The following is a 115,343-nucleotide window of genomic DNA, read 5'->3' as shown; positions in this document are numbered from 1 at the left end:
GCCATTATCAAATTTAGGCATCAAGATTTCAGAAGTATGAGTCTGAAAATCTTTTTCGTTTTTAAGTGAAGCGTCCCAATTTTTAAAAGGATCTAGTTTAGAAATAAATGCATCTTTCGCGTGACGTCTGTATATTTTTATAAATTTTTTATACTGATTTTCTGTTAGTTTATAAGCGGTAAGATTAATGGCATCGAGCTCTTTAAAAGTGACTAAAAGTCGAGCTTCCGTTTGAATAGGAAGCGTAGTTTCTGTTATAATTTGCAAACTAGCATTCTCCATGTGCTGTTTCAAGACACGACATTGTTCTGCACCTTTGCTTTTTGGGAATTGAGAAATAGCCAAATCACAAATGGCAATAGCGTCTTTAATTTTCCATCGTGCATCTGTATTGGTTTCAGCGTTATAGGCTGTGCCTTGTCTATTATAAACAGATGCCAATTGAAAACGGTATAAAGCTGAGACTTCGTGTGCCTTGTGTTTTTCCATTTCAGACTTAAGCGCTTCAATAAAAATAGTTTCTTTATTATTAAAAGTAGCTAACTGTTTTACATTAAGTAAACGTTCTATATTTACTGTAGCTAAAGCATAAGGTTCTTGGTCTTTTAAATGAAATTTTATAAGTTCTTTGTATAGTTTTAAAGCGTTTAACTCTAATGAAGACGTGTCTTTAGATACAATTATTAAATTAGAAAATTTATTAGAAGCTGCTAGATAATTGGCATCATCGATTATAAATTTATAAGCTGGTTTTGTAATTCTGCTTTCCTTATGGTTGTGAAAAATAAGCGCATTGTGAGCAAGAAAATCGAACAGTGTTGGTCTGTATCTTTTAGATTCATTCTGTAATGTTAAAAGGACATCAAAATCTACTAATTTTGTTTGCTGAAGTAGCAAACCATTGTCAAGCGAGTTTTTATAGTGTAAGTGAACTTCTTCAAAGAGCGTCTCCAAATCCCAAGTTCTAAAATCTTCAGTATTTACTTTATCGTTTGTTTTTGAACGATTATAAAATTTCCATCTGTTTTGCTGGAAATATTGCCAGTATAAAGTAGCCAAAACATTCTCTAATACGTTTTTAGTTGGTGCTTTACTTATTTTTATTTCAGCTTTAAAAGCATCAATAATATTAAGTTGCGCGTGGTCTTCAAGCGTGAGCATAAACTTGCTTTTAAACAACATTATTTTTATAAGTTGTGGCGAGTTGTTTTCTGCTTTTGCCTTAACTTCAATTTTTTCTAATGCTTCTAGAGCAGATTTAGGCAAACCTTCAATTTCAAAATTTTCAACGTCACTCCATAACTTGGAATAGTTATTGTTTTGAGAAAGGGAAGTATTGGCAAAAAGTATAATCATTAATAAGCTAAGTAATTTGTTCATTTTTTAATATTTATTGTTTCTTACAAGTAAAATATGTTTGCCTGTAAAAACGTTTTTAATAATTTAAAATTGAGAGGGCTCGGTTCCTTTTTTAATATTTTAAGCAATATAGATGCGAAGTCTAGTTTACAAAATACTAAATACGTGATGTAGCCGTTTGAATGAGTAAACTAAGCGTTTTTAAAAGTAACCCTTTTATTTTCCTTTTGAAAATCAAAAACAATACCAAATAGATTATTTTAGCATTAACTTATAAATTATGAAAAAAATATTACTTGTTTTCTTTATTCTCCCGCTGTTTTTATTAGGGCAAACAAGTATTTCTGATGCTGAAAGATTAATTAATAACAAAAATTTTTCTGATGCTGAAAAAGTCTTGAGTTTATATATAAATAAAAATCCAAACGATTTAAAAGCGACCGAACTATTGGGTGATGCTTATGGTCAACAAAAGAAGTGGGACAAAGCTATAAAACAGTATAAGCAGTTAGTAGAAGTAAAACCAAACGAAGCCAATTTCCATTACAAATATGGTGGCGCTTTAGGAATGAAAGCCTTAATTGTTAGTAAATTTAGTGCTTTAGGGATTATTGGAGATGTAAAAAGTGCTTTTTTAAAAGCAGCAGAACTCGATCCAAACCATATAGATACACGTTGGGCTTTAGTAGAACTATACATGCAATTGCCTGGTATTATTGGTGGAAGTAAAAGTAAAAGTTTTAAGTATGCTAACGAACTTGAAAACCTATCTAAAGTTGATGGCTATTTAGCTAAAGGTTATATTTATGAATATGATGATGAGCCAGAACTTGCAGAGGAATTCTATAAAAAGGCTATAACAGAAGGTGGTTCTATAACGTGTTTCGATAAGTTGACCAAGCTCTACGAAAAAGAAGGAAAATCTGAAGAAGCCATAACCAATCTAGAAGCAGCACATGTTAAACATAAGCGCAATGCTATGCATTACCAAATTGGAAAAGTGTGTGCAGATTACAACGTGCAGTTAGAAAAAGGTGAATTTTGCCTAAAAGTGTATATAGATAACTATAGTGCAAAAGATGGTGTCCCAAAAGCTTGGGCCTATTATCGATTAGCACAGATTTATAAACATAAGAAAAACAAAAAGGAAGCCGTAATTTGGATTGATAAAGCTATGGCAGATTTACCTGAAATTAAAGTTTTTAAGGAAGAGAAGGTTGCTATTGAACGTTTGTAGGCTCTCTAAATATGAAACGATTTGTTATTACAAACTTTTTCACTAGAAAAAAGCGTGGTAATCTGTTAAGTTGAAACATTGAAATCCAATTCAAGAGATTGCTACAGTCGTACTGCTTTCGCAATGACAACTTATCTAAAATTCACTTTAAAATTTAGCAATCTATTACTATCTTTGAATACTTCAAAACAAGAACATGAACGTACATTTTATAGCCATTGGAGGCAGTGCTATGCACAATCTCGCATTAGCATTACATAACAAAGGATACCAAGTAACAGGAAGCGACGATACTATTTTCGAGCCTTCAAAATCACGATTAGCAGCCAAAGGTTTATTGCCTGATGCTTTTGGATGGTTTACAGAGAAAATAACATCTCATTTAGACGCTATTGTTTTAGGTATGCACGCTAAAAATGATAATCCTGAGTTATTAAAAGCTCAAGAATTAGGCTTGAAAATCTACAGTTATCCAGAGTTTTTATACGAGCAGTCTAAACACAAAACAAGAGTTGTCATTGGTGGAAGCCATGGTAAAACCACAATAACTTCTATGATTTTGCACGTTATGCATTATCATGATCGTGATGTTGATTATATGGTTGGTGCACAATTAGAAGGTTTTGATGTTATGGTGAAGTTGACTGATGACAACGATTTTATTGTTCTAGAAGGCGACGAGTATTTAAGTTCACCAATAGACAGACGCCCAAAATTTCATCTTTACAAACCTAATATTGCATTATTAAGCGGTATTGCTTGGGATCATATTAATGTGTTTCCGACTTATGAAAATTACGTAGAGCAGTTTAGCATTTTTTTAGATTCTATAGTTCAAGGCGGAAGCATTAATTATAACGAAGAAGATGCTGAGGTTAAAAGAGTAGTGGAAGCCAGCGAAAATCAAATTAGAAAACTCGCATACAAAACACCAGAATACACAGTTGAAAATGGAGAAACTTTATTGGAAACTCCAGAAGGACCATTACCAATAGAAATCTTTGGGAAGCATAATTTAAACAATCTTGCAGGTGCAAAATGGATTTGCCAACATATGGGAATCGATGAAGATGATTTCTACGAAGCTATCGCAACGTTTAAAGGCGCAAGCAAAAGGCTAGAAAAAATAGCAGAAAGTAAAAACAGTGTCGCTTATAAGGATTTTGCGCATTCACCAAGTAAAGTAGAAGCGACTACAAATGCCGTAAAAGAGCAATACACAAACCGAACGTTAGTGGCGTGTTTAGAACTCCATACGTATAGTAGTTTAAATGCTGAGTTTTTAAAAGAATATAAAGGTGCATTAGATGCAGCAGATGTTGCCGTGGTTTTTTATTCTCCTCATGCTGTAGAAATTAAAAAATTGGAGGAAGTAACACATGAGCAAATTGCAAATGCTTTCCAACGTGACGATTTAATTATCTATACCAATCCAGACGATTTTAAAAACTTTTTGTTTTCTCAGAATTTTGATGATAAAGCTTTGCTATTAATGAGTTCTGGTAATTATGGAGGTTTAGATTTTGAGGCTTTGAAGGCTTTGATTGAATAGCGTTTTAAATAAGCTTAAGTATTTTCAATTATTAACGCAAAACTACATGAAATATTCAATCCTTATTTTTTTTATTGCTTTTCAGAATGTTGTTATTTCACAAGAAGAATCAACGATTTCATGGAAGCCAACATTAAAACTTTCATGGTTAGATTTTCAAGGTGAAGTTTCTCCAGATGTTTATGGAAAGGCAAATACAAGTTATAAAATTGAAATTGTTCCAGCAGATGTTTTGGTAGATGAACAGGATAACATCCAGGACTATGAAAAACTGACTGTCGATGCTCGCTTTTATAAGAAACAGTCATGGACTACAGTTTTAGTTTCGGATACAATTGTTTTAAACCATGAGCAGTTACATTTTGATATAGCAGAGCTTTTTGCACGGAAAGTTAGAAAACGGTTTAGGGAGCTGCAAAAAGAAAAAGAAGCTAGATTTTCAGTTTATTCTAAAGAATATGGGGTGCTATGGAGAGCTTGTAGAAAATATCAAAAACAATTTGATTTTGAAACTGATCACGGAAGAGCTCTCGATTTAAATAAAACTTGGAGCAATAAGATTAAAGAAGCATTGATAGTATTAGAAGCGTATAAATAAATTATTAAATTCTAATAACATTCTATAGCATGAACCCAAAAGCAATAGTATTCTTAAAATTTCTGTCACTTAGCCTTATTTTATCCTGTGGAAGTTGCAAGAAAGTTCAAACGGTAAATCAGAAACCTACTAATGCTTCAGTTCCTTGTCAAATAGATTCAGAATTTGCAGTATCGGAAGCTAAAGAAGACGGCTTTTTTAAAGCTCATAAATCAAAATCACCTATAGAAATAGATGGTTGCAGTAAAGATGCTATTTGGTCTAGTGCCGATTGGTACGCTATGAATTATTTGTGGATGGGTGATAAAGTAGATCCTACAGATTATCATGGACGATTTAAATTAGCTTGGGATAATCAGTATTTATATATTTTGGTAGAAGTAATAGACCAGACATTAAGTCCTACGCTTGTAAATGGTATCGATAACTATTGGAAAGGCGATTATGTGGAAGTCTTTATTGATGAAGACAAATCTGGAGGAAATCACAAGTTTAACCATCAAGCTTTTGCTTATCATGTGTCTACGGAAGGTCATGCCATTGATAAAAACACGTTAGAAAAAACTGTTTTTTTCGATGATCATATTGAAGTTGCTCGCTCACAGGAAGGGAACACTCATATTTGGGAAATGTCCATTAAACTTTTTGACAATCAATTTAACGAAAATAGCACTACTAATACTCCTGTCAAAATCTCTGCGCAAAAAAGTATTGGTTTTTCAATTGCCTATGGCGATAACGATGGCAATAATATCCGAGAGCACTTTATAGGTTCAAAAAAGACACACGGAAATAATAATGATGATGGTTATATAAATTCAGATGTATTTGGCAGCATATTATTTGTTGAGTAATTATTTATATAATAATACTATATTGTATTTCTATTGTTTGTTGTTTGTTGTTCGTTTTTCTTTGGTGATAAAATCATTTTTATACTGAAAAAAGTTCAAAGAAGTGTTTTATTACATCGTTTGACTATTTTTTTGATTAGTTGAGGTTTGGACAATAAACCAAAAACACTTCCGGTTTAATTGTGACTTAATCTAAAATCTATACTACTATTCGAAGCATAATTACATTTTACTAATTCATTCAAAAAACCACATTTATGAAACGTATTATTTTGTTATTATGCATTATTGTATTTACTTTTTCTTGTTCTTCTGATGATAATGAAGCACAAACAACACAACCGCCAGAATCTAATTTTTATGCACTAACCGTTGGTAATTCTTGGGTTTATAAAAATTTTCAGTATAACCCTAATACAATGGGATATGACGAGACGACAATTATAGACGCCGTAATTATTACTGGCACCGAAACAATAAGCGGTGAGACTTATTATAAGTTTAAAACTACGACTACTGGCAATACGACGGCGATTCCTTATTTTAATGCTAATGGAGAGCAATTTATGTTTCTTAGAGAATTGTTTGGCGATTTAGTTAACGAAACGGGTGATGTAGTCTATACTAATAATAACTATGAAGAACGTTTGGTAGCCGAGAATAGTTGGGGAAATATTTATGATAAACTTAAAACTAATATTCAAGAAGTAACTGTTGGTGCAGGTACGTTTAACTGTTTAGATATGGAACGTTATGCTAAATCTCCAGATAATACACAGACTTTTCCTGCATTAGACCATTTTTATTATTCAGAAGGTATTGGTTTAGTTTCAGATTCATCATCATTTGTGTCACAAAGTAATCCTGCTGGAATAAGACGTTTAGAGTCTTATAATGTGCAGTAGTGAAACCTTTTCATTCATTTTTACTAAAACAAACGAATCAAAAGTATTCAGTTTAATATTTATAAGTGGTGGATTGAAATTAAACTTGTGTTGACAGCGCTAGAAATAATAACAGAGAGTGTTTTATGGTCTAAAAAAGCAGAAAGTAAAGGAGCGATAAACGAAAGGAATTAAACGTATTATTTTTATGAAATGTCGTTTAACGTTTGCTGCTAAGTACTAATATAACAAAAAGGTACTGTGTTAAGGACATTCGACAGAATTTCCTTAAAAATTAGTAAACACTCCCTAGTCCTGAATGATATACTGTGTTGCCATTAGTTTTTATTCAATTATAAATGCTTTCAATACTGGCAAAGTTTTATTTTCAAAATCAAATATTGCTTGATTTTCCCAAGGAGAAGCATCTGTGGCTTGGTTTCCTTTCCAAGCAATTAATTCGGCTCCCCAATAACAAAACCCTATTCCATTATCGACTTCTTTGGTTAGTGTTTTAATTTGATTGATGAATTGTCTCTGACCTTCAATTGATGCTGGATATTCGGGTAAAATGAGATGCTCATCTAAACCGACAATATTATTTGTCCAAGCATTCCATTCAAGTGTAAATGGGTAAGCTGTTTCAGCAATCAAGATTTCCTTAGTATAGGTTTTACTTAAATATTGCATTTTTGTTTTTAAGTTATTTAAAGATTTTCCGTGCCATTTTGGATAATACGATAAGCCAATAATATCATAATCTAAAACATTTACTTGATTAAAGAACCAATCAGAGCGATCGATACCAGCAAAATGTAAAACTATTTTGGTGTCATTTGAACTTGCTCTTACTGCTGTAATTCCCATAGTTAGTAATTCTTTAAATTGCTGATTATTATTTGAAATATGACCATACGGATGAAGAAATCCAGAATTTATTTCATTACTAATCTGAATATAATCAGGCTGTAACTTGGTCATCACATTTTTAGTATAATTGTACACGCAGTCTTTTAATTGATTAAAACTTATCCCTTGCCATTGCGTGTGCGTTTATTGATGCCCAGGGTCTGCCCAAGTATCAGAATAATGAAGCGTTAACCAAGTTTTAAAGCCATTAGCTTTTTAGTTTGAGAAAATTGTTTTACTTCATTAAATCCAGAGTGTTCATTAATTGGGTTTACCCAAAGCTTCAATCTAACAGTATTTATTCCATTTTCTTTAAGTATGCTTAGAAAAGTATTTTGATTTCCATTAAAATCATAGAAAACTGGATTTGAATTGGATATTTCAGGATAACCTGAAATATCAACAGCAGAAATAAATTTTAAATGTTCATTATCTGGAATAAGTGAATTAGCATCATCTTTATTGCAGGAAACAAAAAGTAGAAGCGTTATAACTATTTGGATTATTCTATTCATTTTGTAAATTACTAGCGATGTCTTGTTGATCTGAAATCGTTTAATACTGAAATAAGTTCAGCACAAGTGCTTTATAAAACACGTTAAACGAAGTTAATATTTTTTTTATATACTTAAGTTCATAAACTGACTAAAAAACACCTGAATAGGCTCTTGGTGAGCACGGACTAAATCAACGCTTACAGTTTTAATTCCCTTTGGTTTTTGTCTTGAGAAAGCAAAAATTTGGCTTCACATGAGTCAATTTTAATCTCAAACGTTTTTATATAGTTGAGGTTGGCATCTAATCTTGAATTATTAGCATCCAACACATATTTATAGTCCCAAATTTGAGGTAGTTAAGGCGTTGCTAGGGTAGTTAAATTCCTGATAAATTTTATGATTTATTTTCGTTTCAATTCAAATGTTACCCATAAATTATATTCAGCACTTCTAAGAGGAGTATTAGATTCTGTCTCAAATAGATTATTTCTACCATCTAATAGTTTTAAAAATTTTATAAATCGTCTACCACTGTCTGTATCTTTATCATATCTATCATAAATGTAAGATGATTCAGTTGTGTCATCATCAATATTTAATACTTTATTTATTTTGTAATTTAGATGATTTGCTATCATTTTCGCTCGTGTTGTCGCATGGTTAAAAGCCGAAATGGCATTTACATCCTCATCTTCAAATTTATGTTCAGGAATTTTATAGTAAATCTTTTCAATATTAATTTTAAGATTGCTAACAAGCACTAATAGCTGATCAAATAGATCTTGATTTTTTACTTCAATGCTATATTTCTTTTTTTTGTATTTGGCATGTTTATAGGAACTAGTCCTTTTTTTATTCCTAAAACTTTAATAGAATCTGATAGTCTCAGTTTTTTGCTTTTCAAATCACTTTCCGAAAACGATACAATTACACCATTGGCTTCAGCACTTGACGAATAAGCTGCTTTGCCAAGTACTTTAATAGTTATGGTTTGAGCATTAGATAAGCTTAATGAAATGAATACAAATACAAGAAGAATATAAAATTTCATTAGTCAATTAATTTATAAGAAATAGATATTTTATATGCTTTGGTTATTGAAGCTTCTTTTGATTCGTATATAGTTTTATCAAAATCATTAGATTTCACCTCAATGTTTAAAATTTTCCCAAGCTTCATGTTTATTTTATTACAGATCGTTTTCGCTTTTCTATTAGCGTCTTCAATGGCTTTTAAACTTAAGTCAGTTTCTATATTATCATTTGATAAATCAAATAAATATTTAATTTCAGATACTCTAAATCCATCAATTTTTATTGAAGTTAATGCATCAATTGAATTAAGATCTGTATCAATAAAGAAGTTTTTCGAATCTACTCTATTATAATTACCTCTTTTTTTAAAAGACTGATTAATGTCAGTGTCATTAATCCCTATTTTTTTTACAGTAGTGATGAAATCATTATAAACATCATTATAAGATTTACTTTCAGTTTTTCGATTTTTATTTTCCTTAAGTTCACTAATAGAAAAGTATACTCTTGATTTATGGGCTTTTAATTCTTTTTTAGAGTTTCCAATTATTCTAATAAATCTTTCAGTCGATTGCGCATTAATGTTTAAAGCCATGAATAGCAATAAAGAAGTCGTAAAAATTATTTTTTTCATATTTATTAATTTAACAGTTTGGTTTAGATTTACTTTTCTTTGGTATCCGATTAAAGTTAGTTTAAATAGTCTCCTTAAACCAATCTAATATTTGCTGTTGCAAATACTCATGTTCGCTTAAAATATAAGAGCCATGTTTGTCTCCTGATGCAATTTCTACTTTTTTAGAACCTGTAGTTTTAGAAAATAGCTCATGAGCCCATAAAGCACGTTTACCATTTTGTTCTTTTTTTGAAGCAATATGAAAGGCGTTTTTTAATTTTAATTCTTTTGTCGAACTACTTAAATTTTGAACCGCTTCTGTTTTTGCTGAAATAGAAACTACAGACTTAATATTATAGTCTTTCGAGGCTGCTGCAACACAGGCTAAATTTGCACCAACCGAAGCTCCAATAATTCCAATACGATGAGAATCGATTTCTTTTTGGTTTTCAAGAAATGTAATTGCAGCTAAAAGATCTAAAGGTGCCCGATTTGGATTATTAAATAAATCATAGAGATCTCCTTTGTCTTTACTAGATTTTCCGTGAATGCGAATATCGTAGGCTAGAACAGCATAACCTTTAGCTAATAAATTATTCCATAATTTAAGCGATTTCCATTCTTCACGGGAGCTTCCTCCTTGATGAATTAATATAATAGCAGGAATAGATTTGCTTTCTGTTTTTGGTATTTCAAAAGTAGCACTAATTGTAATACTGTCTCTTGTTTTAAAAGTAATTTCTTGTGTTTTGGCCTCGGTTTGAGCACTGCTATTAAACGCTATAAATAGAAAAGGAAGTAATTTTATTATTATGTTTTTCATTTTAAAAATAAATTTAATTCGTTAATTCTGTTTGAGCCTAATTAAAAACGTTATCTAAAAAGGCCTTAATATTCTCCTGATTTGTACGCGCTAACTCAGCTCTTGCATTTCTAATATCTTTAGGATGTTTGTCTTGAGACAATTTAAATTTACCTTCCCAAGATTCAATATCAATCTCAAATAGTTTTATATAGTTAAGGTTAGCATCTAATCTTGGATTATTAGCATCTAAAACATAGTTGTGATCAGGAGCTTCTAGGAATTCAGTCATTTTAATAAGTGATTCTTTTAAAGCTTCAGTACTTTCTATAGCTTTTACTTTACCTTTTAAATGCACGCGAATATAGTTCCAGGTTGGTAATTGCGTAGTGCTATAAATACTTGGTGAAATATAGCATTGCGGTCCGTAAAAGAGGATGGTTAAGTCGTTATTGTCTTTTAGTAATACGGTTTGAGGATTGTAGATATCGATGTGTCCTATCAGCTTTTCATCATCTTCACGAAAAATTAACGGCAGATGTGTAATTAAAGGCGCATTATCTTTTACAGAGATTATAGTGGCCAATGGATAAGCTTTAATTACTTCAATAATGTGATTTCTATCGTTGTCTTGATGATGTTTCGGTGGGTATTTCATTAGCTGAAAATTGTTTTTATAATGTAATTTAGATGTTTTTTGTTTAAAATTTGCAATGTGGTCAAAATTCAAAATATTTGTAAAGTTATTACTTTAATTGCAGACTCTTTATTTAGGCTAAAAGTTGTAAAATATTGTAAATCATCGATTAAATGCCTATTTTCATGTTTTAATGTCCAAATAGTTACATCTATGAAAGTAAAGCAACTATCCTTAGACGAGAGAAATTGGTCACAAAGGTTAAAGTCAATTTGTTTTGAACCGAACTTATTTCTCTTATTCGTTTCTCCAGATTTTAATTGTACAAATCAAGTTTTAGAGGTTTTAAACAAAAATTTTACAGATGCTATACTTGTGGGTTGCTCAACTGCTGGGGAAATTTCTAATATTACAGTTAGCGATAAGACAATTTCATTGACCGCCATTAAATTAGAAAAAACAAGAATTAAAAAAGTGTCATTCGAAATTAGAGATAAGAATTATAGTGAAATTGCTGGAAAAGAAATTGCTAGTAAACTTATTGAAGAAAACTTAAAGCATGTAATGATTTTTAGCGAAGGCCTTAATGTTAATGGAGCAGATTTGGTATCTGGCCTAAAATCTAAACTACCTAATATTAGTATTACTGGTGGTTTAGCAGCAGATGGTTCAAATTTCATTAAAACTTTTGTTATCAATAATAACAAGATGCAAGACAATACAATTGTTGGACTAGGTCTTTATGGTAATTATCTAAAAGTTGGTTTTAGTTCAAAAAGTGGCTGGGATAGTTTTGGAATTGAGCGTTTGGTTACAAAATCTAAAAAAAATGTATTGTATGAATTGGATGGGTATCCTGCGTTAGAACTTTATAAATCCTTTTTAGGAGATGAAGCAAATAATCTACCGAGTTCAGGACTATTATTTCCTTTAAGTATGAGGAATAATGAAAACACTCCACCGGTTATAAGAACTATTTTAGGCATTAGTGAAGACGAACAAAGCTTAACTTTTGCAGGTAATATAGCCGAAGGTTCTTATGTGAGATTAATGAAAGCAAATATAGATAGATTAATAAGTGGAGCAGAAGATTCTGCGATTTTAGCAAATAAAAATGCAAATGAATCTTCAGACTTGGCAATACTTATTAGTTGTGTAGGAAGAAGATTGGTTTTAAAGCAATTAGTGGAAGAAGAGATTGAGGTTGTAAGAGAGGTGCTTGGGGAAAAACCAAGTATTACAGGATTTTACTCCTATGGAGAGATTGCTCCATTTGGTGCGTTTTCTCCTTGTGAACTACATAATCAAACCATGACTATTACAACACTTACAGAATGTTAAAAAAAGAGTTTCATAGATTATTAAAAAGACAACTGAAGAAGTCTAATTTAAACCTAGCAGATAATCCTGCTCTTGAAGAATTTTTATATAGTGTAGATCAAGCTTATAAAAGTTTTGATAAAGACATTATTCACAAAGAAAATATTCTTGAACAAAGTTCTAAGGAACTGTTTACTGCAAATAAAAAACTTAGAAAAGAAATAGATCAATCTAATACAAAGTTAGAAAATCTAGTTGATAATGTTGGTGGAATTATCTTTGAAACCGACCTTGAAGGTCACTTTACTTTTTTAAATAATGCTTGGGAAAAATACTCAGGATTTTCAATTAAAGAATCTTTAGGTAGAAATTATCGCGACTTTCTTATAAATGATAATTTAGAGGGCAAAGATTTAGAAAAATTATTTTCACTAAAACAAGATAAATCAAAATCCATTTTTAAGTATAGTGTTAAAGATAAAATTCTTTGGTTTGAAGTTAAATATAAGCTAATTAGAGATGTTGATGGTTATGCCACTGGATTTATTGGCACATTAACTGAGGTTACAAATTTAAAAGAGATTGAAATAAAATTACAAAAGGCAAGTAAAGCTAAAGATCAATTTCTGTCTACAATGTCGCACGAAATTAGAACACCTTTAAATGCCGTTACTGGTTTGGCGAATATTTTATTAATGGAAGACCACATGCCAGATCAGTCTGAAAACTTGAAAGGTCTTAAATATTCTGGAGAACATTTGTTAGGCTTAATTAATGATTTGCTGGATTTTGATAAAATTAATTCAGGTAAAATTAACATAGTAGAGAAAAACTTCAGGCTAAATTATTTTTTAGATACCATTGGAGAGCACTATTCTTTGGTAGCAGAAAAAAAAGGAATCCAATTTAGGGTTGAAAAAATGAATGAATTGCCAGATATTATTAAAGGTGATAAACTTAAATTAACTCAAATAATAAAAAACCTTTTAAGTAATTCTTTAAAGTTTACAAAGCATGGTAATATTCGTTTAGTCGTTACTAATTTAGGACTCGAAGAAAATAAAATAGCATTAGAATTTAAAGTTGTCGATACTGGTATAGGCATTTCAAAAAGTAAGCAAGGCATAATCTTTGAAAGTTTTATGCAAGCGAATTCAGACACTTCAATTAAATATGGAGGCACTGGCTTAGGACTTTCAATTAGCAGGAAGTTATTAGAGATTCAAAACAGTGAATTAATTGTAGAAAGCACGCTAGGTGAAGGTTCTTCATTCTCCTTTATTATTAAATTTAAAATTAGTAATAGATTAAGTGCTTTTGAACCTTTAATGCTGCAAAAGCAACCAAATTATGAGCCATTAAATATGAGTGTCTTAATTGCTGAAGATAATAAAATGAATGTACTCATTCTAAAAAGGTTTTTTATGAAGTGGAAAATAAAATATACAATTGCAAGGAATGGCGAGGAAGTTCTAAAATATTTTAGCAATCCAGATTTTAGTGTAGATGTAATTTTAATGGACCTTCAAATGCCAATTTTAGATGGCTATGAAACAACAAAAATAATTAGAAATTTTTCAGATGTAGAAAAATCAAAAACGCCAATTATTGCTTTAACGGCATTTGCACAAACAGATATAAAGGAAAAAACGCTAGAACATAAAATGAACGGGTTTATGGGCAAACCTTTTAATCCAGAAAAATTACATGCATTACTCAAATCTTTTTGCTGATTTTTTTTAACAATACGCTAATAATTATGTAGCTTTATATAATGGCTAAAAAGGACTCTTCATTTTCAATAAAAAACTGGTCTCAAGACGATCAACCGCGAGAGAAGTTACGAGACAAAGGTAAAGCTGCGTTGAGTGATACAGAACTTGTGGCTATATTAATTGGTTCTGGTAATCGTGAAGAAAGTGCAGTAGCTTTATGCAAACGCATTTTAGCAAGTGTGGATAATAACTTAAGCGAATTAGGTAAGTTATCTATTAAAAAGCTTACTGCGTTTAAGGGTATTGGTGAAGCGAAAGCGATTTCTATTGTTGCAGCTCTAGAGTTAGGAAGACGAAGAAGAGGAGGAGAGGCTTTAGAACGAAAAAAAATTACATCTAGTAAATCGGTTTTTGAACTTATGCAACCTGTAATTGGAGACTTGCCTCATGAGGAATTTTGGATTGTGTATTTAAACAATTCGAATAAAATCATTCAGAAAAACCAATTAAGCAAAGGTGGAATAACAGGCACTTTAGTAGATGTCCGCTTAGCACTTAAAACAGCTTTAGAAGTTGGCGCTATAGGTATTATTTTAGCACACAATCATCCTTCGGGAACCTTAAAACCAAGTCAAGCAGATAAGGATCTTACATTAAAATTAAAAACAGCAGGACAAAGTTTAGATATCAAAGTACTAGACCATTTAATTATTACTGAAAGTGCTTATTTTAGCTTTGCTGATGAAAATATTCTTTAGATTATCAAATCCCAAAAATTAAAAACTATATCCCAAAAAATAATGCTGAAACAATTATAGTTTTTCGACGATTGCGGTTGGAATTTGGTATTTTTAACTTTTGGAATTTACAATAGCCTATGTTATTAGTTTATACACATAAAATTACACCAAGATTACGTTACACGTTTAAGCAAATTTGTACTCGAATTTTAGGTATACCAGTTAGTTTTACCACTAAAGTTGAAGATTTTATAGCTCACAGTAGCTTAAAAATGTCATACACTAGACAGCCTTTAGGTAAAGAGTTTTTTATTCGTTCTCACGATCTGCTTTTCGAACAAGGCTTAAGCGATGTAGAAACCAAAGTAAGTGTTTGGGAAGATACAAAATGCTTTTTTCCAAATGGAGAGCAAAGTGCATTACCATTCGATATTTTTGCAGCCTCTTTTTATTTATTAAGTCGTTACGAAGAGTATTTGCCTCATGTAAAAGATGAGTTTGGACGTTTTACAGCTGAAGAAAGCCTAGCATTTAATAATGGGTTTTTAAGACAGCCTGTTGTCGATATTTGGGCGTTTAAATTCAGGGAAGCTTTAGAGGATCAATTTTCGAAATTTTTATTTCCAGAACGACAATTTAAAATTACTCCTGTAATAGATGTCCCAAATGCATATAGTTATAAATTGAAAAGTATAATGCGAACTATTGGTGGTACATTTAATGATCTATTTCGCTTTAGACTTAAAGATATATATAAACGCTATTCTGTAATATTTGGTTTTCAAAATGACCCTTACGATACTTTCAATTATATTATTAATAAACAAAAACAGGTTAAAGATAAGTTTATATTCTTTTTTTTAATTGGCGATTTTTCAACTTATGATAAGAATATAAATGCGCAAAAAAGCAAATTCATTTCACTTATAAAAGAAGTAGGAGATTACTCTAAAATTGGGCTAAAAGCCTCTTATTTTGCCCTAGACAATTTATCTATTCTTAAAACCGAAAAGTTGAGAATGGAATCTATAATAAATCAAGATTTATGTGCTTCGAGACAATCTTATTCTAAACTAAATTTACCAGAATCTTACAGAAACCTTGTGGAATTAGAAATCCCAGAAGACTTTACAATGGGTTATATTAACCATATTGGTTTTAGAGCCGGTACTTGTACGCCGTTTTTCTTTTTCGATTTGGATTACGAAATCCAAACACCCTTGCGCATTAACACGTATCATGTACTCGATTACGCTTTGTTAAAATACCAATCGTCTTTAGACAAAAAAATGCACCTAAATCAAATAATTAAATCCGTTAAAAATGTCAATGGCGAGTTTGTTTCTGTGTTTCATAATTATACCTTTGGTACATCAGAAACATGGAAAGATTACAAGGAGTTTTTCAATATAATATTAGAGTCTACCAATGAAACGAACACATGAAAAGTAAAATAACAGATATCTTTTTCGACTTGGACCACACGCTTTGGGATTTCGATAAAAATTCAGCTTTAACCTTTGAAATTATTTTTGAAAAGAATAATGTTGACATAGATTTAGAACGCTTCACTAAGGTATATCAGCCAATAAATTTAAAATATTGGAAATTATATAGAGATGAGAAAGTGTCTAAAGAGAATTTACGCTATGGTAGACTTAAAGATACTTTTGATGTTTTAAATATTGTTGTTCTTGACGATGTCATCCATCAATTGTCAATAGACTACATTGATTATTTAACGACACATAATCATGTTTTTGACGGTACCATTGAAATTTTAGACTATTTAAAATCCAAATATAAATTACATATTATAACCAACGGTTTTGAGGAAGTGCAACAAGTAAAATTAGATAAATCTAATATTGCACATTATTTCGATACTGTTACTAGCTCTGAGGCGGTAGGTGTGAAAAAACCAAACCCTAAAGTATTTAATCATGCTTTAAAATTGGCTAATATTACAAAAGAAAATGGTATTATGATTGGTGATAATTACGAAGCGGATATACTTGGTGCTTTAAACATTGGCTTAGATGCAATTTGCTATAATTACCATAATGTGGTTTTAGAAAATGAAATAAAAGAAGTCAAGCATTTACTGGATTTAAAGAACTATTTATAATATTATTATGAAACGAGGATGTTCAAAGCCTTGATCACTCAAGAGAATAGTGAACAGCATTTGATTGTTTTTTTTTAAAAACCCTTATAAACACATGAAAAACACAGTATTAATTTTATTTACTTTAGTCGCTTTAACTTCCGTTTCTGCTCAACAAAGTTTAAACGATTATAAGTATATAATCATCCCTAAAAAGTTTGATTTTTTAAAGGAAGCAGATCAATATAAAATTAATTCACTCACGAAATTTCTTTTCGAAAAGTATAATTTTGAAGCTATATTGGAAGATGAAACGTTCCCTAGTGATTACGGTAAAAATAATTGTTTAGGTTTAAAAGCAGATGTTTTAAAAGATTCTAATATGTTTAAGACAAAGCTGTCTGTACAATTAAGAAATTGTAAAAATGAACTAATTTTTACTAGTGCTCAAGGAGAATCTAGAGAGAAAAATTATAAAGTTGCATACAATCAAGCTTTAAGAAGTGCTTTTAAAAGTATTGAAAAGACTAACTATAGTTATAATCCTGAAAATGCAATAACTGCTAACGACGCGGTTGAAGTAATACAAGAGGAGCAGAAGGAAATCGAGAAATTAAAAGATGAAATTAAAGTCTTAAAAAACGAAAAAGTAGTAGTTGTGGAAAATGCTCCTAAAGTACTTTTAATAAAAACGAAAGAAAAACAGGAGGAGGATACCCAGGAAATTCTGGAATTTAATAATAGTAGATTAATAGCAGAAGCTATTCCTAAAAGTGGGCTTACTTATAATCTATTAAATAGTAATGGAGATAAAATTTACACCATTTTATTTTCAGGTAAAACAGATTTGTATATAGTAAAAGATAGAGATGCTATAATTTACAAGCTAAACGGAAAATGGGTTATTGCCGAAGCAAAAGGAAATGATTTAAAATTAATGGCCTTGGATATTAAATTTTAATAGTCATACTTTTCTTTCCAACGTGCTTTTAAAAATTCCCGTTGCGCATGTTCTCTGGCATTATTTCCAGGGTCGTAAAGTTTGGTGTCAATAATTTCTTTTGGTAAAAATTCCTGTGAGATAAAATTATTATCGTAGTTGTGTGAATACTTATAGTTTTCACCATAACCAATCTCTTGCATTAGTTTTGTAGGTGCATTTCTAATCGCTAAAGGTACAGATAGATCTCCAGTTTGTTTTACTAGTTGTTGCGCATTACCAATAGCCATATAAGCAGCATTGCTTTTTGGTGAACAAGCTAAATAGGTTGCGCATTGGCTTAATATTATTCTGGATTCTGGGTAACCAATTGTTGAGACTGCTTGAAACGTTGTATTGGCCATCACCAAGGCTGTTGGGTTGGCATTACCAATATCTTCGCTGGCTAAAATGAGTAGTCGTCTTGCAATAAATTTCACATCCTCACCACCTTCAACCATTCTTGCTAAATAATAAACTGCTGCATTAGGGTCGCTTCCACGAATAGATTTTATAAAAGCCGAAACAATATCGTAATGTTGCTCGCCAGTTTTATCATAACGAACAGTATTGTTTTGCACGTTCTCTAAAACCGATGCATTAGTGATCGTTATTTTATCGGATGGATCAGAATTTACTATGAGCTCGAAAATATTAAGTAACTTTCTAGCATCACCACCAGACAGCCTCAATAATGCATCTGTTTCTTTAAGTTTTATCTTCTTTTTAGATATGAGCTCATCATTTTCTATTGCACGTTTTAAAAGCACTTCTAAATCCTTTTTTTCAAACGGTTTTAATACATAAACCTGACAACGTGACAATAATGCCGGAATAACTTCAAAACTTGGATTTTCTGTTGTAGCACCAATTAAAGTTACCCAACCTTTTTCTACCGCTTGTAAAAGCGAATCTTGTTGAGATTTGCTAAATCGGTGAATTTCATCTATAAACAAAATTGGATTTTTGGAAGTAAACAAGCCGCCACTTTGTTTTGCTTTTTCAATCACTTCGCGAACATCTTTAACACCAGAACTAATGGCACTTAAGGTGTAAAAAGGTCTACCAGAAGTTTCGGCAATAATATTTGCGAGAGTTGTTTTACCTATTCCTGGAGGTCCCCAAAAAATCATCGAAGCTATCATGCCTAGATTAATTTGTTTGGTTAGCGTGCCATTTTCACCAACTAAATGTGCTTGGCTAACGTAATCTGCTAGTATTTTGGGTCTTAATCTTTCGGCTAAAGGAATATTCATAAAGTAAAATTAAACATTTTTTTATGTTATTTTGAAGTCTTTTGTAATTCTTATTTAACTGACATTGTATCACCATTTTTAAAAATGGATTACAAATTGCTATATTTATATAAATATGAAAAAACAAGAACAGGCTTTCACCTATACTTTAGATACCCTTTTGTATCCGCTACTATTTGTACTATTAATTTGGCTGGTTTTTGCAATCGAAATCCGTTTTGGTTTGCGTTTCAATAAATATGGCGTATATCCTCAAACATTAAAAGGCTTACGAGGTATCTTATTTAGTCCGTTTATTCATTCTGGAATTAAGCATTTGTATTCTAATACCATTCCTTTATTTGTGCTGTCTTCGGCATTATTTTATTTCTATAGACCTATTGCTTTCAAAGTGGTTATCTACGGTATTTTAATCTCTGGATTTATAACTTGGTTAATAGGAAGACCGTCTTATCATATTGGAGCAAGTGGATTAATCTATGTGTTATTTAGTTTCAATTTCTTTAAAGGTATTTTTGCTAGACATTATCGATTAATAGCTTTATCGTTAATAGTCGTATTTCTTTATGGAAGTATGTTTATGTATGCTTTTCCTATAGATGAGCAAATTTCTTGGGAAGGGCACACCGCAGGTTTGATAACGGGATTAATTTTTGCTTTCATTTTCAGGAAAGATATTTCAAAACCAAAAAAATATGTTTGGGAAGAACCGAATTATAATGAAGAAGAAGATGAATTTTTAAAGCATTTTGATGAAAATGGAAACTTTATTGACACTAGTGAAACTGATGATAAAATTGTACTTGAATCTGAAATGTTATTAGAACAATTAAATAGTTCTAATACGAAAATAGACATACAAGGAAAATCTACTATTCATTATATTTTTAAAGAAAACAAAGAAAAACTATCTACTGAAGACTGATTATTATCTTCGTTGTCTTACAGCTTCATACAAAAACGCACCACAAGCAACAGAAACATTTAGAGACTCAATTTCACCTAATAATGGTAGTTTAGCTTTAGCATCTACAAGTTTTAACACAGAAGGATTAATTCCACGTCCTTCGCTTCCCATTATAATAGCACAAGGCTCTTTAAATGAAATATCGAAAATAGTGTCTTCAGTTTTTTCTGTAGCTGCAATTACCTTTATGCCACTAGCTTGCATATGGAACATGGCATCTTTAATATGATCAACTTTACAAATTGGCACTTTAAATACTGCACCAGCACTCGTTTTTATGGTATCTCCATTAATGGGAGCACCACCCTTTTTTTGTACTATAATACCATGGACACCTGTACATTCGGCAGTTCTAATAATGGCACCAAAATTTCTAACATCACTAATTTGATCTAACAATATAAATAGAGGAGTGGCACCACTTTCTATTGTTTTTTCAACCAATGCATCTAAATCATGAAATTCAATTGGAGAAATCTGTGCCACAACACCTTGATGGTTGTTTTTTGTTAATCTGTTTAACTTTTCTATAGGAACGTAAGATGAATTGATTCCTTTCTGTCTCAAGAGCGCTTCCAATTCATTAAATAACTCGCCTTTAAGGCCTTTTTGTAAAAAAACCTTGTCTACTGTTTCTTTTGCATTAATTGCTTCAATTACTGCTCTTAAACCAAATATTTGTGTGCTATTTTCCATTGTGGTAAAGGTATAAAAAAGAGCCTGATATAAATCAGGCTCTGCGTTATATATTGCGTAATAATTAATCTTTCAATATTTTTTTAGTAAATGAACCTTCATCAGTGCTTATTTTAACTAAATAAAAACCAGAGACTAATTTTCCAAACTTAATATTTTTGGTATTTGTTACTCTCTTTAACAACTGTCCAAATAGTGTATACACCTCTATACTTTTTATTTCTTTTGAATATTCAATGGTTAAATTATCGACCACTGGATTTGGGGATAGTTTAATACTAGCTTCATCCAAAGGATTTTCATTAATACTAAGTAAATTACAATTGCTTAAATCTGGATTTGTTTCTACAGGATCACCAGGTATCATACTTTTTCCTACAAACGCAGGGTAATCTAATGGAAAATTTTTAGCTCTAAAGGTAAAATTTAAGGAGCCAATATCTCCTTGAGATAAAATACCAGTTGCAGAATCTGGATTGGCGTATACCCAAACTATAGTGTTATTAGTGTCAATCTCAAGAAAATAGCCAGAATCACCATCACAAATTAATGTGTTACCATTAGGTAAACGTTGGCCACTTGAAAGGATTGACGAAAATAAATCTGTAGGTGTTGGTGAAGTATAATTCCATTCTGATGCGCTTGGCCCTTAGCCTGATGTATTATTGTAAGAATATACACCTGGAGAACTTACAAGTTGGTTAATTATTTCTAGAGAAGAATATCCAACAGTATTACCGTTGTTAAATAGCATAATTTTTCCTCCATCTGTGAAAGTATCTGGAATCCAATGCGGATAATGCTGACCATCTAATGTCTTATCTGTATAATCTCCTTTATTATAATCTGCTATATTTCCCCATCTATAAAGTAAATCCCCTCCTTTACCATATATACCACCAGTATGTAATGCCGCTTCTTGAGTTGTTGTAGAATGGTCAATAATAAATATTTCGCTTAGTTTTCGACTACTTAAAAGGATTTGATCTAAACTCTCATTATATTGTAAAGAATTAAAATGTAACCAGTTTGCTACTGGGGTATCACCGTTAACAAAGTTGAAAATTAAAATTTTCGGATTGTCTTGAACAACACCAAAATTATCTTTCGTACTGTCAAAACCTTGAATAAGATGATCCTTTATGTTCCATTCCCACACAATATTAACTCCTACATTGCCAACTGGTTATAATTCAAGTATTTGTTCATTGAAAATTTCACCTTCACTTATTAATGAAGGGTCTCTTCCTGCTTGAACTGCTTCTGAACTAGTCATTATTGATAAAGCAAGCATAAGTATATTACCATTAGGCAGTGGGTATACGTCATGATGTTGAGTATGGTTTGGTGATGAATAGTTATATTCCCATAATAAATTGTTATCCCAATCAAACAACTCCAATTTTCCGCCTATACCTCCAATAGTAATATCCGGATTAGCTATTTTCCAGTTCTAAGTAGGTTACCATTTTCTAATAGGTATGCTGAAGCTCCAGGTGTATAATTACTTGTCCACTGATGTATAACTTGTCCACAATTATTAATAAGGTAAGTTTCGTTAGAGTTATCGGGATAGAGTAAAGTTAACCCATTGTAAGCATCATTTGTATTTGTTATTGTCCCTACCGTATTTTGAGAATGGAGTATTGTAATAGTCGTAAATAATAACAGTAAAATTAATATTTTTTTCATTTCCTTTTTCACATAAATAAAAGAACTACCTCAAATAGATGTGATTTATATAATAATATTTGTTGGAAACTTATGTTACATGGAGTATAAGTACCACTTGTAATTGTACACTCAATTCCACCATACTAATCTCTATCAAATAACTAAGTAGATTTGCTAAGTCTTTTGTGTTTTCAGTCAATGCATCCAAATCCTTAAATCTAAATGTAGAAATGTTAGCCACAATCCTTTGATGTTTGTTTTTGATAACAGATTTAACTTTTCAAAGGTTCGTGTAAAATTTGTTTTTGGCTCTAAAGTGCATCTAATTCTACAAATAATTAGTAGTCAAGGATTCAATAAAAGCTTTTAAACAATAATTATTTGTTGTATTTCTTCTGTGTCATATATTGCATAATAATTATGCTTTCACTATTTTTTTAGTAATTGAACCATCATCGGTATTTATTTTAACTAAATAAAAACCAGAAGCCATTTTACTAAACTTAATTTTTTTGGTATTTCTTACTTTCTTTAATAGCTTACCAAATATTGTATACACTTCAATACTGTTTATTTTTTTTGGGTATTCAATGGTTAAGTAATCTACCACAGGATTAGGATATAGTTTAATACTAGATTTTTCTAAAGTATAGTCTAAAACATTAAGTAAGTTACAATCGCTTAAATCAGGGTTTATTTCTATTGGATCCCCAGGTGTTAAATCTCTACCTATAAATGCTGGATAATCTAAAGGAAACTTTAATGCTCTAAACACGAAATTAGTTGTAGGCGTTTCACCTTGAGAAAGAATACCATCTGCGGTATCTGGGTTTACGTATTCCCAAACAATATCTTTATTGTTATCTATTTCAATAAAATACCCGGAATCACCATCACAAATTAATGTATTACCATTTGGTAAACGTTGGCCACTTGAAAGTATCGAAGAAAAAAAATCTGTTGGAATAGGTGAAGTATAGTTCCACTCTGAAGTTAATGGTCCATAACCATTAGTAGTGTTGTATATATATTCTCCTGGTAAAGAGGTTGGAGGATTAATAATTTCTAATGAAGAAATGCCAGTAGAATTGCCGTTATTAAAGATCATGATTTTTCCTTCATCTGTTAGTGAATCAGGAATCCAATGCGGATAATGCTGTGAATCCAGTGTTTGATTAGCGTTAGTTCCCTTACCATAAGCTTCTAGATTACCCCACCTATAGAGGAAATCACCACCTTTATTATATGTGCCACCATTAGATGAAGATGCTTCTAAAGTTGTTGTAGAGTGGTCTATAATGTATATTTCACTTAATTTTCTGCTGCTTAAAATAATTTGGTCTAAAGTCTCACTAAATTGGATAGAATTAATATGCAGCCAGTTTGCCACTGGATTTCCACCGTTAAGAAAATTTATATTTAGAAGTTGTGGATTGTTTTCAATTATTCCGAAGTTATCTTTATTTATATCAAGATCTTGAATTAAATGATCTTTAATATTCCATTCCCATACAATATTAGCTTGATTTATTCCCACGGGTTCAAGCTCTAGAATTTGTTCATTATAGAGTTTACCGTCACTTAGTAATAATGGATCTCTACCTGCTTGGATAGCTTCTTGTTGTGTCATTATTTCCGCGCTTAACATTAAAATATTACCATTAGGTAAAGGATATATGTCATGATGTTGTGAAAATGTAGTTGATGAGTGTAGGTATTCCCAAATTATATTACCATTCCAATCGAATAGTTCAATTTTACCTCCTAGGCCTCCAAGATTTATTTCGGAATTGTTAACTTTTCCTGTTCTTAAAAGGCTGCCATCTTCCAATAAATAAACCGATGCTCCAGGCAAAAATGTACTGCTCCATTGGTTAATTACTTCACCACAATTATTTATGAGGTAAGTTTCTGTAGATCTTATTGGCGAAAGTAATGTATAACCGTTGTATGAATCTTCTGTGTTTAGCAAAGTTCCAACAGTGTTTTGACTAAAAACAACGACTGTTGTTAAAAAAAAGGGTATTAGAATTATTAATCTCATAATCAGGGCAAATAAAAAAACCACCTTGAAAGTCAGGGTGGTTTTTAATAAGTATTACGTATAATTTATTTTAATTACAAAGACTTCCTGTACCACTAGCTATTACGCCAACAGTAGGAACAGGACCATCACTAAAAACAGTACCGTTTGGAGCCGTTAAAGTATATGAGTTTTCTTCCTCATATCCAGGTGCACCCGGTGCATTAGGTTGATCTCCAGTTGAACCAGATAAGTAAGTGATAGAAAAGTTACCGTTACGACCTACAGGTATTTGATACGTTTCGGCGTCATCATCCCAATCTCCATCAGGATAAACGCTTACTTGGTTATCATCAGTAAATGTAATAGTAGCACCTTGCCAAGAATCAGCATAGCCATCCATTACTTGAAGCTCCCACATGCAATATTCATAATCTTGAATACTTACTTCTACGATATAAGCTTTAGGAGTAAGAATAGTTCTTACACCGGCAGCACTAATTTTTAAAGTAAGAGTTTCATTACCTTCAGTTTGATCTAAATCTAATACAGCGTTAACTGGGATTTCAAAGCTACTTACATAAGCAGGAACAGTTATTTCGAAACCATCCTGGTAAATACCTGTGTCAGCATCTGTATAACCATCACCAGCAGTAATGTCATCCTGTCCACCATTTCCTCCAACTAATTCAATTTTAAATTGAGAAGGTTTGTTAATCGCATTACTTAGTGTAAAAGGAATAACTCCACTTTCACCTTCAGCAAGTGATAACGACGTAACCGAAGTTGTAGCCGTAGCTTTATTATCATTTATTCCAAATGTTTCATCATCGTTTACACACGACACAGAAGCAGAAGCAATAAATAGTAAAGCTAATAATTTAATATATGTATTTTTCATAATTTGTGTTTATTAAAGTTTTGTGTAATCGTCTATGTGGGTAAGTGGTCCAGTACCAAATGTGATTTCATATGATAATGAAAAGTCACCATTAGCATCAACTTGTCCATCAGCTCCAGCTAAGTTTGTTCCTGTAACTTGATTAGAATACGTTTCCATTAAATTTTGAGCATCAATGTTTAAGTCTCCACAAACATCTGTGAATGTTAAACCTGTGTCATCAGCTATTGAGTTTAATCCCCAAGGACCTGTAGTTCTTGTTTTTAATGTGTTAGGACCTGTATTTCTAAGATCTGCAACACCTTGATCTACAGTAACACCGTCGCTTCTTACTGAAATTACAGCGTAAGTAAAGCTATCTAGACCGGTTTGACATCCAACAAAAGTGATTTTTAATTGGTCTCCTAGAGCAGAAATTACAGCATCTGCACCAGTAACTGAATCTAAGTTTAAAATCAATTCTGTAGGTACATCTGGATCTAATCCACCAGTATTAACTAATAATGGGAATTGAGCAAAACTTCCACCTGCGGCTATAGTTACAGTTCCAGAAGTGTCAACAAAATTAAATTCTTGACCTTCTGTAGCAGAAGATAAAGGGTCTATACTATAGTTTATAGTTAAGGCACTTGCCAAGTTTCCGTCTTGTCCTCCTAAGAAGTCAATTGGAAATTCTTTTTCAATAGCTCCTATGTCTTCGAAATAACTTAATAAAGCTGTTCCGTTTGAAAATCCAACGATGTAGCTAGACTCTCCAAGGGCGTTAAGTGCATCGTCTCCAGTAGAATCATCTACTAAACAAGAGAAATTTAATGTAGCTAAAACTACTGCGAATAATACTAATTTTAATTTTTTCATTTTTCTAATTTTTAACAATTTTATTAATTAACATCCCAGAAAATTTTGTCACTAAAAGCATCAGAAGTCTGTTGCGAAGGCACATTTCCTGAGTTAGTTGAAAATTCTGAAGCTGGGTAAAGTAATCTAACTGGTCTTGATGGTTTTTCAGCAATAACAGATAATGGAACGTTTGGAAATCCAGTTCTATTGTAGTCGATAAACGACTCTATAGCATTGAATCCAGAAAGCGCTATCCATTTTTGCGTCATGATAGCCTCAATTTTGTTCGCAGATCCAGTCCAACCAATTCTATTTGCAGTTTGAGAATCTAAAATGTATGCTGCTGCATCTCCTGGGTTTCCTAATAAGTTAAATGAAGCAGTAATTCCAGCCTCAAACATAGCTTGAGCGTTTCCTGACATATAACCTCTTTCAATAGCTTCAGCTTGTAAAAAGAAACTTTCTGAAGCAGTAAAGATATAACTGTCTTGATCGAAACTTCTTAATAACCCTGGTCCTGGTTCAGATAAATCTGTTGGAGCAGTTGTATTTGTAGCACCTTGCACAACACCTGTAACACCATTTCCTGGTACACCTGTTGAGGCATCAAAGAAACGATCAAGTCTTGTATCGTTTTTCCCTGTTCCTGGTAAAGCACCTGGAGTATTGTTAGCATCAGTCTGGTTGTCTCCTTTTAAAAACTTTTCGAAGTACTCTGATGGTACAATAAAGTCATGATCAAAAGTTGCATTGTCTTCAATATCAAAACCATAGTTTGCCCAGAATGGACTCATTCTATTAGTTTCTAGTACATAACCTGGATTTAAAACAGCATCTGTAGTCACAAAGTTATTATCTAATGTTGCAAATTCTGTAGCTAAATAAGTAGCAGTTTCACCACCCATTTCTGATTGACGTAATAAGATTCTTAATTTTAATGTATTTGCTACTTGAGCCCATCCATTTAAATCACCTTGAAATACAGTATCTTCAGTCCCTACTGGTAAATAATCACCTGAATTCGCAAAAGTTGCTAATGCTAAGTTGATATCTTCAACTAGAGCTCTATATACAGTTTGTGCATCGTCATAAGCAGGAGTTAATGTATCACCTCCTTGTAAAGCTTGTGAGTAAGGTGCATCTCCATAAAGGTCAATAATGTATTGAAAATAGTAAGATTTTAATATTCTTGCTATCGCTTTATGGTTATTATATGCGTCTCCTTCAGAATCAATGATTGCTTGGTAAGTACCCATACCTCTGTATAAGTTTTGCCAAATTGATGTATAGAAGTTTTGTGTAATATTTAATCTAAATTCATCTTGAAACCCACCTGTAACATTGTTGATGTCACCAGCCCATTGGTTCATTAAGATACTACCTAATTCACTAGTAGTAACTTCAAATTGACCTCTTGGTGCTTGTATAGCACCTGCTAATAGTAAATCGGGATTTACTAAGTCTGTTGTGAAATTGACTTCAGATTCATTAATGTCTAAGGCACCTTCACAAGAATTGAATGCTGCTCCTATAAAAAGCAATGCAATTCCTATTTTAATATATTTTTTCATAATTTTTTTTTAAAAAGTTAAGTTTAATCCTAAACCAAATGTTCTTGTTGGAGGATAGTTACCAGCTTGCGTAGTAATACCTTGAGCGTTACCAGTAGAAAAACCAGATTCCGGATCGTTATATCCTCTGTTTTCAGAAGGTAAAACTACAAAAGGATTTCTAGCTGTAGCACTAATTCTTAAACCTGAAATAAATGTGTTCTCTAAATACTCTTTGTTTAAGTCGTAACTTAAAGACAATTCTCTAACTTTAAATGCAGTTGCATCTAATACGTGGTTTTCACCAACTCCTCTATATAATCCGAAGAAGTTAATGTAAGCACCTGCATTAGGTCCAGCAGAAGGCACACTTGTGTTTGCTACATATACACCTGGAGATGTCTCTATTGCAGAGTTAGGGAATATAAATGAACCACGACCACCTTGAGCTGTTTCAACAGCGTGACCTGACCAAGTTAAGTTTGATTTAGTATCTGAGTAAAATACATGTCCAGTTCTATAATCCATAGTCGCTTGTAATGACCAGTTTTTATAGTTAAAAGCTGTATTTAAGTTTACAGTATGCTTAGGTGTAGTTCTACCTGCAATTTTTAAACCAGAAGCTTCAATTGGGTTACCACTTGTAGGATCGATTAAAACACGACCTTGAGGATCTCTTTCGTAATAGTTAGTTTGAATAACTGGGAAAGCTTCTCCTTTAATAGCAAATACTTCAGCAAATCCTGCAAAACCACCTAGCGATACTTGATCAGCTTGATCTGTTACTTTAGTTACTTCGTTATTTGTTGTAGAATAACCAATATTTACGTTCCAGTTGATATCATCAGTTTTAATAACCTTAACACCTAAATCAACTTCAAAAGCTGTACCCTCAGTTTCTGCAACGTTTACTGTAGCTCTAGAAATTCCAGAAGCAGCAGAAGCGGCAACACTAGTAATTTGATCTGTACCAGTAAATGAAGAGTAACTAGCATCGATAGTTAATCTATCTTTAAACATTCCAACATTTGCACCAACTTCAAAAGTTGTTAAAAATTCAGGATTAATTAAAGGATCTGTTATTGTTCTATCAACAACAAATGAGTTTTGACCACCGAATGGAAAACCACCTGCAGTATTTACAAATTGTTGAATTGCATAAGTTCCAACACCACCGGCGTTACCTACTTTTACATAAGCTGCAGTTATCTTCATGTAGTTTAATACATCACTCTTCATACCATCAAATGCTTTTGTTGGTAAGAAAGACATACTCACTGCTGGATAAAAGAAAGATTGCTTAGATTTTGCTAATCTAGAAGACCAGTCATTTCTACCAGTTAGAGTTACGAATAAGAAATCTTTATATCCGAAATCTAAATTTGCGAAAGTTGAAATGGTAGCAGAACTTGCTCTAGTGTCTCCACTACGTGCATCATCTACTCCATTGTTTAAATTTGCTGCAGTGTAAATACCAGGTATTGTTAAACCTTCACCACCAACTGTAGTAGAACTGTTTTTGAAGTATTGGTTGTTTACACCAATATTAGCTCCAAAAGAAACATCTTCGGTTAAATCGTAATCTAAGTTTACAAAGAAATCGGTATAGTAAGTACTTTGTCTAAAGTTCTGGAAACTAAAACTAGATAGTAAAGATCTGTCAGCACCAGTATTGTCACGAATTTCTTGAGGTTCAGTATAACCATTTTGATATGATAAACTATTACCTTCAAAAATACGAGCATTACTTAATAATTTAAAAGAAATATTATCGTTAACTCTATATCCTAAATCACCTTGTAAACTGATGTTGTTGTTCTCACCTTGAGTTCTTTGGTTTTGTAAATTCCAATAAGGGTTTGTGAAATATGCATTCCAGTGACCTTCATTTCCAGAATTCTCAAAACTTTGGATAGGAATGTTTGTTGCAGATTGTAATAACTGTGTATACAAATCGCCGTTATGACGCTCTACAGTAGAGTTTGTATATACTACATTACCACCAGCACTCCAGTTTCCTGCAGTTTTACCAGCTCTTAATGTTAAAGTGTTTCTTTTTCTTTTATCGTTTTGTACAACAAATTCAGTGTTAACATTTCTTGCACCTAATGTGATGAAACCATCAGCACCACCTGAAGAAACAGAAATAGAATTTTGTCTTGTTAAACCTGTTTGAAAGAATTCTTTAATATGATCAGCTCCTCTTGATTCGTAAGGTGCAGTAATAAAAGTTCCATCAGCTTGAGGTAATCCAACAGGAACAACTTGTCCGTCAAATTCTGGTCCCCAACCACCGTTTTCATAAATAACGTTTTCAAAACCATTACCTAAATCCCAACCTTGACCATATCTAGTCTGTTTTTCTGGAACATAAGCGACAGACTCAAAGTCTATAGAAGAGTTAACTTGAACAGTCATCTTTTCTCCTTTGGTTGTTGTTTTTGTTGAAACAACAATTACACCATTTGATCCTTGAGAACCGTATAATGCAGAACCAGCAGCACCTTTAATAACGTTTACTGAATCAATTTGATTCGGATCTAAAGCATTTAAGATACCTGTTGTTGAAATTGCTCCATCAATAACTATTAACGCCTGGTTGTTACCAGAAATAGAACGGTTACCACGTAATACAATTCTTGTACCACCAGAAACACCATTAGAGTTTTGCGTAATTGTTAAACCAGAAACTTTACCAGATAAACTATTTACAACACTAGGGTTGTTAGCTTTAGTAAGTTCTTCAGTTTTTACCTCTTGGTAAACTGTTGTAACTTCATCCTTTTTTCTTTTAATACCAAGTGCTGTAATTACAACTTCGTCAAGAGTGTTTTCACTCATAACAAAATTTATGTTGTTTTCAGCACCTACTGTTTCTTCAACTGTGTTACCAACATAAGAGTATACAAGGATATCTCCTGTTTTTGCTGAGATTGAATAATTACCGTCAAAATCTGTTGTAGTACCATTACTTGTACCTTTAACAAGAACATTAACTCCAGGTAACGGTAAATTGTCTCCATCGGAGATGGTACCTGAAATTGTTTTTCCCTGTGCGAACGTGAGTTGCACAACAAACGCTAGTAATAGCGTTAGAATTCCACTAAACTTTGTTTTCATTTTATTTTTTATTTGAATTAGTCTGTGTCAAAAATCATAATAAAAAGTTAATAAAACAATATTTATTGGTTAAAATTTCATTTTTTTTCAAAAAAATACTTTTTCGGACCTTTTAAAACTAAAATAGTGATATTAAACTGAGGTGAATTTTACTATTTGAGAATTTGAAATTTTGTGTTGCGGTTTTCCCATTCGCAAAGTTAAATCTTAATAACCCTGCCTTTGTTGTTATCCCAAAACCAAAACCAAAGCCATATAGATTTTCTTTAGTGTTAGAGATTTCATTCTCGAATTGCGTAAAGTCTATAATTGTATGTGCGTAAATACCTGTACTTAAAAGATACCTGTATTCTGTATTTAGAAGTATATAGTTATTGGCGAGTATGCTGTTTTCTTTAAAACCTCTTATAGAGTTTATACCACCAAACCGAAAGAGTTCATTCTCATAATAGTTATCTGAATCTATTAGTGCTGCGTTTAATCTTGTGTATATGCTGTTTTTTTTGTTTAACTGAAAACTATGGAATCCATCAATTTCTATTTTCTTTTGATTTTCGCTAGCATTACTTGTTTTTCGTTTTCCTAAACCAAATTTTATTTGGACATTGCTTTTTATTTGAAAAAGCGAATTATTGCCTTGCCTGTTTTCAAAAATATATTTTACATTATAGAGGTTGCTTTTATAGTCTGCTATTTCTAAATTAGAATTATCATCTAATAGATTATTAGATTCTGTACTTTCTAGTCCTAAAAATATTCTGTTTTTTTGGTTTAATTGATAAAAAACATTTGCTTTTTGATTTATTGAGGTAAATGAGCTGTCTCTTTTTATTATTTTTAGTGATATTTCTGTTCCAATTGGTGATGAAAATAGATAGGGCATATTCAAATTTATTTCAAAGTTCTTTTGCTCGCTTTCATCACTTTTATAGATTAAGTTAAAAGATTCGCCATAATTAAGATTGTTATTAAGTTCTAAATTTATATAACCATTAAAATCTATTTTGTTTGTTTCTTCATTGGTGCTAAAACCTAGAAAACCATCAAAAGTATTACTCTTCGATTTTTCAAGATATATATATAAGGTAGTCGAATCTTTTGTAAATAAAACTTCTGGTGCTTTTGTTTGTTTTGCAAAACGTATATTTTTTATTGCGTTTAGCTTCCTTTTTATTGTTTCAATATTAAAAGTTTGCTCGGGTGTGATCTTTAAGAATTTTCTTAAATATGTTTTCGGAAATTTTTCATAACCTTTAATTACAATATTATCTAGACTACGTTTGTTTTGATTTTTTATAATTATAAGTTGAGCTACTAAAGTTTTGTTTTTTTTAATTTTTATACCTGAAAGTTTAGTTTTTGTAAACGGAAAACCATTTTGTGCTATTTTGGTGTTTATATTTTGAAGAACTTGTTCGATAGTACTAAAAGGAGTGTTAAAAAAACCATCAAAGCTTTTTTGTGAAATATTATCAATTATTTTTTTATTAATATCATAAGTGTTGTAGTGTATTTGAATTGAGTCGTATTTAGTATGGAGTTGAAATTGTATCTGAAATGAACTATCGTTTATTTTTTCTAACAGATTGCGTTCGCTTTCAATATATCCGGATTTAATTATTTTTTGTTGCAGTGAATCCGCTTCATTGATAATTGAATTATAATCAATGTGTGTGTTATTGTAAATAAATCCTTCAATTATTTCGGTTTCATCATTTGTTTCTCCAATAATTTTTAAATTTAAATTTAAATTTTGTGCATGTAATTCCGTAGAGCAAAATCCAATTATAAAGAAAAGAAAAGTAATATGTCTGTGCACGAATTTTGGCTGTTATGTATGGTGTAAAGCTAACGGAAAAACTAAAGATATTATATAGACAAAAACATAAATTTAAAAAAGTATTGAAAATTAATGTTTTACGGTTTGGAAATCGAAAATTAATTTCTACATTTGCAGCCCTCTTAAAAGAGGTCAATTAAATTTATATATAAATATATATGCCAACAATTTCACAATTAGTAAGAAAAGGAAGAGCCAAAATAACCAAGAAGAGTAAATCGGCTGCTTTAGATTCTTGTCCACAAAGACGTGGTGTGTGTACTCGTGTTTATACAACGACTCCAAAAAAACCAAACTCAGCGATGCGTAAGGTAGCAAGGGTTCGTTTAACAAACGGTAACGAGGTTAATGCATACATTGGCGGTGAAGGACACAATCTACAAGAGCACTCGATAGTATTGGTTAGAGGTGGAAGGGTTAAGGATTTACCAGGAGTTAGATACCACATTGTACGTGGAGCATTGGATACCGCAGGTGTCGATGGTCGTACGCAACGTAGATCTAAGTATGGTGCTAAACGCCCTAAGAAGTAATTTTAAAACTTTAAGAAGAAGACATGAGAAAAAGAGCAGCGAAAAAAAGACCGCTTTTGCCAGATCCTCGTTTTAACGATCAGTTAGTGACTCGTTTTGTAAACATGATGATGTGGGATGGTAAGAAGTCAGTAGCTTTCAAAGTATTTTATGATGCAATTGATATCGTAGAGTCGAAAAAAACAGACGAAGAAAAATCAGGATTAGAAGTATGGAAAGAAGCATTATCTAACGTTATGCCTCACGTAGAAGTGCGTAGTCGTAGAGTTGGTGGGGCAACATTCCAAATTCCTAACCCAATACGTGCAGACCGTAAGGTTTCTACAGCTATGAAATGGTTAATTAGTTTTTCTAGAAAGAGAAATGAAAAATCTATGGCGCAACGTTTAGCCTCTGAGATTTTAGCAGCAGCTAAAGAAGAGGGAGCAGCAGTTAAGAAAAGAACTGATACTCACAAAATGGCAGAAGCAAACAAAGCATTCTCACACTTTAGATTCTAATTTAAGATGGCAAGAGATTTAAGATATACAAGAAATATAGGTATTGCTGCGCATATTGATGCTGGTAAAACAACAACAACAGAGCGTGTTCTATATTATACAGGAGTTTCACATAAAATTGGTGAAGTACATGATGGTGCTGCAACAATGGACTGGATGGAGCAAGAGCAAGAACGTGGTATTACTATTACGTCTGCGGCTACAACTTGTGAGTGGGAGTTTCCACTTGAAAACGGAGAAAAAGTACCTGATACAAAAGGATATCACTTTAATATAATTGATACTCCTGGTCACGTAGATTTTACTGTAGAGGTAAATAGATCATTACGTGTATTAGATGGTTTAGTTTTCTTATTCAGTGCAGTTGATGGTGTTGAGCCACAATCTGAAACAAACTGGAGACTTGCGGATAACTATAAAGTGCCAAGAATTGGTTTCGTTAATAAGATGGACCGTCAAGGATCAGACTTTTTAGGTGTTTGTCAACAAGTAAAAGACATGTTAAAATCTAACGCGGTGCCAATCGTTTTAAACATTGGTGACGAAGAAGATTTTAAAGGTGTTATAGATTTAGTAAAAAATCGTGCTATTGTATGGCATGATGATACTCAAGGAGCAACTTTCGATATTATCGAAATTCCTGAGGATATGAAGGAAGAAGCTCGTAAGTATCGCGCACTTTTAATTGAAGAAGTAGCAAGTTACGATGAGAATCTTTTAGAGAAATTTATGGAAGATGAAGATTCTATTACAGAAGACGAAGTGCATGCTGCACTTAGAGCTGCTGTTATGGATATGGCCATTATTCCTATGATTTGTGGTTCTGCGTTTAAAAACAAAGGTGTTCAGTTCTTATTAGATGCTGTATGTCGTTACTTACCTTCTCCAATGGATAAGGAGGGTATTGTTGGAATCAATCCAGATACAGATGAAGAAGAGATTCGTAAGCCAAGTGTTGATGAACCTTTCGCTGCATTAGCATTTAAAATTGCTACCGATCCTTTCGTAGGACGTCTAGCATTCTTTAGAGCATATTCTGGTCGTTTAGATGCAGGTTCTTATGTGTTAAATAACCGTTCTGGTAAAAAAGAACGTATTTCTCGTATCTACCAAATGCATGCTAACAAGCAAAATGCAATTGATTATATAGAAGCTGGAGATATTGGAGCTGCTGTTGGATTTAAATCTATCAAAACAGGTGATACTCTTTCAGCGGAAAAGCATCCTATTGTTTTAGAGTCTATGGACTTTCCAGATCCAGTAATTGGTATCGCGGTTGAGCCTAAAACTAAGGCAGATGTCGATAAGTTAGGTATTGGTCTAGGTAAGTTAGCCGAGGAAGATCCTACATTTACAGTACGTTCAGACGAGGCTTCAGGTCAAACTATTATATCAGGTATGGGAGAACTTCACTTAGATGTTATTGTAGATCGTTTAAGACGTGAGTTTAATGTTGAAGTAAATCAAGGGCAACCTCAAGTTGAATATAAAGAAGCTATTACTGCAGCTGCAGATCATAGAGAAGTTTATAAGAAACAATCTGGTGGTCGTGGTAAATTCGCAGATATCGTATTTACTGTAGAGCCAGCTGATGAAGGAGAAACAGGACTTCAATTTAAATCTGTAATTAAAGGTGGTAATGTTCCTAAGGAATTTATACCATCAATTGAGAAAGGATTTAAAATGGCAATGGTAAACGGACCTTTAGCAGGTTACGAAATCGATGCTATGAAAGTTACTTTAAGAGATGGTTCATATCACGATGTGGATTCTGATCAATTATCTTTCGAATTGGCAGCTAAATTAGGGTTTAAAAACTGTGCAAAAGCGGCAAAAGCTGTGATCATGGAGCCTATAATGAAGCTAGAAGTTATTACTCCTGAGGAAAACATGGGTGATATAGTAGGTGATTTAAATAGAAGAAGAGGTCAAGTTAGTGATATGGGCGATAGAGCAGGTGCAAAAACTGTAAAAGCTACTGTGCCATTATCTGAAATGTTTGGTTATGTTACAACATTAAGAACATTATCTTCAGGTCGTGCTACGTCAACAATGGAGTTTTCACACTATGCTGAGACACCTTCAAATATTTCTATAGATGTTATTAAAGCAGCTAAAGGAGAACAATCTTAAAAAGTTAAGAAAATGAGTCAAAAAATTAGAATAAAATTAAAGTCTTACGATCATAACTTAGTAGACAAGTCTGCTGATAAGATTGTAAAAACAGTAAAAAGTACTGGTGCTGTTGTAACTGGACCAATTCCGTTACCAACACACAAGAAAATTTTCACTGTGTTACGTTCACCTCACGTTAACAAGAAGTCTAGAGAACAATTTCAATTAAGCTCTTATAAGAGATTATTGGATATTTACTCTTCATCTTCTAAAACAATTGACGCTCTAATGAAGTTAGAGTTGCCAAGCGGTGTTGAAGTAGAGATCAAAGTTTAAGTTTAAACTTTACATGTCCTAAGCTGCGCGCGAAGGAAAAACGGAAAAAATACAATTCAAGGCTGAAACGTATTTTCAGCCTTGAATGTTTTTATAGATAAGTAATGTTGAAGCATGCTTCAACAAATTGAGTAATAATAAATAAATAATAATTATGTCTGGGTTAATTGGAAAAAAAATCGGTATGACCAGCATCTTCGATGAAAATGGTAAAAATATGCCATGTACAGTAATCGAAGCTGGACCATGTATCGTTACCCAAGTCAGAACTGAAGAAGTAGACGGCTATAAAGCTGTTCAATTAGGTTTCGATGACGCGACAGAAAAAAGTGCTACTAAAGCTGACTTAGGTCATGCTAAAAAAGCAGGAACTTCTGTAAAACGCAAAATCGCCGAATTTCAAGGTTTTGATGAGGAGTACAAATTAGGTGATGCAATCACCGTAGAACATTTCGCTGAGGGTGAATTTGTTGATGTGGCAGGAACATCAAAAGGTAAAGGATTTCAAGGTGTTGTAAAACGTCATGGTTTTGCAGGTGTCGGTCAAGCGACTCACGGTCAACATAACCGTTTGAGAGCACCAGGATCTATTGGAGCTGCATCTTATCCAGCAAGAGTCTTCAAAGGAATGAAGATGGGCGGAAGAATGGGTGGAGACACTATAAAAGTTCAAAATTTAAGAGTTTTAAAAGTAGTTGCTGAAAAGAATCTACTTGTGGTTAAAGGATGTGTTCCTGGCCATAAAAACGCTTATGTAATTATTAGAAAATAATGAAAGTAGCAGTTTTAGATATAAACGGAAAAGAAACAGGTAGAAAGGCAGACCTTTCAAACGATGTTTTTGCTATTGAGCCTAATAATCATGCAGTATATTTGGATGTTAAACAATATTTAGCAAACCAAAGACAAGGTACTCACAAAGCTAAAGAAAGAGCTGAGATTACTGGTTCGACGCGTAAGATTAAAAAGCAGAAAGGAACTGGTACAGCTAGAGCAGGTTCTATTAAGTCTGGTGTTTTCAGAGGTGGTGGTCGTATGTTCGGTCCAAGACCAAGAAGCTACAGTTTCAAACTTAATAAAAACCTTAAGCGTTTAGCACGTAAATCGGCTTTTAGTATTAAGGCAAGTGAGAAGGCAATTGTTGTTTTAGAAGACTTCAGTTTCGACTCTCCAAAGACTAAAAATTTCACTAATATTTTGAAAGCTTTAGACTTACAAAACAAAAAATCACTCTTCGTGTTGGGTGCGTCAAATAATAATGTATATTTGTCGTCACGCAATTTAAAAGGCTCAGAAGTGGTATTATCCTCAGAATTAAGTACTTACAAGATTTTAAATGCAAATCAAGTAATACTTTTAGAAGGAGCTTTAGAAGGAATTGTAACGAATTTAAGTAAATAAGAAACAAGATGAGTATCTTAATTAAACCTATTATCACAGAAAAAGCGACAGCAAACAGTGAGTTAAACAACTGTTTCAGCTTCTTCGTGAAAACAAAGGCGAACAAGGTAGAAATTAAAAAAGCAGTGGAAGCTGCTTATGGAGTTTCTGTTGAAAAAGTTCGTACTATAAATGTCCGTCCAGATAGAAGTACTAAGTTCACAAAAACTGGTATTCAACATGGTAAAACTAACGCGATGAAAAAAGCGATAGTACAACTGGCGGAAGGTGAGATAATTGATTTATACACTAACATGTAATTAAAGACAAATGTCAGTAAGAAAATTAAAACCAGTCACACCTGGACAGCGATTTAGAGTTGTAAATGGATTTGACGCCATTACAACTGATAAGCCGGAGAAAAGTTTATTAGCTCCGAAAAAACGTTCAGGTGGTAGAAACAGTCAAGGTCGTATGACAATGCGCTACAAAGGTGGTGGTCATAAGAAAAGGTATCGTATTATCGATTTCAAGAGAACTAAAGTAGGTGTTCCTGCTGAAGTTGATTCAATCCAATACGATCCGAACCGTACAGCGTTTATCGCTTTATTAAATTACCAAGATGGTGAGAAAACTTATATCATTGCTCAAAATGGTTTACAAGTTGGACAAACTGTTGTTTCAGGTGAAAACGTGGCTCCAGAAATTGGAAATGCAACACCTTTATCAAACATACCGTTAGGTACAATCATTTCTTGTATAGAGTTACGTCCTGGTCAGGGAGCTGTTATGGCTCGTAGTGCTGGTGCTTTTGCTCAGTTAATGGCAAGGGATGGTAGATTTGCAACTGTGAAATTGCCTTCAGGTGAGACAAGATTAATCTTGGTTACTTGTATGGCTACAATTGGAGTAGTGTCTAATTCAGACCACCAATTATTAGTTTCAGGTAAAGCAGGTAGATCAAGATGGTTAGGTAGAAGACCAAGAACTAGACCAGTAGTAATGAATCCAGTCGATCACCCAATGGGTGGTGGTGAAGGTAAATCTTCAGGTGGCCATCCACGATCTAGAAACGGTATACCGGCTAAAGGATTTAGAACACGTTCTAAGACTAAAGCAAGTAATAAATATATTGTAGAACGTAGAAAGAAATAAGATATGGCAAGATCATTAAAGAAGGGACCTTACGTTCATTATAAATTAGAGAAAAAGGTGGCTGCAAATGTAGACGCTAACAAAAAAACGGTAATCAAAACTTGGTCAAGAGCAAGTATGATTACTCCAGATTTTGTTGGACAAACGATAGCAGTGCACAATGGACGCCAATTTGTTCCAGTATATGTTACTGAGAATATGGTAGGTCATAAATTAGGAGAATTTTCACCAACAAGATCTTTTAGAGGTCATGCTGGTGCTAAAAATAAAGGTAAAAAGTAGTAAGCTATGGGAAGTCGTAAAAAACAAATGGCAGACGCTATTAAGGAAGGTAAAAAGCAAATTGCTTTTGCTAAACTTAATAACTGTCCTACATCACCGAGAAAAATGCGTTTAGTAGCCGATTTAGTAAGAGGTGAACGCGTGGAAAAAGCACTTAACATTTTAAAGTTTAGTTCTAAAGAAGCATCAAAACGTTTAGAAACTTTGTTAGTTTCTGCAATTGCAAATTGGCAAGCTAAAAATGAAGATGCGTCTATAGAAGAAGCAGAACTTTTTGTTAAAGAAATTAGAGTTGACGGAGGCGCAATGTTAAAAAGATTACGTCCAGCACCTCAAGGTCGTGCACACAGAATAAGAAAACGTTCTAACCACGTTACAATCGTAGTTGGAGCTAACAATAATACACAAAGCTAAGATAGATATGGGACAAAAGACAAATCCAATCGGAAATCGCTTAGGAATTATCAGAGGATGGGAATCTAACTGGTATGGAGGTAACGATTATGGAGACAAACTTGCTGAAGATTATAAAATCAGAGAGTATGTTCACGCACGTTTATCTAAAGCTAGTGTAAGTAGAGTAATTATCGAGAGAACTTTAAAACTTGTAACCGTTACTATCACTACTGCTAGACCTGGTATTATTATCGGAAAGGGTGGACAAGAGGTAGACAAGTTAAAAGAAGAGCTTAAGAAAATTACAGGTAAAGAAGTTCAGATCAATATCTTTGAGATTAAAAGACCTGAATTAGATGCGTTTTTAGTAGGAACTAGTATCGCTCGTCAAATTGAAAATAGAATTTCATATAGACGTGCAATCAAGATGGCTATTGCTGCTACTATGCGTATGAACGCTGAAGGGATTAAAATCCAAATTAGTGGTCGTTTAAATGGTGCTGAAATGGCACGTTCTGAACACTATAAAGATGGACGTATACCTTTATCTACTTTTAGAGCCGATATTGATTATGCACTTGTTGAGTCGCACACTACTTATGGTAGATTAGGTGTGAAAGTGTGGATCATGAAAGGTGAAGTATATGGTAAAAGAGAACTTTCTCCGCTTGTTGGATTATCTAAGAAGCAAGGAAAAGGTGGACGAGGCGGAAGAGATAATAAGAATCAATCTCGTCGTAGAAAGTAATTTTTTAAAGAACAAGAAAAATGTTACAGCCTAAAAAAACAAAATTTCGTAAAATGCAAAAAGGACGTATGAAAGGGAACTCTGGTAGAGGTCACTTACTTTCTAACGGAACTTTTGGAATAAAATCACTAGACTCGAACTTTTTAACTTCGCGTCAAATTGAAGCAGCACGTATTGCAGCTACTCGTCACATGAAAAGAGAGGGGCAACTTTGGATTAAAATATTTCCAGATAAGCCTATTACAAAGAAACCTCTTGAAGTACGTATGGGTAAAGGTAAAGGTGCCGTTGAATATTGGGCAGCAGTAGTTAAACCAGGTAGGATCCTTTTTGAAGTAGGAGGAGTGCCATTAGACGTTGCAAAAGAAGCATTACGTTTAGCAGCACAAAAATTACCTGTAAAAACAAAGTTTTTAATCGCTAGAGATTACGAAGCATAATTTATTTGATATTATGAAACAATCAGAAATTAAAGAATTATCTGTAGCTGAGTTACAAGAGAAACTTGGTGAGACAAAAAAGAGTTATTCAGACCTAAAAATGGCACATGCAATATCTCCTTTAGATAACCCAATCCAATTACGTTCTGTAAGAAGAGATGTAGCAAGATTGGCAACGGAATTAACTAAAAGAGAATTACAATAATTCTGCTGAAAGATGGAAAAAAGAAACTTAAGAAAAGAACGTATAGGAGTAGTTACTAGTAACAAAATGATGAAATCAATCGTTGTTGCCGAGGTAAAAAAAGTGAAACATCCTATGTACGGAAAATTCGTTTTGAAAACGAAAAAATACGTAGCACACGACGAAACAAACGACTGTAACATTGGAGATACAGTAAAGATCATGGAAACAAGACCTTTATCTAAATCTAAATGTTGGAGATTAGTTGAAATAATTGAAAGAGCGAAGTAATTATGGTACAACAAGAATCAAGAATAAAAGTAGCAGATAACACTGGAGCGAAAGAAGTTTTAGTTATTCGCGTTTTAGGAGGTACCAAAAGAAGGTACGCTTCTGTAGGTGACAAAGTTGTTGTTTCTGTAAAAGATGCAACGCCTAATGGAAACATTAAGAAAAAAGCAGTTTCTACAGCAGTTGTTGTACGTACTAAAAAAGAAGTAAGACGTCCAGATGGATCTTATATTAGATTCGATGATAATGCTTGTGTACTTTTAAACCCAACGGGTGAAATGAGAGGAACACGTGTATTTGGACCTGTTGCTAGAGAACTTCGTGATAAACAATTCATGAAAATTGTATCATTAGCACCAGAAGTGCTTTAAGACATTTATAAAGATGACAAAGCTTAAAATTAAATCTGGAGATACTGTAAAAGTAATTGCTGGAGATCACAAAGGATCAGAGGGTAAAGTGCAAAAAGTATTAGCCGATAAGAACAAGGCGATCGTTGAGGGCGTGAACATGGTAAAGAAACATACTAAGCCAAGTGCACAAAGTCCACAAGGAGGAATCGTAGAGAAAGAAGCTCCGATCCAAATTTCAAACTTATCATTGTTAACTTCTAAAGGAGAAGCAACAAGAATTGGATATAGAATGGAAGATGGAAAGAAAGTAAGATTTTCTAAAAAATCAAACGAAGTAATATAGTTATGGCATATTCACCTAGACTTAAAGAAGAGTATAAAAGCAAAGTTGTTGCAGCTCTTACAGAAGAATTTGGTTATAGTAATGTAATGCAAGTACCTAGACTCAAAAAGATCGTTGTGTCTAGAGGAGTTGGTGCTGCAGTTTCAGATAAAAAATTAGTTGACTACGCATTAGACGAGTTAACAACTATAACAGGACAGAGAGCTATTGCTACATTGTCTAAAAAAGATGTTGCAAGTTTCAAATTACGTAAAGGTATGCCAATTGGCGCTATGGTTACGTTAAGAGGAGAAAGAATGTACGAGTTTTTAGACCGTTTAGTAACTTCAGCTTTACCACGCGTTAGAGATTTCGGTGGTATTAAAGCAAAAGGTTTTGATGGAAGAGGTAATTACAATTTAGGAGTTACTGAACAAATTATATTTCCAGAAATAGATATTGATAAAATCAATAAAATTTCAGGTATGGATATTACATTTGTAACTTCTGCTGAAACTGATAAAGAAGCAAAATCATTATTAACAGAATTAGGTTTACCTTTTCAAAAAAACTAAGTTATGGCTAAAGAATCAATGAAAGCCCGCGAGGTGAAGAGAGCTAAAACGGTAGCTAAGTATGCTGAGAAGCGTAAAGCTTTAAAAGCAGCTGGCGATTACGAAGGCTTACAAAAGTTACCTAAAAACGCTTCTCCAGTTCGTATGCACAATAGATGTAAATTAACTGGAAGACCAAAAGGTTACATGCGTACCTTTGGTGTTTCTCGTGTTACATTTAGAGAAATGGCTAACCAAGGTTTAATACCAGGAGTTAGAAAAGCAAGTTGGTAAAATTATAAATTGGTCTAAGGTTTACAATAGTGTAAAAACCAAGTCCGCAAATTAATAAATATGTATACAGATCCAATTGCAGATTTCCTTACAAGAGTTAGAAACGCTGTGCGTGCTAACCATAGAGTAGTGGAAATTCCTGCATCAAATTTAAAAAAGGACATAACTAAAATTTTATTCGATCAAGGATATATTTTAAGTTATAAGTTCGACGATTCTTCGGTACAAGGAACAATTAAAATTGCCCTAAAGTACAATAAAGAAACAAAGGAACCCGTAATTAGAAAATTACAAAGAATAAGTAAGCCTGGTTTACGTTTGTATTCTGGTTCAACTGAATTACCTCGTATTCTTAACGGATTAGGTATTGCTATCGTTTCTACTTCTCATGGAGTAATGACAGGTAAGCAAGCTCAACGTGAGAATGTAGGTGGTGAGGTTTTATGTTACGTTTACTAATCTATAAACAAGAAAGAGATGTCAAGAATAGGAAATAATCCAGTGGCAATTCCAGAAGGAGTTACTATAGAAGTAAAGGATAACGTTATTACAGCAAAAGGTAAGTTAGGGGAACTAACTCAATCTTATGATACTGTAACTGTTAAAGTAGAAGATGGAAATGTGTTAGTAGCACGTCCTTCAGATAATAAAGAAAGTAAAGCTAAGCACGGTTTATATAGATCACTTGTCAACAATATGATTGCAGGTGTATCTAAAGGATGGACTAAAGAGCTTGAGCTAGTAGGAGTAGGATATAGAGCAAGTAACCAAGGACAAAAATTAGAGTTAGCATTAGGTTTCTCTCATAATATTGTTTTAAGTATTGCACCTGAAGTGAAAGTGGAAACAATTTCAAATAAAGGTAAAAATCCAATCATTAAGTTAACATCTCACGACAAACAACTTGTTGGACAAGTAGCTGCGAAAATTCGTGGATTTAGACCACCAGAGCCGTATAAAGGAAAAGGTGTTAAGTTTGTAGGTGAAGTACTAAGAAGAAAAGCTGGTAAATCAGCATAATAATTGAGTTATGGCGTTAACAAAAAACGAAAGAAGACTAAGAATTAAAAGCAGAATCCGTAAGGTTGTTTCTGGTACAGAAGCAAGACCTAGATTAGCTGTTTTTAGAAGTAATAAAGAGATTTATGCTCAAGTTGTTGATGATGTTACAGGTAAAACTTTAGCAGCAGCATCTTCAAGAGATAAAGACATTAGTTCTGTAAAAGGTAATAAAACTGAAGTAGCTACAATGGTAGGTAAATCAGTTGCCGAAAAAGCAATAACAGCAGGAGTAAATACTATCGCTTTCGATAGAGGTGGTTATTTATATCATGGTAGAGTAAAATCATTAGCTGAAGGAGCTAGAGAAGCAGGACTTAAATTCTAAGAAATTATGTATAAAAAATACAGAAGTGCAGAGTTAGTAAAACCAAGTGGTTTAGATCTTAAAGATCGTTTAATTGGTGTACAAAGAGTTACTAAAGTAACAAAAGGTGGTAGGGCATTTGGTTTTTCAGCAATCGTAGTGGTTGGGGATGAAGCGGGTGTTGTAGGACACGGTTTAGGGAAATCTAAAGATGTAGCTAGTGCAATTGCAAAAGCTATTGAAGATGCTAAAAAGAACCTTGTACGTATTCCTATTGTAAAAGGTACGTTACCTCACGAACAAAAAGGTAAATACGGAGGCGGAAGTGTAAATCTTATTCCTGCTGCTCCTGGTACAGGAGTGATTGCTGGTGGTGCTGTAAGAACAGTTCTTGAAGCAGTTGGAGTTCATGATGTATTATCTAAGTCTCAAGGGTCATCAAACCCACACAACGTGGTGAAAGCAACTTTCGATGCATTATTGCAATTGAGAAGTGCGCATACTATTGCTCGTGAAAGAGGTATATCTTTAGAGAAGGTTTTTAACGGTTAATATTTACAGAAATGGCAAAAATAAAAGTAAAAAAAGTTAAGAGCGCGATCAACCGTACTAAAAGACAAAAGTTAACATTGTTAGCTTTGGGTTTAAAAAAGGTAGGACAAACTGTCGAGCACGATGACACTCCTAATATTTTAGGAATGATTAGAAAAGTTAATCACTTAGTTTCTGTAGAAGAAACTAAATAACAATATACTGAAAAATGAATTTAAGTAATTTAAAACCTGCAGAAGGTTCAGTAAAAAATCAAGGAAAAAGAATAGGTAGAGGACAAGGTTCTGGAAAAGGTGGTACTGCTACACGTGGTCACAAAGGAGCAAAATCTCGTTCGGGTTATTCTAAAAAGGTTGGTTTTGAAGGTGGTCAAATGCCACTTCAAAGACGTGTGCCTAAATTTGGTTTTACAAATATCAACCGTATAGAGCATCAAGGTATTAACTTAGATACTTTACAACAATTAGTTGATGACAAGAAAATTAAAGATACATTAGATTTTGGAACTATCGTTTCTCTAGGATTAGCTGGTAAAAACGAGCTTGTAAAAATCTTAGGACGAGGAGAGTTGAAAACTAAGTTAACTGTAACTGCACATAAATTTACTGCTACCGCCAAAGCTGCTATTGAAGCTGCAGGAGGAGAAGCAGCAACTTTATAAGACCTACTAGAGAATATGAAATTTATAGAAACGATAAAGAATGTTTGGAAGATCGAAGAACTAAGAAACCGAATCGTATTTACTTTAGGTTTATTATTAGTTTATCGTTTTGGAGCACAAGTTCCGTTACCAGGTATTGATGCTACACAATTAACTAGCTTACAAGATCAAGCTGGTGGTGGTGGTATTATAGGTTTATTAAATGCCTTTACTGGTGGAGCTTTTGCAAATGCATCAGTTTTTGCTTTAGGGATTATGCCTTATATTTCTGCCTCTATTGTTGTTCAGTTAATGGGAATTGCTATTCCTTATTTACAGAAACTTCAAAAAGAAGGTGCTAGTGGACAGAAAAAAATCACTCAAATTACAAGATGGTTAACCATTGGTATCTGTTTAGTGCAGGCACCGGGATATTTAGCTAGTTTACAACCAATGTTTGGTATTCCAAATTCGGCCTTTTTATTAGGTCAAGGTGGTCTTTTTTACTTTTCATCTATAATTATATTAGTTACGGGTTGTATTTTTGCTATGTGGTTGGGAGAGAAAATTACTGATAAAGGAATTGGTAATGGTATCTCACTTTTAATTATGGTTGGAATTATTGCAACATTACCAAAATCTTTTTTACAGAATGTGAATGCAAGATTCACTACAGGTAATGGGCTAATGATGATTCTTTTCGAAATAGTAATTTGGTTTGCTATTATCGCAGCATCAATATTATTGGTTATGGCAGTTAGAAAAATTGCTGTACAGTATGCGAGAAGATCTGCAACTGGAGGATACGAGAAAAATGTATTTGAAGGTGCAAGACAATTTATTCCATTAAAGCTTAATGCATCTGGAGTAATGCCAATTATCTTTGCACAAGCTATTATGTTTGTTCCCGGTTTAATAGGCGGTTCATCTTTATTAAAAGATACTTCTGCTGGACAATGGATGCAAGCTAATTTCTCAGATATGTTTGGAATGTGGTATAATATTGTATTCGCTTTATTAATCATAATATTTACATATTTTTATACTGCGATTACTGTACCAACAAACAAAATGGCAGACGATTTAAAACGTAGTGGCGGGTTTATTCCGGGCATTCGTCCAGGATCTGAAACATCTGAATACTTAGATAAGATAATGTCTCAAATAACATTACCAGGTTCTATCTTTTTAGCGTTGATAGCTATATTTCCGGCTTTTGTATTTAAGTTAATGGGAGTACAATCAGGTTGGGCATTGTTTTTTGGAGGAACGTCATTATTAATTATGGTTGGGGTTGCAATCGATACTATGCAACAAGTAAATTCTTATTTGTTGAATAGACACTACGATGGCTTGATGAAAACTGGTAAAAATAGAAAAGCAGTAGCTTAAGATTTACTATGGCAAAACAAGCAGCAATAGAACAAGACGGAACGATTATAGAAGCATTATCAAATGCGATGTTTCGTGTAGAATTAGAAAACGGTCACATTGTGACAGCACATATATCGGGTAAAATGCGTATGCATTATATTAAGTTGTTACCAGGTGATAAAGTGAAATTAGAAATGAGTCCTTACGATTTAACTAAGGCTCGCATAACTTATAGATACTAATTACGATGAAAGTAAGAGCATCAGTTAAAAAGAGGAGCGTAGATTGTAAAATCGTACGTAGAAAAGGTAGACTTTATGTCATTAACAAAAAGAATCCTAGATTCAAACAAAGACAAGGATAATTATGGCTAGAATTGCAGGTGTAGATATACCAAAAAACAAAAGAGGAGTGATCTCATTAACTTATATCTACGGAGTAGGTAGAAGCAGATCACAAGAAATTTTAGCATCAGCTAAAGTAGACGAAAGTATTAAAGTTCAAGATTGGGACGATGATCAAATAGCAGCCATTCGTGATGCCGTTGGAACATTTACTATTGAAGGTGAACTACGATCTGAAACACAATTAAACATTAAGCGATTAATGGATATTGGATGTTACAGAGGTATTCGTCATAGAGCGGGTTTACCTTTAAGAGGTCAACGTACTAAAAATAACTCTAGGACCAGAAAAGGTAGAAGAAAAACTGTTGCTAATAAGAAAAAAGCAACTAAATAATAATTAGAAATTTGGTCTTTAGTGTTTAGACGTTGGAAAGAATCTGTTTGAAATTATTTAGGTTTAGGATTCTAGCGACTATCAACTAACTACTTAGAACTATAGAAATATGGCAAAGACAAATGCAAAATCAGCTAAAAAACGTAAAGTTATAGTTGAATCTGTTGGAGAAGCGCACATAACTGCGTCTTTTAACAACATTATTATCTCATTAACAAACAAAAAAGGTGACGTGATTTCATGGTCATCTGCAGGTAAAATGGGATTTAGAGGTTCTAAAAAGAACACGCCTTACGCGGCTCAATTATGTGCAGAAGATGCATCTGGAGTAGCTAAAGAAGCTGGGTTAAAGAAAGTAAAAGTTTACGTAAAGGGTCCAGGAAATGGTAGAGAATCTGCTATTCGTTCTATTCATAATGCAGGAATTGAGGTAACAGAAATTATTGATGTTACACCATTACCTCATAATGGATGTCGTCCACCAAAACGTAGAAGAGTGTAAAACGTTGCATTGCAACAGTATGTTCACATCATTTTTATATGCATAAATTAATATCAGCTATTTAACATAGCTGATGTTAATTTTTTTGTGTAAATTTGCAGACCGAAAAATATTATTAACAAGTATCAACAAGAGATCAACGCTAGTCGAAGGATAAGATTAAGACCTTAATTCACAAAGCACTCTTAAAAAAACAATTTAAAAATGGCAAGATATACTGGTCCTAAAACTAAAATAGCACGTAAATTTGGCGCTGCTATCTACGGAGATGATAAAGCCTTCGAAAAAAGAAATTACCCACCAGGGCAACATGGTAATGCACGTCGTCGTGGCAAAAAATCTGAATATGCTGTCCAATTAATGGAGAAGCAAAAAGCTAAATATACTTATGGTGTGTTAGAAAAGCAGTTCAGAAACATGTTCAAAAAAGCAACTGCATCTCCAGGAATTACAGGTGAAGTTTTATTACAATTATGTGAATCTAGATTAGATAACGTAGTTTTTAGAATGGGTGTAGCACCAACAAGAAGTGCTGGAAGACAATTAGTATCGCACAGACATATCACAGTAAATGGAGAGTTGGTAAATGTACCTTCTTACCAAGTAAAAGCTGGTGATGTTGTAGCGGTAAGAGAAAAGTCTAAATCTCTTGAAGCTATCGAAAGATCATTATCAAATTCAAGTAACGTTTTCGAATGGATTACTTGGAATAGCGCAACAAAGGAAGGAACTTTTGTTTCTGTACCTGCTAGAATTCAAATTCCAGAAAACATAAATGAGCAATTCATCGTTGAATTATACTCTAAATAATAAATAATCATATTGGTTTTTAGCCAAAGGGTTTTTAGTGTTCTTCAAACTTATTAACCGCGCAACTAAATAACAATTAAAACGAAGAAAATATGGCAGTATTTAATTTTCAGAAGCCTGACAAAGTAATCATGATTGATTCTACTGATTTCGAAGGAAAATTCGAATTTAGACCACTAGAACCAGGTTATGGGTTAACAGTAGGAAATGCTCTTAGAAGAGTGTTATTATCTTCTTTAGAAGGATTTGCAATTACATCGATTAGAATAGAAGGCGTTGATCACGAATTTTCAGCGATCTCTGGAGTAGTGGAAGATGTTACTGAAATTATTTTAAACTTAAAGCAATTGCGTTTTAAGCGTCAAATAGAAGATGTAGATAACGAGTCTGTTTCTATTTCTATTTCAGGTCAAGATCAAATAACAGCAGGTGATTTTCAAAAATTCATTTCAGGATTTCAAGTTTTAAATTCAGATTTAGTAATCTGTAATTTAGATCCTAAAGTAAATTTAACAATGGAAATTACAATTGAAAAAGGAAGAGGTTATGTTCCTGCAGAAGAAAACAAAAAAGCTTCAGCACCAATTGGAACAATCTTTACAGATTCAATATATACGCCTATAAAAAATGTTAAGTATAGCATTGAGAATTACCGTGTAGAGCAAAAGACAGATTACGAAAAATTAGTTTTCGAAATCCAATCTGATGGTTCTATTTCACCTCAAGATGCTTTAACTGAAGCAGCAAAAACGTTAATTCACCACTTCATGTTATTCTCTGATGAGCGTATTACATTGGAAGCTGATGAAATAGCGCAAACTGAAACTTATGATGAAGAATCTCTTCATATGAGACAGTTGCTTAAAACCAAGTTAGTAGATATGGATTTATCTGTACGTGCACTTAACTGTTTAAAAGCTGCTGAAGTAGATACATTAGGAGACTTAGTATCTTTCAATAAAAACGATTTAATGAAGTTCCGTAACTTCGGTAAAAAATCTTTAACAGAGCTTGAAGAGCTTGTAAATGTAAAAGGTTTAAATTTCGGAATGGATTTATCGAAATACAAATTAGATAAAGATTAAGGATTTTTAGAGTATGATTTTCATTGTACTATTACACTCTAATAATTTAATTAATTAAAATAAATAATTAATCATATTTTGCTCCTCTATAAACGAGTTTAGTAGCAAGATGATAAAACAAATGTCATGAGACACGGAAAAAAAGTAAACCATTTAGGTCGTCAAACGGCTCACAGAAAAGCAATGTTAGCAAACATGGCTTGTTCATTAATTGAGCACAAACGCATTAACACTACTGTTGCTAAAGCAAAAGCTTTAAGAGGGTATGTTGAGCCAATGATAACAAAATCTAAAAACGATACGACACATAACCGTCGTTTAGTTTTTTCTAAGTTGCGTCAAAAAGAAGCAGTTACAGAATTATTTAGAGATGTAGCAGCAAAGATTGGTGAGCGTCCAGGAGGATATACTAGAATTATCAAGTTAGGAAATCGTTTAGGTGATAACGCTGATATGGCAATGATTGAGTTAGTAGATTATAATGAAATCTATAACGCAGACAAGAAAGCTAAGAAAACAACGCGTAGAAGCCGTCGTGGAAAAGCAGCTGCTGCTCCAGTTGATACTAAAGCAACTAACGAAGAAGAATAAATGTTAATAAGCATTTAATATAAAAAGGATAAACTATTTTAGTTTATCCTTTTTTTTATGCAATTTTGTGAAACCTTAGTTCTCACTAGTGTGAGAATCTCATCAATTTTTATATGAAATATCAAAAATTAAAGAAAGCATTAATCCTATTGTCAGATGGAACTATTTTTCATGGTAAAGCTGTTGGTAAAGAAGGTAGCGCATATGGCGAAGTCTGTTTTAATACTGGAATGACTGGTTATCAAGAAATTTTTACAGATCCATCATATTACGGTCAATTAATGGTTACAACCAATGCCCATATAGGAAATTACGGTGTTAATAATGAAGAAGTAGAATCTGATTCTGTAAAAATTGCTGGTTTAATTTGTAAAAATTTTAGCTATGATTTTTCACGTGATGCGGCAGATGGTTCCTTAGAAGATTTTCTTAATAAGAATAATCTTTTGGCAATTTCAGATGTTGATACAAGAGCCTTAGTTGCGTACATTCGTGATAATGGTGCTATGAATGCTGTTATTTCTACGGAAGTAGATAATATCGATGCTCTTAAAAAACAATTGGCAGATACACCGAATATGGATGGTTTAGAACTCGCTTCAAAAGTGTCTACAAAAGAACCCTATTTTGTTGGTGATGAAAATGCTTCATTAAAAATATCGGCTTTGGATATCGGTATTAAAAAGAATATTTTAAGAAACTTAGTAAAAAGAGACGCCTACGTAAAGGTCTTTCCATACAACTCTAAATTTGAAGATTTGGAAGCTTTCAACCCAGATGGTTATTTTCTGTCAAATGGTCCTGGAGATCCAGAACCTTTATTTGAAGCTCAAGCAGTAGCGAAAGAAATTATTAAAAGAGATTTACCACTATTTGGAATCTGTTTGGGACACCAAGTCATTGCTTTAGCAAATGGTATTTCAACTTACAAAATGCATAATGGTCACAGAGGGATTAATCATCCTGTAAAAAATTTAGTAACGGGTAAAGGGGAAATTACGTCCCAAAATCATGGGTTTGCCATTAATAGAGAGGAAACTGAGGCACATAGTGATATAGAAATTACACACGTTCACTTAAATGATAATACCGTTGCAGGAATAAAAATGAAATCTAAAAATGTTTTTTCTGTACAGTATCATCCAGAAGCTAGTCCTGGACCACACGATTCGTCTTACTTATTCGACGCATTTATAGATAATATTAAAAAGAACTAATATCAAATAAGCAATAGATTGTATTTTCTATTGCTTATTTTATTTTACTAAAACGTTATAGCTTAATTTTTATTCAATTCTGATATAGATTCTATTTATAACACAGAATTTAACTGTAAATTTGAGGGTTAAACAAAATTTAAAACACCAATTATGAGTATAATAATCAATGTTCACGCAAGACAAATTTTCGATTCAAGAGGGAATCCAACTGTAGAAGTAGATGTAGAAACAGAAAATGGATTTGTAGGAAGAGCGGCAGTACCATCTGGAGCATCAACAGGAGAACACGAAGCTGTAGAGTTGCGTGATGGCGGAGATAAATATATGGGTAAAGGTGTTACCAAGGCTGTTGAGAATGTAAATACTATTTTAGCCGAAGAGCTTTTGGGCGTCAATGTTTTCGAGCAAAATTATATAGATACTTTAATGTGCGAAATAGATGGTACTCCAAACAAAGCTAAGTTAGGCGCCAATGCTATTCTAGGTGTTTCTTTAGCAGTAGCTAAGGCAGCGGCAGCAGAATTAGGTATGCCGTTATATCGTTATGTAGGAGGTGTCAGTGCAAATACCTTACCAGTACCGATGATGAATATTATTAATGGTGGTTCACATAGTGATGCGCCAATTGCTTTTCAAGAGTTTATGGTGATGCCAGTAAAAGCAGACAACTTTACTCATGCATTACAAATGGGAACAGAAATTTTTCATAATTTAAAAAAAGTATTACACGATAGAGGCTTAAGTACAGCAGTAGGTGACGAAGGTGGTTTTGCTCCTAATTTAGAAGGCGGAACGGAAGATGCTCTAGACACAATCAAGAGAGCAGTTGATAATGCAGGTTACACTTTGGGAGATGATGTAATGATTGCCTTAGATTGTGCAGCAGCAGAATTTTATGTTGATGGAAAATACGATTATTCTAAGTTCGAAGGTGAAACTGGAAAAATAAGATCAAGTAAAGAACAAGCAGATTATTTAGCTGAATTATCTCGTAATTATCCAATTATCTCTATTGAAGATGGTATGGACGAAAACGATTGGGAGGGTTGGAAATACTTAACTGAGCAAATTGGAGACAAAGTACAGTTAGTAGGAGATGATTTATACGTAACTAACGTAGAACGCTTGTCTAAAGGAATAAAAAACGATATTGCTAATTCAATATTAATTAAAGTAAATCAAATTGGTACTTTAACCGAAACGATTGCAGCTGTAAACATGGCTCATAATGCTGGTTATACTTCAGTAATGTCTCACAGATCTGGAGAAACTGAAGACAATACTATTGCCGATTTAGCTGTAGCACTAAATTGCGGGCAAATAAAAACGGGTTCTGCTTCACGTAGTGATCGTATGTCAAAATACAACCAATTATTACGTATTGAAGAAGAATTAGGAGACGTAGCTTACTACCCTAAAATGAATGCTTTTAAAATAAAATAATAAATATATTATACTAAATAATTAAATCCTGTTATTTGTAATAGCAGGATTTTTTGTGGTTTAAGGTTTTTCTTTTTAGCTATTGGGTTTTAAAAAGGGTGTTAATAGTTTTCTTCAAGTCATTTATAGGCTCTTTGACAGTTCGCTATTGATTTTAGCTATTGTATTAGTAATCATGGTGTCAATACTAATAGTTTCTAATTTAGAAGTAAACAGGTATTTGTTACTGCTATATATAGTATCAATAATTGGAATAGCTTTTTATTACTGGAAAATAAGAAAAAAATTACTCAAGAGAATAATAAGAATTCATCAATTAATCTTTTTTTTGAAATACTAAAATTGGGAATTGGAGTATTTCTCTTCTTTTTACTTATCCTTAATTCTTACAAACCAAGTAACTCTATATCTTATCAAGATGAAGCAGATAAAACCGTTACACTATACACAGACAGTTTAGCGGTTTCTTTTTCTAAATACTATTTAAGCCATCAAACGTGGCAAGACTTTAATCGAGAAAAGCATAGTTTGCCTTTTAAAGTTAATTATAATGATGTAATTAAATCTAATGAAAATCGAAATACTTTTAGAATTATCCATCAATTTTATTGGAAAATATTTTATAAGTATTTAATAGTCAATGATAAACCTTTAGTTGAAGAGCTAGTATTTACCTTTTTTAACTATCAAAAAGAAAAGAATATGAACAGAATAGGTTTTGCAGAGCTAATTATTTCTTCCATTCAAGATATACCTTATAATTTAATTTAAGTAAGCAATGCAAAGAGACCGATGTTAAACCATGTTATGGCGATATAAAAATGGGTGTTTATGCACCAGTCGAATTTGTGTCAAATTTAAGAGCAGATTGCGATACAAGAACTGTTATGATTTACACATTATTATCTCGATTTAATTACGATGTGGCTATTTTAAATAGTGAAAAATATAGGCATTCCGTTCTTGGTCTAAATAATTACATCAACAGGAACGTATAAAATACATAATAATAGAAAATACTATTTCGTAGAGACTACAGCGCGAGGTTGTCCAATTGGTTACCTACATAAAAATTTTTCAAATATTAACTATTGGAAATTCGCCTTAATACATAACCTAAAATTATAAAAATGGAATTATTTTATCTCGCCTTAATCCAAATCATTATCTCAATTGTTTTGTCAATAATAATTTCATATAAAATTTTAATAAAGATATTTAGACTAGAAGAGAGTGAATTTAATAACGACAATCTAGCACTTAGTATTTTCTTCTCTGGTATTATTTTTAGCGTTTGTTATTTATTAAGTGGCATAATACCTTCAATTATAAATGCAATTCAACTCATAAAAACACATACCGAAGAAAGCTTGTTTCTTGAAATATTAAAGTATTCTGCCATGTGTTTATTTATAGCAATATCTATACTACAAATTAGTGCCTTTTTTTTAATTAAGATAATGACAAAACACATTAAAGAAGTCGAGCAGTTAAAAAAAATAACTTAGCGGTATCGATACTTTTGGTGAGTATTCTTATTTCAATTGCACTAATATCTAAAGATGGTTTAATCTTCCTTCTTGAAACATTTTTGCCACAACCTGAATTTATTCAGTTTAATTAATGCTCTCTTTCTTTAGGCTATAACTATTATCAATATCTTAATTGTTAAATCCTTGTAAAGAAGGATTAAAAATCGCGACTTATTTTGTAATTTAGCATTGCAAAAAATAAGTAAAAAGAGATAAAAATATGTCAAAAACTGCTACGTTAGAAATCGACGGAAAAAAGCATGAGTTTCCTTTAATAGTAGGAACAGAAAATGAAGTTGCAATAGATATAAAAACCTTGAGAGCTGTAACTGGAGGTGTAACAACTATAGATCCTGGTTATAAAAACACAGGTGCTTGTGAGAGTGCAATTACTTTTCTAAATGGAGAAGAAGGGATTTTAAGGTATAGAGGGTATGCTATTGAAGATTTAGCAGAAAAAGCAGATTTTCTTGAAGTCGCTTACTTGTTAATTTTTGGAGAATTACCAACACAAGATCAACTAGATAAATTTAACGCAGATATTAAAGAGCATTCTGTAGTAGATGATGATATTAAAAAAATAATAGACGCTTTTCCAAAGGCTGCTCACCCAATGGGAGTCTTGTCGTCTTTAACAAGTGCATTAACAGCTTTTAATCCTACCTCTGTAGATGTAGATTCTGAAGAAGAAATGTATAATACGGTTTGTAAAATAATGGGTAAATTTCCTGTATTGGTCGCTTGGACTATGCGTAAGAAAAAGGGATTGCCATTAAATTATGGAGATAGTTCTTTAGGTTATGTAGAAAACATCTTAGAAATGATGTTCTCAAAGCCTAATGAAGACTACAAACAAAGCGAAATCTTAGTAAATGCTTTAGATAAGTTATTAATTTTACATGCAGATCACGAACAAAATTGTTCTACTTCTACAGTAAGAATAGTAGGGTCTGCACACACAGGATTATTTGCATCTATTTCTTCAGGTATTTCTGCGCTTTGGGGACCATTACACGGTGGTGCAAACCAAGCAGTATTGGAAATGTTAGAAGCTATTAAAGAAGATGGTGGAGATACTCAAAAGTTTATGTCTAAGGCTAAAGACAAAGAAGATCCTTTTCGTCTAATGGGCTTTGGTCACAGGGTTTATAAAAACTTCGATCCACGTGCAAAAATAATTAAAGTTGCAGCTGACGAGGTGTTAGCAGATTTAGGAGTTGAAGATCCAGTACTTGATATTGCAAAGGGCTTAGCTTCTGAAGCATTAAGCGATGACTATTTTGTAAAACGTAAATTATATCCAAATGTAGATTTCTATTCAGGAATCATTTACAGATCTATGGGTATTCCAGTAGAAATGTTTACTGTAATGTTCGCTTTAGGGCGTTTACCAGGTTGGATAGCACAATGGAAAGAAATGCGTGCGCGTAAAGAACCAATTGGCCGTCCTAGACAAGTTTATATTGGTGAAAACCACAGAGCTTTCAAAGCTGTTGAAAAAAGATAATTTTTAATAAATTTTATACTAAGCTTCATAAGAAATTATGAAGCTTTTTTTTATATTACAATCATGTTAAAACTCAATGTTAAAAACGAAACATCACGCCTGAAAGCTGTTGTTTTAGGTACAGCAAAAAGTAATGGACCAACTCCTAAGTTGGAAGAAGCCTACGATCCTAAATCTGCTCTACATATTAAGGCAGGTACTTATCCTATTGAAAAAGATATGGTTAAAGAAATGGAAGCCGTCGCCAACGTTTTTGAAAAGTACGATATCAAAGTTTTTAGACCTGAGTTAATAGAAGACTGCAATCAAATTTTTGCTAGAGATATCGCATTTGTAATAGACGATGTATTCGTAAAAGCAAATATATTACCAGATCGCGAGAATGAGTTAGATGCTATTCAATATGTAATAGATCAAGTAAATCCAGAAAAAGTAATTAGACCTCCAGAAGAAGTTCATATTGAAGGTGGAGACGTTATGCCATGGAACAATTATATTTTTGTGGGTACGTATAGAGAAGACGATTATCCCGATTGTATTGTCGCTAGAACGAATCTTGCAGGTGTTGCATTTCTAGAAAAAACCTTTCCTAATAAAAAAGTGAAGTCTTTTAACTTAAAAAAATCGCAAAACAACCCAAGAGATAACGCATTACATTTAGATTGCTGTTTTCAACCCATAGGGACTAATAAGGCAATTCTACATAAAGAAGGTTTTCTGGAAGAAGAGGAATACGAATGGTTATTAAATTATTTCGGAAAAGATAATTGTTTCATTATTACTAAAGATGAAATGTATAACATGAATAGTAATATATTCTCAATCTCTGAAAATGTTATTATTTCTGAAAGAAATTTCACACGATTAAACGCTTGGCTACGCGACAATGGATTTACAGTCGAAGAAGTTCCTTATGCAGAAATTTCCAAACAGGAAGGTTTACTACGTTGCAGTACAATGCCTTTAATTAGGGATTAATACCTGCTTAGGCGGGAATCTTAAGGTTATAAAATTTCTATTCTTGAGCTTGTAGACGACTTATTTCTGAAATAACGTTTTTTTTGTATTTTCATTTTCTGGATTGAACTCCAATGATTTCTTGTAATTAAGAATAATTTTTTCGTAATAGTATTTTTTTTTATAAAAGATAGGATGTGAATAGAAGCTTCTCTACTTGGTTCAAGATTTGAAAACGGCAAGCGCTATTGTCAAAAAAAACAAACTTTAAAGGTGTTTTTCTCTAAAAAAAATGACAAGTTCCTTAGAATTCTATTAAAGAATAATCGTTTAGATTAATATTCTTGGCAGCATTATAATTAAAGCACATTTTTTAATCAGGTTTAGAAGATAAAAAACCATCCTTAATGTTCTTTGTTCTCAATTGTGGAATATGATTATAATATGTTGAAAAATAGTCAATCATATCTTTGTTTACACATGGTAATGGACCATTTGATGTTTGCCAAAAAAATAAGGAATCTTTAGAAGGTGAAAAATATTTTAAATTTTGTATTTCATATTCAATAAATTCTAAATCTTCAAATTGAGTAATCGACCTTGGGAAATTCACTTGTGAAGGAATTATATGATGTTTTACACTCATAATATTATTGTTTGTTACATTCCTAACGTTTAAGCCGAATACTCCTAATAAGGTAAGTAAGATTAGGTTTAATGCAAATAGGAGCTTAATTAAATAAAATCTTTTATGTAATAAATGTGCAGATATTAATAATGCTATAGATAGCAAAAATGGAAGAAAAAACCTGTATTGAGGAGATGTCGTGTAAAACACTATAAATTGAATAATAAAAAAAATATAGAGATAACGCATTTCTTTTTTCTTGTTGGTAAGAAAAAGGAATAAGAACATCAAGAGTAAAATTAATTTATTTAATAGACCATTGAGTTTTGGTAAATTAAGCCAAATCCAAAATTTATTAATCAAACTAAGGTTGCAAAATTCTTCCCAATTATACATTTGCCAACCGTACATAGAAGTCCATTGGTAATAGGCGAGTTGTAAATTATAATTTAGTTTCCAGTCAACATTAATTAATTCATTACCTATAGAAAGTGGGTATAAAGGATAACCAGTAATAACGATGTTTTTTATTATAAAACTCGATAATGACATTAAAGACAAAACGAAAGGTAATCTCCACTTTTTTAAATCTTTTGTTTTTATAAGAATAATTAATAGCAGTATTAAAATAGGTGCTACTGTAACCTTAATTAAGATTACTAACAAAGTAAGCACAGTAATTAAATTTATATGATTACTGTTCTCTTTTTGAAAAGACTCAATGAAAAAGTATATAATAAGTGTTACTATTATTGTCGTTGGAAGATCTGGAGAAGGTGAGGCTATAAATGGAAAAAGAAAAACTAATGAAATGATAATTAGTGAAATAAATAAATCATTTTTATTTCCAATCAATTTATAAGACTCCCATTTTTCTATGCAAAAGAAACTTGTGCTAAGGATTAAGAAACCATTTAAATCATTAAGATTAGATGCGGTAAAGCTAAAGTTAAAACTACTTTGTAATAGATGCCATCCAGAATTTTGACCAAGAAAAAGGTGCAAATTAGCAAGGCCTTTAACTAAGCCATAGTTGTTTATCCATTTTATAGTTTGTATATAATAACTCTCGTTATCAGTAAGGAAAGGTAACGACGACGAGTGTATGAGTGAGATTACAATAATAAAAAAAACAGAAATTTACTGCTAATTGAAAATTTAGAAAAAGAATTTATTGTGTTGTGTATTATTGCTTTTACAACAGAAAAGTTAAACGCAATAAATAGAGTTGAAACAATTAAATTTATTAAAAAGAAGTAATGATCTATCGGGAAAAATAAAGCGTAAAATGTTGAAAAAATTATTTCTAAAAAAAAGAACCAATTAAAATTGTAAATAATATAGTGTAGGCCTCTAACCTTATCCATTTATTGAATACCATTCCAACTCCTAGTGAAATGTAAAGAATAAAGAAATAGGATATTAAGATTGTAATCATAAGCAAATCCTTAATTAATAGTCGTTTGGCTTAGTATTGCGAATGTTTAATATATAAAAACCAGTATCAGTCTTGAAATAGGTTCAGCACCCGCATTTTTTATTAGTGCTTAAACGAAGTTAGCTTATTTTTTTTACAAAGTCATTACGTTAAAATTACTCCAATACTTAAATTAAATTCAAAATTATAATTCGTTTTTTATAATTAAGATAATGTTCAATAGTTCCTATTTTAGTCTCTACTTTTGCATAGAATTATAATATGTAATAAGATGTTGGATTATGTGGTAATTGGAGGTGCACAAGCAGGATTAGCAATAGCTTATCATCTAAAATTAATGAATAAAAAATTTATAGTTGTTGATGGTGAAAAAGAAATTGGCGCTTCATGGTTAAATAGATGGGATTCTTTAAAATTATTTACTCCAACAGAATACAACCATTTACCAGGTTTAAAGTTTAGTGCCTCTAAAGGGCATTACCCAACTAAAATTGAAGTTGCTAACTATTTTAAATTATACGTTAAGAAATTTAATATCCCAGTACAGCTAAATACATTAGTAACATCGGTATCTAAGAAAGAAAAAGGTTTTTATGTACAACATAAAGATGGCGAAATTGAAACTAAAAATGTAATTATTGCTACTGGTCCATTCCATATTCCTTATACACCTCCTTGTCATACTAAAATATCAGTAAATACACTCCAAATGCATAGTAATTACTATAAAGGTGTGCAACAATTGCAGGAAGGTGATGCATTGGTAGTTGGAGGTGGTGATTCTGGATATCAAATACTAAATGAAATATCTAAAGATAAATCAAGAACCGTTTATTTTTCTGGTGATACTAGTGTGAAATCATTACCTCAGAATTTTTTAGGTAAAACATTATGGTGGTGGTTTACAATGGTCGGTTTTTTAAGTTATAGTAAGTATAGTTGGATAGGGAAGAAAATTATTTCTTCTACTCAACCAGTTATAGGTACAGATGTTAAGGAGATTTTGTCTAGAAAGAACGTGATACCTGTTGGAAGAACAAAAGATGCATTAAACGAAGATGTTTTTTTTGAAACTGAAAAAAAGACTACAATTAAAAATATCATTTGGGCGACAGGTTATCGTCCAAATTTTAAATGGATTGAAGGATTGGAACTCGATGCAGATAGTTATCCAAAAAATTATAGAGGAATAAGTAATATAAAAGGTTTATACTTTATTGGATTGCCATGGATGCACACTCGTGGATCTGCAACATTAGGAGGTGTGTCAAAAGATGCTAGTTATTTAGCTAATAAGATAAATGACAATAATTAATTTTTTTATCATACCTTAAAACTAAGATTTTAAAAAAAAAGCAAACCATCAAAAAACCACTCTAAAACTCAAATTAGGCGTAAAACCTAGCGATTTATTATTAATTCTAGAGATAGAATCATCTTCGTTTAAAATGTAATAACTGTTAAGTGTGTTTTTTCGATTTAATAGATTCCAAATCGAAAAGCCTATTTCGGCTTTTGTGTTTTTAGCTACATTAAAGTTATAAGTTCCAGAAATATCGGTTCTAAAATAATCGTTTAGATTCGTGTTATTTGCAGTATTGTAATTAATATTGTTATCAAATATTGGCTGTTCCGCGTTTGGAGTCGTCGTTGGTCTTCCAGAATTCCAATTAAATCCTAATGCTAATTTTAAATTATTATGAGTATAAGTTCCTGCAAAAGATAATACGTGAGAAACATCAGTATTATTGGCAAAGTCTTCCGCGTTATTTAGTGTAAGAAATGAATAATCATTATTGCTAAAAGAGTAGCTTAACCACGTGCTAAAAGCATTAAATTGCTTATTTATTAAAAAATCGACACCTTTAGTTTCATAACTTCCTATAGCGTTTATGTTTTGATATTGATTTTGAAATCCTTGACTTCTTGTGGTTATACCATCAACATGTTTAATAAAAGCTTCTATACTTATTAAGAGTTTGTTTTTGTTATAATGCAACCCAATAGACGCTTGCTTGCTTTCAATAATTGGTAAAGTGGTGTTGTTTGCTAAAATCCAACGGCGTTTTTCAATGCCTAAAAAATCGTTTTGTCTGTCGATAATTTGAGAAGTGACCTGACTTTTAAATTCACCTAAGAATTCAACTTTAAAATACTTTAGAACTTTATGATTTAAACTTAAACGCGGTTCTAATAATAACATATTAAAAGGCTTGTAATAATTACTTCTAGTTCCAATTTTTAAATGTGTCCTGTTATTGTAAGATGAAAAAGTGAATTCACTAAAAGTGGAATGTGTGTTTACCTCACTTTTATTTTCACTTCTAAATTCCGGGTTATTTATGGCTTCTAGATTTGTAATACCAACTTGAGAATATTGGTAGCCATTTGTCCAGCGTAAACGGTCGTTAAAATCTAATTTAATTTGAAAAGTAATACCATGATCTAAAACCTGATTGTTTTGTTGTAACCGTTGGTCATTCTCTGCATTAAAGTTAGTGGCATTAAGTTTGTAATCTGAAATATTTAATTGGACTTCAGTACTTAAAAAGGTGCTCCATTGTCTATTATAGTTTAAGCCAGCAGCGAGGTTTCGCTGTATAATATTACTATTTAGGACAGTGGTCACATTGTTATCTGTGCTGCTTTCTAAGTAATCGAGTGCATTAAAAATGGTTGTAAAACTGAATCTTAACTTGTCTTTCGTCGAAAGATCATGTAGTAACTTCGTGCTGATATCGTAAAAATAAAATTTTTCGTTTGAGGTTGAATTTTGGCTGTTTTCAGTAGGACTATATATATCCGACTCTTGAAAAATGCGATCGAAATATTGTTTGTAGGTTGGCGTATTTACAACATCCGTAATTGAGCGTCTTGCAGATAATTGCAATTCCATATTACCTTGTAATTTCACCTTAGCAAATCCATCCGCTTGAATTAAATTTAAGCCTAAACCAGCAGAGTTTTCTTCATTTAAATCAGTATCTAAACGCATATCTATTGTACTAGATACGCCATCTCCATATAATGCACTTGTTCCATTTTTAGAAATAACAACATTAGACACTAGGCTCGGATCAAAGGCGGAAATCAATCCAAAAAAATGTCCAGACTGATACATTTTTATGCCATCCCAAAGAATTAAATTTTGGTCGTGTGTGCCACCACGAACATTAAGGTTCGAAACCGATTCGTCAACACTTAACACGCCTGGCAATGCCTGTACCGTTTGTAAAACATCTGGTTCTATTAAACCAGGAAGAATACCAAATTCTTCTGGGTTTAAAACAACTTCTCCAGTTTTTGTTTTTGTAATACCCGTTGTTAAATAGGTGGAAAGTTGCACTTCTTGGAGAGCTTCAATTGGTCTCATTACTTCTCTGCTAGGGGCAATGGCAACAAAACGACTATTAATAATTTTGAAGTTTAAATTGGTGTTTGTTCTTAGGTAAGTTATTGCATTGTTATAAGAGAGTAATGTTGAAGGTTCATCAATTTTAACACCTTCTATAGTTTTATCTGCGTAAGTAAAACGGATATCAAAACGTGTTTCTAATGCCTTTAAAATTTCGGTAAGCGGAGGCTTTTCAGTTTTAATAGTTTGTGAATTCACGCTAATAAAACTAAAAAAAAATAGTGCAATTAACAGTGTGAACGTAATTTTTTTACTCACGCTTTAGCGATATCTTATTGTTGTTTTTAGTATAGGCTAAGTTAAGTGGAATAGTAATAGCCTGCAATGCAACGTCCATATTATTATGCGAAAAGCTACCTGTAAACAATTGAGTTGTGTCTATTGTGTTTGCACTAAAAGTAACATTGTACTGCCTTTCAAATTCTGCTATTACTTGAGTATAAGGCATACTTTTAAAAGTAGATTCATTGTTAATCCAAAATGGACTTGTATCTTTTGTAAGCGCTTTTTCAACCAATATATTATTTAAAATTAAGAAACTTTCTCCCGGTTTTAAAACACGACTGGTATTGTTGTGTTCTACTTTTACAGCACCTTCGTAGCAAATAACTTCAAAAAGATTAGCTCTATTTTTAATATTAAACTCTGTACCTAAAACAGAAATGTCTCCTGCAGAAGTATGTACAGTAAATTTAGAACCTTTTGCAACTTTAAAATAGGCTTCACCTGTTAGATCCAGAACTCTGCTGTTTTTCCAACTTTTAGTATTAAAAGCTAAAGTAGATTTTGCATTAAGCTTTACTTGAGAATTGTCTGGTAGTACTATATTTTCTTTTTGAGCAAATTTGGTGGCTATATTTGTGTCTAAAGTGGTGGTGTAGTAATAAGAACCAAAACAGATGGCTAAAATAGCAGCAAAGCGTAAAAACGGTTTTAGCCAATTGTTTTGCTTTTTTGTTCTGCTTTTTAGGGCAAAACTTAATTTTTCTAATTCACTATTAGATTCAAAACTTCGAGGTTTAAATTGCTGCAAAGCAGAATCTAGCCTAGTCAATTCTTCGAAGTCTTCAAGCTGTTTAAAAGCTTCAAGTTCCTGAGAATTCAGGCTGTTGTCTAACCATTTATTAATTAAATCTTCTCGTGTCATAATTATCATTCAAGTATAGAACAACTATATATTAAAAACTCCTACCATTGTTTAAAATTTCAAAGTTCCTTTATATCTTTCCGTAATTTTTTCAAAGCGCCATAAATACGCTTTTCTACAGCTTTAGAACTAATACCTAATAGTTCAGCTATTTCTTTATGTTTTTTTCCTTCAACTCGATTCATCATAAAAGCAGTACGTTGTGCATCAGTTAAATTAGAAAGTGCTGTTTGTAGTTTTTGCATGTATTCCTGCTCCTCCATTACAAATTCAGGAGTTACATTGGTATGCTGTTTTGGTTTGGTCTGGTGATGTTTTAAAACAATTTTATGGTGTTTTACTTCATTTAACATTAAGTTGTTAGCAATAGTGAAAAGATAACTTTTTGCTTTTTCAGGTGTTACCTTTTTACAGTTTTCCCAGAGTTTAATAAAAGCATCTTGAGTTTTGTCTTTCGGGTTTAAATGGTCACCAAATTTATAATACAAGAAATTATGCAAGTCTTTAGCGTGCTTTTTAAATAAAGCATTAAACAAGTGTTCTTCGCAAATGTTGTCGTGTAATTTTTTTGGCATTTCATGTTTTTAAATTGCTTAAAAATATGAAAAAGAGTAAAGCAAAAGTGGTTTCTTAGTGAAATATAAATAATTATAAGACTAAAATTTAAGTCTAAAACTTATGTTTGGTGTTAAACCTAATGACGTATTATCTATTTTAGATACCGTTTCGTTATTTAAACTATAGTACGTGTTTATTATGTTTTTCTTATCAAGTAGGTTCCAAATGGAAACACCCATTTCGGCTTGGTTTCCCCTCATTTTAAAAGTATATGTAGTAGAGAAATCGACTCTTAAATAATCGTTTAATTGGCTACTATTAGGTGTTTGATAATTAATGCTATTATCAAAAATAGGTTCATTACTATTGGGTTTTGTAAAGGGTTTTCCGGAATGCCAATTAACACCTAAAGCAAGTTTTAGTTTGTTTATGTTATAGATACTAGCAAAATTAATAATGTGCCTAACATCAAAATTGTTAGAGAATTTTTTACCATTATTTAATGTGTTAAAGAGGTATTGGTTTGAGCTGTAACTATAACTTAGCCAAGTGCTAAAGTTGTTGTTGAATTGTTTTTTAATTAAAAAGTCTAGACCTTTTATATTGTATTCTCCAGTGGCATTTACTAACTGATATTGGTTTTGAAAACCTTGACTTCTGGTTGTAATATTATTTACCTTTTTAAAATAACCTTCGGCACTAATTAATAAATTGTTTTTAGTATAAGTAAAGCCTAAACTTATTTGTTTACTCTTAATAATTGGAATATTACTGTTGTTTGCCAATACCCATCGTCGCTTTTCTATGCCTAAAAAATCATTTTGTAAATCGATAACTTGAGAAGTGGTCTGACTTTTATATTCTCCAGATATTTCCAGTCTAAAATCGTTTAGAAACGCTTGACTTAATTGAAAACGGGGTTCAAGTATATGCGTATTAAATTTACTAAAGTAATTATTCCTTAGCCCTACTTTTAACAATGTGTTTTTGTTTTTAGAAAGGAAGTTTGCTTCTGCATACCCAGAATAGGTTTTTAAAACGCGCTTTATATAACTTCTAAATAGCGGGCTGTTAACATCTTCAAGATTGCTTATTCCAACTTCTGAAAATTGAAAGCCAGTATTTATGGACATAGAACTGTTTATAGTATAGTTTCCTTCCAGTTTTATACCTGTATCTATAACTTTATTTTCTTGGATTAAACGCTGATCGTTTGAAATGTCATAATTCGTAGCATCTAAGTCATAATTCGAATAATAGACTCTCACTATTGTGTTTAGTTTCGAATTCCAAAGATGCTCATAACTTACTCCTGTGCCTAAATTCTGTTGTTTTAACTCACTTTCAGAAGATTCATTAATAGAATTTATAACTGAGGCTTCTTCATAATTTAAAGCGTTATAAATATTTATAAAATTTACTCTTAGTTTATCTTTTTTAGTGATATCATACAAAAACTTAAGTGCAACATCATAAAAATAAAAAGTCTCATTTTTTGAGATAGAAGTATCGTTTTCATTTGTTAAATCTGAATCTTGAAACACGCGTTCAAAATATTGCTTGTACGTTGGCGTATCAATGAAGTCTGTAATCGAGCGTCTTGCAGTTATTTGTAGCTCTGTTTTTTTACTTAATGGTAAAACTGTAAAACCATCAACATTTATTAAGTTAACACCAAAACCAGTTTTAGATTCCTGACTTAAATTATCAGAGAGCTCCATATCGATAACGCTAGAAACACCATCACCATATTTGGCACTGGTACCATTTTTATAAATTGAAATAGTTTTAGTTAAATAGGGATTAAAGACTGAGACTAAACCAAAAAAATGGCCAGATTGATACATTTTTATACCATCATAAAGGATAAGGTTTTGGTCATGAGTACCACCTCTAATATTAATGTTTGATACTGTTTCGTCAACACTTAATATTCCGGGTAAAGCTTGTATGGACTGTAAAACATCGGGTTCTATTAAACCTGGTAAAATCCCAAATTTATTGGGCTTAATCGTAACGCTTCCTGTATTGTTTTTGTAAATTCCAGAAGTTAGATAATTTGAAATAATAACCTCTTCTAGTTTTTGAAGCCCAAAATCACGATCTGTTGGTTTTAACTTGGTAACAGTAATAAGATTGTTAGAGATTCTATTAAATTTTAAAGGCACTTGCTTTTTAATAGAATAAAGAGCGTCACTTAGCTTTTTTTTACTTTTATAATTGAGGGTAAAAGCCTTTATATCCTCATTTGCATAGGAAAAATTAATATTAAACTGCTTTTCAATGGCATGCAAAACCTGTTCTAAAGGTATACGCTCTTTTTGAGCAAAAGTCGTTTGATAAACAATAAGAAAAACAATTAAAAGGCGTATCGATTTTAGTTGTTTATTCACGCTCTAAAATAATATTTCTTTCTTTTATTTTATACTTTAAGTGCAAAGGTTCTAAAATAGATTGTAGTGCAGTATCTATATTATTGTGAGGAAACCTACCAGTGAATTCTTTAGCTGTGTCAATGTTCGAAGCATCAACCAAAACATTATATTGTCTTTCTAATTCATCTAGAACTTCTCTTAGTGGAATACTCTTGAATGCGCTAAATTGGTTAAGCCAATCTGGAGTACTACTAATGATTTCCGTGTTTTTAACGGTTCTTTTATAAATTGAAATAAAAGATTCACCAGGTTTGAGTATTGTTTTTGTTTTGTGATAGCTAACCTCAACTAAACCTTCAAAACAAGTAACTTCAAAATAATTATTGCGTTGCTTTACATTAAACTGTGTGCCTAAAACGGTTACTGTACCGTCTGCCGTTAAAACACTAAAAGTGCTGCCTTTGGCCACTTTAAAAAAGGCCTCACCATCAAGAACTACTGCTCTGTTCTCTGTCCATTTACTTGTATTAAAAGAGAGGTTGGTGCCTGCGTTTAAATCTGCTGTTGAGTTATCTGGCAGTGCAATGCTTGTTCTTTGCGCCAAAGTAGTACTAAAGTTACTGTCTAAAGTTGTCGTGTAATAATAAGTACTAAAGCAAATTGCGATAAGAGCAGCAACTTTAAGCAATTGTTTTTTCAAACTCGTAATCGTGTGTTTTTTGCTTTTAGGACTAATAAGGACTGTATCTAATACTTTCTTTTTATTAAATTGGGGAGCAGTATACTCTTTACTAAAACGAGCTATTTTTAGTAACGATTCATAATCTTCAAGTGCTTCGAATGCTTTAAGCTCTTGAGGATTCAAGTCGTTATCTAACCATTTTTTTATTAAATCTTCTTTTTCCATAAGTGTTCTCATTAATAAGACAGTTTAGACATTAAAACTCCTACCGTCGATAAAATATTTTTTTATAATAAATATAAATTAAAAACCGTCAATTTGCTTTTTAAGTCTTTTTACCGCACCATATATGCGTTTTTCTACAGCTTTTGTACTTATACCTAAAGTTTCGGCTATTTCTTTAAACCTTTTACCTTCGGTTCTATTCATTAAAAACGCAACGCGCTGAGGTTCGGTTAGACTAGCTATCGCTTTTTGTAATTTCTCACGATATTCGTCTTCTTCCATCAAAAACTCTGGAGATTCATTAGAATAGTTTTTTTTGTCAATTTTAGTATACTTTAAAACAACTTTTTGGTGAGCCACTTCATTTAGCATTAAATTATTAGCAATACTAAATAAATAACTTTTTGCTTTTTCAGGTTTAATGTTTTTGCAATTTTCCCATAACCTAACAAATGCCTCCTGAGTTTTGTCTTGAGGATCTAGTCTGTCTCCAAATTTGTAATACAAGAAGTTATGTAAATGTTCTGAGTGTTTATTAAAAAAGGACTCAAAGCGCGATTGTTCGCACATATCATTATAAATATCTTTTTTATTCATAGCTTAGAATTACAATAAATAGCGTGTTCCTTTTTATTTTTTTTCTCGCAAGGTAGGAAAATTTTAAAGTATCCTGTCTTATACTTGAAGAACAGAAAAGAGTTCTTTGTAAAAATTAATTTAACTAAAACAATAGGATTATGAAAACAGTATTAAGCTTTAAACTTTTAAAACGATTATTTATTTTGCCTCTAATTGCTCTAACATTTTTGGTGTCTTGTCAGAAAGAAGAAACGGAAATTGTTGAACCAGACCAAAATAAAGTAATTACAGAGGACACTAATTTATCGTTTTTGATAAATAAAATAATTTCTGAAGAGTCTATAAACACAAAAACTTTTGAATGTATTGAGTTTCAATATCCATTATCATTCTCAATTTATAATCCTAATTTTCAAATTATAAATACTGTTATTGTAACTAATGATAACGATTTTTATGTTTTGTTTGATGCTTATATTTTTGATAATGATGGTGCTTTTGTAGAATTAAACTATCCTGTGTCATTAATTTTGGAAGATGGTTCTATTGTTAGCGCTAACGATAATCAAGAATTAGAAAACGTAATTTTAGCAGCATTTAACGATTGCTTTGGATGGGTTTATTGTGATGATTTACAAGCTTATGTTGGTGATGATTGTGATTTAGGAACTAATGAAATTGGGGTTATAAACGCAGATTGTGGATGTGAAGAAGTTGTAAATCCTACATTCGATTGCGAAACTTTGCAAGCAAATATAGGAGATGATTGTGAATTGGCAGGAACAAATGAATTTGGAATTATAAATGCAGATTGTGAATGTGAAGAGATCACAAATAACACTTTCGATTGCGAGACTTTGCAAGCAAATATAGGAGATGATTGTGAATTAGCAGGAACAAATGAATTTGGAATTATAAACGCAGATTGTGAATGTGAAGAGGAAACAAATAACACTTTCGATTGCGAAACTTTACAAGCAAATATAGGTGACGATTGTGATTTAGGAAACAATGAATTTGGAGTTGTAAACGCAGATTGCGAATGTGAAGCGGTTACAAGCACAACATGCAGTGAAAGCGATGTAAATAGCTATATGTTAGAGTGCATTTGGAAGGTTACAAGTTATAATAATAGTAACAATTTAATAGTTTACGATTTAGACTTCGAAAGTAACGGAGACATTGTAATAACTGACACATCAAATAATAATACATATTCAGGTGATTGGGGTGTAATTGCAAATTCTACTGGAACCGTATTTCTAGATTTAGCAAACATTAATGGTCCAAACATACAGGCTATTTTTGGGAATTGGTCGATTGTTGAGTGCGATACAGATGTTTTGGCAATGGAACGAGGTAGTGATACTATGATAATGGAACAAGATTGTAATTAATTGTAATTATAAGTAATGTTTTAAATCACTTTTATAGTTGGTTATTTAATAGAAAGAGCTGTCATTTATGATGGCTCTTTTTTTGCTTTAATATAAAAGCAGTCTAAGCTTTATAAATACGCTTCAAATTGCTATTTTTGCCATTCTAAACAACGAGTCATACTGCGTACCGCATACTGGCTACTGAAGACTAAAAATTTATGTTTAATAATTTAAGTGAAAAGTTAGATAAAGCGTTACACGTACTAAAAGGTCACGGGAGCATTACAGAAGTTAATGTTGCCGAAACTTTAAAAGAAGTACGTAGAGCACTTTTAGATGCCGACGTTAACTTTAAAATAGCTAAAGATTTTACGAATAGAGTTAAAGAAAAAGCACTTGGTTCAGACGTATTAACGACATTACAGCCAGGACAATTAATGGTTAAAATTGTTAAAGACGAGTTAACCGAGCTAATGGGAGGTGATGCTGCAGGTTTAAATTTGTCTGGTACTCCAACTGTTATACTAATGTCTGGTTTACAAGGTTCTGGTAAAACAACCTTTTCTGGTAAATTAGCAAACTTCTTAAAAAACAAAAAAACTAAGAAACCTTTATTAGTTGCTTGTGATGTTTATCGTCCAGCAGCCGTAGATCAATTGCACGTTGTAGGAGATCAAATTAAGGTAGATGTTTATAGCGATAAAGGTAATAACGATCCTGTTGCCATTGCACAAGCAGGTATTGCCCATGCAAAGGAAAACGGACATAATGTGGTTATTATTGATACCGCTGGTCGTTTAGCGGTTGATGAAGCCATGATGAACGAAATTTCGAACATTCATAAAGCCATCCAACCACAAGAAACACTATTTGTAGTCGATTCTATGACAGGTCAAGATGCTGTAAACACAGCAAAAGCCTTTAACGATGTCCTAAATTTTGATGGTGTTATTTTAACCAAATTAGATGGTGATACACGAGGTGGAGCAGCAATTTCAATTAAATCTGTTGTAAATAAACCCATTAAATTTATTGGTACAGGTGAAAAAATGGAAGCGATAGATGTTTTCTATCCTTCGCGTATGGCAGATCGTATTCTTGGAATGGGAGATGTTGTGTCTTTAGTTGAAAGAGCACAAGAACAATTTGATGAAGTAGAAGCAAGAAAACTTCAGAAAAAAATAGCAAAGAACCAATTCGGGTTTGATGATTTCTTAAAGCAGATTCAGCAAATTAAGAAAATGGGTAATATGAAAGATCTTGTAGGCATGATTCCTGGAGCAGGAAAAATGATGAAAGATGTAGATATAGACGATGATGCTTTTAAACACATCGAAGCTATTATTCATTCTATGACCGTTCAAGAAAGAACAACGCCTGCTCTAATAAATGCAAGTAGAAAGAAGCGCATTGGAAAAGGTTCTGGGACTTCTGTAACACAAGTAAATCAATTACTTAAGCAGTTCGAACAAATGAGCAAGATGATGAAGATGATGCAAGGCGGAAAAGGAAAAGCAATGATGAACGCTATGAAGAATATGAAGTAAATAAGTAAACAGTAAACAGTCTCCAGTAAGTAGTTTACTCTTGTGATAAATTTTTATAAATTCCAGACTGCCAACTGAAGTCTGTAAACTGATGACGATCTAAACATGACTATACTTGACGGAAAAAAAGTAAGCAACGACATTAAAAACGAAATTAAAGTTGAAGTTGATAAAATGAAGGCTAATGGAGAAAAAGTACCTCATTTAGCTGCTGTTATTGTTGGAAACGATGGTGCAAGTTTAACTTACGTTGGAAGTAAAGTCCGTGCTTGTGAGCGTGTTGGTTTTGAGTCTACAATGGTGCGTTTGTCTAATACTACAAGTGAGGTTGAATTATTAGATAAAATTGAAGAATTAAATAATAATGATAACATTGACGGGTTTATAATTCAGTTACCATTGCCACCACAAATCGATACTCAAAAAGTATTGATGGCTGTCAACCCAGATAAAGATGTTGATGGTTTTCATCCTATGAATTTTGGAAAAATGGCATTAGATATGTCAACTTTTATTCCAGCAACACCATTTGGTATTTTAGAACTTTTAGATCGTTACGAAGTGTCAACAAAAGGAAAACACACTGTTGTAATTGGGCGTTCTCATATTGTTGGAAGACCAATGAGTATTTTAATGGGAAGAAAAGGGTTTCCTGGAAACTCTACGGTTACGTTAACACATAGTCATACTAAAAACATTACTCAAATTACATCTCAAGCAGATATTATTATTTCCGCTTTAGGCGTTCCTAACTTCTTAAAAGCAGAAATGGTAAAAGATGATGCTGTTATTATAGATGTAGGAATAACAAGAGTTCCAGACGAGTCTCACCCTAAAGGTTATGTTATTACTGGAGATGTGGATTTCGAAAATGTTAGTAAGAAAGCGAGCTTTATTACTCCTGTTCCTGGTGGAGTAGGACCAATGACAATTGCAATGTTGTTGAAAAACACATTGTTAGCAAGAGAGCGTCACAGAGTAATGTAATTGCAATTTGTATATTCTTAATGTGATTTTTTCTAAACTAAACTTTATAAGTGTTCTTGAAATAGGAAGCTTACAGCATATCATTCCAATTGCTATTGCCATAGTTTTTGCCTTTGTTTTAATCTGGTTCTCTAAAAGTAAACTCAATAAAAAACAGCAAGAACTTGTTTTTAAAAGTTTGGGTTTTTTTGTGTCCTTAACAGTTTTAGTATTTCACATACATCTTATTCTAAAAGGAAACTATAATCTAGTAACAGATTTGCCACTATACCTGTGCAGTTTTATGGCGCTTTTTATTTTTGTTTTTACAAATAACAGAAAGTATTTGCTTTTCGAAATCTTATTATTCTGGATTATCGCAGGAACTTCTCAAGCAGTAATAACTCCAGATATCCCTATAGGTTTCCCAAGTTTCGATTATTTAAGATATTGGATTGCACATTTAGGTTTGTTAGTGATTATCTTTTATGCAATTTTTGTTTTTAAGATGAGACCAACATTAAAGAGCGTTTTTAAATCCTTTTTAGGCTTACAGCTTTATATGCTTTCACTTTTTGTAATAAATTATATTTTAGATGCTAATTATAGTTATTTAAATAGAAAACCAGACGCTGCTTCTGCTTTAGATTATTTTGGAGACTGGCCAATGTATTTACTAGTAGTTGAAGTTATTTTAATCCCCTATTTCTTGATTATTTACTTGCCGTTTTTTATTGCTAAAAAGCTAAAGAAAAAACTATTTAGCAAAGACTTGACTCATATCCTTAAAGGCTTTAAATTCTAAAGCATTGCCTGCTGGGTCTTTAAAAAACAGCGTAGCTTGTTCTCCAACTAAACCTTTAAAACGAATGTGAGGTTCTATAATAAATTGAATGTTTTCCTGTTTTAAATCTTCCGCGAAAGCGTGAAAAGAATCCCAAGGTAGAACCACACCAAAATGTGGAACTGGAACCTGTTTGCCATCAACAGCATTATTTGTTTCTTCTTCTAAAGACTTTTCTTTAAAGTGAATAACCAATTGATGTCCAAAAAAGTTAAAATCTACCCAATGGTCGCTACTTCGCCCTTCTTTACAATTTAAAACATCGCGATAGAAAACGCGGCATGCTTCAAGATTGTATACTGGAATAGCAAGGTGAAAAGGTGTTAATTGAGACATGGTTAATAAAGTAAATTAGGTTACTCTTTTCTTCTATTAATAGAATGTATTTTTCTGGTTTCTTTAATTTCTGGAGTTTGTTTAGATTCTCTATAGTGCTTATCAGAATCTTCAAGAAGAAGGTTAATAGTCTTTAACTCTTCAGTGGTGAACTCACGATATTCTCCAACAGGAATATCAAGTTTTACATTCATTATTCGAGTACGTTTTAACGACGTTACTTCGTAAGTTAAATATTCGCACATGCGGCGAATTTGCCTATTTAATCCTTGAGTTAGAATAATACTAAAAGTATGAGCGTCTATTTTTCTTACGGTACATTTTTTTGTGGTTTTATCTAAATCTTCAAGATAAATTCCACCAGCCATACGTTTAATAAACGTTTGAGAAATAGGTTTGTCTACGTTTACAATATATTCCTTGTCGTGATTATTACTAGCACGTAATATTTTGTTTACAATATCACCATCGTCTGTAAGAAAAATTAAACCTTCACTTGGCTTATCTAATCGGCCAATTGGGAAAACACGTTTTGGGTATTTAATAAAATCAATAATGTTATCTTTCTCCACACGTGTATCTGTAGTACATACAATCCCAACAGGTTTGTTAAAAGCGAGATATACAAAATCGGCTTTACGTTCCGAAATTGATTTACCATCAACTTCAACCACATCATTTTGGGTTACTTTTGTGCCTAATTCTGGAACAGATCCATTAATAGTTACACGTCCAGCATCTATAAGTCTGTCTGCTTCACGACGTGAACAATAGCCAGCTTCGCTTAGGTATTTATTAAGTCTGGTGAGTTTTTCTTCCATAGATGGCAAAAGTACAATTTAACTTTGAATGAAATCAATAACATGATCGTAAACAACGTCATTTCGTAAACCATGTCCATAACCTGTCGTGGATATTAATGTTGCGTTTTTATGATTTTCAGCTATCATTTTGGCATCATTATACGGGATGATTTTGTCGTCAACATCATGAATAATAAGTGTTTTAGTATGTATCGTTTTTACAAAATTAGCCAAAGAAAAATAGGAAGGTAGTTTTTTAAAACGATCTAAAACTAGATTATTTAATCCATTTTCGATGCGTTCATTATAACCCATCATATCCACATAGCGCTTAAAAACACTTGTGAATTCTGAAGGAGCACCAAGCAAAATAAGTTTTTCTAAATCCTTATTTTGATAATTGTTCTGGTAGAAACCTGAAGCCATTCCACCAACCGAATGTCCAATTATTATGTCTGGTTTGTAGTGTTCTGCAGTAAGATGAATACATTCAGAATATAAAACTGCATTAAATTGTTTCCCACTAGATGCGCCATGTGCAGGTGCGTCAAGCGATACAATATTGTAATTTAATGTTTTAAGTTTGGTAATTAAAGTTTCCCAACGATGTGTGTTACTTTCCCAACCATGAGCTAGTAAAATGGTTTTACCATTGCCTTTCCATTGGTATGTGGAAATGCTGATACTTTCATATTTTAAATGTAGTGCCTCAGCCGAGTCTAAAAAAACTTTCTGGTTTTCTAAAACGCGACCTTGTCTTGGTGTTGAGAATAAGTCTAGGGCTTTATCTGAAGCATATTTTGGAGAAACATAACTAACAGCGTTTAAAACGTTGCCTATAATTTTTATTATTGGGTTTGACATTTTAAACTTCTCTATTTACTAAATCCATAGAAAAAGCAGGTGTGCAAATCGCAATATATTCGCATGCAATAGTAAAAGGATTCGAATATTGTACGCGCGTATTTCTTTCAATTTTAATAGACTGTCCAGTTTCTAATATAATTTCTTCACCGTCAATAATAAACTGCTTTTTACCTTTTATTATATAAGTGTATTCATCAAATTCTGGTACTTGAAACGGTTCGCTCCAGCCAGCTGGTGCAATCATGTGTGCAATACTCATGTCTTTATTGCCATCTGTAGCTTGACCGAAGTGTTCTTCTATAACTTTGCCATCAGTTGTTGGGACAACAAAGGGAGTGTTTTGAATTTTGTATTTTTTGTTTTGTGACATTTATCAAACTAATTTGTATTCAAAAGATTCTAAGAAAGTATTGAGTTCTTTTAATGAGTCTTTATCTATGATTTCAGTGTTTATATAAAGCGTTTTTTGAGTCTTAGATAGTAATTTAATATTTCCAAACTTTCTATTTATTCCTGAAAGTTGTTCTAGGTTGAAATGCTTTTTTTGAATAAATTTTTTAGTAATAAAACTACCTTTTATCTCTAAATATTGATTTTTACTATCATAAAAATAAATCCCTAAGTATGACAAGCCAAATATAAGATAACCGTAATTCCAAATCCCAACGTCATTAGTAAATAAAGCAATGAGCATAAAAAATGAAAGCCATATTAATCCCATTATCAGATTTATTCGAAGTCTTTTCTTTTTGTATTCTATTTTCATTTCATAATAAAATTTACCATCCAACCATAAAATATTTAATTTTAGCAGTATCTGGAATATTAGCTGCTTCAATTTTTTTAGACATATCGAAACGCAATTCGCCCGGTAACTCTTCTTTGTCTATTGTGAAAAAGGTGTTGTTTTCGTTTACAAAAACCACAATATTTCTCAAGGTGTTTTCTATGTTCGATATTTTGTGTTGTGCTTTAATATCGCCAAATGTGCTTATTGTTGTTATGCCTGTTTTGGTTTTATAACGCGAATCATAAATTCTAACGGAGCCAATAGTAGCAGTAGAATCTAAAGCTTCTTTAGGCGATAATTCTAATAGTTTTTTTCCGCCTTTTTCAAAAATAAGAATGTCATTTATATTTCCTAAAAACTCATCTCCAGCTATTTTTTTAACAATAGAATCTTTAGCATAAATAGCTTCAAGGTCTTTAACTTGAGTGGAGTCTGTTAGTAAACCAATATTCTGTTTAGAAATTGAAAACGGATTGACTTCCTGATCACAAGATGTCAGTAATAGTGAAACTGTTAATAGCGTAAAAATTGTTTTTCTCATTGCTTTAGTCTTTTTTTATTTCTGCTTATGCTGAAATCTTATTGTTTTGTTTTTGTTTTCGATAAAACGGAAAACTTATGTTTTTATTTGTTTTAATAGTAGAGTAGTTAAGCATGAGTAAAAACTGATTACGCACCTCTGAATACTTTTTTCTACATAATCTTCTTCAAAATCCCAAACACACTGCGAATAAAAGTGGCGCTTGTTAAGACTTTAATTATTGGGTTTTGCGCAGTACTTCTCCTCTTGGTTGTTCTACTAGATTCTTTTTTTGCTTTAGCAGCAGCTTTTTCTTTTGCTTCCTTGGCATCAGCTTTAGCTTGTGCTTCTTCTGCTTTATCAATTTTTTTATTGAGCATTTCGTAAGCACTTTCTCTGTCAATCTCCTCGTTATATTTCAATACTAACTTAGAATCATCAAGTAGGTTTTGTAACTCAGTAGGTGTCAAAATACCCATACGACTCATTGGTGCACGGATCATAGTTGCTGCCAATGGTGTTGGACGTCCTTTTTCGTCTAATGCAGAAACTAATGCTTCTCCTGTTCCTAAAGACGTCAATATTTCAGCAGTATCATAATAATCTGTATCCGGATAGTTTTGTGCTGCTAACTTAATTGCTTTTCTGTCTTTTGCTGTAAATGCACGTAATGCATGCTGTATTTTTAATCCCAATTGACTTAATACACCTTCTGGTATATCGGTTGGATTTTGTGTTACAAAATATAAACCAACACCTTTACTACGAATTAATTTAACGATGCTTTCAATTTGATTTAATAAGGCTTTTGAAGCTTGATTAAAAATTAAATGCGCTTCATCTATAAACATAATAAGTTCTGGCTTTCCAGAATCTCCTTGCTCAGGTAGTGTTTCATATAGCTCTGCCAATAAACTCAACATAAACGTTGAGAATAATTTTGGCTTATCTTGAATGTCTGTTAAGCGAATAATATTTATATAGCCTCTGCTGTCTCGAGTGGTTCGCATTAAATCTTCGACTTCAAAACTTTTTTCGCCAAAGAAAATATCGCCACCTTGCTGTTCAATTTCAATGACCTTTCTAAGTATTGCGCCTGTCGATGCGCTAGAAATTCTTCCGTATTCATCAGAAAATTCTTCTTTACCTTCCTTTGTAGCGTATTGTAATATTTTTTTAAAATCTTTTAAATCTAAAAGTGGTAATTTATTATCATCACAATACTTAAAAATAACAGCAACAACACCAGATTGCGTATCGCTTAAATCTAATATGCGAGAGAGTAAAACAGGACCAAACTCACTAACGGTTGCACGCAATCTTACGCCATCTTGATCGGATAAAGACATAATCTCAACAGGGAAACCTTTAGCTTTAAAGTCTAAACCTATTGCTGCATGACGTTCGTGAATTTTCTCATGACCAGGACTTGGTTGTGCTAAACCACTTAAATCGCCTTTAATATCCATTAATAAAACAGGAATACCTTGATCACTTAAGTTTTCAGCTAAAACCTGCAATGTTTTTGTTTTTCCTGTTCCAGTTGCACCTGCAATTAATCCATGGCGATTCATGGTTTTTAAAGGAATTTTTACAAAAGCATCTTTAACCGTTTTACCATCTAGCATTGCAGAACCCAAGGTTATAAACTCACCTTTTGTAGTGTTTCCATCCGTAATATGCTTAAAGAATTCGTCTTGTCTGCTCATAATAAATATTGATTTGCGTAAAAATAGTAATCTTAGTTTAAAATAGGGAAGAACCATTCACTTTTTAATACTTAAAATCTTCTTAATTCCAACTTTATGCTTTCAACTTAATGCCTATATTTGCAAGCTATGACACAAGAAGTTCAGGAATTAGTAAATCAAGGTAAAATGTTGCCTTTAATGGAAGAGTTTTATACCATTCAAGGTGAAGGTTTCCATAAAGGTACAGCTGCTTATTTTATAAGAATTGGCGGTTGTGATGTTGGTTGCCATTGGTGTGATGTAAAGGAAAGTTGGATTGCGCAATTGCATCCGCCAACTGAAACTGAAAAAATAGTAGCTAATGCTAAAAAGTATAGTAATACTATTGTCGTTACCGGAGGCGAACCATTAACTTGGGATATGACAGCGTTAACAAAGCAATTAAAAGCTGAGGATATGAGTATTCATATTGAGACTTCTGGTGCTTATGAGCTTTCTGGTCAATGGGATTGGGTGTGTTTGTCTCCAAAAAAGATGAAGCTTCCAACACAAAGTGTCTACGATAAAGCAAACGAACTTAAATGTATTATATTTAATAAAGACGATTTTCGCTTTGCTGAAGAGCAGGCTTTAAAAGTAAACTCAGATTGTATTTTATATCTTCAGCCAGAATGGAGTAAGCGCGATGCTATGGTGCCATTGATTGTAGATTATGTTATGGCTAATCCAAAATGGAAAGTCTCTTTACAGACACATAAGTATTTGAATATCCCTTAAAATTTAAAACAACTACCTTTAGAATCTATTAGGCTTTTATGAAATATATTTTTTTTGTAAGTATGCTATTATTTGGATTTCAAATAACAGCTCAAAATTCAGATGTTCAGAATAAAATAGATTTTGTAAACTTAAAAATTCAAAACACTAAAAAAGGTGAACGCCTGACGTGGTTAGATAGTTTAACAAAACTTACGTATCGTAATGCTGAGTTAAAATATGATGCCAATCTTCGTCAAACCATTTCTTTAGCGATAAAATTAGACTCTTTGAGTCTAGCCACAATAAGAGTAAATGATTTAATTGGGTTTCAAAATAATTATTTAGGAAAACCTGAGGAAGGGCTTAAAATATTTAAAAATTATAAAGAGAAATTAAGTACAGGAGAAAATTTTGGCAGTATTGGGTTTATGTATTTAAATGCAGCTGATAGTTATTATTATTTAAGTGATATTGATAAGTCTTTGGCGTTTTATGAAATAGCAAAGACCTTTGCGCTAAAAGCAAATAACCAACGACTACTAGGTTATGCTTTGTTATATACAGGTTACAATCAGTCCGACTTAGGACAGTTTTCTAAATCTTCTAATAGTTTAAAAGAAGCTGCAAATATATTTATAAAACTAAAAGATACTTTTAATATTCTTGGGTCTAAAAATTCATTGTCCATACTATATAGTAAAAATGCTTTTTATAAAGAAGCAGAAAAAGAGAGAGCTGAAGCTATTCTTATTGCTAAAAAAACAAACAATAGTATAAGCTTAAGGAATTTATATTTTAATGCAGCTGAAGATAATCTTAAAACTAACGATGCTGTAAATCAAATAATCAATTTAAAAAAATCAATACAAGCTAACAGTAAATCTGATGATGAGCTTTTAGTAAAACCATTGCTATTGACTTCATTGATTAAAGCGTATTCAAGAAATGACAGTTTAGAACTTGCAGAATCTAATTTTAAAGCATTGGAAGCTATCTATATAAAGGATAAGTCTGAAGACAAAAGAAGTTATTATGTAGATGCAAAAAAAGAACTGTCATTTGCTAAAGCAAACGTTAAAGATGCTTTAAAATATGGAGAAGAGTATTTGCAAATTTATAAAGGAAAAAAGAAATATGAAGAAGTGATGTTCGCAGAGAAGTTTTTAGGTGATGTCTATAAATCTAAAAACGATAATACGAATGCGAATATACATTTCTTACGTTATTTTACTATCAAAGATTCTATTACAAGTGTTCAAAACGTGAAATCTTTGTCTTACTACCAAACACTATACGAAACAGAAAAACGTGATCTTGAAATTGAAAACCAAAAAGGAAGTATTAGTCTATTAAATTCTCAAAATGAAAACAAAAATCAACTTTTAGTTTTTGGAGCCTTGGGACTTTTAATATTATTTGGAGTTATTATATTTTATCGTTCATTTTTAAATGCCAAAAAAAGAGAGCAAGCACAACAAGAGTTTTCTCATGAACTTATTAAAACACAAGAGAAAGAGCGAACTAGGATAGCAAAAGATCTTCATGATGGTTTAGGGCAATTGGTAACACTTATTAAAATAAAAGCACAAAATAAAGATCAAAAAGAACTCTCTAATATAGCGCAACAGGCAATTGATGAGGTTAGGAGTATCTCTAGAGATTTATATCCTGTAATACTATCTAAATTAGGATTGACAGATAGTATAGAGCAATTACTATTAGATTTGGATGAAGAAACAGACCTGTTTATCTCATTAGAAATAGACGATGTTAATACTAGCTTTAATGAAGATGAGTCCTTAAATTTTTACAGATTTATACAAGAATCTGTAAATAATGTTTTGAAGCATGCTAACGCCAAGACATTAATCGTAAATGTTTTGAAGCAAAGTGATGGCATTAAAATCTTAATAAAAGATAATGGCGAAGGTTTTGATGTTAGTGATATGAGCAAACAAAATAGTCTGGGTTTAAAAACTATGGCAGAACGTATAAGCATGTTAAAAGGAAGCTTTGCTATTAAAAGTAAGACAGACGAAGGCACTTCAATATTGGTTCAAATTCCCTTTTGATACAAAACAAAAAAGCCTTCAATATTTGAAGGCTTTTTGTTGTTTTAAAATAGTGTTGTAATTACTTTGTAAAAGGAATAGCAATTCTCATTTTTCCCCAACCTAGATGCATATGTGTACCATTGTCAGATTTTTCGAAAGCAATAGAAAACGCTTCTAAAGAATCTCCAGAAGTAGCAGGAACAGACATGCGAGCCACATCATTAGCTTCATTATAAGAATAACTTCCCCAAACATTAATGTCTGAGCTTAAAATAATAGTCCATTCTTTTTCTCCAGGAATAGTAAATAATGAATACGTTCCAGATTTTACAGCAGTATTACCAAGTTTCATGTCTACATAAAATGTAATTTGAGGAGCTTCATTTGCACCAGTACGCCATACTTTGCCGTTTGGAGCTAATTTCTCTAAACTGCGCTCTTTTAATTGTGGACGGCTATAGGTTATCATTACAAGTTTGTTAGATTCTTTATAGCTTGAAGGAAATGAAGCAGCATCCATTGGACTCTTGTTTAGTTTAGCAAAATCTTGAGCCGAAACGTTAAAAGATAAAAGCATTATAAAAGCAAATGCAATAGAAGTGATAAAAGTTGATTTTTTCATAATTGTTTTAGTTTATTGTGAGTTAAAAATACTGCTTTAAAGTCGAAAGAAATTGTAGAACTTTACATTTTATATGATTTCTTTTCTTTTATTTAAAAATAAGTTTCATTTTGGTATATATATGTAATTTTTGGTTATAATTTATAATCATTATTGGTATTAGTGTTTTAATAATTAAACATTAATCACATATTTGCTATGTAATTAATAATAAAAGTATTAAACTATATAAGTTATGTGTGGAATTGTATGTGCTTTCGACCTTAAACAAAAATCTGAAGAGTTAAGACCTCAAGTTTTAGAAATGTCTAAAACCATTCGCCATCGTGGACCAGACTGGTCTGGTATTTATAGTGATGATAAAGCAATTTTAGCGCATGAGCGTTTAGCAATTGTAGATCCGGCTTCTGGAAAACAACCCTTATTCAGTCCAGATAAGAAATTAGTGTTAGCTGCAAACGGTGAAATCTATAATCATAGAGCGTTACGTGAGCAATTTGAAGGCAAATACGATTTTCAAACAGAAAGTGACTGTGAAGTTATTTTAGCGCTATACCAAGAAAAAGGTGCTGATTTTGTAGACGATATGAACGGTATTTTTGGTTTTGCTATCTACGATACAGAAAAAGATGAGTACTTTATTGCACGTGACCACATGGGCATTATTCCTTTATATATAGGATGGGATCAAAACGGAACATTCTATGTTGCTTCAGAGTTAAAAGCCTTAGAAGGTGTTTGTGCTAAAATAGAATTATTTCCACCTGGACATTATATGTCTAGTAGTGACGGAAAATTTGTGCAATGGTACAAACGTGATTGGGTTGATTATGATGCTGTAAAGGACAACGAAACAAGCATTGCTGAGGTTAAAGAAGCGCTTGAAGCTGCTGTACACAGACAATTAATGAGTGATGTGCCTTATGGTGTATTACTGTCTGGTGGTTTAGATTCTTCAGTGGTATCTGCAATAGCAAAAAAATATGCACAAAAACGTATTGAATCTGGTGATGAAAAAGAGGCGTGGTATCCACAATTACATTCATTCGCTGTAGGATTAGAAGGGTCTCCAGATATCGCTGCTGCAAAAAAAGTTGCAGATTTTATAGGAACCATTCATCACGAAATAGAATTCACTATTCAAGAAGGATTAGATGCTATAAAAGATGTTATTTATAACATTGAAACATACGATATAACAACTATTCGTTCTTCAACACCAATGTATTTAATGGCAAGAGTTATTAAATCTATGGGGATAAAAATGGTGTTATCTGGTGAAGGAGCCGATGAGATTTTTGGAGGCTATTTATATTTTCATAAAGCACCAAATGCAAAAGAGTTTCACGAAGAAACGGTTCGTAAATTAGATAAATTGCACATGTACGATTGTCTTAGAGCAAATAAAAGTTTAGCTGCTTGGGGCATTGAAGGTCGTGTGCCATTTTTAGATAAAGAATTTATAGATGTTGCTATGCGCATTAATCCACAAGATAAGATGATTAATGGTGAACGCATGGAAAAATGGGTTATCCGTAAAGCATTTGAAGACATGTTGCCAGAAAGCGTAGCATGGAGACAAAAAGAACAATTTAGCGATGGCGTTGGTTACAGTTGGATTGATACACTTAAAGAAGTTGTTGATGCAGAAGTTACAGATGAGCAATTGGAAAACGCGAAACATAGATTCCCTATTCAAACACCACAAAATAAAGAAGAGTTTTATTACCGTTCAATCTTCGAAGGTCACTTTCCAAGTGATACTGCAGCATTAAGTGTGCCTCAAGAAGCAAGTGTCGCTTGTAGTACTGCTATTGCTTTGGAATGGGATGAAGCGTTCAAGAATATGAATGAGCCAAGTGGTAGAGCGATTGCAAATGTGCATGATGAAGCTTATGTTAGAGTGTAATACGACTATATAATTGAATAGAAAAAGACCAATCTTAAAGATTGGTCTTTTTTGTTTATGGATAAATAACCTATATTGGAATCTAAATTCTTTATTATGATAAAACACATTTTTATTGCATTTTTTATTTCATTGTCTGTTTGTGCTCAAAGTGATTCAGAATGGAAAAAATTGATTAAATCTGCTCATAATATTGGATTCTGTGTATACAATACTAATCAAGTGTTTTGTGATTTGCATAAATCTCGATATCAGGAATTAGAAAAAAACTATTCAAATGAAGATAAAGAGTTTTTTTATGTTACAATGAAAGAGGAATGGGCTAAAAAAAGAGTTGTTGATTGGGCTAAAAATCAATCCATTGCTAAAGAATATTTGATTCTGCTTTTTGACATAAATCAAGGTTTTGAAAACGATTATGATGATTATCGACGCGCTCGTTTTGGTTTTTTTGTTATTAATTTAAAGGATGATTTACAATTTGAGGTCTTAAGAATATATGATAAACAACCCATAAGATGTATTGTTTATCATGAAAACGAACCTAATATATTATGTAATTCACTTTGGAGAGAATTTATGTCTGGTAGATTAGGTGCGCTTGAAAAAAAAGTAGAATTTCTAGTTTACAATAAAAACAAAAGAAAATTCAACATATTTAAAAAGCGGTTTTTGAAATATCAAAAAAAACATGATTAAAATTTAGTAGAGCAGATTGCATACCCATCTAAACCTTTTAAATTTTAAAATGTAAGTTTGCTGATAGTTGAATAATGTATTAAAAAGCAAAGACCAATCTAATGATTGGTCTTTGCATTTTTTTTTAAAATAATACAAGTTATTCTTTTATAACCTTTTGACTAAGTAGTTTGCCGGATTTAGTGACAATTGAAACAATATACAAGCCGCTATTTAAATCGCTAACATCTATACGGTTTACATTTTTATTTGAAGTAAAAACAATTCTGCCTAGATTATCAGTAATAGTTATAGAGTCTATATTGTCGTTAGTATCAATTTTAAGGTTTAATGCGTTTTGAACAGGATTAGGATATAATTTTAATGGTGTTGAATTTTCAAAACCATCAGTTGATAAAGTAAAATTTGTGGTACTTTCTAGAGTTTCAATAGTTTCGTTTACTCCTAAAAAACCGGAATTAACATTAGCGTTATTGTATCTGAAAACGATATTATTCACAGAATTATCATAGTAATAATAGGTCGTTTGAGTAACTGTGCCAATATTATTAAATATTGGAGGTATACTTAAGGATAGGGTTTGATCTATACGTAAACGTGTTGCATTCGTAGAAAAACTACCTCCATCACTATTAATTATATTTAAGGTTCCATAAGCATCAACGGCAGTAGTTGTTGTTCCAGTAAATGTACCATTAGCGCCTTGGTAACTAAATGTTCCGGAAACTGGATTAGAATTATTAGTTCCAAAGCTTAAAGGAAACAACCCAACAAATGCATTGCTACCAATATAGTTTAATAAAACATCTCCTTGAGAAGCACCGGTAATAGAAGTTCCATTGCCATCTTCTTTTAAGAAAAAGTCACTAACATTTGGCGTGCCACCTTGGGCTGTAATTGATAACACTTCTGTAGTTCCCGGATATGCAGTTAATTGTCCAGCAGTTGGTGCAGCATAAGTGTCAATATTAGTTCCTAATGCAGTTAAATTATTAAAAGTCCATACGCTATTCATGCCAGATGCTGTCTGGTCTATAGTTGATTGGGATCCCATAATAGTAAAATTCGTCGAAGGAATACTTGTAAACGATGAAATGGTCTGAGCAAAAGAGACGCTAGAACACACTAATAATAGTAAAAGTAATTTTGTTTTCATAATTAAAAAGATAAGAATTAGATTTATAGATGTTTATTGCGAAATTATGGAAAAAGTCTGTTTTAAGCAATATTAAGAGTGTTGGAGAATCTCAAAATTTTGCTTTTTTGAAACTTCTTTTAAAAAATTAAAACGATACTATTATAAAGAGAAAAATGAATAAACTTACATCTTGAAAGCTTTTTTTTATGCCTTTCAGTTTTTTTAAGAACACTCAAATAACACTTCTAAAGGTGTTTTGTGTTTTCTGCTTTTCAGAAGAATAAATAATCAGTAAAAATTTAATTTAAGATAGTTTTTAAGCGATTTAAGCGACTTTAAGGAAATCAACAATTGTTAATAAAAATCAGTCGAATGCCTTAAAATACGTAGTAGAAGCTTTATGTTTTTGTATATTTGTTTGTCGTTGAAAATTTTGTTTTTCAGCCTTAAAAAAATATATAAAAGCAATATAAAATAATACATATATGAGCGAAAAGAAAGAAGAATTCAATAAACATAATTATTCGGCAGATAGTATTCAGGCCTTAGAAGGTATGGAGCATGTGCGTATGCGTCCATCAATGTATATTGGAGATGTTGGAACACGTGGTTTACATCATTTAGTATATGAAGTTGTAGATAACTCAATTGATGAAGCTTTAGCAGGACATTGTGATAATATTACAGTGACTATTAACGAAGACAATTCGATTACTACAGAAGATGATGGTCGTGGTATTCCAGTAGGTTTACATAAAAAAGAAGGCGTATCTGCACTAGAGGTTGTAATGACTAAAATTGGTGCCGGTGGTAAGTTCGATAAAGACTCTTATAAAGTATCTGGAGGACTTCACGGAGTTGGTGTTAGTGTTGTAAATGCGTTGTCAGATCATTTAAGAGCAACTGTTTATAGAGATGGGCAAGTTTGGGAGCAAGAATATTCTAAAGGAAAACCTTTATATCCCGTAAAAGCTATTGGGGAGTCAGAGAAAAGAGGAACAACAGTTACTTTTAGACCAGATGCTACAATATTTACACAAACTTTAGAATACAACTACGATACTTTAGCAAGCAGAATGCGCGAATTAGCGTATTTAAATAAAGGGATTACAGTTCATTTAATCGATAAAAGATTTACCAAAGAAGATGGTTCTTTTGAAGGTGAGACCTTTCATTCTACAGAAGGTTTAAAAGAATTTATCCAGTTTCTAGATGCAACTAGAGAGCCTTTAATGAAAGATGTTATTGCTTTCGAAGGCGAAAAAAATGGTGTGCCAGTTGAGGTCGCTATGATTTATAACACATCGTATGCTGAGAATTTACACTCGTACGTAAACAATATTAATACGCACGAAGGAGGAACACACTTATCTGGTTTCCGTCGTGGATTAACACATACGCTTAAGAAATTTGCAGATAGTTCAGGAATGTTAGACAAGCTTAAGTTTGATATTGCTGGAGATGATTTTCGTGAAGGTTTAACAGCAATTATTTCTGTAAAAGTTCAAGAGCCACAATTTGAAGGGCAAACAAAAACGAAGTTAGGGAACAGAGAAGTTTCTGCAGCAGTAAGTCAATCTGTTTCTGAGATGCTAACAGATTATTTAGAAGAAAATCCAGACGATGCTAAAATTATTGTTCAAAAAGTAATCTTAGCAGCTCAAGCACGTCATGCAGCACAAAAAGCGCGTGAAATGGTACAGCGTAAAACAGTCATGAGTATTGGTGGTTTGCCAGGAAAATTATCTGATTGCTCTGAGCAAGATCCAGCTAAATGTGAGGTTTATCTTGTCGAGGGAGATTCGGCAGGTGGAACAGCAAAGCAAGGACGTGATAGAGCATTTCAAGCTATTTTACCATTACGTGGTAAAATTTTAAATGTTGAGAAAGCCATGAAGCATAAGGTTTTTGAAAACGAAGAAATTAGAAATATATTTACTGCTTTAGGTGTAACAATTGGAACCGAAGAAGATAGTAAAGCCTTAAACCTTTCAAAATTAAGATACCATAAAATAGTAATCATGTGTGATGCCGATATCGATGGTTCTCACATTGAAACACTAATCTTAACGTTCTTTTTCCGTTACATGAAAGAATTAATTGAAAACGGACATATTTACATTGCAACGCCACCTTTATTTTTAGTAAAAAAAGGTATGAAAAAAGAATATGCTTGGAATGATGAAGAGCGCTTAGCATTAATGGCGCAATATGGAGATGGTGCAAAAATCCAACGTTATAAAGGTCTTGGTGAGATGAATGCCTCTCAGCTTTGGGATACAACAATGAATCCTGAGTTTAGAACTTTACGACAAATATATATCGATAATGGTATTGAGGCAGACAGAGTATTCTCGATGTTAATGGGAGACGAAGTGCCACCACGTCGTGATTTTATAGAAAAGAATGCAGTCTATGCAAATATTGATGTATAGATTACTTTTTATAGTACTTATTTCGCCTGTTTTATGTTTCTCCCAAAATCAAGATTTGGATAACGTAGCAGGCGATTTAGTATTCTTAACAGGCCAATATGTTCAGCCTGCAGCTCAGGCTACAATATATCAATCATCAAGTGGATGGTTTAAAAACGCAAAGACTTTGGAGCTTTGGGATGTTGATATTTCAATACAAGGAAATCTTTTATTCCTTCCGGAAAAAAAGAAAAATTTTAACGTTTCAGAAGCCGACTTAGTTAATTTGAGGATTCAAGGAGATCAAACTTCTGTTGCAATTCCAACTGCTTTAGGAGGAGAGAGTGACGTTGTTTTTGAGGGCTTGATAAATGGTGAGGCACTTGAAATTGATGCTCCCGAAGGATTAAACCTATCTGTTTTTAATTATTATCAATTTCAAGCAGCTGTTGGGCTTTGGAAAGGAACTACTTTTATTACAAGATACTCACCAAAAATTAAAATCAATAAAACATACTATCAAGTATTTGGTTTTGGTGTTCAACATAATATATCGCAATGGATTCCTTCGATAGATACCTCAAGGTTTAATTTAGCAGCCTTAGTATCTTATTCTCAGTATAATGTAAGTGACAAATTTTCACCGGCAAACTTAGTCTTAGGGACAATAAATTCTATTAATGTAGAAGGCAACTCTTTTCTGTTTAATATTTTGGTATCAAAAACAGTAAATAAATTCGATTTTACAGCAGCAATTGGTTTAACGAAAAGCAAGTTTACATACACCATGGGCGGAGATGGAGAAGTATTGCTTACAGTACTAAACAGAGCGTTAAGCACTTTGGATGGAGACGAAACTAATTTTAAAAGTGACTTGGGAGTTAATTATAATTTTAATAAATTTTCTATTAATTCAAATATTACTTTTGGAGCGTTTACCAATCTAGTTATTGGTTTGAACTATACAATCTAAATTAGTTATTCTTAATTTCTATTAGATAAAATTACAAATTCATTTATTATAGACTACTATTTAAAAGGTGTGCTAATCAATATTATACCTAATTTAAGTTATGCTTTTTAGGTTTAAATCCAGCTTACATCATGGCCAATGATAATGGTGCCTCTTTAGTGAAGAATTTCAACTTTTAAAGTCAGGCTTTTTAATCATTTTCTGACGCAAAATTTGTAAATTTGCAACTTAAAATTTTATACAAACTAAAAATATATTAAAATGAAGGTAACAGTAGTTGGAGCAGGAGCAGTAGGTGCAAGTTGTGCTGAATATATTGCTATTAAAGATTTTGCAAGTGAAGTTGTAATCTTAGATATTAAAGAAGGATTTGCTGAAGGTAAAGCGATGGATTTAATGCAGACCGCTTCATTAAATAGTTTCGATACAAAAATTACTGGAAGTACTAGCGATTATTCTAAAACTGCAGGATCTGATGTTTGTGTCATTACTTCTGGAATTCCAAGAAAACCAGGTATGACTCGTGAAGAGCTTATTGGTATTAACGCAGGAATTGTAAAAATGGTGTCTGCTAGCTTAATCGAACACTCTCCAAATACAATCATAATTGTGGTCTCTAATCCAATGGATACGATGACATATTTAGTTCATAAAACTACAGGTTTACCAAAAAATAAAATTATTGGAATGGGCGGAGCTTTAGATTCTGCACGTTTTAAATACAGATTAGCTGAGGCTTTAGGAGCTCCTATTAGCGATGTAGATGGAATGGTAATTGGTGGACATAGCGACAAAGGTATGGTGCCATTAATAGGTAAAGCAGCAAGAAATAGCGTTGTTGTTTCAGAGTTTTTGTCTCAAGAACGTATGGATCAAGTAGTGCATGATACTAAAGTTGGAGGCGCAACGCTTACAGGTTTATTAGGGACTTCTGCTTGGTATGCTCCAGGTGCAGCAGTATCTGCAATGGTTCAAGCAATTGCTTGTGATACTAAAAAAATATTTCCATGTTCTGCTTTATTAACAGGAGAATTTGGATTAAACGATTTAGCCATTGGAGTGCCTTGCGTATTAGGTGCAAATGGAATTGAAAAAATTGTTGAGATTAGCTTAACTGATGCTGAAAAAGCAAAATTAGCAGAATCTGCTGAAGGTGTTAAGAAAACGAATGGATTGTTAGAGTTATAACATTCAGTAAATTAAAACACATATTTATATAAAGACTGTAGCAATACAGTCTTTATTTTTTTATATTTGGCGCATGAACACGAAATGGTACTTTGGTGCTTTAATTATAATACTCACTTTATTTGGTGCAAGTCAGGAAAACCTGGTCGTGCCAAATCAAGAGATTGTATTACAGTTTTCTAGTGTTGCCGTGTCTTCAAGCGAAGCACAATTAACCATTGCTAATGTAAAAGGGCAATTAGAAACTATTGGTGTTTCTAAAGTTGATATTCGTGAAGAAGCTAATGGTCGCTTAGTTATTTCGTATTACAGTGATATTACAGTTGATAATGTAAAAAATATCCTTTCTACAACTACATTAGCAATCGATTATGCTTCTAACGGAGATAATCATTCAGATTTACCAAAAGAAAACACTTATAATATTGATGTTTTCGAAATTAGTAAAAGTAGCGATACTGGTTTTGGTTCTAGTGGAAAATTAATATTTGAACTTAAACAAGATTACGATAGATTCTCAAATCCTAACGTGCCTGTCTTTGCATTAGTTATTAATTCTACTAAAAAAAATATTGAAGTCTCTGTTGCTTACAAACAACATAAAACTATTGCAACTGCAATAAATAATATACCTCACGAAATTCCTGAAGGTCGCGCCGGGCCACTTTCTTAAAGGAAATAGTTACATAAACTTCCTAAAAATAAATTTTTGAAGTGCTAATAGAAAGCTTCCGCTTTAATTAGTGTTTCTAAACTATAGTTTTCATAGTTCCTATAGGAAACTATTAACCCATATTAAAAAGTAGTATTAATAATTGTCAGAAATAATTCTGACGCAAATAACAAAACAATGCAAAACAAAGGATTAGTAAAACTGTTCGCGGTTTTATTTGGACTGGTAAGTATTTACCAACTGTCTTTCTCGTTTAAAAACAGTGCAATCGAGAAAAACGCAGAAGAAATAGCAGCATCACAATTTAGTGAGGATGTTGTAGATTTTAAAGACAAGCGTAAAGCGTTTGAAGTAAGCTATTTAGATTCTCTTTCTGCTTCTAAAGAAAGCGTATTCTTAGGAGAAGATTATGCAAAAGTTAAGGACAACTCAATGAAGTTAGGTCTTGACCTTAAAGGTGGTTTAGAAGCTATTTTACAAGTGTCTGTAAAAGATATCTTAAAAGGATTAGCTAACAACTCTAAAGACCCTGTGTTTAACAAAGCATTAGATGATGCTGATGTTTTACAAACAAACTCTCAAGACGATTATATTGATTCTTTTTACGAAGCTTTCGATGCTATTAAAGGAGATAAAAAATTAGCGTCACCAGATATTTTTGGAACACGTTCTCTAGTTGAGGCTGGAACTGTAGAAATTGGAATGAGTGATGGTGATGTAAAAAGTGCATTATCTAAAAAAATTGATGAGTCTATAAACTCTGCTTTACAAGTATTACGTACGCGTATTGATCAATTTGGTGTAGCTTCTCCAAACATTCAACGTTTAGGATCTTCTGGACGTATATTGGTAGAATTACCTGGTGTTAAAGATGTAGAGCGTGCAAAAGCATTAATTACAGGAACGGCAGAATTAGAATTTTGGTTTGGTTATAAAGCACAAGATTTAGGTCAGTACTTTCAAACGTTAAACGCATCTTTAAAAGCGAAACAAGATGTTGTTGCAGAAGGAGATACAGCACAAGAAGGTGATGCAACTCAAGAAGCAGTTGAAGAAACTGCAGACGATATTATTGGAGATTTAACAGGAGAAGAAGATGAAACAGCAGTAGCTGTTAATCCTTTTTATGATATAGTTGCCGTAGGCGCAACAGGTTCTTATTCTGGAGCTGGTTTAGTGAAACTTACAGATCAGAAAAAAGTATTAGAAATTTTAAATTCTAAAGAAGCAATTGCTTTACGTCCAGCAGCTGCAAAAAATGTAATATTTGCATTTGAGAAGCCTAAAAAGGATAGTGAAGTAACAACGTTACACGTTTTAGAAGGTAATAGAGATAATCTGCCACCATTAACAGGAAGTATTGACGATGCAAGAGAAGGTTACGACCAAGGCAATAGAGTAGTAGTAAACATGCAGATGGATGCAGCTGGTTCTAAGAAATGGGAGCAAATGACTGAGCGCGCTTACAAAGAGCAAAGTAATATTGCTATTGTATTAGATGATATTGTGTATTCTGCACCTGGAATTAGTAGAGGTAAAATTGCTGGAGGGCGTTCAGAAATTTCTGGAGATTTTACAATTAACGAGGCAATAGATTTATCTAACGTATTACGTGCAGGTAAATTACCAGCAAGAGCATCTATTATCCAAAGTGATGAAGTTGGACCAACATTAGGTCAAGAAGCTATTGATAGTGGTACAATGTCATTTTTATTAGCACTAGCTTTAGTGTTATTATGGATGGTTTTCTATTATGGTAAAGCAGGTGCTTTTGCAGATGTTGCAATGGCATTAAACATCTTATTAATCTTTGGTATCTTATCTGGATTAGGCGCTGTATTAACATTACCTGGAATTGCAGGTATTGTATTAACTATAGGTATGTCTGTAGATGCGAACGTACTTATTTTTGAACGTATTCGAGAAGAATTAGCGAAAGGAAAGGACCAGAAATCTGCCGTTAAAGATGGATTTAGTAATGCATTGTCATCTATTTTAGATGCCAATATTACAACAGGTTTAACTGCTTTAATTTTATTCTTATTTGGTACAGGACCAATTAAAGGTTTTGCTACTACATTATTAATAGGTATTGGAACATCATTATTTACAGCAATTTTTATTACTAGATTACTAGTAGATTGGTATGTTGCTAAAGGAGGTAAATTAGATTTCTCAACACCTATTACTAAAAACTTATTTAGAAATATCGATATCAAATTCTTAAAGAAGCGTAAAATGGCTTACATTATTTCTGGAGTATTAATTCTAGGAAGTTTAGCATCATTATTCACTAATGGTTTAGATCAAGGTGTAGATTTCGTAGGAGGTAGAACTTACCAAGTGCGTTTCGATCAACCTGTAAGTGCTTCAGAAATAAGCTCTACATTATCAGATCCAGCAGTTTTTGGTAGTGCAGATGCTAAAACATTTGGAGACGATAATCAGTTAAAAATTACAACAAACTTTAGAATCAAAGAAGCTTCAGAAGAAGCAGACGAGGAAATTAGACAAACATTATTTAATGCTTTACAACCACATTTAAATGGAATGAATTACGCAGATTTCATTTCTAATAAAGAAGGAAAAACAGCAGGTATAATGAAGAAGTATAAAGTAAGTCCAACGATTGCAGATGATATAAAGCAAGCCTCATTCTGGGCAGTTTTAGGATCGTTAATAGTCGTTTTCCTTTATATTTTAATCCGTTTTAAAAGATGGCAATTCTCACTTGGTGCAGTAGCAGCAGTATTCCACGATGTATTAATCGTATTAGGAGTGTTTTCTATTACATACAAGTTTATGCCATTCTCAATGGAAATCGATCAAGCCTTTATAGCAGCAATTCTTACTGTAATTGGGTACTCTTTAAATGATACCGTTGTAGTATTCGATAGAATTCGTGAATTCTTTAACGAGCACACAGATTGGGAATTTAATAAAGTAATCGACAAGTCTTTAAGCTCTACATTAAGTAGAACATTAAACACCTCTTTAACAACATTAGTTGTGTTGTTAGCTATCTTTATTTTTGGTGGAGAATCTATTAGAGGCTTCATGTTTGCCTTAATAGTAGGTGTAATTGTTGGAACATACTCATCTTTATTTATCGCAACACCAATTATGTACGATACAGTAAAAAGAGGCGATGCAGCAGAGTCATTAAAAGACAAAGTAAAAGAAGAATTAGAAGAAGATGTAAAAGCATAAGTTCTAATCTCTAAATATTAAAAAAAGCCTTTCAGTTTTAAACATGAAGCATTTTTTTTGTTCTGAATCTGTTTAAGAATCTTTTATGTCATTGAGAGCAAAGCGAAGAATTTTTTATTTAAAGTTTATATAATTTTATTTTTTGGGCGTTACTTTTACTCATACCTGCCAGGTTTTAGAAACCTTGCAGGACCTAAAACTCAGGCTTTCGGCAGTCGCTCTCTTTGAGGAGCTTCAACAAAGCCTTAATCCTTAACGCGCTATACTGAGTGTAGTCTTAATTCAATAGAAATATTTAGACCTCTAAGGCGTTGAGAAAAAGAATAACCCAATGTTGGTGTTTTACACCAACAGTTCACATGAAATATTGTAAAAAGAAAAGTCTGTTTATTAATTATTTGATGACAGAAAAAGCTAAAAAAGTCAAATTAATCTTTGGCCTTAAATACAAAGTAGTCCATTTTGTCTCCAACTTCAAGAAGCCATTCTTTGGCTAGTCCAGCATTAACTTCTAATACAAATTGTGCCAACGCATTGGATGGTAAAGACGCTTCGTTAAACGGTTGTGCATTTTCTTGAAAGCTTACCACGTTTTTATTCTGATCTAAATAAATGAGATCGAGTGGAAAACGTGTGTTTTTCATATAGAAATTACGTTCTTCAAGATTTGGAAAAACAAACAACATACCTTGATTGTTCTTCATAGACTCTCTATACATTAAGCCTGTTTGGATTTCGAAAGTCGTTTCTGCAATCTCAATATCTAAGGTGGTAATAATAGTGTCTGTTGTGCTTTTAAATAACGTAAGTTTCCCCTCTTTTGTAAAAGTGACTTCTGCTTGTTTAATATATTTTGGTTCGCTTTTGCAAGCCACAATAGTTAAGCTAAAGCATAATAGTAATAACGCTATTTTAAATGCTTTCATTAGTTATATGAGGATTTTTTTTTGTAGAAAAACATAAAATATAATCCAATCAAAATAAAAGGAATACTTAATACTTGTCCTGTATTCATAAACCAAATATAATCATCACGTCCATCTACTTGTGCTATTTTTACAAATTCCACAAAGAAACGAACCGTCCAAAGTAGAACTAAAAACAGACCGAATAAGAAACCTGGTTGGCTACTTTTATTTGTTTTTAAATAAAAATAGAGTAGAATTAAAAATACAAAAACATAACAAAACGATTCATACATTTGAGCCGGATGTCTATAAGGAACGGCTTGTAATAAATCTATAAATTTTGGATCGTTAGAAACGGCTTGGTAAGCTTCTTTATAATTTTCTATTCCTGTGAGTTTAACAATCTCTCTTTTTGAGTATTCTTCTTGAATAAAACGAACACCCAACGGGAAATCACCAGACAATTTACCTACTATTTCGGAATTAATAAAGTTTCCAAAGCGAATAAATACTGCGCCTGAAGCTACAGGAATAACTATGCGGTCTAAAATCCACATAAGAGATTTGTACTTGTATTTTCTTCTATACAAGTACATGGCAAATACAATTCCTATTGCTGCACCATGACTCGCTAAACCTGAGAACCCTGAGAATTCGAACTTTGGATTAAAATGAAAGGGTAGAAATACACTAAAGAAGTCTTGCGAAAATAATTCTGGCTGATAGAAAATAACATGCCCTAAACGTGCCCCTAACATAGTCGCTAAAACGGTGTAGATAAACAAAGGATCAAGATATTCAATTTTTACATTTTCTCTATTAAAAATGCGTTTCATTATGTTCCAGCCTACTATAAATGCGGCTACCCACATTAAGCTATAAAAATGAATTTTGAAATTCCCAACAATATCAATTCCTGTAATAGGATTCCAATTGAATTCTAATAAGTACATAGGTTTCTTTTTATGATTGTAAATATAGTATTTATGCTGAATTTATTTTAATATATCACAAATCATTAACAAAATTATCCTCTCTTGGGGTACGGGATCGTATCCTTTTCCTCCCCAAGGCGACAGAGCGAATAGAAAATGTACAGTGTACATTTTTAGTGAGTGTGCGCGTTGGCGCGTTGGCTAGTTGTCATCCTTTCAAGGGACAGGATCGTATCCTTTTCCTCCCCAAGGATGACAACTAAAAATACGTTTTACACTTAATTTCATGCCTTTTAAAAAGCCATGTTTTTCTAAAGCTTCCTTAGTATAGTGAGAACACGTTGGCTGATATCTACACGTAGCCGGTGTAAATGGAGAGATAAAAGTTTGATACACTTTTATGATAAATAGAAAAGGTGCAATTAATAGTTTTTTCATGTTTTGTGTCATTCAGAGCGAAAGCGAAGAATCTCTAATTGATAAAAAAAAGAATGATAAAAGAGTTTTCGCTGTGTTCCGAATGACATTTTTAGTGAGTCGAAAAGGTTGTGCCTTCTCTGCTATCATTTAATGTTATGCCAACTTCGGCTAATTCATCACGAATTTTATCAGATAAAGCGAAGTCTTTATCCGCTCTAGCTTCTTGTCTTAATTTAATAAGTAAGTTTACGGCTCCAGAAAGTTTGTCTTCACCTTCTGTAGAATCCTGAGCCTTATTTAAACCTAATAATTCGAACACAAAAGTATGGATAGCGTTTTTAAACAACTCTAAATCTTCAGGAGCAATAGTTGTATTTCCTTCTTTTATAGCGTTAATATGGTTTACAGCTTCGAATAAATTAGCGATTAGAATAGGTGTGTTGAAATCGTCATTCATAGCATCGTAACACGTCTGTTTCCATGCTTTAACATCAAAAGAAGAAGCATCTGAAGCTTTTAAGTTATCTAAATCATCAACAGCATTCATTAAACGATTAAAACCTTTTTCACTTGCTAGTAATCCATTATCTGTTAAATCTAAAACACTTCTGTAAGCAGACTGCATCATAAAAAAGCGCACAACATTTGGGTTGTAAGACTTAGACATCACATCGTTTTTGCCAGAAAGTAATTCTGCAGGATTAATATAATTCCCTGTAGATTTGCTCATGCGAGAACCATTAAGCTCTAACATATTTGCATGCATCCAATAATGCACGGGAGCCTTGCCTTTTGCAGCTTGGTTCTGTGCAATTTCACATTCGTGATGTGGGAATTTTAAATCCATTCCACCACCATGAATATCGAATTGCTCACCTAAGTATTTTGTGCTCATAGCTGTACATTCTAAATGCCAACCAGGAAAACCTTCGCTCCAAGGCGATGACCAACGCATAATGTGTGTAGCTTCTGCTTTCTTCCAAAGCGCAAAATCTTGTGGGTTTTTTTTATCACTTTGTCCATCAAGTGCACGTGTGTTATGGATTAAATCTTCAAGTTTACGTTTACTTAAAATACCATAATTATTAGTCTCGTTATATTTATGGACATCAAAATATACAGAGCCATTTACTTCGTAAGCAAAACCATTGTCTATTATCTTGATTATTAATTCAATTTGCTCAATAATATGTCCAGTTGCAGTAGGCTCTATACTTGGTGGTAAAAAATTAAATTGATTCAAAACATTATGGAAATCTACAGTATAACGCTGTACAATTTCCATAGGTTCAATTTCTTCTAAACGTGCTTTTTTTGTAATCTTATCCTCACCAACATCTGCATCGTTTTCTAGATGTCCAGCATCAGTAATGTTTCTAACATAGCGTGTTTTATAACCTAAATGTTTTAAGTAACGAAACACCATATCGAAAGACATAAATGTCCTAACATTTCCTAAGTGTACATTGCTATACACTGTTGGTCCACAAACATACATGCCAACATAACCTTCTATAATCGGTTCGAAAGTTTCTTTTTTCCCAGTTAAAGAATTATATACTTTTATCTGTTGGTTTTTATAAAGTTGCATGTTGTTTGTTGTAAAGTTGTTTGTTGTTAAGTTGCCTTACTCTATTTCAAAAAGTGATTTCTTAACGCATTAATTTTGTTAGTTATAGATTCGACATCTAATCTAATAATTTTATAGTTTTCTTCGGAAATAAATTCTAATTCTTTTGAAATTATTACCTGATTTAATAATTTTAAAGCAGAACTCTAAGCTATTGTCATAAAATGTGCTTTATGCTTTTTTGTTATACTTGCTGTGCCTTCTGCTATATTTGATGAAACTGAAACTGAGCAACGTCTCATTTGAGATATTAATCCAAATTTTTCTTCATTGGGAAATAAATCTGTTGTTTTGTATGTTTTTACAGCGAATTGAATAGCTTCTTTCCATACTTCTAATTTTTCAAATGAATATATATGCATGCTTTTTTGTTGTAAAGTTGTTTGTTGTTAAGTCGATTTGGAAGATTAACTACAAATCAGTTTTTTTAATTCTTAGAGTAGACAAGAAAGATTATTAATCAACTAATAAAATTATTATATGATAGTAACCTTCAGCTTAACAACTCCACAACAAACAAATTCTACATCAAACTAAAACTTAGTATCTAATTTAATATAGTCTAAAAACTCGCGTTTTGTTTCCTTATTCTTAAACTGTCCACCAAATTCTGAAGTCACTGTGCTACTTTCAATATCGCGAATACCTCGAGAGTTTACGCATAAATGTTTAGCATCAATAACACAAGCAACATCGTCTGTGTTTAATACTTTTTGAAGTTCTTTAACCACTTGAATAGTTAAACGCTCCTGTACTTGAGGGCGCTTTGCAAAATAATCTACAATACGGTTCATTTTAGATAGGCCAACAACAGTACCATTAGAAATGTAAGCAATGTGCGCTCTTCCTACAATTGGTAAAAAGTGATGCTCGCAAGTAGAATATAAAGTAATATTTTTTTCTACAAGCATTTCGCCATACTTGTACTTATTATCGAAAACAGAAGCTGTTGGTTTTTTTTCAGGATTTAAACCTCCAAAAATTTCATTCACAAACATTTTTGCAACACGTTTAGGCGTGCCATTTAAACTATCGTCTGTTAAGTCTAAACCTAAAGTTTCCATAATATGACGAACATCATCTTGTATTAGCTCTATTTTTTCTTTGTCTGAAAGCTTAAAGGCGTCAGTAGACATAGGGGTCTCAGAAGATGTGCCAACGTGGTTTTCTCCTAATTCGTCATTTGTATTTATAGTATTCTCAATTTTCATGTGTTCAAATTCTAACTAATAATCATAAATATGCTAAAATATAGTCGTAAAAAGTACGCCATACTTTCAGCATTGTAATATTGAAAAACGGTGTATATTTTCCGAAAAATCCTCAGTTAGCAAAGATAAGTAATAAAAAAATGCGTGCAACGTAGGTAGGAGTTTTTAAATTTTGGTTGTTATATTTTTAGATCAGAGAATAGTTAGTCAAAAGTTAATATTTTTTTGCTATTTTTAGCATCTTTAAAACGGTAATTATATATGAAAATCAAACTACTTTACACATTTGCTTTCCTTTTTGCTTTTAGCATTTATAATGTGACTGGTCAATCTCAAAAAAAGCAACCACTCAAGGTCATCAACTATGGCGAAAATATAAATGCCCCACTCACTGAAAAAGAGTTGTCTTTTATTAAAGAAGTATATGCTGATAAAGCTGAGGAGTATGTTTTAAATAGACCACAACGTCTGAAAGATATAAAGCATATTTTAAGAAATAGAATTTATATTAATGAGCATAAAAATAAAGATTTGTCACATTTTAAGTTACTTTCTTCTGTTCCACTATTTAATGACTATAATAAAGAGCTTAAAAAAGAGGTCTTTTTTAATGCTAATGATTTTAATGTATTAAAATATAGTTTCGATTTTTATTCCAGAAATGAAAATATTCTTACTTATAGAGTAGATAATACCAATTATTTAGTAAATATAAAACCACAGCATCAATAAAATCTAAAAGATATTTTAAATGAAAAAGTTAATAATAATATTAGTCTTTATAATCACAAGTGTTTCATTTTCTCAAGATATTTTGATGCAAAATGGAATGTCTAACCAATGTTCAGGTACTTTTTTTGATTCTGGTGGTCCTGCAAATTATTCTAGTAATGAAAATTTTGTATATACTATTTGCTCTCCAACGGCTGGAGAAATTATTCAATTAAATTTCACATCGTTTGGTACTCAAATGATTAATGATGTAATGACTATTTATGATGGAGACAATACTTCGGCACCAGTATTAGGGTCGTTTTCAGGTGGTGGAGCTACTAATAATCCAGGATTAGTATCTGCAACTGTGGCGAATGCTACTGGTTGTTTAACCATTGAGTTCACTTCTGATGGTGGTGCAAATACTTTTGGTTGGTCCGCAACAATTTCTTGCTATGAGCCTTGTCAAACCATAACAGCTGTTTTAGATAGTACTTCTCCAGGGATTAATGGAGCTGGTCAGGTAGAAGCAGGTTTAAACGAAACCATCACCTTTAATGGTAGTGGAATATTTTCTTCTACAGATGTAGGAGCAACTTATACTTGGGATTTTGGAGATGGTACTCCTACTGTAACTGGACAAACAATTACTCATGCATACACTACAGCTGGTATTTATGATGTTACTTTAGTTATTACAGATACAAACCCAAATGGATGCCAGAGTACAAATAATATTAATTTACAAGTTATTGCAGGTGCTTCAAGTCCAGGGAATCCAAATGTGGATGCTGGTAATGATGTTTCTATAGATTGTACTACTGGTTGTGTGGATATAACCGCAAGTTACTTAGATATTGGTTTAACGGATACTTATAATATGAATCAAATCGTTTTTGTGCCTCCTTTTGCATTTAATGGTTTGGCTAATGCTTTAAATCCTAATGAAGATGACAGATGGTCTACTGTAGAAAACTTACCGTTCGATTTTTGTTTTTTCACTAATACAGAGACACAGTTTCAAATTGGTTCCAATGGAATTATACGTTTTGATGTTGATGCTGCTGATGCTGGTGCAGGCTCAGGTTATATATTAAACCAAAACTTGCCTAATAATAATGAAACCGCCATTATGGATGGTAATGTATTTACACCAATTCATGATATTAATCCTTTAGTGAGTACTACTGAGGAAATTGCTTGGGAAATTATTGGCACCACACCAAATAGAGTATTAGCAGTAAGTTTCTTTGAAGTACCTATGTTTCAATGTGCTAATTTGGAAGCTACACACATGGCTGTGTTTTATGAGACAACAAATGTTATTGATATTTATGTGCGCGAAAAGTCTATTTGTAGTTGGAATAGTGGAAACGCCGCATTAGGGATCCAAAATGATGCTGGGACAACTGCTTTTGTTCCACCAGGACGGAATACTCTAGATCCTGATTGGGATGCTACAGAGGAGGCTTGGCGCTTTACGCCAGCTGGACCAAGTGTAGTAGAATTTGCTTGGTTAGATAATACAGGTGCTGTTATTTCAATTACACCAACGTTTAATGTTTGTCCAACAGTAACAACCACATATACAGCTAGAGTAACGTATACTAATTGTAACGGAGATATTGTAATTGTAACAGATGATGTGGTTGTTTCTGTGCCTATAGTTGTTAATTTAGGAGCAGATCAAAATTTATGTGTTGGAGATCCAGATGTTACATTAGATGCTACAGTAGCATCAACAACTGCTACGTACCAATGGGTGCTCGATACTATAGATATTTCAGGAGAAACAAATCCTACACTTACGGTGTCTTCTCCTAATTCTGGTACTTACAGTGTTTCTGTATCGGATGCTGATTGTACAGTAATTGACGATGTGATTGTTACTTTTGCAAACGAAAATGCTTCATTTAATTTCACTCCTTCTTGTGACAGTGCAACAGCTGTGGTTACTGGAGATTTAGGTGGTGTGTTTGCATTCAACCCTATGCCTATAGATGGAGCAGCAATAGATGCATCAACAGGAACGATTACTAATGGAATTCCTGGTTCAACATACAATGTTGATTATTCAACAGGAGGCAGCTGTTCTGTTACTAATAATGAGGCGGTTACGTTATTATCTACAGATGATTCAAGTTTTACAATGATTCCTGAATGCGATGGTGGTACTGTAGATACAATTGTAACTACTGGAGGAATATTTACTTTTAATCCAATGCCAACAGATCTAGCTATAATTAACATGGCTACTGGAGAAGTTTTAAATGGAACTTCGGGAGCAACATACACTGTTGAATACACTACAACTGGAGCTTGTTCTTCTACGACTGCTATTACTTTAACAGTAACACCAGCAGACGACTCTACCTTCACCATGCAAGCAACTTGTGATGGCGGAACAGTAAATTCAGTAGTGACACCCGGTGGAACTTATGTTTTAAATCCATTACCAACAGATACAGCAACGATTGATGCAGCTACAGGAACAATTACTGCAGGAAGTCCAGGTGTTAGTTATATGGTAGATTATACCACTAATGGTCCTTGTCCTACTATGAGTTCTGTTGCTGTAACAGTTAATTTAACTTTTGATGCTTCATTTACCATGACACCAACCTGTGATGGAGGAACAGTGACTACAGAAGCAACTTTAGGAGGAACCTATACTTTTAATCCAGCACCAACAGACACAGCAACAATAGATCCAACAACAGGAACCGTAATTAATGCAACTTCTGCAGCAACGTATACTATTGAATACTCACTGGGAGGTGCATGTTCGTCCTCATCAACAGTTGTTTTAACAGTATTAACCACAGATGATTCCTCTTTCACTTACACGCCAACCTGTGATGGTGCTATAATAGATACGGTTACAACACCGGGTGGAATCTTCACTTTTAATCTAACATCAACAGATATAGCAACACTAGATGTTGCAACTGGAGCTATTACAGATGGTACGCCAGGAGCTGAATACACAGTAGATTATATTACTAATGGCACCTGTCCAACAACAAGTACTGTAACGGTTACAGCGTATTCATTACCAGTATTAGTAATCCCAACACCATTAGAAGTTTGTGATGATGGCACACCAGACGGCATGACACTCATTGATTTAACCCTGAAAAACAACGAGATTTCAGGTGGTAATCCAGCATATTCGGTAACCTATTATATTGACCAAGCAAATGCAGACGCAGAAATCAATGCGCTTCCAAATCTATATACCAATACAACCGCAGATATGCAAACCATATTTGTGCGCGTCGAAGACGTTACTACCGGCTGTTTTGACACTACAACTTTAGACTTGTTAGTGGAGCAAGCACCAATAGCGTTTACACCAACGCCCTTAGTAGATTGCGATCCAGACAGTGATGGTTTTGGAGTCTTTACACTCTCAGATACAACATTAGAAATCACAGGAGGCGCAGCAGGACTTACCGTAACCTACCATGAAACTATGGCAGATGCCGGAAATAATGTTAATGCATTAACTAGTCCATACAATAATATTGTAGTCGATACACAAACCATTTACGTAAGAGTAGAGAGTTCAACCATTGCAACCGACTGCGCTACTTTTGTAGCATTAGTTCTTACTGTAAATCCAACACCACAAATTACAACAGCTGCTAATTTAACAGCATTAGAAGTTTGTGATAATGATGCCGATGGCTTTGCTGTTTTCAATTTATCAACTAAAGAACCAGAGATTCTAAACTTATTAGACACAGATACGTCTAACGATTTAGACCCATTATTATACACCATTACGTATTATGAGAATATGGCTAATGCTGAAGCACCAAACAACCCTATCACTACTCCAAATGCATATGTAAACACAACTATGGACCTACAAACCATTTGGGTGCGTGTAGAAGATAATAGTACAGGTTGTTATAAAACAGTAGCCTTAGAATTAATAGTAAACCCATTACCAGTACTAGTACAACCAACACCATTAGTGCTTTGTGATGTTACTAATCCTGGCGATGAGGTAGAAGCCTTTACTTTAGAAGATGCCAATGCACAAATACTAAACGGTCAAACAGGTATTAGTTTAAGCTATTTTAGTACACAATTAGGTGCAGATACTAATGACACTGCAGTACAAATAGCAAGTCCGTACACCAATACAGTAAACTCACAAACGGTTTATGTGAGGGCATCAAACAATACTACAGGCTGCGTAAGTACGATCACCTTAGATTTAAGAGTCAATCCATTACCATCACCAGCGATACCAGCACCATTACAAGCCTGTGATGATGATAATGATGGATTCTATGATCTATTCGATCTAGACAGCCAATCGGTAATTATAGAAAACGGAGAACCAAATGTTACAACTGCTTATTACGAAACAGCAGCAGATGCCATGAGTATGACCAATCCACTAGTAAGTCCATACTCCAATATTGTAGCAAACCTACAAACCATACACGTATTAGTAACCAACGATCTTACAAGTTGCTTTACTATTGTTACTATGGATTTAGAAGTATTACCATCACCAGTAGTACCAATAGCTATTGAAGACTATGTTGTTTGTGATGATGATGCCGATGGTTTTAACCAATTCGATTTCGATGCTGTTATTACACCACAAATTTTATCAGGCGGACAAACAGCAGCAGACTTTACTTTAAGCTATCACTTAACACAAGCACAAGCAGACGCTGGTACTAATCCAATAGTAAACACTTCAAACTATACTAATGCAAGTAATCCACAAATCATTTACATTCGTTTAGTAAGCAATACTAATGGCTGTGTAACCACAACAGGTACATTCGAGATAAGAGTAGAATTTCCACCAGTACTTGATCCTGCATACGATAATGAATTAACGCAATGTGACGATTTAGATGCTGATTATATGGAAGCCAATAATGGCACAACAAGTTTCGATTTAACGGTAGAAGACCTTGAGATTACAGGTCCATTGAATGTGAGTTGGATTGTTACGTATTATGAAATCCTAGCAGATGCACAAGCAGATACTAATGCTATTCCAGACCCAACAGCCTATACAAATACTATGGCAGGTCCGCAAACATTATATGTACGTGTAACCGATAACGACACCAGCTGCTTTAGCTTTACAACGGTTACTATTAGAGTGATTCCAAACCCATCACCAAGTCCAAATCCAGTAGATTTAGAACTGTGTGACGATATAAATGTTGTAGGTCCAAATGATTTGTTAGAAGTTTTTGATTTAACAGAAAACGAAGCTTTTATTCTCAATAACGAAGTTGGTGTAACCGCAAGTTACTATATCACACAAGACGATGCTATAATGGCTAACAATGAAATAGTAGATCCAAGCATGCATACCAATGAAGATCCTGAAAATCCAGGCGTAGCCATAACACCACAAACTATTTATGTACGTCTTACCAATGGTACAGACCCAACAGGATTAGGTGGTACAGGTTGTTACAGTTTGGTAAGTTTCGATGTGATTGTAAATCCATTACCAGTAGTGACTCCAGTAAACGATTATGTGATTTGTGAACTCAATACAGATGCTATTGCAGACTTCGATTTAACAAGCATGACAGCTGCGATATTAAACGGACAAGACGCAACAGTCTTCACTGTAACTTATCATGAAACGCAAGTAGAAGCAGACACTGCAATGAACGACTTAACGGTAAGTGGAGATTATACTAACACCAGTGATCCTCAAACTATTTATGTAAACATCACCAACACAATAACAGGATGTGATACAGCGGTACTAACCTTCGACTTACGAGTAGATGAAGCAGCACAAGCAAATTCAGATGGTGTAGCAATACTCTACCAAGCATGTGATGATACTATGGCGTTTGATAATGATACTACGAATGATACTGTAGCATTCGACCTTACAACACAAAATGATTTTGTGCTAGATGGTCAAGATGCAGCAAACTATACAGTGACGTATTACGACAATCAAGCAGACGCAGACGTAGCAACGAATCCGCTACCATTTACCTATACAAATACCGTAAATCCACAAGTAATAATAGCAAGAGTGGATAATGATATTATAGGAGTAGGACCATTGGCAATAGATTTAGTCGCTTTAGGTACAACAGGAATAGATTTTGATAACGATGGCGATATAGATACTATAGGTACAGATGCAGATGGTATTTTTGATCTTATTGATACTACGGGAGATGGCGCCTCAAATGGAACAGATACCACAGGAGATGGCTTGATTGACCAAGTCGATATCGATGGTGATGGCATAGCAGATTATGTAGATCTTAATGGTGATAACGTAATAGACAATGAACAAGACAGTTCTACCTGTTATGAAACAGCAGAGATCACCCTACAAGTCAATCCAATGCCATCCTTACTTTAGAAGCTGAGTATTTATATGTATCAATACTAATGGTACAGAAATTATAAATTCGCCAGTAATAGACACAGGCTTAGATGCTACATTATATACTTTTGTATGGTCATTAGAAGGTACAATATTACCAGGTGAAACAGGTTCAAGTATAGCGCCAACAAGCGGCGGTACTTATAGTGTTATAGCTACAGATAATGCTACAGGATGTGCAAGTATACCAGTAGACACTTTTGTAACAGTAAGCGAGCCACCAGTAATAGATGCAGAAGTAACAAGCTTAGCCTTTGCAGACCAACACGATATTGCAGTAACAGCAAGTGCAAGCGATGCTACAAACAACTCCATAGCAATATACGAGTTTAGTCTAGATGGCGGTAGTTGGGAAACCAACGAGCCAAACGATAGTATGTACACGTTTACAGATGTTTCAGCAGGACAGCACACCATAACAGTAAGAGATAGGATAGGTTGTGGAGAAAGTACAATAACTATTATGGTTATGGATTACCCACATTACTTTACACCAAATGGTGATGGTTATAATGATACTTGGAATATTTATGCTATTGGTAACCAACCAGATGCTGTGATTTACATCTTCGATCGTTATGGAAAGCTACTAAAACAATTAAGCCCAACAGGCGCAGGATGGAATGGTACTTATAATGGCAATCCAGTACCAACAAGCGACTACTGGTTTACATTAGAATATAGAGAACCAAATACAGACGAGAAGAAATCGATACGTGCTCACTTTACGTTGAAGAGATAGAGAAAGAAAGACAAGTAATATTTTAACCAAAAACGCCTGAACTAATGTTCGGGCGTTTTTAGTTAAAAGAATAATGTGAGCTATTTGAATGAGCACGCGTTAAGGGTGGAAGCGGCATCCTTTTTTTTCTAATGCTATTGCTTATTTAAATATATGTCCTTAGGTTAATAAGATGGTGAACCGCGTTAAGTCGTATAAAAAAAATATAGAGGATAGTCTGACCAAGATGATGCTTTTTAGTATGGCTTGGTAACGCCGAAAATAATAGGCTTATCAATTAACAAATAAAATAAGCTTAATAATTCAAATTATTTTGACCTCATTTTACTTCATAACTGGTGTTATTTAAAAGATAAGTATAGGAATAAGCAATAGCCTAATACTAAAAGCAAACCTTTGTATCTGCTTATTTGCATTCTTTTAGGGATTAATATTAGCAGTAATAGAATGGCTGAAAATCCAATCATCCAGAAAATGTCATTACCTAATATTTTTTCATCGGTAACAGGAATGGCTTTAATAATTGATGTTAACCCTAAAACAGAACCAATATTAAAAATGTTGGACCCTATTAAGTTTCCTAATGATAATGCCTTTTCTTGTTTGGCAGCAGCAATAATGGAAGCCGCTAATTCTGGCACGCTTGTACCAATAGCAATTACGGTTACAGCAATTACGGCATCACTAACTCCTAAAGTTTGGGCAAGACTTTTTGCTCCATCCACTAACCAAACAGAACCGAAATATAATGCTACTGCACCAATAAGTAACCAAGTAATAATTTTGTAATTAGTTACAGTAGCAAGGTCATCGCTAACATCGCTAGAATCGGTATCTGATTTAGAATTCTTAATGATGATAACTATGAATACAACTAAGCTACAAAATAGTATTAAACCTTCTAAGTTTGTTAGCATATTATCATTAGCAAGAAAATAATATAGCATAAAAGAAAAGAAGAGCATTATAGGCCAATTAAGCTTGTAAAAAGATTTATCTACAGTAATAGGTCCAATTAAGGCAGTGACGCCTAAAACTAATCCGATATTGGCAATATTTGAGCCTACGACATTGTTTAAAGCTATGGCAGGAGAGCCTTTTAAAGCTGCCTGTAGACTTACTAATAATTCTGGTGCTGAAGTTGCAAAAGAGACCACCGTCATACCAATAACCATTTTGGAAATATTTATTTTAAAAGATAAGGCAATTGATGCTTTAACTAAAAAATCGCCTCCTATAACTAAAAGTATTAGACCCAAGACTACCCAAAGTATGCTCATTGAATTAAAATTTATGCGAATATAAGACATTTGATTATTGATTTAACGATTCTGTTTTTGTAGTTATTTACAATTTATTGTCTTTTATTGTTTCTTTAAAAACTAAAAAAATAGTTAAAAACTATATTTTTAGTTGCATAACTATTTTTTTAGTTATGTTTGTGGTGCGATACTAATTATGAAAAAATTATGCAAAAATTAACCAATAGAGAGGAAGAGGTTATGCGTATTTTATGGAGCTTGAAAATGCTTTTGTAAAAGATGTAATGGCTGAAATAAAAAAAGACCAACCACATTACAATACCTTATCTACAATGATTAGAAACCTTGAGGAGAAAGGTTATGTTGGTTATGAGGCTTTTGGAAAAACACATCGATATTTTCCAATTGTAAAAAAGAAGACTATCGTAAACGCTTTATGAATACTGCAATAGACAACTACTTCAATAGTTCTTATAAAAATGTTGTGTCGTTTTTTGCAAAAGAAGAAAAGATTAGCATTTCAGAGCTTAAAGAGATTATAAATTTAATTGAAATAAAAATAATTATGGATTACTTTTTGAAAGCTTCAGCAATTATTACTTTATTTTATTTATGTTATAAGGTTTTTTTACAAGGCGAAACCTTTTTTCAATCTAATCGATGGTTTTTACTAATAGGTTTGTTTTTTGCTATTTTTTCACCTTTATTAATTATTCCTATTTACATAGAATATGTCCCAGTTCCAATTAATTTTTCTGAATTTGAAGGCATTACAACTCAACAAGTAGAAACTTCAGAGTATCAATTTAACTTTTTCTCATTACTAACTTATATCTATAGTATTGGGGTTGTCTTTTTATTTGCAAAACTATTAATTCAATTATATTCTTTAAAAACTCTTTTTAAGAGCAACAAAAATATTAGAAATGGGAACTATGTTTTTATTGAGACGGATAAAGAGACTACTCCTTTTCGTTTTTTAATCGTATCGTCTACAACTCAGAACTTTTTTCTAAAAATGAGTTGCAACACATTATTTCGCACGAAAAAGCACATGCCACACAACTTCATTCTATAGATGTTATTATTGCGCAGTTAGCAACAATTTTCTTTTGGTTTAATCCATTTACGTGGTTATATAAAAAGAATTACAACAGAACTTGGAGTTTATTGCAGATCAAGAAGCACAACGTGAAATAGAATGTTCAAAAAGCTATCAAACCGTTATGCTGAAAACGAGTTTAAGTCAAAATCGAATCTCACTATCAAATGATTTTTATCAATCTTTAATCAAAAAACGAATTGTTATGTTACAAAAATCGAAATCAAAAAAACGCAGCAAATTAAAACTAATTATTGTACTTCCGTTTTTAGCACTTTTTTTAATGAGTTTTAATGTCGAAGAAATTTACGTAGTTAAGGCTAAAACGCCACAATTAGGAATAGTAAACGAAGTCTTTATTATATCTTCAAAAGCTTCAGACAAGCAACTTGAAAACATAAAAAACAAGTTAGAGGCAAAAATAGATGGTTTGAAAATTAGTTTTTCAAACTTAAAGAGAAACGCTAATGGAGAGATTACAACACTTTCTATTGCAACAAAATTGGAAGGAAACACAAGCTATAATCGTAACGTTACTTATGAGAGTAAAGCTAGTAACCCAATTGAAAAAATTATTATAAAAATTATAAATGGAGAACTTGTTTTTGGAGACGAAAAACAAGATGCTATAATGCGCGCAACAGAAAAAGGTGTTATTACAGATAAACTTCCTGTAAAAAAGGAAACAGCTAGGACAAGTACCATTCACACACAAGGTTCTGGCGACAATATAAAGATAGAAATAATTAGTAATAATAAGGAGAATGGTGGCCATAACTACGAAATAGTAACTGAAGAAGTTGATAATATAAAAAGCGAACTACACGCTGTAGGAGTCAACAGTAAACCATTGTATATTGTAAATGAAATAATTGTAGAAGAAATTGAAACGAACATAACTGCCGAAAAAATTGTCTCTGTAAACGTGTTAAAAGGCAAAGTAGCCAGAGAAAAATATGGTGAGAAAGGAAAGGATGGTGTTGTTGTAATTACTACTGAAAATAATAACAACATTACAAATGTTTTGTCTAATAATGGAAATACAGTATATGTTTCTAAAAACGAATTAAAAGAATCTAATTACAAGCAAGCTAAAAAAGAGAACCCATGGAAAATTCAGTATGAGGTTTCGGAAATAAAAGGAATGATAACTGGCAGTGATTCTGAAAAAAGAAAATGAGGTTTTTATAATAAACCAATTTAATACCAATAGCTCTAATAGAAATAAAGCATTACTAATTATTGATGGAAAAAAATCTAATCAATATGTTCTAAATGCTATGGATCACAGCATGATTGGCGCAATGCATGTTTTAAAAACTAAAGAAGCAACAAGTCTTTACGGAGAAGATGGTAAAAACGGTGTTATTATTGTAACGACTAAAAATGAGAATCCTGGGAAATTAGAGTTAACAAAGGTGTCATTTATAGCCGATGAAGATGTTTCTAAAAACAGCAACACGTTTTACATTACTAAAACAACTCCTAAATCAATTTTAGAGCACTATAAAACTGAATTAAAGACTCTTGGTATTGCGGTGAAATATTCTAAATTAAGACGTAATAAGTCTGGTGAAATAACAAGTATTAAAATAGCATTATCAGACAATAATGGTAACAAATCTAGTGCTACTTTTAAAGTTAATAATGGAATATCAAAAATTATGTTTGGCAAAAAGGAGAACAAATTAATTGTAACTTCTAGTAATTTATAATAGTCAATATAACTTCGTTTAAAACAAAAGAACTGACTTCATTGAGTTTGTTTTTTGATTTAACGATATATTATTAATTAATAATAATCTTTTTCATTATGCTTTCGGCTCCAGCTTCAATTTTAACTAAGTATAAGCCACTTGCTAGTTCTAAATCTATAAAGTTATTATTTTCTATTTTTTTGTTAATACCAAGCGACCTTCAGAAGAAAAAACAGAAATATCATACTGTTGTTTAGTGCCAGAAATAAATAATTTATTGGTTGCTGGATTTGGATAGACCTTTATGCTTTCGGTAGAAAAGTCTGTAACGCTTAAACTATTATCCCAAGTATCGCCAACGTTAACTCCCCAAATATATTCTACCAAATCTGGATGGTCTATTAAAAGGATTTCTATTATTCTGCCAAGTATAAACGACGTTGTTTCTGTTCATTTCGTAATCATCTGGTGGATCGTTTCTATGCCAATCTAATAATGTCGCTAAATCTCCTAATAATCCATTGTTAGTTGCGTTTATAAAACCGTTAACAATGTCTAATCCGTTGTATCTAATGTCTAAAAATAAAACACTTCTAGCTACATCTCCTTTAAAGCTTCCTGCATTACCAGTTGGTCCATTGTATTGGCCATAATGTTGGTTGTTTCTAGAGCTGTTTTCTGGCCCATCTGCTGCTCTTAAAGCATGTGCGTCGGAATAGGCGTGATCTAGAAAGTTAGCATCGGTAGCCCAAAAAACATTAATACCATCTGCAATCTCACTGCCTTCAATTTCTTCAAAACCACCTCTAGAACTTGGGAAAGTATGTTCTCTATTCCATTTTCCAACACTACTCCCTAAAGATTGTATGTCTAGTTTAGCTCTGCCTTGCTCAGTATAAACTAGCCAGACTTGATTGCTATTTTCTGGATTAACATCTGCATCTTTTAAAATAGTATTAACATCTGCATAGGTTTGTGCTTTAACCGTTGCAGGGTCTGCTACGATGTCTTGAAGCGCATTACGTAAACTAGAGTTTACGTCAGTTGATAATCCATCTATTGTGTCGTAATATCCAGTTGGCTGTGCACTGCTTACTATGCCATAAGTTGGACTCGTTGGTTTTCCATAAGGAGCAACAACGAAATCATTATCGACAGCTCTTACTGTTATAAAATTATTAAATGGGATGTAAGGAGAAGTTAGATTAAAAAATTTAATAAGAAGTTCTTCATCACCTTCATCTAATGTATCATCTACCAAAGTAATACTTGTTGTTACTGTATTTTGTCCGTTAGGAATTACAACAGTTGTATTTCCTGTATAATCCGAAGTATTAAAGCCCGAATTATTTAACGTAAAATTAATTGTAGCATCTGCAGTTACATTGGTTTCTGAAGTAAAGGTAATGTCTAACGTTTCGCCTTCGGTATATTGTGTTTGTGTTACAGAAATTGTAATTGGATTAAAAATAACTCCACTACCATCGTTTAATTGTCTTGGCGTTGGAGTAGCAGCAAAGTAAGTTCCATCATTATTACGCTGAATGGATTTAGGATTTGCATTTGTACCATTATCATTTACTTGTTCTAGTAATTCAAAACCGGGAGCATCATTAAAGAATTCAAGTAGATTTGTAACATCCGGGTCGTTAGTTTCGTAAACTAAGATGTCTACCACATTGGCTATGGTCGCATTAGTTAAATCTGGGAAGTCTGTGGCGTCTGCTTGATAAATAACGGCAACATCTGGACCGTTTTGTATAAGATTCTGACTGAAGAGCAACTGTGGAAAAGGTGTAACTAAATCACTACCGATAACAAATAGTCCATTAATATCTGTAGTTAATCCATCTAAATCTAGAGCATAATAGCTTTTACCTCCTGTACTACTTGTATTAGAACCGTTATATAATACTAAAACATAGCCGTTAAGACTTGTATTTGGATTTGGAGTTTTTAATTCTATAAATTCTTTCGTATCTGTGCTCGGTGTGTCGCAATCTATTTCGTTAATAACTACATCTTGACTAAAAGCAATATTGCACAAAAACAATAAAAGGATACATTGGTAATGTTTTTTCATAGGTACTATTTTTTTTGGCAAATATAAGACTATAACTTAATCAGAATCAATTTGAAGGATTATTTAACTTTTTTGAAATTTAGATTAATGAAAACATGAAATGTGATGCTTTTTTAAATGAAAACGCCCTTGGTTTAAAAAAACCTCTACAAAAAGGCTCTACAACTGTATTGTATTTATGGGTAAAATGTTTGATTTGGTTAGTAATTGAAACTTTTTTAAAGAAATTTAGTTTAATATCGAAAGCATATGCGTTTATTTTGTTATAAAAGTAAAGTCAGTTGTATTAATTTATGATATTTTCTTTGGTGGTTAATATTGAAAAAATATATCTTCAAAAAACAATCAAGAAAATACAGTTATTATTAACCTTTAAAACCTAAATATTATGCTAGCACTTGCCAAAATTATTATCGATATTATATTATGGATATTTCTATAAAAAATTTGTAAAACTTAGTCTAGAATAAGTTTTAACTTTTTTTTATAAGAACAGTATTTGGCAAACATTAATTAATAGTATAATTTTGAAGCCTAATAACGGTAGATTATTTTCAATGCATTATGAAGAAACAAACGTTTAAAATACTTGCTAAAGTGAATAAATTAATTTTACCAAGCTATACAAAGAGGAGATTAGATTTAAGTAAAGCCACAAAGGTACAGATGGCTATTTTTGGTTGGAAGTTATACGTCACCAAAAATGCATTAGATTAATTATATCAATCATTTTAAAGTTCATTTGATTTAAGTTTATTATTTTATGCTATAATCTTGACCATTATATAAAAAAAAGATATATTTGCACCCACAAAATGGCCTCGTGGCGCAACTGAATAGCGCACTTGATTACGGCTCAAGAGGTTACTGGTTTGAATCCAGTCGAGGTCACAAAAAAGTCTGTACAGAAATGTGCAGACTTTTTATTTTTACATGAAATAGGCCTTCATTTATTACCTAAAAGAACAAGAACCTCTTTATTTTTTAATTCCCAATTTCACTAATATAGTTTCTAATAAACACCATTTTGTAAAAGCAGACTGTATTAAGTTTACGCCAATAAAAACGGTAAACCATATCCAATTTGGATGCACATAAACACTTAGTACAGCACTTAATAGTACCATTATACCGACGATAACTCTAAAATACTTATTTAACATTTTTATTAGTTTTAATTATTTATAATTCTTCTTTTCAATCATATAATATACTAATGGCACAACCAATAAGGTTAATACTGTGGAAACAATAGTTCCACCCATTAATGAAATCGCTAGGCCTTGGAAAATGGGATCAAATAAAATCACGAATGCTCCAATTACAACCGTTCCAGCTGTTAATAAAATTGGTGTTGTACGTACTGCTCCTGCTTCAATTGCTGCTTGTTTAAGTGGCACACCTTCGGCTGTTCTTAGGTTGATAAAATCGATTAGTAATACCGAATTCCGTACCATAATTCCTGCTAAAGCAATCATTCCAATAAACGAAGTTGCAGTAAAAAAGGCTCCCATAATCCAGTGCCCTAGAATAATCCCGATTAAGGATAAAGGGATTGCAACCATCATTACAATTGGAGCTTTAAAGTTTTGGAACCAACCAACAATTAAAATGTAAATCAAGATAATAGCGCCTAAAAAGGCAATACCTAAATCTCTAAATACTTCTAAAGTAATTTGCCATTCTCCATCCCATTTTACAGTATAGTTATCTTCAAAATCTGGCTGGCCCAAATACATTTCGTTTAACTCATAACCTTTTGGTAATGGTATTTCTTTCAACTTTTCTTCCATTCCTAAAATTGCATAAGCAGGACTTTCTAATGCTCCAGCCATATCTGCCATGACATAAACCACACGTTTTTGGTTTTTACGATAAATGCTTTTTGCAGCTGTAGTTTTTGTAATGTCTACCAAATCTGCAATTGGAACCATGTTTCCTTGTTTCGATTTTACTTTTAATTGCGAAATATCAGAAATTGTCGATTTCTCCTTTTCATCTAAAGCCAATACTAATCCAATTTGGTTTACAGCATTTTCATTATATATATTGGTGATTGCTCTGTTTGATAATGCCATATTCATGGTGTAGGTAATTTGTTGTGGAGCAACACCATATAACATTGCTTTTTCTTTATTAATGTCAAATTGATATTCAGTTTGATCGTCTTCCACCATCCAATCAATATCAACAACATCATCTGTATTCTTCAAAATATTCTGAACGCTATTTGCTATTTTAATTTGCTCGTTATAATCAGGACCATAAACCTCTGCTACAATAGTCGATAATACAGGTGGTCCAGGAGGTACTTCAACCAACTTGACATTAGCATTGTATTTTGAAGCAATTTTTTGAATATCTGGTCGTAATAATTTTACAATACCGTGACTTTGAATATCACGTTCACCTTTATCAATTAAATTCACTTGAATATCTGCCATATTACTACCGCCACGTAAATCGTAATGACGTACCAAACCATTAAATGTTATTGGAGCAGAAGTACCAACATAGTTTTGATAATTTACAACTTCTGGTCGTGTAGCTAAATATTGCGAAATCTCTTGAGTTACAACTCCGGTACGTTCTAAGGTTGTGCCTTCTGGCATATCAATTACTACTTGAAATTCGTTTTTATTATCAAAAGGCAACATTTTTACAGCAACCGAATTTGTGAAAAATAAGACCATTGTTGCCAATAATACCACAAAAGTTCCTATTAAAAACAACCAACGTTTTCTTTTGCTTTCTAATAAAGGGCGTTCAAATTGGTTGTAGATTTTATATATAAGTGTGTCTTCTACAGCTTTTTCCGGTTTGTTTTCTGCTCCTTTTTTATCTTTTTCTCTTAAAAAAATATAACCTAAATACGGCGTAATGGTTAAGGC

118 protein-coding genes, 1 tRNA gene and 2 pseudogenes (2 of these 121 cut by a window edge) are annotated in these 115,343 nt (G+C 32.6%); 73 read left to right on the top strand and 48 right to left on the bottom strand.

Annotated elements, in window-relative coordinates; translation table 11 throughout:
• Positions 1–1,380: the start of an alpha-2-macroglobulin family protein gene (locus tag RH82_RS15105; RefSeq protein WP_034061970.1), read on the bottom strand. Its footprint begins 5,199 nt before the window's first position; only the first 1,380 of its 6,579 coding nucleotides appear in the window; it begins with the start codon at positions 1,378–1,380; its stop codon lies beyond the left edge, outside the window.
• 259 nt (positions 1,381–1,639) lie between these two features.
• Here RH82_RS15105 and RH82_RS15100 point away from each other — a divergent pair, with 259 nt between their 5' ends.
• The 5 genes from RH82_RS15100 (at position 1,640) to RH82_RS15080 (ending at position 6,505) form a co-directional block, all read left to right on the top strand.
• Complete coding sequence (locus tag RH82_RS15100) at positions 1,640–2,596, top strand: tetratricopeptide repeat protein (RefSeq protein ID WP_034061967.1); 957 nt, start codon at positions 1,640–1,642, stop codon at positions 2,594–2,596.
• 196 nt (positions 2,597–2,792) lie between these two features.
• On the top strand, positions 2,793–4,148 hold the full coding sequence (locus tag RH82_RS15095; RefSeq protein ID WP_034061965.1) for a UDP-N-acetylmuramate--L-alanine ligase: 1,356 nt from the start codon (positions 2,793–2,795) through the stop codon (positions 4,146–4,148).
• 46 nt (positions 4,149–4,194) lie between these two features.
• Complete coding sequence (locus RH82_RS15090) at positions 4,195–4,746, top strand: DUF922 domain-containing protein (protein WP_034061964.1); 552 nt, start codon at positions 4,195–4,197, stop codon at positions 4,744–4,746.
• 29 nt (positions 4,747–4,775) lie between these two features.
• Complete coding sequence (locus RH82_RS15085) at positions 4,776–5,600, top strand: sugar-binding protein (protein ID WP_052158376.1); 825 nt, start codon at positions 4,776–4,778, stop codon at positions 5,598–5,600.
• Positions 5,601–5,857: 257 nt separating this feature from the next.
• Positions 5,858–6,505: a hypothetical protein gene (locus RH82_RS15080; RefSeq protein WP_034061961.1), complete on the top strand. Its 648-nt coding sequence runs from the start codon at positions 5,858–5,860 to the stop codon at positions 6,503–6,505.
• 324 nt (positions 6,506–6,829) lie between these two features.
• Here the strand turns inward: RH82_RS15080 and RH82_RS18955 are convergent.
• From RH82_RS18955 to RH82_RS15045, 7 genes and pseudogenes are all read right to left on the bottom strand, one after another.
• Positions 6,830–7,549: pseudogene (locus RH82_RS18955) on the bottom strand (glycosyl hydrolase 53 family protein); the annotation flags it as partial.
• Positions 7,550–7,581: 32 nt separating this feature from the next.
• Positions 7,582–7,908 carry a glycosyl hydrolase 53 family protein gene (locus tag RH82_RS19025; RefSeq protein WP_034061958.1) on the bottom strand — a complete coding sequence of 109 codons (327 nt, stop codon included), beginning with the start codon at positions 7,906–7,908 and terminating at the stop codon, positions 7,582–7,584.
• A 383-nt stretch (positions 7,909–8,291) separates the two neighbouring features.
• Complete coding sequence (locus tag RH82_RS15065; RefSeq protein WP_034061955.1) at positions 8,292–8,651, bottom strand: hypothetical protein; 360 nt, start codon at positions 8,649–8,651, stop codon at positions 8,292–8,294.
• A gap of 29 nt (positions 8,652–8,680) precedes the next feature.
• Positions 8,681–8,941: a hypothetical protein gene (locus RH82_RS15060; RefSeq protein WP_034061952.1), complete on the bottom strand. Its 261-nt coding sequence runs from the start codon at positions 8,939–8,941 to the stop codon at positions 8,681–8,683.
• On the bottom strand, positions 8,941–9,558 hold the full coding sequence (locus tag RH82_RS15055; protein WP_081979275.1) for an SIMPL domain-containing protein: 618 nt from the start codon (positions 9,556–9,558) through the stop codon (positions 8,941–8,943). Before RH82_RS15055 ends, RH82_RS15060 begins: the two co-directional genes overlap by 1 nt.
• A 61-nt stretch (positions 9,559–9,619) precedes the next feature.
• The gene (locus tag RH82_RS15050; protein ID WP_034061948.1) at positions 9,620–10,363 is read right to left on the bottom strand and encodes an alpha/beta hydrolase; all 744 of its coding nucleotides are present in this window, start codon (positions 10,361–10,363) and stop codon (positions 9,620–9,622) included.
• A 37-nt stretch (positions 10,364–10,400) separates the two neighbouring features.
• Entirely contained in the window at positions 10,401–11,000 is a 600-nt protein-coding gene (locus tag RH82_RS15045) for an FMN-binding negative transcriptional regulator (protein ID WP_034062079.1), read from the bottom strand.
• A gap of 192 nt (positions 11,001–11,192) precedes the next feature.
• Here RH82_RS15045 and RH82_RS15040 point away from each other — a divergent pair, with 192 nt between their 5' ends.
• From RH82_RS15040 to RH82_RS17995, 6 genes are all read left to right on the top strand, one after another.
• Positions 11,193–12,320 carry an FIST signal transduction protein gene (locus tag RH82_RS15040; RefSeq protein WP_034061947.1) on the top strand — a complete coding sequence of 376 codons (1,128 nt, stop codon included), beginning with the start codon at positions 11,193–11,195 and terminating at the stop codon, positions 12,318–12,320.
• A complete protein-coding gene (locus RH82_RS15035; RefSeq protein WP_052158375.1) occupies positions 12,314–14,032 on the top strand; it encodes a PAS domain-containing hybrid sensor histidine kinase/response regulator in 1,719 nt (572 codons plus the stop codon). Before RH82_RS15040 ends, RH82_RS15035 begins: the two co-directional genes overlap by 7 nt.
• 41 nt (positions 14,033–14,073) lie before the next feature.
• On the top strand, positions 14,074–14,772 hold the full coding sequence (radC, locus tag RH82_RS15030; RefSeq protein WP_034061946.1) for a RadC family protein: 699 nt from the start codon (positions 14,074–14,076) through the stop codon (positions 14,770–14,772).
• 119 nt (positions 14,773–14,891) lie between these two features.
• Positions 14,892–16,199: a polysaccharide deacetylase family protein gene (locus tag RH82_RS15025; RefSeq protein ID WP_034061944.1), complete on the top strand. Its 1,308-nt coding sequence runs from the start codon at positions 14,892–14,894 to the stop codon at positions 16,197–16,199.
• On the top strand, positions 16,196–16,882 hold the full coding sequence (locus RH82_RS15020; protein WP_034061943.1) for a YjjG family noncanonical pyrimidine nucleotidase: 687 nt from the start codon (positions 16,196–16,198) through the stop codon (positions 16,880–16,882). The genes RH82_RS15025 and RH82_RS15020 overlap by 4 nt, the downstream gene beginning before the upstream one ends.
• Positions 16,883–16,976: 94 nt before the next feature.
• Positions 16,977–17,822 carry a hypothetical protein gene (locus tag RH82_RS17995; protein WP_052158374.1) on the top strand — a complete coding sequence of 282 codons (846 nt, stop codon included), beginning with the start codon at positions 16,977–16,979 and terminating at the stop codon, positions 17,820–17,822.
• Here RH82_RS17995 and RH82_RS15010 read toward each other — a convergent pair.
• Complete coding sequence (locus tag RH82_RS15010) at positions 17,819–19,096, bottom strand: replication-associated recombination protein A (RefSeq protein WP_034061942.1); 1,278 nt, start codon at positions 19,094–19,096, stop codon at positions 17,819–17,821. The genes RH82_RS17995 and RH82_RS15010 overlap by 4 nt on opposite strands.
• 115 nt (positions 19,097–19,211) lie before the next feature.
• Between RH82_RS15010 and RH82_RS15005 the strand changes: the two genes are divergently transcribed.
• Positions 19,212–20,021: a rhomboid family intramembrane serine protease gene (locus RH82_RS15005; RefSeq protein ID WP_034061939.1), complete on the top strand. Its 810-nt coding sequence runs from the start codon at positions 19,212–19,214 to the stop codon at positions 20,019–20,021.
• Positions 20,022–20,024: 3 nt separating this feature from the next.
• Here RH82_RS15005 and rlmB read toward each other — a convergent pair whose 3' ends face one another.
• From rlmB to RH82_RS14965, 10 genes are all read right to left on the bottom strand, one after another.
• The gene (gene rlmB / locus RH82_RS15000) at positions 20,025–20,759 is read right to left on the bottom strand and encodes a 23S rRNA (guanosine(2251)-2'-O)-methyltransferase RlmB (RefSeq protein ID WP_034061937.1); all 735 of its coding nucleotides are present in this window, start codon (positions 20,757–20,759) and stop codon (positions 20,025–20,027) included.
• 64 nt (positions 20,760–20,823) lie between these two features.
• The gene (locus tag RH82_RS18950; protein ID WP_241148083.1) at positions 20,824–21,126 is read right to left on the bottom strand and encodes a T9SS type A sorting domain-containing protein; all 303 of its coding nucleotides are present in this window, start codon (positions 21,124–21,126) and stop codon (positions 20,824–20,826) included.
• Positions 21,127–21,408: 282 nt separating this feature from the next.
• Entirely contained in the window at positions 21,409–21,918 is a 510-nt protein-coding gene (locus RH82_RS18945) for an aryl-sulfate sulfotransferase (RefSeq protein ID WP_241148082.1), read from the bottom strand.
• Between the two features lie 281 nt (positions 21,919–22,199).
• A complete protein-coding gene (locus RH82_RS18940; protein WP_241148081.1) occupies positions 22,200–22,451 on the bottom strand; it encodes a hypothetical protein in 252 nt (83 codons plus the stop codon).
• 400 nt (positions 22,452–22,851) lie between these two features.
• Positions 22,852–24,477: an aryl-sulfate sulfotransferase gene (locus RH82_RS14990; protein ID WP_241148080.1), complete on the bottom strand. Its 1,626-nt coding sequence runs from the start codon at positions 24,475–24,477 to the stop codon at positions 22,852–22,854.
• Positions 24,478–24,547: 70 nt separating this feature from the next.
• Positions 24,548–25,357, bottom strand: coding sequence for a hypothetical protein (locus RH82_RS14985; protein WP_034061934.1), 810 nt, complete (start codon positions 25,355–25,357; stop codon positions 24,548–24,550).
• A gap of 12 nt (positions 25,358–25,369) precedes the next feature.
• On the bottom strand, positions 25,370–26,215 hold the full coding sequence (locus tag RH82_RS14980) for a hypothetical protein (protein ID WP_034061932.1): 846 nt from the start codon (positions 26,213–26,215) through the stop codon (positions 25,370–25,372).
• A 23-nt stretch (positions 26,216–26,238) separates the two neighbouring features.
• Positions 26,239–27,768 carry a SusD/RagB family nutrient-binding outer membrane lipoprotein gene (locus RH82_RS17990; RefSeq protein ID WP_052158373.1) on the bottom strand — a complete coding sequence of 510 codons (1,530 nt, stop codon included), beginning with the start codon at positions 27,766–27,768 and terminating at the stop codon, positions 26,239–26,241.
• A 9-nt stretch (positions 27,769–27,777) separates the two neighbouring features.
• A complete protein-coding gene (locus RH82_RS14970) occupies positions 27,778–30,867 on the bottom strand; it encodes a SusC/RagA family TonB-linked outer membrane protein (protein ID WP_052158372.1) in 3,090 nt (1,029 codons plus the stop codon).
• Positions 30,868–30,985: 118 nt separating this feature from the next.
• Complete coding sequence (locus RH82_RS14965; RefSeq protein WP_052158371.1) at positions 30,986–32,686, bottom strand: ShlB/FhaC/HecB family hemolysin secretion/activation protein; 1,701 nt, start codon at positions 32,684–32,686, stop codon at positions 30,986–30,988.
• Between the two features lie 179 nt (positions 32,687–32,865).
• Here RH82_RS14965 and rpsL point away from each other — a divergent pair, with 179 nt between their 5' ends.
• From rpsL to RH82_RS14780, 38 genes are all read left to right on the top strand, one after another.
• On the top strand, positions 32,866–33,240 hold the full coding sequence (gene rpsL / locus RH82_RS14960; RefSeq protein ID WP_013869047.1) for a 30S ribosomal protein S12: 375 nt from the start codon (positions 32,866–32,868) through the stop codon (positions 33,238–33,240).
• A gap of 23 nt (positions 33,241–33,263) precedes the next feature.
• Positions 33,264–33,740 carry a 30S ribosomal protein S7 gene (gene rpsG / locus RH82_RS14955; RefSeq protein WP_034061929.1) on the top strand — a complete coding sequence of 159 codons (477 nt, stop codon included), beginning with the start codon at positions 33,264–33,266 and terminating at the stop codon, positions 33,738–33,740.
• Positions 33,741–33,746: 6 nt separating this feature from the next.
• A complete protein-coding gene (fusA, locus tag RH82_RS14950; RefSeq protein ID WP_034061927.1) occupies positions 33,747–35,873 on the top strand; it encodes an elongation factor G in 2,127 nt (708 codons plus the stop codon).
• 12 nt (positions 35,874–35,885) lie between these two features.
• Entirely contained in the window at positions 35,886–36,191 is a 306-nt protein-coding gene (rpsJ, locus tag RH82_RS18465; protein WP_007650482.1) for a 30S ribosomal protein S10, read from the top strand.
• Positions 36,192–36,345: 154 nt separating this feature from the next.
• Positions 36,346–36,963, top strand: coding sequence for a 50S ribosomal protein L3 (gene rplC, locus RH82_RS14940; protein WP_034061925.1), 618 nt, complete (start codon positions 36,346–36,348; stop codon positions 36,961–36,963).
• The gene (gene rplD / locus RH82_RS14935; protein ID WP_034061923.1) at positions 36,963–37,592 is read left to right on the top strand and encodes a 50S ribosomal protein L4; all 630 of its coding nucleotides are present in this window, start codon (positions 36,963–36,965) and stop codon (positions 37,590–37,592) included. The genes rplC and rplD overlap by 1 nt, the downstream gene beginning before the upstream one ends.
• A gap of 8 nt (positions 37,593–37,600) precedes the next feature.
• Positions 37,601–37,891 carry a 50S ribosomal protein L23 gene (rplW, locus tag RH82_RS14930; RefSeq protein WP_034061921.1) on the top strand — a complete coding sequence of 97 codons (291 nt, stop codon included), beginning with the start codon at positions 37,601–37,603 and terminating at the stop codon, positions 37,889–37,891.
• 10 nt (positions 37,892–37,901) lie between these two features.
• Positions 37,902–38,726: a 50S ribosomal protein L2 gene (gene rplB, locus RH82_RS14925; protein ID WP_034061919.1), complete on the top strand. Its 825-nt coding sequence runs from the start codon at positions 37,902–37,904 to the stop codon at positions 38,724–38,726.
• A 3-nt stretch (positions 38,727–38,729) separates the two neighbouring features.
• A complete protein-coding gene (gene rpsS / locus RH82_RS14920; RefSeq protein WP_034061917.1) occupies positions 38,730–39,008 on the top strand; it encodes a 30S ribosomal protein S19 in 279 nt (92 codons plus the stop codon).
• A 6-nt stretch (positions 39,009–39,014) separates the two neighbouring features.
• On the top strand, positions 39,015–39,422 hold the full coding sequence (rplV, locus tag RH82_RS14915) for a 50S ribosomal protein L22 (protein WP_034061915.1): 408 nt from the start codon (positions 39,015–39,017) through the stop codon (positions 39,420–39,422).
• Positions 39,423–39,429: 7 nt separating this feature from the next.
• On the top strand, positions 39,430–40,152 hold the full coding sequence (gene rpsC / locus RH82_RS14910; RefSeq protein ID WP_034061913.1) for a 30S ribosomal protein S3: 723 nt from the start codon (positions 39,430–39,432) through the stop codon (positions 40,150–40,152).
• A gap of 20 nt (positions 40,153–40,172) precedes the next feature.
• Positions 40,173–40,592 (top strand): 50S ribosomal protein L16, encoded by a 420-nt coding sequence (rplP, locus tag RH82_RS14905; RefSeq protein ID WP_034061905.1) that lies wholly within the window; start codon positions 40,173–40,175, stop codon positions 40,590–40,592.
• Between the two features lie 13 nt (positions 40,593–40,605).
• Positions 40,606–40,797 (top strand): 50S ribosomal protein L29, encoded by a 192-nt coding sequence (rpmC, locus tag RH82_RS14900; protein WP_034061903.1) that lies wholly within the window; start codon positions 40,606–40,608, stop codon positions 40,795–40,797.
• A 12-nt stretch (positions 40,798–40,809) separates the two neighbouring features.
• Entirely contained in the window at positions 40,810–41,067 is a 258-nt protein-coding gene (rpsQ, locus tag RH82_RS14895; RefSeq protein ID WP_013869035.1) for a 30S ribosomal protein S17, read from the top strand.
• A 2-nt stretch (positions 41,068–41,069) separates the two neighbouring features.
• Positions 41,070–41,438 (top strand): 50S ribosomal protein L14, encoded by a 369-nt coding sequence (gene rplN, locus RH82_RS14890; RefSeq protein WP_013869034.1) that lies wholly within the window; start codon positions 41,070–41,072, stop codon positions 41,436–41,438.
• A gap of 13 nt (positions 41,439–41,451) precedes the next feature.
• A complete protein-coding gene (rplX, locus tag RH82_RS14885) occupies positions 41,452–41,763 on the top strand; it encodes a 50S ribosomal protein L24 (RefSeq protein ID WP_034061899.1) in 312 nt (103 codons plus the stop codon).
• A 2-nt stretch (positions 41,764–41,765) separates the two neighbouring features.
• Positions 41,766–42,317 carry a 50S ribosomal protein L5 gene (rplE, locus tag RH82_RS14880; RefSeq protein ID WP_034061897.1) on the top strand — a complete coding sequence of 184 codons (552 nt, stop codon included), beginning with the start codon at positions 41,766–41,768 and terminating at the stop codon, positions 42,315–42,317.
• A 3-nt stretch (positions 42,318–42,320) separates the two neighbouring features.
• Positions 42,321–42,590 (top strand): 30S ribosomal protein S14, encoded by a 270-nt coding sequence (rpsN, locus tag RH82_RS14875; RefSeq protein WP_034061894.1) that lies wholly within the window; start codon positions 42,321–42,323, stop codon positions 42,588–42,590.
• A gap of 60 nt (positions 42,591–42,650) precedes the next feature.
• Positions 42,651–43,049, top strand: coding sequence for a 30S ribosomal protein S8 (gene rpsH / locus RH82_RS14870; RefSeq protein WP_034061891.1), 399 nt, complete (start codon positions 42,651–42,653; stop codon positions 43,047–43,049).
• Between the two features lie 18 nt (positions 43,050–43,067).
• Positions 43,068–43,610 carry a 50S ribosomal protein L6 gene (gene rplF / locus RH82_RS14865; RefSeq protein ID WP_034061888.1) on the top strand — a complete coding sequence of 181 codons (543 nt, stop codon included), beginning with the start codon at positions 43,068–43,070 and terminating at the stop codon, positions 43,608–43,610.
• Between the two features lie 10 nt (positions 43,611–43,620).
• The gene (gene rplR / locus RH82_RS14860) at positions 43,621–43,977 is read left to right on the top strand and encodes a 50S ribosomal protein L18 (RefSeq protein ID WP_034061886.1); all 357 of its coding nucleotides are present in this window, start codon (positions 43,621–43,623) and stop codon (positions 43,975–43,977) included.
• Positions 43,978–43,983: 6 nt separating this feature from the next.
• The gene (rpsE, locus tag RH82_RS14855; RefSeq protein ID WP_034061884.1) at positions 43,984–44,508 is read left to right on the top strand and encodes a 30S ribosomal protein S5; all 525 of its coding nucleotides are present in this window, start codon (positions 43,984–43,986) and stop codon (positions 44,506–44,508) included.
• An 11-nt stretch (positions 44,509–44,519) separates the two neighbouring features.
• Positions 44,520–44,702 carry a 50S ribosomal protein L30 gene (rpmD, locus tag RH82_RS14850; RefSeq protein WP_034061882.1) on the top strand — a complete coding sequence of 61 codons (183 nt, stop codon included), beginning with the start codon at positions 44,520–44,522 and terminating at the stop codon, positions 44,700–44,702.
• A 14-nt stretch (positions 44,703–44,716) separates the two neighbouring features.
• Entirely contained in the window at positions 44,717–45,169 is a 453-nt protein-coding gene (gene rplO, locus RH82_RS14845; protein WP_034061879.1) for a 50S ribosomal protein L15, read from the top strand.
• Positions 45,170–45,184: 15 nt separating this feature from the next.
• Complete coding sequence (gene secY, locus RH82_RS14840; protein WP_034061877.1) at positions 45,185–46,540, top strand: preprotein translocase subunit SecY; 1,356 nt, start codon at positions 45,185–45,187, stop codon at positions 46,538–46,540.
• Between the two features lie 8 nt (positions 46,541–46,548).
• Positions 46,549–46,764 (top strand): translation initiation factor IF-1, encoded by a 216-nt coding sequence (infA, locus tag RH82_RS14835; protein ID WP_007094967.1) that lies wholly within the window; start codon positions 46,549–46,551, stop codon positions 46,762–46,764.
• Positions 46,765–46,769: 5 nt separating this feature from the next.
• The gene (gene ykgO, locus RH82_RS18260) at positions 46,770–46,886 is read left to right on the top strand and encodes a type B 50S ribosomal protein L36 (protein ID WP_076732133.1); all 117 of its coding nucleotides are present in this window, start codon (positions 46,770–46,772) and stop codon (positions 46,884–46,886) included.
• Between the two features lie 2 nt (positions 46,887–46,888).
• Entirely contained in the window at positions 46,889–47,263 is a 375-nt protein-coding gene (rpsM, locus tag RH82_RS14830) for a 30S ribosomal protein S13 (protein WP_034061873.1), read from the top strand.
• 109 nt (positions 47,264–47,372) lie between these two features.
• Positions 47,373–47,765, top strand: a complete 393-nt coding sequence (rpsK, locus tag RH82_RS14825) for a 30S ribosomal protein S11 (protein WP_034061869.1) — start codon at positions 47,373–47,375, stop codon at positions 47,763–47,765.
• A gap of 204 nt (positions 47,766–47,969) precedes the next feature.
• A complete protein-coding gene (gene rpsD, locus RH82_RS14820) occupies positions 47,970–48,575 on the top strand; it encodes a 30S ribosomal protein S4 (protein WP_034061867.1) in 606 nt (201 codons plus the stop codon).
• Between the two features lie 92 nt (positions 48,576–48,667).
• Positions 48,668–49,660 (top strand): DNA-directed RNA polymerase subunit alpha, encoded by a 993-nt coding sequence (locus tag RH82_RS14815; RefSeq protein WP_034061864.1) that lies wholly within the window; start codon positions 48,668–48,670, stop codon positions 49,658–49,660.
• 126 nt (positions 49,661–49,786) lie between these two features.
• A complete protein-coding gene (gene rplQ, locus RH82_RS14810; protein ID WP_034061862.1) occupies positions 49,787–50,251 on the top strand; it encodes a 50S ribosomal protein L17 in 465 nt (154 codons plus the stop codon).
• A gap of 113 nt (positions 50,252–50,364) precedes the next feature.
• Positions 50,365–51,468 carry a glutamine-hydrolyzing carbamoyl-phosphate synthase small subunit gene (carA, locus tag RH82_RS14805; protein ID WP_034061859.1) on the top strand — a complete coding sequence of 368 codons (1,104 nt, stop codon included), beginning with the start codon at positions 50,365–50,367 and terminating at the stop codon, positions 51,466–51,468.
• A 153-nt stretch (positions 51,469–51,621) separates the two neighbouring features.
• Positions 51,622–52,914, top strand: coding sequence for a phosphopyruvate hydratase (gene eno / locus RH82_RS14800; RefSeq protein WP_034061856.1), 1,293 nt, complete (start codon positions 51,622–51,624; stop codon positions 52,912–52,914).
• 342 nt (positions 52,915–53,256) lie between these two features.
• A complete protein-coding gene (locus RH82_RS14795; protein ID WP_034061854.1) occupies positions 53,257–53,685 on the top strand; it encodes a hypothetical protein in 429 nt (142 codons plus the stop codon).
• Between the two features lie 359 nt (positions 53,686–54,044).
• Positions 54,045–54,422: a DUF350 domain-containing protein gene (locus RH82_RS14790; protein ID WP_034061851.1), complete on the top strand. Its 378-nt coding sequence runs from the start codon at positions 54,045–54,047 to the stop codon at positions 54,420–54,422.
• Between the two features lie 244 nt (positions 54,423–54,666).
• Positions 54,667–55,953 carry a citrate synthase gene (locus RH82_RS14785; RefSeq protein ID WP_034061848.1) on the top strand — a complete coding sequence of 429 codons (1,287 nt, stop codon included), beginning with the start codon at positions 54,667–54,669 and terminating at the stop codon, positions 55,951–55,953.
• Positions 55,954–56,016: 63 nt separating this feature from the next.
• Entirely contained in the window at positions 56,017–56,931 is a 915-nt protein-coding gene (locus RH82_RS14780; protein WP_034061846.1) for a dimethylarginine dimethylaminohydrolase family protein, read from the top strand.
• 352 nt (positions 56,932–57,283) lie between these two features.
• On the opposite strand, the gene RH82_RS14775 is transcribed toward RH82_RS14780, so the two are convergent.
• Positions 57,284–58,663: an LIC_10190 family membrane protein gene (locus RH82_RS14775; protein ID WP_394330736.1), complete on the bottom strand. Its 1,380-nt coding sequence runs from the start codon at positions 58,661–58,663 to the stop codon at positions 57,284–57,286.
• A gap of 584 nt (positions 58,664–59,247) precedes the next feature.
• Here RH82_RS14775 and RH82_RS14770 point away from each other — a divergent pair.
• Complete coding sequence (locus RH82_RS14770) at positions 59,248–60,291, top strand: flavin-containing monooxygenase (protein WP_034061841.1); 1,044 nt, start codon at positions 59,248–59,250, stop codon at positions 60,289–60,291.
• 48 nt (positions 60,292–60,339) lie between these two features.
• Here the strand turns inward: RH82_RS14770 and RH82_RS14765 are convergent, their stop codons facing one another.
• The 6 genes from RH82_RS14765 to RH82_RS14740 form a co-directional block, all read right to left on the bottom strand.
• Positions 60,340–62,589 carry a TonB-dependent receptor plug domain-containing protein gene (locus RH82_RS14765; RefSeq protein ID WP_241148079.1) on the bottom strand — a complete coding sequence of 750 codons (2,250 nt, stop codon included), beginning with the start codon at positions 62,587–62,589 and terminating at the stop codon, positions 60,340–60,342.
• Positions 62,590–62,641: 52 nt separating this feature from the next.
• Positions 62,642–63,538, bottom strand: a complete 897-nt coding sequence (locus tag RH82_RS14760; RefSeq protein WP_034061839.1) for a FecR family protein — start codon at positions 63,536–63,538, stop codon at positions 62,642–62,644.
• Positions 63,539–63,597: 59 nt separating this feature from the next.
• A complete protein-coding gene (locus RH82_RS14755; RefSeq protein WP_034061836.1) occupies positions 63,598–64,113 on the bottom strand; it encodes an RNA polymerase sigma factor in 516 nt (171 codons plus the stop codon).
• Between the two features lie 81 nt (positions 64,114–64,194).
• Positions 64,195–66,489, bottom strand: coding sequence for a TonB-dependent receptor plug domain-containing protein (locus RH82_RS14750; protein WP_034061833.1), 2,295 nt, complete (start codon positions 66,487–66,489; stop codon positions 64,195–64,197).
• On the bottom strand, positions 66,482–67,390 hold the full coding sequence (locus tag RH82_RS14745; protein ID WP_241148078.1) for a FecR family protein: 909 nt from the start codon (positions 67,388–67,390) through the stop codon (positions 66,482–66,484). The genes RH82_RS14750 and RH82_RS14745 overlap by 8 nt, the downstream gene beginning before the upstream one ends.
• Positions 67,391–67,456: 66 nt before the next feature.
• Positions 67,457–67,975: an RNA polymerase sigma factor gene (locus RH82_RS14740; protein ID WP_034061831.1), complete on the bottom strand. Its 519-nt coding sequence runs from the start codon at positions 67,973–67,975 to the stop codon at positions 67,457–67,459.
• A gap of 140 nt (positions 67,976–68,115) precedes the next feature.
• Between RH82_RS14740 and RH82_RS14735 the strand changes: the two genes are divergently transcribed.
• The 4 genes from RH82_RS14735 to RH82_RS14720 all read left to right on the top strand — a co-directional run bounded on the left by RH82_RS14735 (position 68,116) and on the right by RH82_RS14720 (position 72,654).
• Positions 68,116–69,354: a hypothetical protein gene (locus tag RH82_RS14735; RefSeq protein ID WP_034061829.1), complete on the top strand. Its 1,239-nt coding sequence runs from the start codon at positions 68,116–68,118 to the stop codon at positions 69,352–69,354.
• A gap of 200 nt (positions 69,355–69,554) precedes the next feature.
• Positions 69,555–70,883: a signal recognition particle protein gene (gene ffh, locus RH82_RS14730; protein ID WP_034061826.1), complete on the top strand. Its 1,329-nt coding sequence runs from the start codon at positions 69,555–69,557 to the stop codon at positions 70,881–70,883.
• A 105-nt stretch (positions 70,884–70,988) separates the two neighbouring features.
• Entirely contained in the window at positions 70,989–71,870 is an 882-nt protein-coding gene (locus RH82_RS14725) for a bifunctional 5,10-methylenetetrahydrofolate dehydrogenase/5,10-methenyltetrahydrofolate cyclohydrolase (protein ID WP_034061824.1), read from the top strand.
• A 22-nt stretch (positions 71,871–71,892) separates the two neighbouring features.
• A complete protein-coding gene (locus RH82_RS14720; RefSeq protein WP_156112494.1) occupies positions 71,893–72,654 on the top strand; it encodes a YwaF family protein in 762 nt (253 codons plus the stop codon).
• Here the strand turns inward: RH82_RS14720 and RH82_RS18685 are convergent.
• The 7 genes from RH82_RS18685 to RH82_RS14685 form a co-directional block, all read right to left on the bottom strand.
• Positions 72,607–73,029, bottom strand: a complete 423-nt coding sequence (locus tag RH82_RS18685; RefSeq protein WP_034061822.1) for a VOC family protein — start codon at positions 73,027–73,029, stop codon at positions 72,607–72,609. The genes RH82_RS14720 and RH82_RS18685 overlap by 48 nt on opposite strands.
• A 20-nt stretch (positions 73,030–73,049) precedes the next feature.
• Positions 73,050–73,850, bottom strand: a complete 801-nt coding sequence (gene rluF, locus RH82_RS14710) for a 23S rRNA pseudouridine(2604) synthase RluF (protein WP_034061820.1) — start codon at positions 73,848–73,850, stop codon at positions 73,050–73,052.
• Positions 73,851–73,868: 18 nt separating this feature from the next.
• On the bottom strand, positions 73,869–74,696 hold the full coding sequence (locus tag RH82_RS14705) for an alpha/beta fold hydrolase (protein ID WP_034061817.1): 828 nt from the start codon (positions 74,694–74,696) through the stop codon (positions 73,869–73,871).
• A 1-nt stretch (position 74,697) separates the two neighbouring features.
• Positions 74,698–75,069 carry a cupin domain-containing protein gene (locus tag RH82_RS14700; RefSeq protein WP_034061815.1) on the bottom strand — a complete coding sequence of 124 codons (372 nt, stop codon included), beginning with the start codon at positions 75,067–75,069 and terminating at the stop codon, positions 74,698–74,700.
• Between the two features lie 3 nt (positions 75,070–75,072).
• On the bottom strand, positions 75,073–75,420 hold the full coding sequence (locus RH82_RS14695; protein WP_156112493.1) for a hypothetical protein: 348 nt from the start codon (positions 75,418–75,420) through the stop codon (positions 75,073–75,075).
• Between the two features lie 58 nt (positions 75,421–75,478).
• Positions 75,479–76,030, bottom strand: a complete 552-nt coding sequence (locus tag RH82_RS14690) for a hypothetical protein (protein WP_034061807.1) — start codon at positions 76,028–76,030, stop codon at positions 75,479–75,481.
• 152 nt (positions 76,031–76,182) lie between these two features.
• Positions 76,183–77,718 (bottom strand): helicase HerA-like domain-containing protein, encoded by a 1,536-nt coding sequence (locus RH82_RS14685; RefSeq protein WP_034061804.1) that lies wholly within the window; start codon positions 77,716–77,718, stop codon positions 76,183–76,185.
• Positions 77,719–77,847: 129 nt separating this feature from the next.
• Between RH82_RS14685 and RH82_RS14680 the strand changes: the two genes are divergently transcribed.
• Together RH82_RS14680 and RH82_RS14675 are read left to right on the top strand one after the other, a co-directional pair.
• Positions 77,848–78,477: a 7-carboxy-7-deazaguanine synthase QueE gene (locus tag RH82_RS14680; protein WP_034061800.1), complete on the top strand. Its 630-nt coding sequence runs from the start codon at positions 77,848–77,850 to the stop codon at positions 78,475–78,477.
• A gap of 38 nt (positions 78,478–78,515) precedes the next feature.
• Positions 78,516–80,531 carry a sensor histidine kinase gene (locus RH82_RS14675; RefSeq protein WP_081979274.1) on the top strand — a complete coding sequence of 672 codons (2,016 nt, stop codon included), beginning with the start codon at positions 78,516–78,518 and terminating at the stop codon, positions 80,529–80,531.
• A gap of 61 nt (positions 80,532–80,592) precedes the next feature.
• Here RH82_RS14675 and RH82_RS14670 read toward each other — a convergent pair whose 3' ends face one another.
• Complete coding sequence (locus RH82_RS14670) at positions 80,593–81,135, bottom strand: DUF2911 domain-containing protein (protein ID WP_034061790.1); 543 nt, start codon at positions 81,133–81,135, stop codon at positions 80,593–80,595.
• A 235-nt stretch (positions 81,136–81,370) separates the two neighbouring features.
• On the opposite strand from RH82_RS14670, the gene asnB reads away from it, so the two are divergent.
• Positions 81,371–83,044 carry an asparagine synthase B gene (gene asnB / locus RH82_RS14665; protein ID WP_034061787.1) on the top strand — a complete coding sequence of 558 codons (1,674 nt, stop codon included), beginning with the start codon at positions 81,371–81,373 and terminating at the stop codon, positions 83,042–83,044.
• Between the two features lie 96 nt (positions 83,045–83,140).
• The gene (locus RH82_RS14660) at positions 83,141–83,743 is read left to right on the top strand and encodes a hypothetical protein (RefSeq protein ID WP_156112492.1); all 603 of its coding nucleotides are present in this window, start codon (positions 83,141–83,143) and stop codon (positions 83,741–83,743) included.
• Between the two features lie 139 nt (positions 83,744–83,882).
• Here the strand turns inward: RH82_RS14660 and RH82_RS14655 are convergent, their stop codons facing one another.
• Complete coding sequence (locus tag RH82_RS14655) at positions 83,883–84,899, bottom strand: T9SS type A sorting domain-containing protein (RefSeq protein WP_081979273.1); 1,017 nt, start codon at positions 84,897–84,899, stop codon at positions 83,883–83,885.
• A 467-nt stretch (positions 84,900–85,366) separates the two neighbouring features.
• Between RH82_RS14655 and gyrB the strand changes: the two genes are divergently transcribed.
• The 5 genes from gyrB (at position 85,367) to secDF (ending at position 93,339) form a co-directional block, all read left to right on the top strand.
• A complete protein-coding gene (gyrB, locus tag RH82_RS14650; RefSeq protein WP_034061782.1) occupies positions 85,367–87,316 on the top strand; it encodes a DNA topoisomerase (ATP-hydrolyzing) subunit B in 1,950 nt (649 codons plus the stop codon).
• On the top strand, positions 87,309–88,268 hold the full coding sequence (locus RH82_RS14645) for a DUF6588 family protein (protein WP_034061781.1): 960 nt from the start codon (positions 87,309–87,311) through the stop codon (positions 88,266–88,268). Before gyrB ends, RH82_RS14645 begins: the two co-directional genes overlap by 8 nt.
• Before the next feature lie 261 nt (positions 88,269–88,529).
• Entirely contained in the window at positions 88,530–89,456 is a 927-nt protein-coding gene (locus RH82_RS14640) for a malate dehydrogenase (RefSeq protein WP_034061779.1), read from the top strand.
• A gap of 73 nt (positions 89,457–89,529) precedes the next feature.
• Positions 89,530–90,129: a hypothetical protein gene (locus RH82_RS14635; protein ID WP_034061777.1), complete on the top strand. Its 600-nt coding sequence runs from the start codon at positions 89,530–89,532 to the stop codon at positions 90,127–90,129.
• Between the two features lie 177 nt (positions 90,130–90,306).
• A complete protein-coding gene (secDF, locus tag RH82_RS14630; protein ID WP_034061775.1) occupies positions 90,307–93,339 on the top strand; it encodes a protein translocase subunit SecDF in 3,033 nt (1,010 codons plus the stop codon).
• Positions 93,340–93,767: 428 nt separating this feature from the next.
• Here secDF and RH82_RS14625 read toward each other — a convergent pair whose 3' ends face one another.
• From RH82_RS14625 to folE, 6 genes are all read right to left on the bottom strand, one after another.
• A complete protein-coding gene (locus RH82_RS14625; RefSeq protein ID WP_034061773.1) occupies positions 93,768–94,265 on the bottom strand; it encodes a DUF192 domain-containing protein in 498 nt (165 codons plus the stop codon).
• Positions 94,265–95,200 (bottom strand): prolipoprotein diacylglyceryl transferase, encoded by a 936-nt coding sequence (lgt, locus tag RH82_RS14620; RefSeq protein ID WP_034061771.1) that lies wholly within the window; start codon positions 95,198–95,200, stop codon positions 94,265–94,267. Before lgt ends, RH82_RS14625 begins: the two co-directional genes overlap by 1 nt.
• 198 nt (positions 95,201–95,398) lie before the next feature.
• Complete coding sequence (gene yidD, locus RH82_RS14615) at positions 95,399–95,620, bottom strand: membrane protein insertion efficiency factor YidD (protein WP_034062065.1); 222 nt, start codon at positions 95,618–95,620, stop codon at positions 95,399–95,401.
• Positions 95,621–95,711: 91 nt separating this feature from the next.
• On the bottom strand, positions 95,712–97,193 hold the full coding sequence (cysS, locus tag RH82_RS14610; RefSeq protein ID WP_034061769.1) for a cysteine--tRNA ligase: 1,482 nt from the start codon (positions 97,191–97,193) through the stop codon (positions 95,712–95,714).
• 185 nt (positions 97,194–97,378) lie between these two features.
• Positions 97,379–97,594, bottom strand: a complete 216-nt coding sequence (locus RH82_RS19155; RefSeq protein WP_316930940.1) for a four helix bundle protein — start codon at positions 97,592–97,594, stop codon at positions 97,379–97,381.
• 171 nt (positions 97,595–97,765) lie between these two features.
• Complete coding sequence (folE, locus tag RH82_RS14600; RefSeq protein ID WP_034061766.1) at positions 97,766–98,443, bottom strand: GTP cyclohydrolase I FolE; 678 nt, start codon at positions 98,441–98,443, stop codon at positions 97,766–97,768.
• Positions 98,444–98,704: 261 nt separating this feature from the next.
• Between folE and RH82_RS14595 the strand changes: the two genes are divergently transcribed.
• Both RH82_RS14595 and RH82_RS14590 read left to right on the top strand, forming a co-directional pair.
• Entirely contained in the window at positions 98,705–99,175 is a 471-nt protein-coding gene (locus RH82_RS14595; protein WP_034061763.1) for a hypothetical protein, read from the top strand.
• A gap of 19 nt (positions 99,176–99,194) precedes the next feature.
• The gene (locus RH82_RS14590; protein ID WP_241148077.1) at positions 99,195–105,542 is read left to right on the top strand and encodes a PKD domain-containing protein; all 6,348 of its coding nucleotides are present in this window, start codon (positions 99,195–99,197) and stop codon (positions 105,540–105,542) included.
• Positions 105,543–105,707: 165 nt separating this feature from the next.
• On the opposite strand, the gene RH82_RS18935 is transcribed toward RH82_RS14590, so the two are convergent.
• Complete coding sequence (locus RH82_RS18935) at positions 105,708–105,950, bottom strand: hypothetical protein (protein ID WP_241148076.1); 243 nt, start codon at positions 105,948–105,950, stop codon at positions 105,708–105,710.
• Between RH82_RS18935 and RH82_RS18930 the strand changes: the two genes are divergently transcribed.
• Entirely contained in the window at positions 105,838–106,308 is a 471-nt protein-coding gene (locus RH82_RS18930) for a T9SS type B sorting domain-containing protein (protein WP_316930944.1), read from the top strand. The genes RH82_RS18935 and RH82_RS18930 overlap by 113 nt on opposite strands.
• A gap of 341 nt (positions 106,309–106,649) precedes the next feature.
• On the opposite strand, the gene RH82_RS14580 is transcribed toward RH82_RS18930, so the two are convergent.
• Entirely contained in the window at positions 106,650–107,588 is a 939-nt protein-coding gene (locus RH82_RS14580) for a calcium/sodium antiporter (RefSeq protein WP_034057056.1), read from the bottom strand.
• Between the two features lie 189 nt (positions 107,589–107,777).
• Here RH82_RS14580 and RH82_RS14575 point away from each other — a divergent pair.
• From RH82_RS14575 to RH82_RS14565, 4 genes and pseudogenes are all read left to right on the top strand, one after another.
• Positions 107,778–108,123: pseudogene (locus RH82_RS14575) on the top strand (BlaI/MecI/CopY family transcriptional regulator); the annotation flags it as partial.
• A 470-nt stretch (positions 108,124–108,593) separates the two neighbouring features.
• Positions 108,594–108,770 (top strand): hypothetical protein, encoded by a 177-nt coding sequence (locus RH82_RS19290; RefSeq protein ID WP_162182462.1) that lies wholly within the window; start codon positions 108,594–108,596, stop codon positions 108,768–108,770.
• A 107-nt stretch (positions 108,771–108,877) separates the two neighbouring features.
• Positions 108,878–109,852 carry a hypothetical protein gene (locus RH82_RS14570; protein ID WP_081979271.1) on the top strand — a complete coding sequence of 325 codons (975 nt, stop codon included), beginning with the start codon at positions 108,878–108,880 and terminating at the stop codon, positions 109,850–109,852.
• Complete coding sequence (locus tag RH82_RS14565; RefSeq protein WP_034061752.1) at positions 109,830–110,387, top strand: hypothetical protein; 558 nt, start codon at positions 109,830–109,832, stop codon at positions 110,385–110,387. The genes RH82_RS14570 and RH82_RS14565 overlap by 23 nt, the downstream gene beginning before the upstream one ends.
• A 73-nt stretch (positions 110,388–110,460) precedes the next feature.
• Here RH82_RS14565 and RH82_RS18925 read toward each other — a convergent pair whose 3' ends face one another.
• Genes RH82_RS18925 through RH82_RS14560 form a run of 3 tightly spaced genes read right to left on the bottom strand, consistent with a single transcriptional unit; the run spans position 110,461 to position 112,452 of the window.
• Positions 110,461–110,547 carry a T9SS type A sorting domain-containing protein gene (locus tag RH82_RS18925; RefSeq protein ID WP_241148086.1) on the bottom strand — a complete coding sequence of 29 codons (87 nt, stop codon included), beginning with the start codon at positions 110,545–110,547 and terminating at the stop codon, positions 110,461–110,463.
• Positions 110,548–110,561: 14 nt separating this feature from the next.
• Positions 110,562–110,756, bottom strand: a complete 195-nt coding sequence (locus tag RH82_RS18920) for a T9SS type A sorting domain-containing protein (RefSeq protein ID WP_241148075.1) — start codon at positions 110,754–110,756, stop codon at positions 110,562–110,564.
• Complete coding sequence (locus RH82_RS14560; RefSeq protein WP_241148074.1) at positions 110,731–112,452, bottom strand: endonuclease; 1,722 nt, start codon at positions 112,450–112,452, stop codon at positions 110,731–110,733. The genes RH82_RS18920 and RH82_RS14560 overlap by 26 nt, the downstream gene beginning before the upstream one ends.
• 564 nt (positions 112,453–113,016) lie before the next feature.
• On the opposite strand from RH82_RS14560, the gene RH82_RS18915 reads away from it, so the two are divergent.
• Positions 113,017–113,169 (top strand): hypothetical protein, encoded by a 153-nt coding sequence (locus RH82_RS18915; protein WP_034057060.1) that lies wholly within the window; start codon positions 113,017–113,019, stop codon positions 113,167–113,169.
• Between the two features lie 100 nt (positions 113,170–113,269).
• Positions 113,270–113,343: transfer RNA gene (locus RH82_RS14550), tRNA-Arg, on the top strand.
• 86 nt (positions 113,344–113,429) lie between these two features.
• Here RH82_RS14550 and RH82_RS14545 read toward each other — a convergent pair.
• Both RH82_RS14545 and RH82_RS14540 read right to left on the bottom strand, forming a co-directional pair.
• The gene (locus tag RH82_RS14545) at positions 113,430–113,615 is read right to left on the bottom strand and encodes a YgaP family membrane protein (RefSeq protein WP_034057063.1); all 186 of its coding nucleotides are present in this window, start codon (positions 113,613–113,615) and stop codon (positions 113,430–113,432) included.
• A 15-nt stretch (positions 113,616–113,630) separates the two neighbouring features.
• Positions 113,631–115,343, bottom strand: partial view of an efflux RND transporter permease subunit gene (locus tag RH82_RS14540; RefSeq protein ID WP_034057067.1) — the 3' portion only. It continues 1,482 nt past the right edge of the window; the window shows 1,713 of its 3,195 coding nt (coding positions 1,483–3,195); its start codon lies beyond the right edge, outside the window — the gene reads right to left on this strand; the stop codon is at positions 113,631–113,633.

It is taken from the genome of Lacinutrix jangbogonensis (genome assembly GCF_000797445.1).
Taxonomy (GTDB): domain Bacteria; phylum Bacteroidota; class Bacteroidia; order Flavobacteriales; family Flavobacteriaceae; genus Lacinutrix; species Lacinutrix jangbogonensis.
The sequence above is the reverse complement of the archived record's forward strand: the minus strand, read 5'-3'. Positions and strand labels throughout refer to the sequence as shown.

What these genes read in the sequence shown, in the direction of transcription:
- RH82_RS15100 (WP_034061967.1), top strand. Translation starts at nt 1,640, where the DNA reads ATGAAAAAAATATTACTTGTTTTCTTTATTCTCCCGCTGTTTTTATTA.
- RH82_RS15095 (WP_034061965.1), top strand. Translation starts at nt 2,793, where the DNA reads ATGAACGTACATTTTATAGCCATTGGAGGCAGTGCTATGCACAATCTC.
- RH82_RS15090 (WP_034061964.1), top strand. Translation starts at nt 4,195, where the DNA reads ATGAAATATTCAATCCTTATTTTTTTTATTGCTTTTCAGAATGTTGTT.
- RH82_RS15085 (WP_052158376.1), top strand. Translation starts at nt 4,776, where the DNA reads ATGAACCCAAAAGCAATAGTATTCTTAAAATTTCTGTCACTTAGCCTT.
- RH82_RS15080 (WP_034061961.1), top strand. Translation starts at nt 5,858, where the DNA reads ATGAAACGTATTATTTTGTTATTATGCATTATTGTATTTACTTTTTCT.
- RH82_RS19025 (WP_034061958.1), bottom strand. Translation starts at nt 7,908, where the DNA reads ATGAATAGAATAATCCAAATAGTTATAACGCTTCTACTTTTTGTTTCC.
- RH82_RS15060 (WP_034061952.1), bottom strand. Translation starts at nt 8,941, where the DNA reads ATGAAATTTTATATTCTTCTTGTATTTGTATTCATTTCATTAAGCTTA.
- RH82_RS15055 (WP_081979275.1), bottom strand. Translation starts at nt 9,558, where the DNA reads ATGAAAAAAATAATTTTTACGACTTCTTTATTGCTATTCATGGCTTTA.
- RH82_RS15050 (WP_034061948.1), bottom strand. Translation starts at nt 10,363, where the DNA reads ATGAAAAACATAATAATAAAATTACTTCCTTTTCTATTTATAGCGTTT.
- RH82_RS15045 (WP_034062079.1), bottom strand. Translation starts at nt 11,000, where the DNA reads ATGAAATACCCACCGAAACATCATCAAGACAACGATAGAAATCACATT.
- RH82_RS15040 (WP_034061947.1), top strand. Translation starts at nt 11,193, where the DNA reads ATGAAAGTAAAGCAACTATCCTTAGACGAGAGAAATTGGTCACAAAGG.
- RH82_RS15035 (WP_052158375.1), top strand. Translation starts at nt 12,314, where the DNA reads ATGTTAAAAAAAGAGTTTCATAGATTATTAAAAAGACAACTGAAGAAG.
- radC (WP_034061946.1), top strand. Translation starts at nt 14,074, where the DNA reads ATGGCTAAAAAGGACTCTTCATTTTCAATAAAAAACTGGTCTCAAGAC.
- RH82_RS15025 (WP_034061944.1), top strand. Translation starts at nt 14,892, where the DNA reads ATGTTATTAGTTTATACACATAAAATTACACCAAGATTACGTTACACG.
- RH82_RS15020 (WP_034061943.1), top strand. Translation starts at nt 16,196, where the DNA reads ATGAAAAGTAAAATAACAGATATCTTTTTCGACTTGGACCACACGCTT.
- RH82_RS17995 (WP_052158374.1), top strand. Translation starts at nt 16,977, where the DNA reads ATGAAAAACACAGTATTAATTTTATTTACTTTAGTCGCTTTAACTTCC.
- RH82_RS15010 (WP_034061942.1), bottom strand. Translation starts at nt 19,096, where the DNA reads ATGAATATTCCTTTAGCCGAAAGATTAAGACCCAAAATACTAGCAGAT.
- RH82_RS15005 (WP_034061939.1), top strand. Translation starts at nt 19,212, where the DNA reads ATGAAAAAACAAGAACAGGCTTTCACCTATACTTTAGATACCCTTTTG.
- rlmB (WP_034061937.1), bottom strand. Translation starts at nt 20,759, where the DNA reads ATGGAAAATAGCACACAAATATTTGGTTTAAGAGCAGTAATTGAAGCA.
- RH82_RS18950 (WP_241148083.1), bottom strand. Translation starts at nt 21,126, where the DNA reads ATGATACCTGGTGATCCTGTAGAAACAAATCCAGATTTAAGCAATTGT.
- RH82_RS18940 (WP_241148081.1), bottom strand. Translation starts at nt 22,451, where the DNA reads ATGAAAAAAATATTAATTTTACTGTTATTATTTACGACTATTACAATA.
- RH82_RS14990 (WP_241148080.1), bottom strand. Translation starts at nt 24,477, where the DNA reads ATGAGATTAATAATTCTAATACCCTTTTTTTTAACAACAGTCGTTGTT.
- RH82_RS14985 (WP_034061934.1), bottom strand. Translation starts at nt 25,357, where the DNA reads ATGAAAAATACATATATTAAATTATTAGCTTTACTATTTATTGCTTCT.
- RH82_RS14980 (WP_034061932.1), bottom strand. Translation starts at nt 26,215, where the DNA reads ATGAAAAAATTAAAATTAGTATTATTCGCAGTAGTTTTAGCTACATTA.
- RH82_RS17990 (WP_052158373.1), bottom strand. Translation starts at nt 27,768, where the DNA reads ATGAAAAAATATATTAAAATAGGAATTGCATTGCTTTTTATAGGAGCA.
- RH82_RS14970 (WP_052158372.1), bottom strand. Translation starts at nt 30,867, where the DNA reads ATGAAAACAAAGTTTAGTGGAATTCTAACGCTATTACTAGCGTTTGTT.
- rpsL (WP_013869047.1), top strand. Translation starts at nt 32,866, where the DNA reads ATGCCAACAATTTCACAATTAGTAAGAAAAGGAAGAGCCAAAATAACC.
- rpsG (WP_034061929.1), top strand. Translation starts at nt 33,264, where the DNA reads ATGAGAAAAAGAGCAGCGAAAAAAAGACCGCTTTTGCCAGATCCTCGT.
- fusA (WP_034061927.1), top strand. Translation starts at nt 33,747, where the DNA reads ATGGCAAGAGATTTAAGATATACAAGAAATATAGGTATTGCTGCGCAT.
- rpsJ (WP_007650482.1), top strand. Translation starts at nt 35,886, where the DNA reads ATGAGTCAAAAAATTAGAATAAAATTAAAGTCTTACGATCATAACTTA.
- rplC (WP_034061925.1), top strand. Translation starts at nt 36,346, where the DNA reads ATGTCTGGGTTAATTGGAAAAAAAATCGGTATGACCAGCATCTTCGAT.
- rplD (WP_034061923.1), top strand. Translation starts at nt 36,963, where the DNA reads ATGAAAGTAGCAGTTTTAGATATAAACGGAAAAGAAACAGGTAGAAAG.
- rplW (WP_034061921.1), top strand. Translation starts at nt 37,601, where the DNA reads ATGAGTATCTTAATTAAACCTATTATCACAGAAAAAGCGACAGCAAAC.
- rplB (WP_034061919.1), top strand. Translation starts at nt 37,902, where the DNA reads ATGTCAGTAAGAAAATTAAAACCAGTCACACCTGGACAGCGATTTAGA.
- rpsS (WP_034061917.1), top strand. Translation starts at nt 38,730, where the DNA reads ATGGCAAGATCATTAAAGAAGGGACCTTACGTTCATTATAAATTAGAG.
- rplV (WP_034061915.1), top strand. Translation starts at nt 39,015, where the DNA reads ATGGGAAGTCGTAAAAAACAAATGGCAGACGCTATTAAGGAAGGTAAA.
- rpsC (WP_034061913.1), top strand. Translation starts at nt 39,430, where the DNA reads ATGGGACAAAAGACAAATCCAATCGGAAATCGCTTAGGAATTATCAGA.
- rplP (WP_034061905.1), top strand. Translation starts at nt 40,173, where the DNA reads ATGTTACAGCCTAAAAAAACAAAATTTCGTAAAATGCAAAAAGGACGT.
- rpmC (WP_034061903.1), top strand. Translation starts at nt 40,606, where the DNA reads ATGAAACAATCAGAAATTAAAGAATTATCTGTAGCTGAGTTACAAGAG.
- rpsQ (WP_013869035.1), top strand. Translation starts at nt 40,810, where the DNA reads ATGGAAAAAAGAAACTTAAGAAAAGAACGTATAGGAGTAGTTACTAGT.
- rplN (WP_013869034.1), top strand. Translation starts at nt 41,070, where the DNA reads ATGGTACAACAAGAATCAAGAATAAAAGTAGCAGATAACACTGGAGCG.
- rplX (WP_034061899.1), top strand. Translation starts at nt 41,452, where the DNA reads ATGACAAAGCTTAAAATTAAATCTGGAGATACTGTAAAAGTAATTGCT.
- rplE (WP_034061897.1), top strand. Translation starts at nt 41,766, where the DNA reads ATGGCATATTCACCTAGACTTAAAGAAGAGTATAAAAGCAAAGTTGTT.
- rpsN (WP_034061894.1), top strand. Translation starts at nt 42,321, where the DNA reads ATGGCTAAAGAATCAATGAAAGCCCGCGAGGTGAAGAGAGCTAAAACG.
- rpsH (WP_034061891.1), top strand. Translation starts at nt 42,651, where the DNA reads ATGTATACAGATCCAATTGCAGATTTCCTTACAAGAGTTAGAAACGCT.
- rplF (WP_034061888.1), top strand. Translation starts at nt 43,068, where the DNA reads ATGTCAAGAATAGGAAATAATCCAGTGGCAATTCCAGAAGGAGTTACT.
- rplR (WP_034061886.1), top strand. Translation starts at nt 43,621, where the DNA reads ATGGCGTTAACAAAAAACGAAAGAAGACTAAGAATTAAAAGCAGAATC.
- rpsE (WP_034061884.1), top strand. Translation starts at nt 43,984, where the DNA reads ATGTATAAAAAATACAGAAGTGCAGAGTTAGTAAAACCAAGTGGTTTA.
- rpmD (WP_034061882.1), top strand. Translation starts at nt 44,520, where the DNA reads ATGGCAAAAATAAAAGTAAAAAAAGTTAAGAGCGCGATCAACCGTACT.
- rplO (WP_034061879.1), top strand. Translation starts at nt 44,717, where the DNA reads ATGAATTTAAGTAATTTAAAACCTGCAGAAGGTTCAGTAAAAAATCAA.
- secY (WP_034061877.1), top strand. Translation starts at nt 45,185, where the DNA reads ATGAAATTTATAGAAACGATAAAGAATGTTTGGAAGATCGAAGAACTA.
- infA (WP_007094967.1), top strand. Translation starts at nt 46,549, where the DNA reads ATGGCAAAACAAGCAGCAATAGAACAAGACGGAACGATTATAGAAGCA.
- ykgO (WP_076732133.1), top strand. Translation starts at nt 46,770, where the DNA reads ATGAAAGTAAGAGCATCAGTTAAAAAGAGGAGCGTAGATTGTAAAATC.
- rpsM (WP_034061873.1), top strand. Translation starts at nt 46,889, where the DNA reads ATGGCTAGAATTGCAGGTGTAGATATACCAAAAAACAAAAGAGGAGTG.
- rpsK (WP_034061869.1), top strand. Translation starts at nt 47,373, where the DNA reads ATGGCAAAGACAAATGCAAAATCAGCTAAAAAACGTAAAGTTATAGTT.
- rpsD (WP_034061867.1), top strand. Translation starts at nt 47,970, where the DNA reads ATGGCAAGATATACTGGTCCTAAAACTAAAATAGCACGTAAATTTGGC.
- RH82_RS14815 (WP_034061864.1), top strand. Translation starts at nt 48,668, where the DNA reads ATGGCAGTATTTAATTTTCAGAAGCCTGACAAAGTAATCATGATTGAT.
- rplQ (WP_034061862.1), top strand. Translation starts at nt 49,787, where the DNA reads ATGAGACACGGAAAAAAAGTAAACCATTTAGGTCGTCAAACGGCTCAC.
- carA (WP_034061859.1), top strand. Translation starts at nt 50,365, where the DNA reads ATGAAATATCAAAAATTAAAGAAAGCATTAATCCTATTGTCAGATGGA.
- eno (WP_034061856.1), top strand. Translation starts at nt 51,622, where the DNA reads ATGAGTATAATAATCAATGTTCACGCAAGACAAATTTTCGATTCAAGA.
- RH82_RS14790 (WP_034061851.1), top strand. Translation starts at nt 54,045, where the DNA reads ATGGAATTATTTTATCTCGCCTTAATCCAAATCATTATCTCAATTGTT.
- RH82_RS14785 (WP_034061848.1), top strand. Translation starts at nt 54,667, where the DNA reads ATGTCAAAAACTGCTACGTTAGAAATCGACGGAAAAAAGCATGAGTTT.
- RH82_RS14780 (WP_034061846.1), top strand. Translation starts at nt 56,017, where the DNA reads ATGTTAAAACTCAATGTTAAAAACGAAACATCACGCCTGAAAGCTGTT.
- RH82_RS14770 (WP_034061841.1), top strand. Translation starts at nt 59,248, where the DNA reads ATGTTGGATTATGTGGTAATTGGAGGTGCACAAGCAGGATTAGCAATA.
- RH82_RS14760 (WP_034061839.1), bottom strand. Translation starts at nt 63,538, where the DNA reads ATGACACGAGAAGATTTAATTAATAAATGGTTAGACAACAGCCTGAAT.
- RH82_RS14755 (WP_034061836.1), bottom strand. Translation starts at nt 64,113, where the DNA reads ATGCCAAAAAAATTACACGACAACATTTGCGAAGAACACTTGTTTAAT.
- RH82_RS14745 (WP_241148078.1), bottom strand. Translation starts at nt 67,390, where the DNA reads ATGAGAACACTTATGGAAAAAGAAGATTTAATAAAAAAATGGTTAGAT.
- RH82_RS14740 (WP_034061831.1), bottom strand. Translation starts at nt 67,975, where the DNA reads ATGAATAAAAAAGATATTTATAATGATATGTGCGAACAATCGCGCTTT.
- RH82_RS14735 (WP_034061829.1), top strand. Translation starts at nt 68,116, where the DNA reads ATGAAAACAGTATTAAGCTTTAAACTTTTAAAACGATTATTTATTTTG.
- ffh (WP_034061826.1), top strand. Translation starts at nt 69,555, where the DNA reads ATGTTTAATAATTTAAGTGAAAAGTTAGATAAAGCGTTACACGTACTA.
- RH82_RS14725 (WP_034061824.1), top strand. Translation starts at nt 70,989, where the DNA reads ATGACTATACTTGACGGAAAAAAAGTAAGCAACGACATTAAAAACGAA.
- RH82_RS18685 (WP_034061822.1), bottom strand. Translation starts at nt 73,029, where the DNA reads ATGTCTCAATTAACACCTTTTCACCTTGCTATTCCAGTATACAATCTT.
- rluF (WP_034061820.1), bottom strand. Translation starts at nt 73,850, where the DNA reads ATGGAAGAAAAACTCACCAGACTTAATAAATACCTAAGCGAAGCTGGC.
- RH82_RS14705 (WP_034061817.1), bottom strand. Translation starts at nt 74,696, where the DNA reads ATGTCAAACCCAATAATAAAAATTATAGGCAACGTTTTAAACGCTGTT.
- RH82_RS14700 (WP_034061815.1), bottom strand. Translation starts at nt 75,069, where the DNA reads ATGTCACAAAACAAAAAATACAAAATTCAAAACACTCCCTTTGTTGTC.
- RH82_RS14695 (WP_156112493.1), bottom strand. Translation starts at nt 75,420, where the DNA reads ATGGGATTAATATGGCTTTCATTTTTTATGCTCATTGCTTTATTTACT.
- RH82_RS14690 (WP_034061807.1), bottom strand. Translation starts at nt 76,030, where the DNA reads ATGAGAAAAACAATTTTTACGCTATTAACAGTTTCACTATTACTGACA.
- RH82_RS14685 (WP_034061804.1), bottom strand. Translation starts at nt 77,718, where the DNA reads ATGAGCAGACAAGACGAATTCTTTAAGCATATTACGGATGGAAACACT.
- RH82_RS14680 (WP_034061800.1), top strand. Translation starts at nt 77,848, where the DNA reads ATGACACAAGAAGTTCAGGAATTAGTAAATCAAGGTAAAATGTTGCCT.
- RH82_RS14675 (WP_081979274.1), top strand. Translation starts at nt 78,516, where the DNA reads ATGAAATATATTTTTTTTGTAAGTATGCTATTATTTGGATTTCAAATA.
- RH82_RS14670 (WP_034061790.1), bottom strand. Translation starts at nt 81,135, where the DNA reads ATGAAAAAATCAACTTTTATCACTTCTATTGCATTTGCTTTTATAATG.
- asnB (WP_034061787.1), top strand. Translation starts at nt 81,371, where the DNA reads ATGTGTGGAATTGTATGTGCTTTCGACCTTAAACAAAAATCTGAAGAG.
- RH82_RS14660 (WP_156112492.1), top strand. Translation starts at nt 83,141, where the DNA reads ATGATAAAACACATTTTTATTGCATTTTTTATTTCATTGTCTGTTTGT.
- RH82_RS14655 (WP_081979273.1), bottom strand. Translation starts at nt 84,899, where the DNA reads ATGAAAACAAAATTACTTTTACTATTATTAGTGTGTTCTAGCGTCTCT.
- gyrB (WP_034061782.1), top strand. Translation starts at nt 85,367, where the DNA reads ATGAGCGAAAAGAAAGAAGAATTCAATAAACATAATTATTCGGCAGAT.
- RH82_RS14645 (WP_034061781.1), top strand. Translation starts at nt 87,309, where the DNA reads ATGTATAGATTACTTTTTATAGTACTTATTTCGCCTGTTTTATGTTTC.
- RH82_RS14640 (WP_034061779.1), top strand. Translation starts at nt 88,530, where the DNA reads ATGAAGGTAACAGTAGTTGGAGCAGGAGCAGTAGGTGCAAGTTGTGCT.
- RH82_RS14635 (WP_034061777.1), top strand. Translation starts at nt 89,530, where the DNA reads ATGAACACGAAATGGTACTTTGGTGCTTTAATTATAATACTCACTTTA.
- secDF (WP_034061775.1), top strand. Translation starts at nt 90,307, where the DNA reads ATGCAAAACAAAGGATTAGTAAAACTGTTCGCGGTTTTATTTGGACTG.
- RH82_RS14625 (WP_034061773.1), bottom strand. Translation starts at nt 94,265, where the DNA reads ATGAAAGCATTTAAAATAGCGTTATTACTATTATGCTTTAGCTTAACT.
- lgt (WP_034061771.1), bottom strand. Translation starts at nt 95,200, where the DNA reads ATGTACTTATTAGAATTCAATTGGAATCCTATTACAGGAATTGATATT.
- yidD (WP_034062065.1), bottom strand. Translation starts at nt 95,620, where the DNA reads ATGAAAAAACTATTAATTGCACCTTTTCTATTTATCATAAAAGTGTAT.
- cysS (WP_034061769.1), bottom strand. Translation starts at nt 97,193, where the DNA reads ATGCAACTTTATAAAAACCAACAGATAAAAGTATATAATTCTTTAACT.
- RH82_RS19155 (WP_316930940.1), bottom strand. Translation starts at nt 97,594, where the DNA reads ATGCATATATATTCATTTGAAAAATTAGAAGTATGGAAAGAAGCTATT.
- folE (WP_034061766.1), bottom strand. Translation starts at nt 98,443, where the DNA reads ATGAAAATTGAGAATACTATAAATACAAATGACGAATTAGGAGAAAAC.
- RH82_RS14595 (WP_034061763.1), top strand. Translation starts at nt 98,705, where the DNA reads ATGAAAATCAAACTACTTTACACATTTGCTTTCCTTTTTGCTTTTAGC.
- RH82_RS14590 (WP_241148077.1), top strand. Translation starts at nt 99,195, where the DNA reads ATGAAAAAGTTAATAATAATATTAGTCTTTATAATCACAAGTGTTTCA.
- RH82_RS14580 (WP_034057056.1), bottom strand. Translation starts at nt 107,588, where the DNA reads ATGAGCATACTTTGGGTAGTCTTGGGTCTAATACTTTTAGTTATAGGA.
- RH82_RS14570 (WP_081979271.1), top strand. Translation starts at nt 108,878, where the DNA reads ATGTTACAAAAATCGAAATCAAAAAAACGCAGCAAATTAAAACTAATT.
- RH82_RS14560 (WP_241148074.1), bottom strand. Translation starts at nt 112,452, where the DNA reads ATGAAAAAACATTACCAATGTATCCTTTTATTGTTTTTGTGCAATATT.
- RH82_RS18915 (WP_034057060.1), top strand. Translation starts at nt 113,017, where the DNA reads ATGAAGAAACAAACGTTTAAAATACTTGCTAAAGTGAATAAATTAATT.
- RH82_RS14545 (WP_034057063.1), bottom strand. Translation starts at nt 113,615, where the DNA reads ATGTTAAATAAGTATTTTAGAGTTATCGTCGGTATAATGGTACTATTA.